Below are 115,343 nucleotides of genomic sequence, written 5' to 3' on the forward strand. Positions count from 1 at the left end.
GGGTTGGTGGGGTGGGGGCCCCGGGGGCCTGGGGGGCCGCCCCCCACCGTTGGGGGGGGGGCCCACGACCGGCGGATGTTTCAGACCTTCGCTGGCTCGCGCTCGGCGGTGGCGGCGGCCGCACGACGACCGCGCAGCGTGCCGGCCGCGATGAGTGCACCCGCGACCGCAATGCCGGCGGCGCCGACGAACGCGGCGGATACGCCGTTGGTCAGCGCGGTGACGTCACTGAGCTGGCCGGCGCCGTACGAGGCGGCCAGTGCGGTCATCGCGGCCAGGCCCAGTGCGGACCCGATCTGATAGCTGGTGTTGACGATGCCCGAGGCGAGGCCGCCTTCCTCCGGACGTGCGCTGGAGATGGCGGTGCCGAGGGAGGGGATGAACGCCAGTGCCATGCCGGTGGCGGCCACGAGGGACGCGGGCAGCACGTCCGCCCAGTAGTTGCCATCCGGGCGCACCAGTGCCAGCCAGCCCAGACCGGCAGCGAGGACGACGAGCCCGGTGACCACCATCGACTTGACGCCGAACCGCGCGGTGAGACGAGGTGCGACGACCACCATCAGCACCATGATGGCGGTGGTCATCGGCAGCAGCGCCGAGCCGCTGGCGAAGGCGCCGAGGCCGAGCACCTGCTGCAGGTAGAGGTTGAGGAAGAACCACATCGGGATCCACGCGCCGCCGAGCAGCAGCTGCGCGATGTTCGCGGCGCCGAGCTGCGGCGTGCGGAAGATGCCGAGCCGCACCAGCGGAGCCTTCCGCTTGGCCTGGACGACGAGGAACGCTCCCAGCAGCACGACAGCGAGGATCAAGCCGACGATCGTCTCAGCCGAGGCCCATCCGGCTTCGGGAGCTCGCACGATGGCGTAAACGGCCACCGCGAGACCGGCCGTCACCGTGATCGCGCCGAGCAGGTCGGTGGAACCACGCTGCGCGGCACCGGCGGGCATCAGGGCTGGGATGGCGATCAGTTCGATCACCGCGATCGGCACGTTGATGTAGAACACCCACGGCCAGCTCAGGTACTCGGTGATCACGCCGCCGAGGAAGACACCGGCGGTGCCACCGGCCGGCGCGGCGGCCCCGTAAACGGCGAGTGCCTTGCCGAGCTGCGCGGGTTCGCTGCCGAACAGCATCATCAGCAGGGTCAGGGCCGAGGGTGCGATGAGCGCAGCTCCGGCACCCTGCACCGCGCGACCGAGCAGCTCAACCCAGATCTCGCCTGCGGCGCCGGCGACGACGGAGCCCACGAGGAGCACCAGCCAGCCGGTGGCGAACATGCGGCGGGCACCGAGCAGGTCAGACAGCTTGCCGCCGAGCAGCAGCAGGCCACCGAACGCGACGACGTAGGCATTGAAGACCCAGGACAGGTTCTCCTGGGAGAAGCCGAGATCCTCCTGGATCCGCGGCAGGGCCACCCCGATGATCGAGGTGTCCATGATGACCATGAACTGTGCGGCGGCGATGAGAGCGAGCGCCCACCACCTGCGCCGTGCGGATTTATCTACAGTGGACATTCATATACTCCATACCGGTATGGGGTATCAGCACGACAGACTTCTGCCGTGGACGCGAAGGCGGCTACCCCTGCGAAACGGAAGATCTGGAAACCGTGGCCGCGAGGTTCTCGCGGCCACGGTTCACTCAGTGCTGGTGATGACCTTCGTGGTCGCCACCGTGGTACTGGTGCACCACCGCGTGCCCCTTGCCGCGCGAGATCAGCCAGCGGTTGACCGGGACAGTCACGACGAACGCCACGGCCAGCGAGAACGCGAGACTCGCCCAGAACAACCAGTTGGCCAGCCCTGCTTCCATCGCGCCGGGCACGAGCAGCATCACCGCGTTGTCGATGATCTCCATGACGGCGATCGACACGGTGTCGGCGGCAAAGGCCACGCCGATCGCGACGCTCAGTGCGACGCCAGACTTGAGCACCGGGCGAATCGTCAACGAGTAGCCGAACACGAAGGCCAGCACCACCGAGAGCACGACGGTCGCGAAGTTCGACCAGCCCAGCGCCGTGCCGATCACCATGCCAAGTACCTCACCGATAGCGCAGCCGGTGAGGCAGTGCAGCGTCGCGGAAACAGCCAGTTTGGTCAGACTCTGCTGTGCGCTGCCGTGATCCATGACTTCCCCTTCAAGTCGCCATCCAGGTACCCCTAGGGGGTATCTGGTCGAGGACCTTACGCCTATACCCCGTGGGGGTGTCAACACCAATTCGCATGTTGGAGGAGTGAACCGATCGAGGCGGTGACCCGTAGACGTCGTTGATGGGACCTACTAGGTACGGTAGTTGCATGAGCGGGAGCACGCAGCGGACAGCGACCCAGTGGGCACTGCTCTGCCTGCTCTTCCTCGGTGTTGTCGGGATGCACCACGTCAACGTGGGCGCGGACACGCCTGGCGGACATGCGGTCATGTCGGCTACGACCGATGCCCATGAAGGCCAGTCGCCCGGCGAACCTGAACCTGCGCCGGCTCACGACATGCTGCACCTCTGCATGGCGATCCTGTGCGCGGTGGCGTCGGCACTCCTGTTCGGATGGTTACTACTGCGCCCTGTGGGTCCCCCTCTCAACCGGGCAGCGGCGGCCGTGTGGCCGCGCGCGCCGGGAAGGCCGCCCCCGATAGGCGGGCGCGGCACGCTGAACTCGGTGTGTGTCTTGAGGTTGTGATCGGCAGCGGCTTCGCGAACGGTCACATTCCCAGCACAGAGAGTTGAGCACAATGAAGAAGTCCCTGATCGGTTTCGGTGTCGCCGGAGCGGCCGCGGTCGCACTCCTCGCAGGCTGCGGCGGCAACGACATGGCGGGCATGCAGCACGGTTCAACGACGACCACCGCTCCCGCCTCCGGCCAGCAGGCAGACCACAACGAGCAGGACGTCAAGTTCGGCCAGGACATGATCGCGCACCACCAGCAGGCGCTGGACATGGCGGCGATGGTGCCGGGCAAGAGCACGAACCCCAAGGTCACCGATCTCGGCAAGCGCATCGCGGCAGCACAGGACCCCGAGATCAAGAAGATGACCGAGTGGCTGACGAAGTGGGGCACCGCCCCCGCCTCGACGTCCATGCCGGGTATGGATCACGGTTCCGGCCATGGCTCGATGCCGGGCATGATGACGGCCGAGGAGATGGCGAAGCTCAACGGCGCTACTGGTGCGGAGTTCGACCGCATGTGGCTGGACATGATGATCAAGCACCACCAGGGCGCGGTCGAGATGTCCAAGACCGAGCAGGAGAAGGGCAGTAACCCCGACGCCAAGAAGCTGGCCCAGGACATCATCACCGCCCAGCAGGCGGAGATCACCGAGATGCAGGGTCTGCTCAAGTAGTGCCGGAGCGCCGGGCGGAGGGCGATTCGGGCCTCCGCCCAGCGTTCTGCCTGGGTTTCTGGATCCGCGTGTGTCGTATCCTGACCGCTCGGAGGGGTGATGCACGGACTCGGTGAGTTGGAAGCCGCGGTGATGGACGTGCTGTGGCACGAGCAACCGCTCAAGGTCCGCGACGTCCTCGAACGGCTGGAAACACCCAGGAAGCTGGCATACACCACCGTGATGACGGTGCTGGACAACCTGCACCGCAAGGGCTGGGTGACACGCGAGCTCGAGGGCAAGGCCTACAGCTACGAGCCAGCGATGAGCCGGGAAGAAGCGGCCGCACGCGCACTCAGGGACGTTCTGGCCTCGTCCGGCGATCCCGAGGCAGTCCTGATGCACTTCGCGAAGTCGGCCTCGCCGCGTGAGTCCGAACTTCTGCGCCGATCACTGCCCCGGAAGAAGAGGTCGTCGACCCCATGACGGTCGCGATCTCCCTCCTGATCGGCGCCGCGCTGGTCGGGTGGTTCGCGCCCGACTTCCTGTCCCGCGGGGTGGCTCGTGGTGGAGATCCGCTCGTCGCGATCGTGGCGTGGCTCGCCGCGGCCGTGGCCGTCGTCCTGACCACCACGGTCGGCATCGTCCTGGTCCTGCTCCCCGACCACGGGTTCGGCGAGTCCGCGGTCGCCACCCTGCACGACTGCTGGTCCACGATCCAGCACGGCACGACGCCCAGCATCGAGGCGGTCAGCGGCATCGTGGGCGCCCTGTTGCTGATCGGCCTCGCAGTGCGCCTGGCCCTCGCCCTCGTCCACGGCACGCGCCGCCGCGCCCGTGTTCGCGCCGACCATCTCGCGACGTTGCGCATCGCGGCTCGCCGCGACGGCACAACGCTGTGGCTCGACCACCACGAGCCGCTGGCGTTCAGCCTGGCGGGCAAGCCGGGCGTCATCGTCGCGACCCAGGCACTGGCCGAGCAGCTCACGCAGGCTCAGGTCGACGCCGTGTTCGCGCACGAACGCGCGCACCTGGCCGGTCGGCATCACCTGATCATCGCGATCGCCGATGCGATGGCGCACACGTTCCCGTTCCTGCCGTTGTTCAAGCTGGCTCCCGGTGTGCTGCGCGAGCTGGTGGAGCTGACGGCCGACTCCGCAGCTGTGCGAGTCTGCGGAGCTGACGCCGTGCGCGCGGCCCTGCTCAAGGTGTCCCAGCACGGCGCGCCCGGCACGGCGCTCACCATGAGCGGGACCGCGATCGACCTGCGGGTGTCACGCCTGCGCACGGGCCGCAGTCCGCGCGGTCGCGTACGTCAGCTGGTGTACTGCGGATTCGCGGGAGCGACAGCTCTCGTACTGCCCACAATCGCGGCCTCAGGTGCCGTGCTCGCCGTTGTCGCTGTCGCCTGTCCCGCCTGACTTCTGCGCTTCCACCGCAGCGCCACCTCGTTGCACACCAACACCTGACCGTGTCCAGCCGGGCCCTGCGCGCCATCTCACACCGATACCCCCTACCTGTATTCCAGAATCTCTTGCACACCCATACCCCCCATAGGTATAAAGGTGGCAAGAGCCCGCCGTTCCCCCGGTCATCCACGACCGGCCGCGCGGTGGACCGATTGACAGGAGCGGTAGATGCACGGCTACACGAGCAACAAGGAAGACCACCTGCGGCGGTTGCGGCGCATCGAGGGTCAGGTGCGCGGTCTGCAGCGGATGATCGAGAACGACGACTACTGCATCGACGTCCTCACCCAGATCTCCGCCGCTACCAGGGCGTTGCAGTCGGTGTCGCTCAACCTGCTCGACGAGCACCTCAAGCACTGCGTGAGCCAGGCCATCACCGAAGGCGGCACGACCGCGGACGAGAAGCTCGCCGAGGCCACCAACGCCATCGCCCGCCTGGTCCGCTCCTGATTCAGACGTTTCCGAACAGCATCAGAGGAGTTTGCTCATGGCCGAGTCCGTCTACACCGTCACCGGCATGACCTGCGGTCACTGCGTCAGCTCCGTGACCGAGGAGATCAGCCAGATCGGCGGAGTGCAGAACGTGGCCGTCGAGCTCGACAGCGGCAAGGTCACCGTCACCAACGACCAGCCTGTGGCGGAGGACGACGTCCGCGCCGCGGTTACCGAGGCCGGCTACGCGCTGGTCACCAGCTGAGGGAGAGCCAGATGAACACCGCCACGAAGGTGGCCGCCTACGCGGGTGTGCTGGCGATCGTCTTCGGCGGCGCATGGGCTGCCGGCGCCGCCGCCGGACCGTTCGGCCAGGAGACCAAGCCGAACGCGATGGAGCACGGCGCCGAGCAGCCCGCTTCACCTGAGAGCAAGTCCGGCAGCAAGCTCCCGCCGGGACTGTCCGTCGCGGACAACGGTTACGTGCTCAACCCGGCACAAAACACCCTGGCCGCTCAGACGCAGCAGACCTTCAGTTTCAGGATTGGAACGGTCAGCGGCGACACGGTGACCAAGTTCGACGTGGAGCACGAGAAGAAGCTCCATTTCGTGCTTGTGCGCCGGGATGGCTCCGGGTTCCAGCACGTGCACCCGGAGATGGCCGCGGACGGCACCTGGTCGACGCCGCTCACCCTTCCCGCAGCTGGAAGCTACCGCGTGTTCGCGGACTTCAAGCCCGAGAACGGCGCGAAGACCGTGCTGGGCGCGGACATCCAGGTCGCTGGCGCCTATGAGCCGCAGCAGTTCGCCGAGGACACCCGTGAATCCACAGTGGACGGCTATGTCGTCCGGCTGACGGGCGACCTCACCGCGGGCGCGGAGTCCACTGTGACCGCGACGGTTACCAAGGACGGCAAGCCGGTCACCGACTTGCAGCCGTACCTGGGCGCGAACGGCCACCTGGTCGCGTTGCGCGCGGCCGATCTCGCCTACCTGCACGTGCATCCGCAGGAAGGTCCCGGTGCCGGCCCGGACGTGAAGTTCGCGGTCGAGGTACCGACGGCCGGGCGGTACCGGCTGTTCCTGGACTTCCAGCACGAGGGCAAGGTCCGCACGGCGAGCTTCACGCTCAACACCAGTGGCTCCGCACCTGCGCCCGCACCGACGACCGCCACGCCCACGCCGTCCGATGACCACGGTGGTCACGGTGGCTGAGCCCGACACCCTTGAAGAGGAGGCGCGTTCCATGAGCTCACCGGCAAGTGAGATCGAACTGTCCATCGGCGGCATGACCTGCGCCTCCTGCGCCGCCCGCATCGAGCGCAAGCTGAACAAGCTCGACGGAGTGCAGGCGACCGTCAACTACGCCACGGAGAAAGCGAGGGTCAGCTTCCCCGAGTCGCTGACCGCCGAGGACCTGGTCAAGGTCGTCGAGAACACCGGCTACACCGCTGAGCTTCCCGCTCCCCCACAGGTCGACACGCAGGTGGAGGAGGCGGACCCGACTCGTTCCCTGCGGCAGAGGCTGATCGCGTCCGTGGTGCTGACCGTGCCGGTGATCGCCATGGCGATGATCCCGGCTCTGCAGTTCACCTACTGGCAGTGGCTGTCCCTGACGCTCGCTGCGCCGGTCGTGGTGTGGGCCGCGTGGCCGTTCCACAAGGCCGCGTGGACCAACCTGCGGCACGGCGCCGCCACGATGGACACGCTGATCTCCATTGGCGTGGGTGCGGCCTTCCTGTGGTCGCTGTACGCCTTGTTCTTCGGCACCGCAGGCGTGCCGGGGATGACGCACGGTTTCGAGTTGACCGTCCAGCGCACTGCGGGCAGCGGCAACATCTACCTCGAGGTCGCGGCGGGCGTGACGACGTTCATCCTCGCGGGCCGCTACTTCGAGGCGCGGTCCAAGCGCCGTGCCGGTGCGGCTCTGCGTGCTCTGCTCGAACTGGGGGCGAAGGACGTCGCGGTGCTGCGGGATGGCCGCGAGGAGCGCATCAGCGTTGACGAGCTGCGGGTCGGCGACCGGTTCGTCGTGCGGCCTGGCGAGAAGATCGCCACCGACGGCGTGGTCGACGAGGGCAGCTCGGCCGTCGACATGAGCATGATCACCGGCGAGTCCGTGCCGGTGGAGGTGACCACCGGCGACAGCGTGGTCGGCGCCACGGTCAACGCTGGCGGGCGGCTGGTCGTTCGTGCGACGCGAGTCGGCGCGGACACCCAGCTCGCCCAGATGGCCAAGCTCGTCGAGGACGCGCAGAACGGCAAGGCCGAGGTGCAGCGCCTCGCCGACCGGATTTCCGCGGTGTTCGTACCGATCGTCATCGCGCTGTCCGTCGGCACGCTGGCGTTCTGGCTCGGTGCCGGGACGGGTGCCACTGCGGCCTTCACCGCGGCCGTGGCGGTGCTGATCATCGCCTGCCCGTGCGCCCTCGGACTGGCCACGCCGACCGCGTTGCTGGTCGGCACCGGCCGCGGTGCGCAGCTGGGCATCCTGATCAAGGGGCCTGAGGTGCTGGAGTCGACCCGCCGTGTCGACACCGTGGTGCTCGACAAGACCGGCACCGTGACCAGCGGGCAGATGAGCCTGGTCGAGGTGCACGCGGCAAACGGGATCGACGAGGAGCAGGTGCTGCGCCTGGCAGGCGCGTTGGAGCACGCTTCCGAGCACCCGATCGCCAAAGCGATCGCCGCCGGTGCCGCCGACCGCGTCGGCGAGCTTCCGGAGGTCGAGGGCTTCCAGAACCTCGAGGGCCTCGGCGTGCAGGGTGTCGTCGGCGAGCACGCCGTCCTGGTCGGCCGCGCTCGGCTGCTCGAAGAGTGGAGCGTCCGGCTCGGCGAGGACCTCGCGACCGCCAAGAAGGAAGCTGAGGACAAGGGCCGCACGGCCGTGCTGGTCGCCTGGGACGGCGAAGCACGAGGCGTTCTGGTCGTGGCCGACACGGTCAAGCTCACCTCCGCTGAGGCGATCGCCGGCCTGCGTGGGCTCGGCCTGCGGCCCGTGTTGCTGACCGGCGACAACGAGGCCGTCGCCAAGGCCGTGGCCGCTGAGGTCGGCATCGACGAGGTGATCGCCGAGGTGCTGCCCAAGGACAAGGTCGAGGTCGTGAAGCGGCTGCAGGCCGAGGGCCGCGTGGTCGCCATGGTCGGTGATGGCGTGAACGACGCCGCCGCACTCGCCCAGGCCGACCTGGGGCTGGCCATGGGCACCGGCACGGACGTCGCGATCGAGGCGAGCGACCTGACCCTCGTGCGCGGCGACCTGCGCGCGGCGGTCGACGCGATCCGGTTGTCCCGCCGGACGCTGGCGACGATCAAGGGCAACCTGTTCTGGGCGTTCGCCTACAACGTGGCCGCCCTGCCACTGGCCGCGCTCGGCCTGCTCAACCCGATGATCGCCGGGGCCGCCATGGCATTCTCGTCGGTCTTCGTGGTGAGCAACAGCCTGCGCCTGCGGGGATTCCGCAGCGCGAACAAGCAGACCGTCTGATCCGTGGTCCGGCTCGCACATCCGCGAGCCGGACCGCTTCCACGCTGAGGGGGCAGTGATGCAGGACAGGTATGTCACCAGGGCCGGCGCCACGATCGCGTACGAGCTCACCGGATCCGGAACGCCGCTCGGCTACGCCCACGGCGTCTTCCTCAGCCGGCAGGCCGTGCGGCGGCTTCACCTTCTCGACTTCGACCGGCTGGGTTCCGGGCGGCAGCTGCTGACCTACGACCAGCGCGGTCATGGACATTCGACGGGACGCCCGGTCGCCGACGACTACCGCTTCGAGAACTTCACGCTGGATCTGTTGGCGCTGCTGGAGGAGCTCGACTTCGACGAGCCGATGGACTTCATAGGTTCGTCGCTGGGGTGCGACGTCGCGTTGCGCGCCGCGATCGCCGAACCGGGCCGATTCCGCCGCCTGGTGCTCATCATTCCGCCGGTGTCCTGGGAAGAAGGCCCGAACCAGACCCGGCAGTGGTACACCGATCACGCCGAAGTGATCGAGTCCCGCGGTGCCGTGCACTGGCGTCACGAGTGGGCTCAGACCCCGCCGTTGCCGATCTTCTCCGACTATCCGGCCTTCGATCTGACGCCCGACATCCCGGACGAGCTGCTCGCGCCGATCCTGCGCGGCATTGGTGAGTCTGAACTCCCTGCCCCCGAAGCGATCGCGGCGCTGCCGCATCCGGCGCTGATCCTTACGTGGGACACCGATCCGTTGCACCCGGTGTCGACGGCGGAACGGCTCCACGAGCTGATGCCGGGTTCATCCCTGCACGTGTCGACGACTGTCGCCGACGTGCAGACGTGGACGGACCGCATCGCCGACTTCCTGGCCCGCTAGGACGCGAGCTCGCCGTCGAGATCGGGATCTTGTTGGCCTGTCGTCCGCTCGATCACCTTGGCGGCGAGCTCGGTGGGCAGTGCAGCCCGGCCCGGTCCTCCCGCTGCCACCCAGTCGAGCACATGCCGCGTCGCATCGTCGCCGAGTACGCCGCCGAACCAGACCGGGCTGGCACCTTCCGCCCGCGCGGACGGAGCCGGCCGCACCACCACGACGTTGGAGAAGTCACACGAGTCCAGGCAGTCCGCGACCTGTACGTGCTCCTCGCCGACCGCTTCGCGCAGCGTCCGCAACTGGCCCTCGTGGTCGACACCGGGGTGCTTCGCGTCCGTGCCGCAACAGCAGCCTCGACACACCGTGAGCTTGCTCGAGTCGGTCACCATGATCTCCCAGCTGACGCCTGCCTACGGATGCTATTAAGACGAGCAGGATTCCCTCGGCGTGCACGCAGAACGCTTACGATCATTGATCGTACTAAGTCGGGCAGTAGACGGATCGCCCTGCGTTTCGCAGGCTGTCCGTGGCCTTCCGTCCGGAGAGACCCATCTCTGGTGTGGCGGGTGGTTGCCACCCCCACACCAAAGCGGTCACGACACCGGTGCGGCTTGGTAGCCCAGCTCCTCAATGACGCGAACCACGTCCTCAGGAGTGCTGCGGCTCAGATCCAGTTCGACGGTTGCCCGTCCTTGCTTCACTTTGGTCTGAGTGCTCAACACACCGGGCAAGTCCTCGAGCGCATCGTCGATGAGCAATGCGCAACTGCCGCAATGCATGCCGTCGATCTGGAACACGTGCGTGGCCACAGTGGACTCCTCCCTCAGACGATGGTGATGACGCCGGTGTACATGCCCATGCCACACGCGTAGTCCAACCGTCCTGCCTGCAGCACGCCGAGTTCGATGCGGGTCTCACCCTTCACCGGCAAGATCTTCTCCTCGTCACGGATCACGAAGGAACGCACGCATCCCTGTGCTCCGTCCGACTTCACCACGAGCGTGGTCGGCAAGCCGGCCTGGGCCTGGACGTTGTCAGGGCTGTAGGCCCCAGTGCGCGTGGTGATCACCACGGTCTGCTTTCCATCAGCGACGGTCACTGCTGTCGTGTCCACCGGAGTGTCGCTTTGCGAGGCCGCCTGCACGATCCGGCTCGCTGCGAACGGTGCACCGGCGAGCTCAAGCCCACCGTTGAGGGTGTACAGCCCCATCGCGAGGACAACAAGGCCCGTCACCACTGCAAGCCGCCCCTTCCACGCGGTGGCGGCCTTGCGGGCGGCATAACCGAGAATCGCGAAGAGCGGGCCGGTCCCGAGCACGAACACCGCCATCGTCGCGGCACCCATCAACGCTGACCCGGACGTGAGCGCGAGTGCCTCCACCGAGAGCGTGACGCCGCACGGGACGAGCACCGTGACGAATCCGAGAACCGCCGGAGCAAGAGCCGCCTGCGACCGGGCACGGTTGCGCACCACTTTCAACCAGGCGGTCGGAGGCTCCACCACGATGCGGCGGAAGCCGGGGACACCGAGCTGCGCCAGACCGAAGACCACGATCAGCAGTCCCGCACCGATCTGCAGCCAGGTGCGCACGCCGACTTCCAGCTCGACAGCGCCGCCGAGTGCGCCGAGCAACGCGCCGAGAAGGGTGTGGGACACGAGCTTGCCCGCGAGAAAGCCACCAACGGGAGCCAGGTCGTCACCGAGCTGGGCCCGCCAGCCCCCTATGGCGACCTGCGTGCCGGCAGCAGTGCGTTGGCGGGTGATCAGCCCGGTGAGCAGGCCACCCTGTACGGCGGCACAGGACACACCACCGGCGAACAGACCGGTGACGAGGACAGGAACGAGGTTCACGAACAACTCCTGCGGAGATGAGGATCGGAATCAGCTGAAAAGCCGGGAAACCGCACGTCCAGCAGCGGGAAGACCACGCTGCGGACAGACCTCTCCTACAGACGCAACAAACAGAGGCTCGCAAGGCTCGGAGCGCGCGACAGCGTGCCCGGCGCCCGCGCGAGAGCGCTGGACGCCAACGTCACCACGGATCCGCGCACGGCAGGCATTGCCAGCAAGACCACCGCGGCGGCCACCGCCACGACGAGAACGAGGCACATGGCGAGCGACTCACCCGTGCCCAGGCCGGAATCGTGTTGCTCCATCGGCATCGCCATCGTGGCGCTGGACGACATCGGCATGGCCGTGCTCATGCCGTCACTGCACTGCACGCCCACCATGAGCGCCAGGACTGCGAGCACGGCAACGACGATGAGCCGCACGAGGTGTCCTCGCCCGGCTCGTGCCTCCGTACTCGTCACGGCCGACATCGTACGGAGCCTGGTGTCAGGCGCATGTTGGGATCTACTACCCGAGACAGTAGTTAGCTGACGCCCCGCAAGCCGGCCATTGTCACCGAGACGAGACGGCTCACCGCTGCCTTGGAGGACAGTTCGCCCGCCGCTCCGAGGGCATGCAGGCAGTACTGCGCAAGTTCCTCGGGCGCAACGTCACGGCGCACGCGTCCCGCCCGCACCTCGACGGTGATCAGCTCACAAACCATCTGGTGCAGCTGACGGTGTGCATGAGCGAGCCGGTGATCCCGATGCAGAATCGAAGCGAGCTCACCGCCGTGGTGATGCTGACGCGAGCCCCCTGTGATGTGCGCGTACGCCTCCAGAACTGCCAGCAGCGGCTCCTCCGCCTGATCGCGCACCCGAGCAAGCTCGGCGAGGTGCGCGACGATCTGCCGCTCGTGCCAGGCGAACAAGATCGTCTCGACGTCCGCGAAGTACTTGTAGAGCGTGGCCCGCCCGATCCCCGCCTTCGCGGCGATCTCGGACATCGTGACGGCTCGCAACCCCTGCTCATGCACCAGCTGCGCGGTGGCGTCGAGCACCGCATCACGCACCTCACGGCGGTGCTCGTCGACGGTGTCACTCCACAGCTTGGGCACGAATGAAGTATACGGCATGACACCTACGAGACACTGCGTCTAGACATAGACACAGTGTCTCGTAAAATGCAGCCATGACCGATCCGACACCTCGCGGCCAGACCGGCGTACCTCGCTGGGTCAAGGTCTCCGCCGCCATCGTCCTGCTACTACTTCTCGCAGTCGTGGTCCTGCACCTCGCCGGCAACAGCTTCGGGGGCCACACGCCGTGAGCCGCCGTCTGCGCAAACTCAGCCTGACGGCGCACGTGACCACGTCCGTGGGCTGGCTCGGCTCGGTCGCCGGCTTCCTCGCGCTGGCCATCACAGGCTTGACTAGCTCCTCCGACCAGGCCGTCCGCGGGTCCTACATCGCGATGGAACTGATCGGCTGGTACGTGATCGTGCCGCTGAGCATCGCGTCGTTCCTCACGGGGCTACTGCAGTCGCTCAGCACCACCTGGGGCTTGTTCAGGCACTACTGGGTGCTGGCGAAACTGCTGATCTCCGTCGTCGCCACCGGACTCCTGCTGCTCCACATGACGCCGACGAGCCAGGTCGCCGCCGTCGCTCTGGAACGAGCTTTGACTGGAGGCGATCTCGGCGCACTCCGCGTCCAGCTCGTGGCCGACGCGACCGCCGCAGTCGCGGTGCTCCTGATCGCCGTCTCTTTGTCGATCTTCAAGCCACGCGGCCTCACACCACAGGGCACGAAGTGGCAGGCCAACCGTACCGATCTACAAAGGAGTTGACCTCGACGAATCAACACACGCCTCGCCGAACGACGGGTCGACGTTTCTCACCATGCGCCAGATACTTTCGATGTGGCGCTCGCCCGGCATGTGCTCTGAGCATTGCCAGAGACCCGCACTGATGCGCTGGGTTGACCTGATCCGGCCTGGCGGCCTGCTCGCGAGCCGCGAGCTGATCAGCGTTCAGTCAGGAACGCGAGCGTGCCCTCCGTGAGCCGTGCTTCGACCGCACGCGGGTCAGCGGCGGTGGTCTGACGGAACCTCTGCGAGGCCACCATGGAGAGCAACCACCAGGCGGCGGCTTCGGTGTCGAGATCGGCACGGAGCTCGCCGCCTGCCAGGCCGCGGTCGAGCAGGCCGGTGATCGCAGCGGCGAACTGTTGCACGGCGCGCCTGGTGGCCGCCTCAATCTCCGGTTCGTTGTGGATCGTGGAGGCATCGGCGAAGATCGCCCCCACCGAGCCCGCGCTGTGCACGTGCTGCAGGTGTTCGGGGTCGAGCATCATCTTGAGCAGGACGGAGACCGGGATGTCCGCGTCCGTGACCCGTTCGACCATGCGGCAGATGTGGTCGGCGGCGCGGTCGACGACGGCGGCGAACAGGGCCGCCTTGGTGCCGAAGTTCTGGAACACCACAGGTTCGCTCACACCGATCTTGCGGGCGACCGCTGACGTCTTGCCGCGCAGGTAGCCGACCTCCGCGAACAGCTCAGTGGCAGCCGCGAGGATCGTCTCACGGCGCTCTTCGGCGGTCATCCGGGTCCGGCGCTCCCGTTGTTCGGTCACGGAAACATCCTAGACACCTCTACTTAGTCGTGACTAAGCTCGCACCCCAACGGCTCCTTAGTCATCACTAAGTTAGAGGAGAACGCGATGCACAGGGGTTACCAGCACGGCAAAGTCGACGACGGCGCTCCCGGCGCAATCCGCCACGCCCGCACCTACGAACTGCTGTCCGCGATCGTGTTCACCGGCAGCCGTCGCCGCATCTTCGGGCGCCTTGTCGACCTCGCGGAAATCATCGTGGAGGACGAGGTGCTCGACATCGGCTGCGGACCTGGGTACCTCACGGCGCTCGCCGCCTCGACGGGCCGACGCTCCGTGGGCGTTGATGCTTCCGAACAGATGGTGACCGAGGCCCGACGCAGACGGACGAGCGCCAACTGTTCGTTCGTGCTCGGCAAGGCAGAGGCGCTCGACTTGCCGGACGCGTCGTTCGACGTCGTCCTGTCCAGCCTGGCGATCCACCACATCCCGGAGGACGCCCGCATCAGGGCGTTCGGCGAGATGTTCCGCGTGCTGCGACCGGGAGGCCGGGTACTCGTCGCGGACTTCCAGCCACCGAAGGGACACCTGGCCAGGCACCTCGTCGGCGCGATCGCCGGGGAGTCGATGCGGGACAACCCGGTCGAGCGGATCGCACCCATGCTCGGCGACGCCGGCTTCGACCTCGGGGCGACCACGCGGGTCAGCTGGTTCCTGCATTGTGTTCGCGCGAACAAACCGGGCGACGCCGAGTGAAGAAGGTCGCGGTGGTGGCCGTGCTCGTCGACCCGATCATCCACATCGGACTCGGCCACCAGACCCGCACGACGAAAGCCACGGCGATCTTCGCGAGCAGCAACATGGCCGCCGTGTCCGGAACGGGTGGCGGCCAAGCAGGTTCAGAGCCTCCAGCGTGTTGGATGGGACCTGAACTGGCGTACGAACTTCTCTCCTCGCCGGACTGACGGCCCGAACGCATGCCGGAGGTGCGGCGCGGCGTGTTGCATCGAACACAAGTTCGAGATACAAGCGGGGGTAGCACTCATCAGAGGCAGAAACCGGTGCCCTACGGTGTCGATCTGGCCAGGAGGAGAGCGATGAGCACCCGATCGAGCATCGAGTGGACCGAGACCACGTGGAATCCGACAACCGGATGTGATCGGATCTCGGCAGGATGCGACAACTGTTACGCCCTAGCGCTGGCGAAACGGTTGAAGGCCATGGGTTCCGCGAAGTACCAGACGGACGGAAATCCTCGAACCAGCGGCCCCGGCTTCGGAGTGATGACCCACGCCGCTTCACTCGCCGAGCCGTTCAGGTGGCGTGAGCCGCGGTTGGTGTTCGTCAACTCGATGAGCGATCTGTTCCACGCGAAGATCCCGCTCGAGTTCATCCAGCGGGTGTTCGACGTGATGGCGTCGACCCCTCGGCACACGTACCAGATCCTGACCAAACGAGCGCTGCGACTGCGCAGGATCGCAGACAAGCTCACTTGGCCGGACAACGTGTGGATCGGCACATCGGTGGAGAACCAGGACGTGCTTGGGCGCATCGAGGATCTCTCTGAAGTGCCTGCGGCGGTTCGATTCCTGTCCTGTGAGCCGCTCATCGGTCCGCTGCACAAGGTGAACCTCGAACACATCGACTGGGTCATCGTCGGCGGCGAATCAGGCCCGAACGCCCGTCCCGTCGAAGAACGCTGGGTGATGGACATCCGCGACCAATGCGTCGAAGCGAACGTCCCCTTCTTCTTCAAGCAGTGGGGCGGTCGTACGCCCAAAGCCGGCGGTCGTCTACTCGAAGGCCGCACGTGGGACGGGATGCCCGATCGGTCACAGTTGGTGACCGCACCTACGACGTAGGCGTGCCCTATCGGCAGGAGCCAAGGCCGTAGCGAATCCCCCTTCGCGTGGTCAGCGCCAGGATGCCCTCATCAGCACATGTCACCCGTCTGAGCTAGTGGACGGACGTTCGCTCTTGCGTAGCGTGGACGGTCACTAACAGCAACACCTCGGTGAGGGCTGGAGGGACCGCTTGACTGACAACGAGCGAGACGATCCGCGCAGCGCCGCAGAGGGCACGAGCAGCGACCTCACTGCCGAGGAGCTAGCCGACTACCAACTGGGCGGGGAGACCGGCGGCGAGATCGGCACCGAGTCAGACACTGGTCGTGACCCGTTCTTCGTGTCGAGGAAGTCCGCGGCGGTGTTCAAGCACAGCCTCCTGAAGAGCTACTTTCCCAAGTTTGCTGGCAAGGCCGGTTCAACAGAGGCAGACAAACGCCTCGTGTATATCGACACCCACGCCGGACCGGGCGAGTACGAAGACGGCACTCCCGGAAGCCCTCTCTTGATCGCGAAGAACGTGACCGGGATGTTGGGCGCGTCCGGAGCTGCGCATCGGGACATCGCGTGCATGTTCGTCGAGGCCAGGCGCAGCCACCATGAACACCTGCAGACGGTGTTGAAGCAGCACATGCCGGCGGAGTCCCATTGGCGAGCACGACGCGGCAAAGCCAGCGATCACTTGGACGAGGCACTGACGTTCGCGGGTAACGCACCGCTGTTCATGTTCATCGATCCGTACGGCCTCGGCCCTACCTTCGACGAAGTGGTACGCGTGCTCAAACGCCCCCGCGTTGGACGAGGAAGCAAGACCGAGATCTTGCTCAACTTCATCTCCATGGCTTTTTCCCGCGCGGGAGGCTTCCTCAACAGTGACGCGCCCACTTCCCAGCAAACGACCACTCTGGACCGGCTGGATCTGGTCCTCGGCGGAGCCTGGTGGCGCGACGTCTATCTAGGTGCACCCACAGGCGGCCAAGCCGTGAGCAAGCTGGTCAGGGAGTACGCGCGCCGCATCTGCAGGGCGGTCGGCCAACGTGCGCAGGTGGGCGTCCCGCAGCGGTGCGAAGCGACACTGATTCCGGTCTGGAACACCCTGGAGCAGGACGTCCCCGTCTACTGGCTGGTCCACTTCACCTTCCACCCTCACGGCAAGTGGTGCATCGCCGAAGCGGCTGCGAAGGCCAACACGACCTGGCGCCAGACAAACCACCAGCTCACGCTCACCAAGCGTCTCGCCCGTGAGGCCGACACAGGCCAGGAGGACCTGTTCGCCGGAGCGCTGGTTCCACAGATCACCGAGGAAGAGCACGCACGTGCCGAAGAGGATCTTCAGAAGCGATGGATTGGGACGATCAGCGAGAACATCAAGGGTCTCGTAGGCACTCGACCTCGTCTCGACGTGTGCAGGGACATGGATGCGATCTTCGGGGCGACGCTCGGACTTGCTGACGGCAAGCACGTGCGAAAGGCCTGGGACCTGTTGGCTCAGCAAGGTCTCGTTGATCGTCGCGAAACCGGCAAGCCCATCGAGAAGCAGTCGATACGACGGGTCTGACCAAGCCAGTCGCAGCATCTCTGGTTGCTCGAACGCTGCGGAGTCGCACGACCGCCACAAGCACATTCAGCGACAGCAAGGGCAACCTCGGAAGGAAGCCTCGGTTACGCCCCATCTTTCGGGTCAGCGGGATCGAATGTTCTGAACCCGCCAGGCGGCACGCATCTACCCAGCAGCGTCATGTTCTCTAGATGGTTGCGCGTGAAGATCTCGGTGTAGACCATCCGGTCCTCGAGCGACTGCCGCCTGCCATCCAGTCGAAAGTCCGCCCAGGCCTGGATCTCCGGCGCGATGGCGACGCCCCTCAGGTCTGCCGTGATCTCCCCTGGCCGCAGCGCCCGGCTGGCCGTGAAGCGCGCGAGCACCAGTTCTTGCTCGATGTGGCTGTACGGTTTGACGGTCTCGTCGAACTCGATTGTGACGCCACCCGGCGGCGCGATCCGAACGCGGTGCTCGTCAACACGACCGAGCCCGACATGCAGCTCCCGGTGGCGGTCTTTGCGGGCCAGTTCGTTGACCCACCAGGTCAGGTTGCTTTCAGGACCCCACGGGGACTGGTAGGGCTGTCCCTTCTCAAGTGCCTCGATGATGTGCGTCGGCAACATCGTGAGGCGTTTGGCCTGACTCTTGAAATCATCTGGAGTTGAGCAGATCGGGAACTGAATGCGCCCAGCCTGCGGTGGTGGATTCTCGCCGGTGATCGCGGCGGCCAGGGCATAGATCGCGTTGTCGAGCGACGCCCGCAGCGCTGCCAGCCACTCCGAGAAGATTAGAGCCAGCTCGACCGGCGCAGGCTCGCGCATGACCGCCAAGATCTCCAGCGTGCGGGAATCGACCCTGCGGACATCTACATCCCACGGATGCACTGAGATGTAATTCGCCCAGCACTGAGCGAAGTCCCGACGCTTGACACCCACGCGATCCAGCCGTGCGAACGCGCGATCGTAAAGCTCTTGCACAGCAACAACACCAGCCTCTCAAGCAGCTCGCGCCTTAATCCTCAGGTCGAGAGACACCTCGCATGCCAGAACTCAGGTCAGGGCCGTGAGCGCGCGACACAGCGCGTCGACGTCCACGATGGCCTGACGGCAGCTTGCTTCCGTGATCGTGAGCCGCTGGCCGATCCGGGCTGTGCTACTCGGCACCCTGGCCAGGTATCTGGCGTCGATCACGCCATCGTTGTGAGTGAACACGTGGCGGGCGGCCCAACTCTCGCCGAGCCGGCGCCAGGTCGAGGTGTCGAGCACGGCGCGCAGATCCGCGTGGCCGGCGGCGACGAACAGGTCGGCGGTGTCATCGAGGCGCTGGAAAATGTTGCCCTTACCGTTGAGGCGCGTCGCGGCGTCGACCACAGCTGCGCGGAACACCGCACTTGCCAACGTCTCCACGATGCCAACGAGGTTCTCCAGCGTGTCTACCCAAATGCGGGTGAACACGCCCTGCTCGCGCAGGGTCGCCACCGCGTCCGCAGGAAGCTGAGCAAGGCCGTCCAGACGAGCGGTCTCCGCGGCGAGCGCGTCCGTCGAAACGACATCAGAGGGCAGCACCCCGCACACTGGGCAGAATCGATGTTCACCGAAGACTGCATACCGAAGCGAGCAGTCGACACACTTCCGCTCCCGGACGAGACGCTCCTCGTCGATTCCGGGCAACGGACGCGGGTAGAACGGTTTGGACCGATACCGGATCTCGATACCAGATCCCGAACGGCGAGACCGTGACCCCCGGCCGAACACTTCAGCGAACATGTGATCCACCATCTGAACGCTGAGATCAGTTACAGCCTGCAGCGCACGGTCTTTCTGCTGCTGGGTCATGAACTCCGAGTGCTCGCAGTGGTGACCGCAGTACACACACCATAGGAAGAGGTCGTCCGGCAGCTTCTCGTAGTCGATCATGCTGACCCTGAACACCTGATCGCAGCTCGGGCACTGCCGTCCGAAGAAGCCGTGCTCATCGCCCGGCATGCTGACCTTCAGCTCAACACGATCGCCCTGGCCGCGCACGATCTCGACGCCCTCAGCCATCCGATACCGGTTGAGCTTGCGCCAGCTTCCACCACCTTCGTTCCGCATGCCGTGATTGTGCGCCTCAGGTCTGACAATTCGCGCGCACATTCCTGCCGCGCGACACCACGGACGACGACCAGTCAGCAAGCACGCTCGGCGATCACGTTGGCCAGCTCTGCGCGCAACGCCGCCACCAGATCCCGCGCACGATCCATGCTGATCTTGAGCTCGCTCCGAAGAGAGTCCGCTGAAATAGGCCGCTTGTGCTCCGACCAGTGCCGGGCATCCGCTCGCCGGGCCAGGTCGAGGTCTGCCAGGTCGGCTTGGACGTCGACCATGTCGTTCGGAACCCGCCCAACGCTGGCAGCGACAACCCCAGCGGGCTGTGATCGACCAGCCTGCGAGACCGCCTGCAGCATGCCTGGCCCAACCTCGGCCCATCCGATCAGAAGGACCGGGCCAACCGCGTCGAACGCGGCTTTCCCGTAGTCACCGGACAGCAGCGGGTCCGCCACGTTGAGCGCCAAGGTGACGACGCTGACGAAGAGGGTGAATCGTCGCAGCGGTTGCAGGACCTCGACCGACGCGCTGTGCAAGGCCAAGTGCCTCGTCGCGAGCAAGAGTCCCAGGACCGAGAGATCAACCGCAGGGGCGATAAGCGGGGCCACCCACACCGGGACGCCGAGCCTCAGAGCGAGGTTGAGGACGTTCCCGAAGCCGAAGAGGAAGGTGAGCCCGACGACCGTCGCCATGATCACCGTGACCGCCCGCTCGACGTCCTGGAGCATGCCGGAAAGTGCGCCCGAGGGGCCCGAGTTGAGCCCGAGATCCCTGACCTGCGGCGATTCAGAGCGGCACATCGCGACAGGAGCACTCGACGCATCCTGGACCTGAAGTGCAGAAACGGCACTCACCGGCATCACCCGGCACCACCGTCGAGGCCGACCCGAGGACTCTTAATCAGCGGGTCCGGGGTTCGAGTCCCTGGCGGCGTACTCCGAAAAAGCAGGTAGAGATTCGTCTCTACCTGCTTTCTTGCATCTAGTGTCCAACGCCTCGGCGGCGGTGTTCTTCGCCGAACGTGGTTGAGGTCCGTCTGAGCGGGCATCCGGAGGCAGACGCCGCACCTGAGATTCGGGTGTCGAGGAAGGACACATGGGCACCGACGACAAGCTCGACGCCAAGGCTGACCAGCTCAAGGGCAAGGTCAAGGAAGGCGTCGGCGACGCGACCGACGACAGCAGCTTGGAAACCGAGGGCAAGGTCGACCAGGCGAAGGGTCACCTCAGTGAGTCGGCCGAGAAGGTCAAGGACGCCTTCAAGAAGGACTGAACGGCCCACTGCTCTCCCCAGGAGCGCGCACCCCGGTGGTGCGCGCTCCTGGGCGCGTCGGTCGGCGAGCACGTCATCTCGGCTCCGAGCCGCTACGGTGAAGGCACAGGGCCGTTGACCGGCTCGTCCACTCGCTTCGTCACCTCCGCGGTCTGTGCGCCCGCCCGCCGTGGCTCCGCAGCGATCGAAGGAACACGGAGTCCGCATGGCAGTGACCGCGCCCATCAGTGATGACCGGATCCCGCGCGGCCCGAACGCGCCTGTCGCCACGTCCGAGGGCACGCACGTGCTGGCGGGTGCACTCGAGCGTTATGTGGAGAAGGTCGCCGAGGCTCTCGGCGTGCCGCGCGACGGCATCAGCTTCGAGGTGACCGACACCGCGACGGCCTACATCGCCCTCGGCTGCCGTGCTGTGGCTCACCCTGCTCGTGACGTCATGCTCGTCTGGAGCGCGACGCAGGGCTGGGTGGTGTCGATCGAGACCGATCCCACCGAGCCTCTGATCGTGCTCGCCCGCTCCACCGGGGACATCGTGCAGGCGCCAGAGGTCGTGGCGCGTCTGGTGGCCGAGTCCATGGGACGCCTCGGTGTCCGGGAGGCCCCAGTGGCAGGCCCGCCGCTGATGGGGTGGTCGGACCTCGCCGAGTGCATGGAACGTTACGCAACCTGACACCCGAGTGGTTGAAACCGTGGACGGCATTTCCGCTGATCAAGGCTGAAAGCGTGTAGTGTCGGTTTTGCCGGGAGCATCTCGCATCTGAGCACTCGAGCTCACGCCACGCTCGGCGAAACCTGAACCGGTCCTTTTTCGAGCCGGAGCCTCTGTTTCCGTTGCGATCACGGTTGCGGCTGGAGCGGCGAGTCCTCTGTGGACGTGATCGGTGCCGGAAGTTCCTGCCCGCCCGAACAAACAACGCAAGGACTTGGATGACGACATCGACCTGGACATCCGCTTATGAGCGCAGACTCAAAATGGTGGAGGACGTGCTGACCGGCCGAACCGAGCTCGACGCCAAGGGCGCACGGCATCTCGCGGTGCACGTGTTGCGCGCGCTGGACCACATTCCCGAGCGGGTGCGTTGAACTCGCGCCACTACGGCACTGGCGCGACGCAGCTGACGTGGGGCACCCGACTGCTCCGCGTCGGTTGTGCGTTCACCTACCGCGCCGAAGTGCCCACGCCGGCGGTGTTCCTCGTGCGCCCGCTGTGGAGCGCGGACGTGCGGGTCAGTCAGGAGCACCTGGACGTGCGGCCGGACGTCCCGATGCGGCACCACCTCGACCTGTACGGCAACCGCAACACCAGGATCGTGCTTCCTCCCGGTCTGTCCACAGTGCACTACAGCGCGTGGGTGGACGTGCCGGACAGGACGGAGGACGTGGACGACACCGTGCCGGAGACGCTGCCCGACGGGCTTCCGGACGACGTGCTGCTGTACACGTTGCCCAGCAGGTACTGCGTGTCCGACGTGCTGGGCGACGAGGCGTGGTCCAGGTTCGGCTCGCATCCGCCCGGTTACGACCGGGTGCGCGAGATCTGCAGGCACGTCCACGAGTCGCTGAGCTTCGGCTACGGCACCTCCACCGCGTTGTCCACCGCGGCCGACGTCAACGCCGCGGGTTTCGGTGTCTGCCGTGACTTCACGCATCTGGCGATCTCGTTCTGCCGAGCCCTCAACATCCCGGCCCGGTACGTGTTCGGTTACCTGCCGGACCTGGACGTGCGGCCCGACGGCGCTCCGATGGACTTCGCGGCGTGGATGGAGGTCTGGCTGGGTGACCGCTGGTGGACCTTCGACCCGCGCAACAACGAGCCCCGCAAGGGACGCGTCGTCATCGGGAGAGGCCGCGACGCCGCGGACGTCGCGATGGTCACCACGTTCGGCGGCCCGGTGCTCGAGTCGATGGTCGTTCAGGCGGAAGAGGACCTGGCCCCGTCGTGGCGCTGAGCGGGTTCTGTCCGCGGCGGAGCACGGTGAAGTTACCGAGGGCACGTCGTGCAGCAGCGCAATTCGCGCCTGTGCTCGTTCGGTGAACGTGGTGAACACCGACCGGCTGACGTTGCGTCCGTGGCATGTCGACGACGCACCCGCCGCGCTGGACGTCTACGGCCAGGCCGAGGTGCCCCGCTGGCTCAGTCCCGAAATGGACCAGGTTCCGGACGAGACGGCCATGAGGTTGCTGCTTTCAGCAGTGGACCGCTGAAAGCGTCCGCCTTCCGGCCCCGGCCGGCCGATGGGCGATCGAGCGCACCGCCGACCGTCAGGTGATCGGCGGCGCCCTCCTGCTCCCGCTGCCGCCTGGCCGGGCGGACCTCGACCCGGCCGCACCCGCATCGCCGCGCCCACCCGCTCGCGGCTGACCCGCGGCTTGGCGACCTTCGGCTACTGTGGGACGGGTTGGGGTCCAGCCGACGGCATCCGGCCGACGCGGTCCCCGATCCCGTCCGGTCCGGTGGTTCTCCGGCCGGAGACAGGAGCACCGGCTTGCAGCCGGATCGCCAGCCTTCCCCTTCCAGGCCCCGCGCAGCCGTCGACTTCGCCGAAGCACGACTGTCCGCGCAACGAGTGGAAACCCTCCAACAACGCCAGGCCGCCAGGCGAGTGGCGGAACACGCTCACGATGCGGGCGACTGCCGTGAACTGCTGTCCATGCTCGGCCTGGCGAACCTGCCACCGGGCTCCTGCGGCAAGGTCTCGCGACACGACCAGCACACCACCCCGACTTTCCCGGAGGCATTCGACGTGTTCCGGCCTGTGGAAGGAGCACGTGCATGAACCGAGGTACCGTCAAGTGGTTCAGTGGTAGCAAGGGTTTCGGCTTCATCGCGCCCGAGAACGGCGGGCCGGACCTGTTCCTGCACCACTCCGAGGTGAACGGCTACGCCTTCCAGGGCATCCCGGACAACCAGCAGGTGGAGTTCGAGATCGGCGAGGGCGACAAGGGACCGCGGGCGGTCTCCGTGCGCGTTCTCTGATCGGCTGACGAACCGGCGGCCGGTCTCGGCCGGCCGCCGACCCGGCCGAGTGTCGTCCACTGTGGACTCGGTGGAGAGGAACCGGATTCCGTGCGGTGCGGAGTTTCGCCACCCGGCACACGGGTAGCCATCAATTCCGAGTGACCTACACCGATCGCCCCAGACCCCGGCGGCGGAGAGGCAGCTGCCGTCCTGGAGGTGCGTGACGTGAGCACATCAGTTCCCGGAGTTGGACCACAACCGATGCTCGCGGGCGAGAAGACCCCGTTCGAGATGCTTCTGGTGAAGCTCTTCGCGATCGTCCCGGCAGTGGCACTCGCCGCCGCCGTGCCGCTGGCGTGGGGCTGGGGACTCGGCTGGGCCGACGTCGGGCTCGCCGTCTTCTTCTACACCTTCACGAGTCTCGGTGTGACGGTCGGCTTCCACCGTTACCTCACCCACGGCGCTTTCAAAGCCAACCGCGCCTTGCGGATCGCGCTCGCGATGACCGGCAGCATGGCGATGCAGGGCCAGATCATCGGCTGGGTCGCCGATCACCGCCGGCACCACGCCTACGCCGACCGCGAGGGCGATCCGCACTCGCCCTGGTTGTACGGCACGTCGGCCGGTGCGTTGGCCAAAGGTTTCTGGCACGCCCACATGGGCTGGATGTTCCGGCGAGAACTGACCAACGCCGCACGCTTCGCCCCCGACCTGCTCGGCGATCCGGACATCCAGCGGGTCAACCGCTGGTTCCCGGTGTTGACCGCGGTGACACTGCTCGCTCCGGCGGTGCTCGGCGGGCTGATCACGTGGAGCTGGTGGGGTGCGCTGACGGCGTTCTTCTGGGCCGGTCTCGTCCGTGTCGCGGCATTGCACCACGTGACCTGGTCGGTCAACTCGATCTGTCACATGATCGGCGATCGCCCGTTCGAGGCGCGGGACAAGTCGGCGAACTTCTGGCCCTTGGCGATCCTGTCGATGGGCGAGTCGTGGCACAACTCCCACCACGCCGACCCCACCTGTGCGCGCCATGGAGTTCGCCGGGGCCAGATCGACGTCTCCGCGCGCCTGATCCGGATCTTCGAACAACTCGGCTGGGCCACCGACGTGCGCTGGCCGAGGCCGGAGCGCCTGGCCCGCAAACTCAGGGACGCCACGGTCCGAGCAGCGGAGTGAGCGGTGAGCGGCTGGTCGAAGCGGCCTGCGAGGTGTGCGTTCTCCTGGCGGGAGTGAGCGGCGCTCAGCTGACCCTCGTGAACGGCACAGGGCGGGGCGAGCCGCGATACACCACGAACGCGACGGGCGGGCGCCTCGAGAACTTGCGGTTCCTCCTGGGCGAAGGTCCGGCTGAAGACGCGTTGCGCTCCGGGGTTCCGGTGTTGGTGGCGGAGCTGGACTCCCCGGAGAACCGGCTGCGGTGGCCGCTGTTCGTGCCGGCCGCCTGCGCTGCCGGGGCGTCGGCGGTCTTCGTGTTCCCGTTGTGCAGTGGCGTCATCCAGATCGGGGCGCTCGCTCTGCACCGGTACCGGCCCGGGCCGCTCACCACGAAACAGGTTCTGGACGTCCGCGTCCTGGCCGAGGTCATCCTGTCGTTGGCACTGGACGAGCTGGCCCGGCTGCACTTCGACAGCCGTGCCGAGGTCCACCAGGCGACCGGGATGCTGTCGGTCCAGCTGGGTGTGAGCATGGAGGAAGCACTCACACGGCTGCGCGGGCACGCCTTCGCCCACGACCAGCCGGTGGTCGAGGTCGCACACGACGTCGTTGCCCGGCGTTTGCGGCTGAGTCCGGGCACCGCGCCTGGACCGGTGTGATCCACACCGGCGAACTACCAGCAGAGGCGGCCGCATGTCGATGGAGAACCTCGCGGAGACGTTCGTCGAGCTGGCCGACACGCTCGTCGCCGACTTCGACCCGATCGAGTTCATGCACCTGCTGGCAAACCGTTGTGTCAGCACATTGGCGGTGGACGCCGCGGGCATCCTGCTCGCGGACGATCACCGCGAGCTCCAGGTCGTGGGCGCTTCCAGCGACGCCGCCCGGCTGGTCGAGCTGTTCGAGCTCCAGAACCGGCGGGGACCGTGCATGGAGTGCTACCTCACCAGTGCACCGGTGACGGTGGCCGGCTTCGCCGAGCCCCCGCAGCGATGGCCCGAGTTCTCCTCGGCAGCCCTCGACGCGGGATTCGGAGCGGTGCACGCTTTGCCGTTGCGGCTGCGATCGCAGACCGTCGGCGCGTTGAACCTGTTCACCGTCAAGGCGGGTGTGCTCGGCGAGTCGACCATCAGGGTCGCCCAGGCCATGGCGGACGTGGCCACCATCGGCCTGCTGCAGGCTCAGATCATCACGCGGCGAGACCTGCTGGCCCGCCAACTGCAGAACGCGTTGCAGAGCAGGGTGCTCATCGAACAGGCGAAGGGCGTTCTCGCCGAACGGCTGCGGATCGGTATGAGCCAGGCGTTCGAGGCGCTGCGGCGCTACTCGAGAAGCCGGCACCAGCACCTCAGCGCCGTCGCCGAAGCGGTTGTCGCCGGGAAGATCGATGTGACCGCGCTGGGTGTCGAGGGCAGGAAGCCCAGGTGAGCAAAGGTCGCGAACGTGCTCTCAGCGCTCTGAGGAAGCTCGCTGGGTCGGCACGGGTTCCTGGAACAGGTTCGTCCAGGACGGCTGTTCGGGATCAGGCGAGCTGGAGGTCGCAACTGGGTCGTGCGTCTCGGGATGGCTGAACAGGTGGTTCGCCTGGTGCAGGGTCACTGGATGCTTTCCGTTCGGAGACAAGGCAAAAGATCATTTCTTATCGTCGTGACTTTCTTCGCGTCCCGTGCGTGGTCGTCGCGAGTGAGGCGGAGCCGGAGTGACTGCACGGCGCGTAGATGACTGGGGGGGGGGGTGCGAAACGCATCGACCCCAAGCTCGACAGTACACCTCTTTGACCGTGGGTGTGGCGAGCCTCAGCGGTTGGACGAGGGAAAGTGGCCGCCCGTGCTGCCGAGTGCGATGAGGTCGGTGTACTGGTCCTGCCACGAACGCTCGGTGGCGAGCAGGTCGGCGAGCAGCTGGACCCACTGCGCGTCAACGGGCGACGTGGCACCTTTGGCCAGATGCCGAGCTGTCTCCTCGCGAGCCTTGAGCCACTCGGACAGCGTGGGCTGGAGAGCGGGGCCGCCCTGTTCATCGGTCATCACCTGACAGTACTGCGCACCATCGCAGGTGACAGCTCGTGACGCGTGTCGACCGGCCGCAGCGGGGTACACCTCCTATGCCCGTGCATGCACCAAGACCCTGGAGGGACTTGTGACAGCCTCTTCCAACGGGCATCGGGGGTTGATCTTGAACGTGATCCTGAGCAGCGATGCGACACCACCACTCGGCGATCTGCGGCGATCCGTGCGGCAAGCACTGTCCTATTTGGACCCCGACTGCGTGGAGGACGCCGAACTGCTCGTCACAGAACTGGTCAGCAACGCCTACGACCACGGCCAGCCGCCCATCAGCCTCCGGTTGTGCCAACTGCCGAACTCGTCGCTGCACATCGACGTCGAAGACGGCGACCGGACGCATCTCCCCCGGCTACGAGCTTCAGGGCCGAGCGGGCAACGTGGCCGTGGCCTGGTTCTGGTGGATCAGCTGTCCCGCGGGTGGGGCTTCAACGTGACCGCGACGAGCAAAGTCGTGTGGGCGGAGATGAACTGCCGCGCGTCATGAACGCTTGTCAGGAGCCGACCCCGTTCGTGACTCCCAGGAACTCCAGCTTCTGCGCATCGGCGGAACCAGCGGCCACCCTCGTCCCCCAGCCGGGTGAACTCCGTGCTGGTGGAGCGCAGCTCCGCGACGAGGTCGATCAATCCGCGGTCACGGAGTAGTCGACGAGAGCGGGGCGCAGATCGGCGACGAGGGCGGGGCGCAGGGCGTCGCCGTCGTGGCGCACGGGCCAGGCCGCGAGCGTTCTGCGCCCGGTGGCGAAGGCTGTCCGGACCAGGTTTCGCTCGGCCTGCGTTCGTGCGGTGGGGTTGCCCAGGAGCGCTGCCCAGGCGGGTGTTCAGGACAGCAAGGTCCAGTCGGCGCTGAACACGCCGACGGGGAACTCGCCGAGGCGAGCCAGCATGCGTTGGACTCCTCATCAACAACGCGGGCGTGCACGGGCCAGGGGCACCCGCCGACCAGATCACGGCCGCTGACGCCGGCGCGGTGTTCGAGGTCAACGTCGTGGGGATCGTCCGGGGTGACGCACGCGTTCCTACCCCTGCTGCGCAAGTCCGCGAACCCGGTCATCGTCAACGCGTCGAGCGGCATGGGGTCGTTCGCGCTGACCCACGACGCCGAGCGGGTCGAGTCGAAGCACGTCGCGCCCGGCCGACCCCGGCTACACCGCGACCGACTTCAACGGCCACAGCGGCCCGCAGACGGTGACCGAGGGGACCGACGCGATCGTCGAACTCGCCACCGGCGGCACGGACGGACCGACCGAAACCTTCCGCGACCGTCACGGTGCCGTGGCCTGGTGATCCAGACGGGCGCTGGCGTTTCCCGCCAGCGCCCGCGTCCCGCTCAGCCTCGGCTGAGGCTGGTCCGTCCCGCGTACCGCGCCTGCGCGCCCAGTTCCTCCTCGATCCGGATGAGCTGGTTGTACTTCGCCGTGCGGTCCGAGCGCGACAGCGACCCGGTCTTGATCTGACCGCAGTTGATCGCCACCGCGAGGTCGGCGATCGTCGTGTCCTCCGTTTCACCGGAACGGTGCGACATCACGACCGAGTAGCCGGCCTTGTAGGCGCGCTCCGCGGTCGTCAGCGTCTCGGTCAGCGTGCCGATCTGGTTGACCTTCACCAGGATCGAGTTCGCGATTCCCTGCTCGATGCCTTGCGACAGCAGAGTGACGTTGGTGCAGAACACGTCATCGCCCACGAGCTGAACGCGGTCACCGATGGTGGACGTGATGAGCTTCCAACCCTCGATGTCGTCCTGCGCCATAGCGTCCTCAATGGACACGATGGGGAACTTCGCCGTGAGCTCGGCCAAGTAGGCGACGTGCTCCTCGACCGACCGCTTGCGCCCCTCGCCGCGGTAGTCGTAGACGCCGTCGTGGAAGAACTCCGACGCCGCCGGGTCCAACAGCAACGCGACGTCCTCGCCCGGCCGGTAACCGGACTTCTCGATCGCGCCGACCACGAACTCCAGCGTCTCGTCGGCCGTGGTCAGGTCCGGCGCGAAACCGCCTTCATCGCCCACGTTCGTGTTGTGCCCGGCCTTCTGCAGCTGCTTGCGCAGGGTGTGGAACACCTCGGAGCCGATCTGCACCGCGTCGGCGAAGGTCTCCGCGCCCACCGGCGCGATCATGAACTCCTGGAAGTCGAGCGCGTTGTCCGCGTGCGCGCCGCCGTTGATGATGTTCATCATCGGCATCGGCAACCGGTGCGCGAACACCCCGCCGACGTACCGGTACAGCGGCTGACCGTGCGCCTGCGCCGCGGCCTTCGCGACGGCGAGCGAGACGCCGAGCGTGGCGTTCGCGCCGAGGCGGCCCTTGTTCGCGGTGCCGTCCAGCTCGATCATGACGCGGTCGATCTCGGACTGCGCCTCCGCGTCCATGCCGACGACCGCACCCGCGATCTCGCCGTTGACCGCGCCGACCGCCGCGCGCACTCCCTTGCCGTGGAACGCCTTCGGGTCGCCGTCGCGCAGCTCGACCGCCTCGTTGGTGCCCGTCGACGCTCCGGACGGGACCGCGGCCCGCCCCAGCGAACCGTCCTCCAGCAGTACGTCGACCTCGACGGTCGGGTTGCCCCGGCTGTCGAGGATCTGCCTGCCCGCGATTCGAGTGATTGCAGTCATCTATCTCCCCTAGGCGCCAGCACTGAATCGAATCAGTTCAACACCATGATCCTGACACAGGCTGTCTCCCGCCCGCATCAGGCGGGGCTCAGAACGCGCCGGGCTGCACCGAACGCATGGCGTCGTCCACGAGCCGGTCGAGAGGTTCGGTTCCGTCGCTGTCCATCCAGGCGACGTTGGCGATGTTCAGGCAGGCGAGCGCGGCGGCGGTGACCGCGGCCGGGCGGACGTCCGGGTCCGCGTCGGCGGGTGGCGCGCCCAGGCGCTCGGCGACGAGGGGGGTCAGCAGTTCCTGCCAGCGGATCTGCTGTTCCAGCCGGCCGGCCCGCAGCGTCGGGGACTGACCGGTGATCCGCAGCAGCGCGAGGCCGTAGCGCGGGTCGCGCTCGGTGGCCAGCACGATCACGTCGAACGCGCGGCGCAGCGCGGTCCAGGCGTCCTCGGTGACGGGCCGTTCGACGAGCGCGGCGGCCAGGAGCGCGCCGACCGCCTCGAACTTCACCAGGACGACGTCCTCCTTGGAGCCGAAGTAGCGGAAGAAGCTGCGCTGTGACATGCCGGCCGCTTCGGCGATCTCGTCCACCGTCGTGGCGTCGTACCCCTGCTGGACAAACAGCTCCCACGCGACCGCCATCAGCTGGTCGCGCACCGCTTGGCGGGTCCTCTCCCGCAGGCCCGGTTTCCTCACGCTCACCCGAACACTGTAGCTGCCGTCAGATGTGACATGCACTGCGCAACCTGTCAGCGACTGACATCTTTGTCGTATGCTGTCGTCAACGTGAACGTTGGAGGAGACAAATGCGTCGAACCACTGCTCTGTCCGTGAAGGCGGTCGCCGCCGTGCTGGCCGCCACGACTGTTGGCGCTGTGACAGGCCTTGCGCCGACGGCCGCGGCGTCGAGTCCAGCTACGGCGCAGTCCTGGCACATGGGCACGCTCGACGTGCGCAAGGCCATCACCGTGCACGTGCTCAAGCGCCTCTTCGAAGACGGCGACACCTCGGTCGTGGACCGCTACATCCGCCCCGACTACATCCAGCACAACCCGTTCGCGCCCAACGGCACGGCTGCGCTCAAGGCCTTCGCCGGCCCCATGGCCACGCAGTTCCCGGACCTGAAGTACGACGTCAAGCGCGTGATCGCCGACGGCGACCTCGTGCTGGTGCACTCCAACGTGGTCCTCACGCCCGGCACTCGCGGGAACGCCGTGGTCGACATCTTCCGCTTCGACCGCGACGGCATGATCGCCGAGCACTGGGACACCTCCCAGGAGGTGCCGGCCACCTCCGTCAGCGGCAACGACATGTTCTCCACGGTCAGCTCACCGCGGACGAACCAGTCGGGCCCGCGCTGGCGGACGGCGTTCACCAAGTCGGTCGCGACCTCGTACTTCGACCAGCTCGTCGTCCGCAAGGACGTCGACGCGGTCAAGTACCTGGCGCCGGAGTACCACCAGCACAACCCCTCGATCCCCAGCGGCTCGGCGGGGCTGCGGGAGATGTTCGCCGCGCTGTTCCAGCAGTTCCCGCAGTTGACCGTGGACCGCAAGCGGGTCATCGCCGAGGGTGACATCGTCGCGATCCACGCCCACTACCGGACCAGCCCCGAGGATCGCGGTCAGTCCGTTGTGGACATCTTCCGGGTGGGCCCGGACGGGAAGATCGTCGAACACTGGGACGTGGTCCAGGACGTGCCGGCGACGTCCGCCAACGACAACACGATGTTCTGACATCCGTGCCGCCTGGTCTCGTGGCAGGACTGAGACCAGGCAGCACGGCTTCTGGTCCTCTCTACGGATCGAGCCCGCGTCCGGGCGGGCTCATGCGGCAGCACTGGACATCACCGGTCCTGGCCTGCGCGAGCGGCTCGCCGGAGAAGTCGATCATGATCACTCCATCGTGTCGGAGCCGTGCCGGGGCCCGGCCGACGCGTGCGGTTCGCGGCGACTTCATCGCGCGTGCATTGCCTTGTGCGGGGAATCTGGCATTCTGCGCGAATGGTGCTTCGGCAGGCGAGCGACTTCGCCCAGCTCTCCGTCCTGATCAAGCAGGCCGGACTGCTCGAACGGCGACGCGGGTACTACTACGTCCGCGTCGGGGTGAACCTCGCGGTCTACGCGGGGGCGTGGGTGGCGTTCGCGCTGCTCGGCGACTCGTGGTGGCAGCTCGCGGTGGCGGTCGCGCTGGCGGTGATGAGCACGCAGCTCGCGTTCATCGGCCACGACGCCGGGCACAAGCAGATCTTCTCGTCCCGGAAGTGGAACGAGATCTTCGGCTACGTCCACAGCGGAATCGTCGGGGTCAGCTACGACTGGTGGGTCGGCAAGCACAGCCGCCACCACGCCAACCCGAACCACGAGGACGAGGACCCGGACGTCGACATCTCGGTGCTGGCGTTCACGCAGAAGCAGGGGCTGGCCAAGCGCGGGCCACTGCGGTGGATCGCGGCGCGCCAGGCGTACCTGTTCTTCCCGTTGCTGCTGCTCGAAGGCTATGCGCTGCACTGGCATTCGATCAGGCACTCGGGCCGCGAGCGGTACCTGATGATCGCGAACGTCGTGGTCTACGTCGGCGTGGTGTTCTGGGTGCTCTCCCCCGTCTACGCCGTCGCGTTCATCCTGGTGCACCAGGGCGTGTTCGGCTTCTACATGGGATGTTCGTTCGCCCCCAACCACAAGGGCATGCCGGTGCTGTCGGCCGGGCACACGCTCGACTTCCTGCGCAAGCAGGTGCTGACGTCACGCAACGTGCGCGGCGGCTGGTTCGTGGACATCCTGCTCGGCGGGCTGAACTACCAGATCGAGCACCACCTGTTCCCGAGCATGCCGCGGCCGCACCTGCGACGCGCGCAGGTGATCGTGAGCGAGTTCTGCACCCAGCGCGGGATCTCCTACGCGCAGTGCGGGCTGTTCCGCTCGTACGGGTACGTGCTGAAGCACCTGCACGAGGCAGCGGCGCCGTTGCGCGGTAAGGCCACCGTCTGACCCTTGTCCGAAAGTGGACAAAGGGTCGCCAAAAGGCTCGCCCGCTGCTGGGTGCACTGGTTTCCTCGGTTCAAGACCGATCTGGGGGAACTTCACATGCGCAAACATCTATTCGGCGTGCTCACGGCAGGGGTGGCGTTGTCACTCGTGGTGAGCGGCCAGTCCGTCGCCGAGCCGGTGCAGGTGAGCCAGGCCGATCCGATGCTGGCCTTCCTGCCACCCGAGGCCGAGGTCGACTGGGCCGCGGTGCACCGCATCCGGGAAGCTCGCAAGCAGTCCCGCCTGGCCGCGTCGAGCAAGGCGCGGACCGCGGGTCAGCCGCTGACGTACAACGAGAAAGAGCCCGTGGGCACGCAGGGCGGCAACGACACGCCGGCCAAGGCCGAGCACGTGGCCGGGTTCGGCACCGGCCGGGGCAAGAACCCGAAGCTCACGCTGACCGGTGACCTCGCGATCGACCCGACCATCCCGGTGGTGCCGCCGTTCGCCGAGGTCAACGACGCCATCCCGCTCGGCAGCGACACCGGCGTGCCCGCGCGCGGCAAGTCCGTGCGCACCAGCGGCACGATCGGCGACGGCCCGTACGGCAGCGGTGGCGACGGCACCGGCGACCACGACTTCTACCAGCTGGCCGGAGGCACGACCGGATCGTTCGCGACCGTCGAGACGAGCACGCCGACCGGTGACCTGGACACGCTGCTCGCCGCGTACGACGCGACCGGCCAGCTCCTCTCGCAGCAGGACAACCTCGCCGGCAGCACCGACAGCAGGCTGCAGGTCTTCGTGCCGGCGGGCCAGCACGCCTACGTCATGGTGGCCGCGGCGGGGCCTGGCGGGATCCCGGCCGACCCGATGAAGCCGGGCACCGGCAAGAGGGTCCTCACCGAAGGTCCGTACGACCTGACCATCGCGACCGGCGACGCTCAGGACGACAAGGACTTCTTCTCGGTCGATCTGAGGGCCGGTGACGTGCTGGGCGCGTCCGCGGCGGGCAAGGCGACCAGGGTGGTGGTTCACGACCCGGCCGGACGCGAGGTCTTCGGTTCGTCGCAGGACGCGAGCTTCCTGTACGCCGACAACTCCCCGCTGCCCGCGGGCGGCAACGCCGTCGCCGACTTCGTGGCGCCGAAGGACGGCCGCTACACCGTCAGCACCGAGAACGGCGAGGGCCGCTACGACGTCACCGTCGAGGCCTACCGTCCCGGCTCGGAGCTGAACCCGCGGCCCGAGGTGCTGACGATCTTCCTCGACTTCAACGGCGCACGGGTGAACACCAGGGTCTACGGGGCCGACCCGGGCGGCAACCGCGACCTGTCGGCGTTGAAGAAGTTCCTGCCCGGCTGGGGTCTCACCGACGCCGACGAGAACGCGGTGATCGACTCCGTGGTCGCGACGGCGCGCGAGAACATCGAGCACGACCTCGCCGCGAAGGGCACCAACAGGCGGTTCGCCGTGCGCGTCCTGAACAGCCGCGACCACGCCGACCCGTGGGGCCAGCCGAACGTCAGCAGGGTGGTCGTCGGCGGCACGATCGCCGAGTCCGGCATCCAGACCGTCGGCATCGCGCAGTCCATCGACGCGGGCAACTTCGGCAAGGAGGAGACCTCGCTGGTGCTGCTGGACCTCCTCAGCTCGCCAGCCGCGCAGACGAGCGTCTCGCTGAACAGGTACCTCACCCCGGCCAGCGACAAGATCGCGTTCATCGGCCGGGCGATCGGCAACATCACCGCGCACGAGGCCGGGCACATGTCCGGCAGCTGGCACCAGGACCAGTTCAACGCGCTGGACAGCATCATGGACCAGGGCGGCAACCCGAAGGGCATGTTCGGCGTCGGGCCGGACGGCATCGGCGGCACGGCGGACGACCTCGACGTCGACTTCCACGAGGACGTGCTCAACCCCAACGAGGGCTTCACGGGGATCGAGGACTCCCTCAACCGCACGGCGTGGGCGTACACCCGAGGCGCGAACTGACGGTCTGATTCCCGCCAGACTCCTCGTGGAGTTTCCACCAGGCTGATCCACATGGGATCACTTGAAGGGAAAGCGGCTCTCGTCACCGGCGGGAGCCGCGGCATCGGGGCCGCAGTCGCCGAGAAGCTCACCGCACTCGGCGCACAGGTCGCGGTGACGTACCAGAACACCAAGCCGGACAACGGTTTGTCGATTCAGGCGGACAGCGCCGATCCGGACGCCGTGGTGGCCGCGGTGGAAGAGACCGCCGCGGCGTTCGGACGACTCGACGTGCTCGTGAACAACGCCGGAGTCTTCCAGGTGGGACCGCTGGAAGACCTTGGCAGGGAAGAGTTCGACCACACGATGGCCGTGAACGTGCGCGCGCCGTTCCTCGCGGCGCGCGCAGCGGCACGGCACATGCGCGAGGGCGGGCGGATCATCAGCATCGGCAGCAATGTCGCGGTGTACGCGCCCTTTCCCGGTTTCGCCCTGTACTCGGCGAGCAAGACGGCGCTGATCGGGATGACCAAAGGACTTGCGCGTGACCTGGGGCCGCGGGGCATCACCGCGAACATCGTGAACCCCGGTCCCACCGACACGGACATGAACCCGGCGGACGGATCGATGGCGGACACCATTCGGGGGTTGACCGCGTTGGGACGCTACGGAAATCCCGCGGAGATCGCCGAACTGGTGGCGGCGTTGGCGGGCGATGCCGGTGCGTACGTCACCGGCGCCAGCATCAACGCTGACGGTGGATTCACCGTGTAGTTCCGGAAGCCGCAGAGGCCGGGTGCCCATGGCGCACCCGGCCTCGCTTCACGCCCAGGTGACGGGCAGGGCGTGGACGCCGTAGATGTTCATGTCGGTCTTGAGCTTCACCTCACGCGCCGGAACGGCGAGTTCCAGCGACGGGAAACGGCGCAGCAGCCCCTCGAACCCGGCGCGCATCTCGATGCGGGCCAGCTGCTGACCGAGGCACTGGTGCACGCCGTGGCCGAACGAGAGGTGCCCGCGAGCGTTGCGGTGCACGTCCAACGTGTCGGCGTGCTCGAACTTCTCCGGGTCGTGATTGCCCGCCAGCAGCGAGAGGATCACCGTGGAGCCCGCGCGGATCGTCTCGCCGAAGAACTCGATGTCCTCGGCGGCGTAGCGGAAGAAGACGTCAGCGACCGCCAGGTACCGCAGCAGTTCCTCGACGGCGTCCGGGATCAGCTCGGGGTTCGCCCGCAGCTCGGCCAGCTGGTCCGGGTGCTCCAGCAACGCGAACGTGCCCAGCGCCAGCATGTTCGCCGTGGTCTCGAAACCGGCGAGCAGCAGCAGGAACGCCATGCCGACGAGTTCCTCGACGCTGAGGTCCTCGTCCTGGGCCAGATCGGACAGCAGGTCGTCGGCCGGCTCGGCGCGCTTGCTGACGACCAGTTCGGCCAGGAACGTGGTCATCGCCGTGTACGCGGCCATCTTGTCGTCCAGGCTCACCTCCCGCTCCATGAACTTGGAGGAGTTGACCTGGAACGTCTCCCGGTCCGCGTACGGGACCCCGAGCAGTTCACAGATCACGAGTGACGGCACCGGAAGCGCGAACTCGGTCACCAAGTCGATCGGCGGGGTGAGCTTCGCCAGCTCGTCCAGCTGCCGTTCGGTGATCTCGATGATGCCTTCTTCCAACGCCTTCATCCGCCTGACCGTGAAGGCGCCGGTGAGCTTGCGGCGCAACCGGGTGTGGTCCGGCGGGTCCATGCTGATGAACAGTCCGGGCGTCTGCGGGGACGGCTCGGTCTGCTCCGGCATGCCGGGGGTCGGGAACGGCACGTGCAGGATGCCGAGGTCCTGCCGGCTGCTGAACCTGGTGTCCGCCAACGCGGTTCGCACCGCGTCGTAACCGGTGACGAGCCAGCCCTCGTGGCCGTCCGGGAAGAGCATCGGGCTGACCGGGCGGGTGGATCGGAGCTCGGTGATCCGGCTCGGCGGGTCGAACGGAGTGACGTCGCGGTCCATGGGAAGGCCGTGCTGCATGATCAGTGACTCCTTCAGCGAGTGGATTCGCGGTTGAAGAGCTTCTTGGACCAGAGGTAGCCGCCGAACCCGATGACGGCGCACCAGCCCAGCGCGATGTAGCCGCTGTTGCCGATCGGCGTGCCCATCAGCAGGCCGCGCAGGGCGTCGATGAACGGGGTGAACGGCTGGTACTCGGCGAACCAGCGCAGCACGGTCGGCATCGAGTCGGTCGGCACGAAACCGTTGCCGAAGAAGGGAAGCAGGATCAGCGGCAGGCCGACGTTGCTCGACGACTCGACGGACTTGCTCTTGAGGCCCAGCGCGGCGGAGAACCAGATGAGCGCGAACGCCATGCCCACCAGCAGTCCGGCGAGGGCCAGCCACTCGACGAAGTTCGCCTGCGGCCGGAAGCCGATCGCCACCGCGACACCGAAGACGAACGTCATCGCGAGCACGGTCTGCACCAGGCTGCCGATCACGTGTCCGGTGAGGACGGACACGCGGGCGATCGCCATGGTGCGGAAGCGATCCACGATGCCCTCGGTCATGTCCATCGCGATCGAGATGGACGTGCCCTGCACCGCCGCGGTGATCGCCATCAGGATGATCGTCGGCGTCACGTAGTTCAGGTACTCCGCGCGGCCACCGGACGGTCCGCCGAGGCCGGCGCCGAGCGTGCCGCCGAAGACGTAGACGAACAGCAGCAGGAACACGACCGGCATGATCAACAGCTGGAACGTCAGCGACGGGTAGCGGATCATCCGCTTGAGGTTGCGGCGCACCATCGTCGCCGAGTCGGTCAGGACGTAGGTCATGACTGGGTCACCTTCTCGGGATTGCCGGTGAGGGCGAGGAAGACGTCGTCGAGGTCGGGCGTGTGCGTGCTGAGCGAGTCGACCAGGACCGCGTTGTCGTCGAGCCGGTCGAGCAGGGCCTTGAGCGAACGGACGCTGCCGTCGTTCGGCACCCGCAACGCGAGCGCGTCACCGTCACGGGACGCGTTGCCGATGACCCGCGTGGCGTTCTCCAGGTGGCGGGGATCGCTGAACTGCAGCAGCACGTGCCCGCCGGGGATGCGGCGCTTGAGCTCGTCCGCGGTGCCCTCGGCGACGATCTTCCCGTGGTCCAGCACCGCGATCCGGTCGGCGAGCTCGTCGGCCTCGTCCAGGTACTGGGTGGTGAGGAAGATCGTGACGCCCTCCGCCACGAGCCGCCGCACGATGTCCCACATGGCGCGTCGGCTGCGCGGGTCGAGGCCCGTCGTTGGTTCGTCGAGGAAGATCACCTGCGGCGAGCCCACCAGCGTCATGGCGAGGTCGAGCCGACGGCGCATGCCGCCGGAATAAGTGGACGCGGACTTGTCGGCCGCGTCGACGAGGTCGAACTTCTCCAACAGCTGCTCGACCTTCGCCCTGCCCTCGGCCCGGCCGAGGTGGTGCAGGTCGGCCATCAGCTTGAGGTTCTCGCGGCCTGTCATCAGGTTGTCGACGGCGGAGAACTGACCGGTGACGCCGATCGCGGCGCGGACCCCGTTGGGATCACTCGCCACGTCGTGCCCGGCGACGGACGCACTGCCGCTGTCGGCTCTGATGAGCGTGGACAGGATCTTGACCATGGTGGTCTTGCCGGCGCCGTTCGCGCCGAGCAGCGAGAAGACGGTGCCGCGCTCGACGACCAGGTCGACGCCCTTGAGCACTTCGTGGTCGCCGTAGGACCTGCGCAGCCCGGTTGCCTTGATCGCGTTCATGGAGTTCCCCTCAGGCACGGCGGACGGTGATGTCGCCGAAGGACGTGTGGGCGGTGATCTTGACGGTCTCGGCGGCGTCGCCGGGGCCTTCGCTGCCGCTGAGCGAGTTGTGCACGCGGCCGAAGCTGGTCTTGGTGTCGAGCCACGCGGCGGTGCCCTGGGCGATGCCGACCTCGATGCTGCCCATCGCGGTGTTCAGCGTGGCGGTGTCGCGCACGACCTCGCCGATGATGAGAGATCCCATGGCGCTCTTGGCTTCCAGCGCTCCGCCGACCCGTTCCGCGGTGATGTCGCCGTTGGCCGCACGGGCCCGCAGCTCACCGTCGACCGAGCCGATCTCGGTGTTGCCGTTGGAGTTCTTGACCGTCAACGACCCGGCGACCGAGCCGACGCGGACGTGCCCGCTGCCGGTCTTGACCTCCGCGTTGCCCGTGACGGCCCCGATGCGGATCTGACCGGCGCCGGTGTCGACCTTCAACGGCCCGGCGCGGTCGACGTGGACGTGTCCCGCCGACATGTCGATCTCGGTCTCCCCCAGCACGCCGGTGGTGCGGGTGCTGCCCGCGGTCACGTCGGCGTCCACTTTGGACCCCGAGGGCAGCTCGATCACGATGTCGACCGACCTGGTCTTCTTGGAGAAGTCGAACGTCCGCTTGGGCCCGCGGATCGTCAGCACGCCGTCGGCGTAGTCGACCCGGGTCTTCTGCGCGGCCTCGACGTCGGAGGAGTCGTCCGGGTCGGACGGCCGCACGTCGACCACGGTGTCGACGCGGTCGCTCGCGAGGATCTGGACGAAGCCCGCGTAGACGTCGAGCAGTACGGAAATCGGTTCATACGTGTCGTAAGAAGGCATGGCTGTCCCCTCAGAGCGTGCCGGAAGAACGTCTCCGCAGGTCAGAGACGGTGAAGTGAAAGCTGTGGGTTAACGGACCCAGCCGACGAAACGCTGCGACGCGGGGGCGGGCCCTCCGGCGAGCGGTTCGGCGCTGGTCTTCGGCGTGAGCTGGGCCGACGCGGCGCGCACCAGCCACGCGTTGACCGAGCGGCCCTCCTTGGCCGCCGCCTCGTCGATCGCCGCCTTGAGCGGTTCGGGCAGGCGGACGTTGATGCGCACGGTGGTGCCGTCCTCGAAGCCGGCCGCGACGTCCTCGGCGGGTGCCGCGACGGGCTCCGGCGCGACGGCGACCGGCTGCTGCTCGACCGGCCGGCGCGTCACGACGAACTTGGGGTCCCGCCCCCGCAGCAGCACCTGCACCGAGTCCGGCGCCAGGTCCGCGGTGATCTCGTCGGCGGCGGCGGACAGCGCCTCGAGCAGCGCCAGCCGGATCGCCGACTCCATCGACACGGTCAACCGCTCGACCAACACGCTCGCGTCGTCACCGCCCGTCTCGACGGCGGTCAGCAGTTCGCGACCGAGGGAAGCCACGTACGGGGTCAGATCCATGGCATCACTATGGCACACGGTGGCACCACCGGCAACCAAATCTGGCTCACCGTGGCATCATTTTGGCTCACCGCAGGTCAGGGGCCTGATCGAGGGCAGATGACGGTCTCCGAGATCAGGTGAGCGCCTCGACGAAGGCCGCCAGCGTCGACGTGCCCTTCTGCCGGTCCAACACCGCGAACACGACGTGGTCGAAGTACCGGTTGTCCAGCAAAGCCAACCGGAACGTCTCGGCGACCACAGCCGGATCGTTGCCGAAGACCCCGCAACCCCACGCGCCCAGCACGAGCCGGCGATGGCCGTGCGCGGCGGCAACGTGCAGCACCCGCACGGCCCGTCGCAGCAAAGCGGCGGGAATGCCGGCGGCGCGCTCGGGCTGGTTGCGCACGATCGCGGACCGGTTGGGCGCCGCCGCGGTCAGGAACGAGACCTCGTACGGCTCCGGCAGCAGGTTTCCCTTGTCGTCACGGAAAACCGGCACCCGTGGCGAGTAGATGACCCGGTCGCTGTAGGTGAGGTCGTCGTGCGCGCGGTGGTACCGGTAGAAGTCACCGGCCGCGCGCAGGCAGGGGTTTGAATCGCTCGTACGTGAGGTCGATCAGGTGATCGCAGATGCGTTTGAATGAGTGCTTGTGGGTTGCGTGAGCCTGACGCGTGGTTCGATCATGCGTTCGATACGATCGCTGGTGTGGCAGTTGACGGGTTGCGGGTGATCGCGCCGTCGTTTGTCGTGCCTGGCTCGTCTGGTGTGGCGATCCGGACTCGTCTCAAGGGCTTGACTGTCGCGGACGAGCGGGTGTTGCGGTTGGCCGGGGCGCATCTGGGGTCGCTGGCGGGTCGTGATCTGAAGGCGCGGTGCGCGGCCGGGCTGGAGCATTCCAGTCAGGCGTGGGCGGATCGCAAACGCGGGCTTACGCCGGAGTCGTCGTCGCGGTGGGCTGGGTCGATCACCAAGGGATCGCATGATCAGTGGGCGTTGGCTCGCCGTGGTCAGGCCGCGCATATCGCTGGTTTGCGCGCGGGTGTTGCGATGATCGAGCGCCGGTTGGCGCTGCCGATCGGGTTTCGGGGCGGCAAGCGAGAGCCGGGTGGTTACCGGTCCCGGCGGGAGTGGCATGCGAAGTCGCGTCGACTGGGTGTGCTGCGGGCTCGGCTCGCGGCGGCGGAGGCGGATCGAGCGGCCGGCCGGGTGCGGATCGTGCGGGGCGGGAAGCGCCTTCTCAACACCCGTCACAACCTCGGTGCCGCGCAGTTGACCGAAGCGCGGTGGCGAGAACACTGGGAAGCCGGGCGCTGGTTTCTGGCCGCGGACGGCGAGGCGGGGAAGCGCTGGGGCAACGAAACGATCCGCATCACCCCCGGCGGTGAAATGTCGATCAAGCTGCCCACACCGCTGGCGGACCTGGCGAACGCCAGGCACGGCCGGTACGTCTTCACCGCACGCGCGGTGTTCGCGCACCGCGGCCCCGAGTGGACAGAGCGGATCGAGCGGAACCTGGCGGTCGCTTACCGGATCCACCACGACGCTGACCGTGGCCGCTGGTACGTCACCGCCTCCTGGCAGCGCCCTGCCGCCCCCGGACTTCCGTTGTGCATCGTGGCCGCGGGTGGTGTTGTCGGGGTGGACACGAACGACGACCACCTGGCAGCGTGGCGGCTCGACTCGCATGGCAACCCGCTCGGCCGTCCCCGCCGTTTCTGCTACGACCTCACCGGCCACGCCGAGCACCGCGACGCGCAGATCCGGCACGCCCTGACTCGCCTGCTGCACTGGACCCGGCGTGCCGGTGTGACGGCGATCGCGGTCGAGGACCTGGACTTCGAACAGGACAAGACCCGCGAGAAACACGGGAACAGAAAACGCTTCCGCCGCCTGCTCTCCCGCTTCCCCACGGCAAAGCTCCGGGCCAGGCTGACCGGCATGGCCGGTGAGCACGGCATCGCCGTCATCGCGGTCGACCCGGCCTACACCTCCCGCTGGGGTGCCCAGCACTGGCAGAAACCCCTCACCACCGCCACACGCAAGGTTTCCCGGCACGACGCGGCGAGTGTCGCTGTCGGGCGACGCGCCCTCGGGCATCCAATCCGGCGACGGACGGCACCGCCCCCACGTGACCAGAGCGATCACGCGGAGCATCGGACCGCCCAGGCCGGACCGGACACCCGACGGCGTGAGGAAACCCGCCCCCGCAGACCCGGACCGCGGACACGATCCGCGCCGCCCGGCCGCGGGCAGTACGCGGGCAACCAGGACGCCCAACACCGTTCGGAGCGCCCGGCCGAGCAGGACACACTCCCGCTCAGCCCATAGGAACGGTAGAGCGCCGACGCACGCGCGACGCTCTCCTCCTGAGCCTGTGCCCCGTTGAGGAACCCACCGCCGGGGTTGCGCGCGGAAGCGAAGACCAGACCGGCGACGTCGCCGCCGAGCCGCCGGGTCGCCTCCAAAGTGGACTCGTTGGTGACGTCCACCCTCGGGGCTCGCCCGGTGCCGGCAGGGACAACTCGTCCTCCGGCAGGTGAAGGCGAGTCCCGGACACCGCCGGGGTGACGGCGATCGGAACCTCGCGCGACCCGGTGGAGTAGGAACCTCGCTCCGAGATCTCGACGGTGTCGCGGGCGATCGCTCGCAGCCTGCTGCTCATGATGCGAACAATTGTTCCAAGCCTGCCAAGCGGTTTTCAGATCCGCGCATAGGTCTCCGCGACCGCGCCGAACGCGGCCTTGGGTTCCCAGTTCCCGTCCTCGTAGACCTTCACGACGCCAGGACTGGCGATGTCGAAATCCCGGCTCGGGTCGTCCGGCCGATGCGTGTAGTTGTTGAGCGCGAACATGTACACGAACGCGCCGTCCACGCCTTCCGCCTCGAAGATCTCCAGCAGCTCGCGCAGGTACGCGGCCTGTTCCTCCTCGTCACGGACATAGCCGTCCTTGACCCGGACCGGCCGTCCGGCGGCGTCGAGGTCGACGATCTCCATGCTGCGCGGCGCCACCGCTCCCGATCCCCGCCAGGCGGCGGTGCCGAACCCGGTGATCGCCACCGGCTTCCCTCGCCCCACCACGTTCCGGATGCCTTCCGCGTACCGGTCCGCGACCTCGGCCGACCGGATCAGCTCGAACGACATGACGTCGAACAGGCTCCAGTCCACCCGTTCGAACGGGATGCACGCGTACGTGATCTTCCCGCCGAAGTGTTCCCGCACGACTTTCACCGCCCGCGCCAGGAACTCGTTGAGCCGCTCCCCGGCCTCCAGCATCCGTTCAGGGTTGCCCAGCACCCGGTTCACGCGGTCCATGACGTCGTCGCCGTCGAGGAACCCGTCGTTCATGACGCTCAGCTCGACCCCGGTCACGAACACCACCTCGGCCCCACCGGCCCGAACCCGTTCGGCCCGCCGCGCGCACTCCGCGAACAGCTCCAGAATCTCGTCCGGCTTCAGCTCCAGCGGGTAGGGCGAGAACCAGACCTCCAGCCCCAGGTCAGCCGCGATGAGAGCGGCCTGCTCCAGCCGTTCCGGATCGCCCCCGACGAGATGAACGGCGTTGCAGTGCAGCTCGTCCCTGATCACTGCCAGCTCCCGCCTGACCACGTCCAGGTCGAAGTCAGGCACGGAAATCTCGCCACCGCGCACGAACCCGGTGTCGTACGCGATCCCCTTGGCACGCATGAGCAGTCCCCTTTCGTCTCGATGCTCCGAGACTAGAGACTAAAACTGCGTGCACGCAAGTTTGCGTTCACGAACCTAAGTTGGCCAGACCAGCAACACCGGACAGGTCGCGTGATCCACCACGAACCGCGTGGCCGGCCCGAGACTGCGCGGCCCCGCATGACTCACGTCGCCGTCGCGACACAAGATCAACAGCGACGCTTCCCGGGCCGCCGCGACAACTTCGTGTTCGACCCGACCGACCCGCGCCGACGTCGTGCACGGCACCCCGAGCCGGTCGGCGGCCGCCTCCAGCAACCGCGAGGCGTGATCCGCCGCCAGTCCGTCCAGCCGCGCGCCAGGATCCCGGGACGGATGCCGCCCGAACAACCCAGCGAACGCACCGTGCGCCGCCCCCGGCACGTCGTGATCACTGACGTGCAGCAACAGCAACTCTTCCCCGCCGAACGCCCGAGCCGCGTCGACGCAGTCCTGCCAGGTGTCGTCGGCGACCCACACGACCACCGTCATCGGTCATCCTCCGATCACGAGCAGAGACACCCACAGTGCCACGACCGCGCCGACCAGCGTGGCAGGCACGGCGAGCACCCCGAGCCTGGTGAACTCCGGCAGGTTCACCTCGGTGTCGTGGTCGTGCACGATCCGCCGCCACAGCAACGTGGCCAACGACCCCGCATAGGTGAGGTTCGGCCCCAGGTTCACCCCGAGCAGCACCGCCAGCACCGCCCCGGCGCCCAGCGGTGCCACCAGCGGCAACAACACCAGCACCGCGGGCAAGTTGTTGATCACGTTCGCCAGCACCGCGGCCACCGCCGCCACCCCCAGCAACGCCAGCAGTCCGTTCCCACCAGGCACCACGTGCCGCAACAGGTCGTCCAACCCGTTGTCGACCACCGCCCGCACCACCAGCCCAAGTCCCAGCACGAACGCGAGAAACGGCACCGAAGCCGCCCGCACCACCTTGACCACCGACGTGCGCCGCCGAGCCAACGCCCGAACCGCCATGGCCACCGCGCCCGCACAGGCCGCCCAGGCCGGATCAACCCCGGTAGCGGACGCCACCACGAACCCGACCAAGGTCAACCCGACCGTCGCCAACGCGAACACCGGCATCTCAGCCGGTGGCCGCACCTCCGGCGCGTGCACCGGGGCATCGAGATCCGTCCGGAAGAACCACCGGAACACCACGTACTCGACCGCGATCGCCACCACCCACGGCAACGCCATCAGTGCCGCGAACCGCGTGAAACTCAGCCCGCTGGACGCGAACGCCAGCAGGTTCGTCAGGTTGGACACCGGCAACAGCAACGACGCGCTGTTCGACAGGTGCGTGCACGCGTAGACGTGCGGCTTGGGCCGAACCCCGAGCTGAGCCGCCGTCGCGAACACCACCGGCGTCAGCAACACGACCGTCGCGTCCAGACTGAGCACCGCCGTGGTCACCGACGCCGCGACGAACACACCGCCCAGCAACGTCCGCGGTCGCCCACCGGACGCCCCCGCCATCCAGGTACCGCAGGCCTGGAACAGCCCTTCGTCGTCACAAAGCTGTGCCAGCACCAGAATCGCGGCCAGGAACCCGATCACGGGTCCCAGCCGCACCGCCTCGTCCACCGCGTGGTCGACCGGCAACGCACCGACCAGCACGACGAGCACGCCAGCGGGCACCGCCACCGCGGCCTCGGGCCAACCCCACGGCCGGACGACCGCGCACACCAGCACAGCCACCAGCAATAACACCGACAGCGCCAGCACGGATCCTCCTGCGCCGGCGGGCCCGGCTCACCTCCGAAACTCTAGAACCTGTGCCGCGCCTTCACATCTTCGCGGCGGCGGACTTGATCGCCTGCCGAATCCGGAAATAAGTCCCACAACGGCAAACGTTCGCGATTCGGTCGATGTCCTCGTCGCTGGGTTCGCCGACGGAGTTCAACAACGCCACCGCCGCCATGATCTGCCCGGGCTGGCAGTACCCGCACTGGGCGACGTCCTGTTCCAGCCAGGCCTCCTGAACAGGATGCAGCTCATCCCCGGAAGCCAGCCCCTCGATCGTGGTGACGGTCTTCCCGGCACAAGAGGAAACCGGTGTGACACAAGGCTGAACCTCGACACCGTCGAGGTGGGACGTGCAGGCGCGGCACACCCCGATGCCGCAGCCGAACTTGGGTCCGCGCACCCCGAGCTTGTCCCGCAGAACCCAGAGCAGAGCCATGTCCGCGGGAGCCTCGACCGAAACCGGCTTCCCGTTGACGACGAAGGTGTAGGTAGGCACAGGGAACGCTCCTTCAGCGCGGGAACGGCTCGAAGTCGACGGGGAAGATGATCGGGAAGCTGCGCGGAACCACGCCGGTGGCACGCGCATAGGCGTTGGCGATCGCCCCGACCGCGGCGGGCACTCCCAACTCGCCCGCCCCGCCGGGTTCACCGCTGGCCGGCATCACGTGCACCCGCACGTCCAACGGCGCATCCTTCTGCCGCGCGTAGTGGAACTGCGAGTACGACCCCTCCAACGGCAACCCTCGGTCGATGTGCAGGCCTGCCCGCAACGTCGTGGAGATCGCGTCCGTGAGCCCGCCCAGCATCTGCGCCTCGAGCCCACGCGGGTTCACCGGCCGTCCGACGTCGACCACGATCACCGCCTTGACCACCCGAGGGTTCTGCGGATCCCGCGCGTCGATCTCCACCAGACAGGCCGTGCACGACTTGTACTCGTCGTGGAACGCGACACCCTGCGCGAACCCGCGCGGCATCGCCCGCCCCCACTCGCCCAGCGCCGCGGCCTTGTCCAGCACCGCCCGCTGACGAGCGCTCTTCAGATGCTCCCGCCGGAACGCGACCGGGTCCTTGCCCATCCGCGCCGCCAGCTGGTCGACCAGGATCTCTTCCGCACCACGGGTGTTCGCGGAGTAAACCGACCGCCACGACCCTGTGTGCATCCGCAGCGGGACCTCGTTGAGCAACGAGGTCACCACCCCGAAGTTGTAAGGCACCTTGCAGGTCGTCAAAAACACCGTCTGCGCAAAGGAGAGGTTCCCGCCCACCGGCAAGGAAGCAGCGGTGGCGGTGAGGATCTCCCCCAGTCCGTGCCGGAAATCGGTCTCGACGGACGCCACCCGGTGCTCGAACGTCAGCACGTTGCCGAGCCCGAACGTGGCGCGCAGCTTGTGATGGCTGGCTGCCCGAGCCCGCCCGTGCCGCATGTCGTCGGTGCGCGACCACATCAGCTTCACCGGCCGCCGCAACGCCTGGGAGATCTGCGCGGCCTCGATGGCGGCGTCGAAGAACAGCCGGCGCCCGAACGACCCGCCACCCTGCATCACGTGCACGGTCACCGCGGCCTCGGGCAACCCGAGCACCGAGGCGATCGTCTGCCGCGCCACGATCGGCGACTTCAACCCGGCCCAGATCTCGGCCCGATCATCACGGACGTCCGCGATCGCCGAGTTCGTCTCCATCGGCGCGTGACTGACGAACGCGAAGTCGAACTCCATGTCCACGTGCTGAGTCAGCAGCGGCGGTACCACGAACGGCAACGCGGCGGCCCGCAACTTCGCCCGGATCTCCTTGTCCGACAGAGCGTCGATCGTGCCGGGGTTCCAGGTGACCTTCAGCGCGTCCCGAGCGGCCATCGCCTGCCCGAACGTCTCGGCGACCACCGCGACCCCCGTCGGCACGACACCGACCGCGAGCACACCCGGCATCGACCGCGCGGCAGCCGAATCCACCGACTTGACCGTGCCGTTGATCGTCGGCGGCCGGCGCACGACCGTCGGCATCGCCCCCGGCACGTCGTGGTCGAGCGTGTACTTGAACTGGCCGGTGACCATCGCGCGGGCGTCGATGCGCGACTGCGGCGTGCCGACGAGCCGGTGCTGCGACGCGGGTTTCGGTTGCGCGGAAAAGACTCCGGTCAGCTGAGCGGCCGCGGAGGTCAACAGCCCGTAGGCGATGAACCGGCCGTCCGGCAGCACCACTCCACCGTCGCGAGTGGACAGTCTCTCGACGGCCACCCCGTGCTCCTGAGCGGCCGCCGCGACCAGCCTGGCCCGCACGGCCGCCGCCGCGGAACGGACCGGCCCGTACGCCGACCTGATCGTGTTGGAACCGCCGGTGAGCTGGTTGAACAGCAACTCGGAACGCGCGTCCGCCAAGACCACGCGCACCCGGTCCAGTGGCAGGTCGAGCTCCTCCGCGACGAGCATCGCGGTGGCCGTGGTGATGCCCTGGCCGACCTCGGCGCGAGGCAGTTCGAGCGTGACGACGCCGTCCTCGCCGACCGTGAGCACGGCGAGCGCGCCCGCGGTCGGCGTTCCGGCCAGGATGAGGATGTCGCCGAGATCCATGATCTCGGCCGGTTGCGGCAGCGTCGGGAGGACGGCCTCCGCGGTACCGGGCACCGCGACGGTGAGCACCGGGGCGGCGACCAGGAACGCGAGGAACTGCCGACGACGCACGGGGACCCGGGTTTCGGGGACCGGACTTCGTTGTCACAGGTCATGTAATCGTCAACGACATCCGGACCATCTGGGTACGACTGTCAGCCGAACGGACGTACCGCCGACCGTCTCAACAGGGTCTCCCTGCCACCGCTGCCTCAGCAACCGGTCGTGCGACGCCACGACGACCGCGCCGGGATAGTCCGCGAGCGCGGCTTCGAGCTCTTCCACCAGCGCGAGCGACAGGTGGTTCGTCGGCTCGTCGAGCAACAGCACGTCCGGCTCCGACACCAGCAGCCGCGCCAACGCGAGCCTTCGCCGTTGCCCGACCGACAACGCTCCGACCGGCGTGCCGAAGTCGGCTGGGCGGAACAGCCCCAGCGACGCCAGCCGCTCGGCACTCCCGCCGAACGCCGCCAGCACGGTCTGCTTCGGCCGTGCGACAACGGTTTCCTGTGGCAGATAACCGACCACACCGCTGCGGACGACCGTGCCGTGATCGGGTTCCAGGACACCTGCCAGCACGTCGAGCAACGTCGACTTGCCGACGCCGTTCGGGCCGGTCACCAACAACCGTTGCCCTGCCTCGACACTCAGCTCGTCGACGCACAACCGTTGATCAACCCGGACCTCCCTCAGTTCGAGCACCGCGCCCTCACGCACCGCCGCGTCGAGCGGGGCGTTGAGGTGCAACGGCTCCGGCGGCTTGGGCACCGGGTCGGCGTGCAGCCGCTCCAGCCGTTCGGACGCGCTGCGCACCCGCGTCTGGATCGACGCCTGCACCCGGCGGCCGTCACCGTTGTACTTGCACTTGTTGTGGTCCGGGATCGGACGGCCCGGCGCGACGCGGTACGCCGTCGTGCCGCCCCACTCGGTCCAGTGGCCGATCTCGCCGACCCACTCCGCGTAGGCCTGCTCCCACCGCTGCCGCGCCGCCCTCTTCTCGGCGACGTAGCCCGCGTACCCGTTGCCGTAGCGGGAGACCTTCCGCTCGTCGACCTCGATGATCACCGTGGTCACCCGCTCCAGCAGCAGCCGGTCGTGCGTCACCACCACCAGCGTGCCGCGATGTGCCCGCAACCTGTTCTCCAGCCAGGCCAGCGCCTGGTCGTCGAGGTGGTTGGTGGGCTCGTCGAGCAGCAGCAGTTCCGGTTCGGCCGACAGCACCCCGGCGAGCGCCAGCCGGGCCCGCTGCCCGCCGGACAACGTGCCGAGCCGGCGTTCCCGTCCGACACCGGCGATCCCCAACGCGGACATCGCGGCCTCGACCCGTGCGTCGGCCGAGTAACCGTCGCGCAGCTCGAACACCGTGAGCAGGTCACCGAGCTCGTCGAGCAGCTCGTGTTCAGCGGCATGAGCGATCTGCTGCTCCAGCAACCGGATCTCGACGAGAGCCGCGTCGATCGCGTCACCGACGGTCGCGTCGTCGGGAAGGTCGAGCACCTGCCCGAGGTACCCGACACCGTCCGCGAACACGGTGACCTCGCCGTCGTCCGGCACGTCCTGCCGGGCCATCAGCCGCAACAACGTCGACTTGCCCGAACCGTTCTCCCCGACCACACCGGCCTTCTCGCCCGGCCGGACCGTCAGCGAGACGTCGTCGAGCACCCGCCGATGGGCGAAGCTCCTGGTCACGTTCCTGATCGTCAGCTGACCTGACAAAGCGGCCTCCCCTCCACCAGCGAGAGCTCCGGGCCCTCCCAGTTCCTGCGCAGCCAACGGTCGTGTGACGCGATGACCACGGCCCCCGGCGCCGACTTCAGCGCGTCCTCCAGCTCCTCCGCGAGGCTGAGCGAGAGGTGGTTCGTCGGTTCGTCGAGCAGCAGCACCTCCGGCGGGTTCGCGATCAACATCGCCAGCGCGACCCGCCGCCGTTGCCCGATCGACAGCTCGCCGACGGGCCTGTCGACGTCCTTGCGCGCCAGCAAACCCAGCTGCGGCAGGGAAATCTCGCCCTGATACAGCTGTCGAGCGGTGCGCGTCAGGTCCGGGAACACCACGTCCTGCTCCAGCAACCCGACCCGGATGCCACTTGCCTGGTGCACCACGCCGACGTCCGGTGTGATGCGCCCGGCCAGCACCTTGAGCAACGTCGACTTCCCCGCGCCGTTCGGGCCGGTGATCATCAGTCGTTCCGAGCTGGACACTTGCAGCTCGTCCACGTTCAGCCGGTTGCCGAGCCGAACGTCCTTGAGCCGCAACGCGAGCCGCTCGTCCCCCGCCGAGGTCAGCTGTGCTGCGAACCTGAGCGGCGCCGGCGGCTTGCGGACCTGGGTGCCGGTCAGCTCGTCCAGCCGCTGCTGCGCGTTGCGCACCCGCCGCGAGATCTGCTTCTGCACCCGGCCGCCGTGCCGGTCGTACGACATCTTGTTGCCGTCCTTCATGGGCCGGTGGTGGTTCACCGCCCGTGCCGTCACGTCGACCGCGTTCCTCAGCTCCTTCAACTCGTCCTGTTCCTGCTGGTACTGCTGTTCCCACCGGACCCGCTCCAGCCGCTTGGCCTCCAGGTAGCCGCTGTAGGCGCCGCCGTACCTGGTCACACCGCCGCGGGCCGGGTCGAGATCCACTACGTCCGTGCACACCTCGTCCAGGAACACGCGGTCGTGCGAGGCGATGACGACCGTGCCGGGCAGCGCGACCAGGAACCGCTCCAGGAACCCGACCGCCTCGTCGTCGAGGTGGTTGGTCGGCTCGTCGAGCAGCATCGCCGCGGGTCGCCGGATCAGCAGCGCCGCCAGCCCGAGCCGTGACCGCTGCCCGCCGGACAACGTCCCCAACTCCCTGTTCTCGCCGGACAGTCCGAGCCCGGCGAGCACGAGCTCAGCGCGCCGATCCGCGTCCCACAGGTCGTGGTCCTGCGCCCAGTCGAGCAGATCGCCGTACTCCTGGAGCACTTGCTCGTCGTCCAGCCCGCCGGCCAGTTCGTCGAGCCGCGCTTTCACCCTGCGAATGTCCGACAACGCGTCGTCCAGCACGTCCTGAACGGTCGCCGAAAACGCGAACGGCAGTTCCTGCCAGAGGAATCCGCAGTCCACCGGCCGCTGCAGCCGACCGTCGTCCGGCTCCTCCACCCCCGCGAGCAAGCGCAGCAACGTGGACTTGCCGACCCCGTTCTCCCCGACCAGGCCGATGCGCTGACCAGGCGACGCAGACAACGAGACGCCGTCCAGCACCCGGCGTGCACCGTAGGACTTGACCAGATTCTGGGCATGCAAAAAAGGAATGTTCGACATAAGACCCCCACCGCCGAAGAAATCGGAAACGGATGCACGCGGAGCACTCACGCGTGCCGGAAGTGGAGTCAGTAGATCACGTGAACGATGTTGCCATACACTGTACGAGAGCGCAACCGCACACCTGCACTTCGACGACTCGGTGGCCGGGAGCCTCTGGGGCGCCACGTACTACCACGTGCAGACCAATCCGGGCGGCATCGACTTCCACGAGAACGTCGGCTCCGAAGGTGCTCGCGGCTACCGCAAACGCCTCAGCGAGGGTGGCCTCTGAGATAGACTGAAGGCCGATCTACCTGGGGGTTTTGGTTGCATCGGCACATCAGGACGGTCGACGACGTCCTCGCTCTGCTCGACGGGTTCCTCCCGGCTCAGGCCGGCGACTGGTGGGACGGCTTCTACGAGGATCGGGATCGCGAGGTCCCGTTCTTCGTGGCCAAGCCGGACGAGAACCTGGCCGGCTACCTCGAACGCGGCGTGATCCGGCCGGGCCGGGCGCTCGACGTCGGTTGCGGGCCGGGCCGCAACGCGATCTTCCTGGCGCGCCACGGGTTCCAGGTCGACGCCGTGGACATCTCGGCCACCGCCGTCGCGTGGGCCGCGGAACGGGCCGAGGGGCTCGGCATCCGGTTCCGCCACGGTGACGCGTTCGCGACCGAGGGCTCGTACGACCTGATCTACGACTCCGGCTGCTTCCACCACCTGCCGCCGCACCGCCGGATCAGCTACCTCGCGTTGCTCGACCGCGCTCTCAAGCCCGGCGGCCACTTCGCGCTGACCTGCTTCACCGCCGACGAGGGCACCGCCACGCCGGACACCGAGCTCTACCGGCAGTCCGGCCTGGCCGGCGGCGTCGGGTACGAGCCCGACGACCTGCGGTGGATCTTCCAGGACCTGACCGAGGTCGAGCTGCGCCGGATGATCGACCAGCCGGAGGGCTCCGCGACGTTCGGGAAGTCCTTCCTGTGGACGGCGCTCTTCCGCCGGGCCGGGACACTCCACACAGGACAAGCGTCACGCTGATCGTCGCGGCGACCGGACGCCGGTGTCCGGCAGGCGGAAACCGGCGGGCCCGCCACCTGCGAAAGTAGGGTCCATCCCCTGCTCCCGTAGGTGATCCAAGGCACAAATCCGGCAGTATCGTCAGGCGCGTGAGACGGGCCGGAGACCTGGTGCAGGTGCTGCTCGTGGCAGCACCGGCCACCTGGCGCGAGTTCGCGCTGGCCACGCTGGCCCTCGCCCTGGTCTCGGCGGCCGCGCTGTGGTGGCGCAGCCTCGCTCGGGCGACGGCCGAATGTGCCGAGCTGGAACGCGAACTGCTGACCGAGCGCGCCCGTGCCGACGAACGCACGAGGCTCGCCGCCGAGATGCACGACGTCGTCACGCACCGCCTGAACCTGATGGTGCTGCACGCCGGCGCGATGCGGATGGCGGCCAAGGACGAAGGAAGCCGCGAGGCCGCCGAGGAACTGCGCGTCGCGGGCTGCCAGGCGTTGGTCGAACTGCGCGACCTGGTCGGGGTGCTGCGCAACGGCCGCAGCGCACGCATCCCGGACGTCCTGCCCGACCGGCTCTCCAGCCTGGTCGCCGACTCCGCCGCCACCGGGCTGGAGATCACCCTGACCGAACACGGCGACGCGGACATCATCTCCCCGGCCGTGCGCCGCACGATGTACCGCGTCGTCCAGGAGTCGCTGACCAACGTGCACCAGCACGCGCCCGGCGCCCAGACCGAGATCACCATCCACAGTGGACCGGGCAGCGTTCGCGCGGTCATCCGCAACACCGCGCCGTCATCCAAGCCGGAAGCCGCAAAACCCCGCTCCGGCAAGGGTTTGCTGGGCCTGCGCGGCCGGGTCGAGATGGTCGGCGGCACCCTCACAGCGGGCCCGACGGACGACGGCGGCTACGAGGTGGACGCCGTCCTGCCCGCGTTCGTCCCCACCTGATCACTCGTCCGACGCCCGCACCGCCCGGCACGCCAGGTGCACCGCGAGCCGCTCGTCCGGGTTCAGCAGGCTCACCCCGAGCAGCTGCTCGACCCGGTTGATCCGCTGCGCCACCGTGTTCCGGTGCACCTTCAGCCGCACCGCAGCCGAGGACGTCACCGACTCCTCGTCCAGGTACACGGCCAGGGTGCGCAGCAGTTGCCCGTCCTCCACGCCCACCAGTGGTTCGAGCAGCCGCATCGCCTGCTCGACCAGCGCCGGGGTCTCGGCGGCCATCGACAGCAGCCGCCGCACGCCCAGTTCGTCGATGTGCACGACCTTCGCCGATCCGGTCATCGCGGCGGCTTCCCGTGCCTCGCCCAGCGTCCGTCCCACACCCGCGACACCGGGATGGGGCCGGCCGATGCCCGCGACAACGGGACGATCTCCCAGCACCTGGGCCAGTTTCCTGGTCAGCTCGCGGTGCTGCGACTGCGGCGGTTCCGAGTCGTTGGTGAGCCAGAACGACCAGCCCTCGGCGCCCTCGACCAGCTGGCCGTGCAGGCCGCGCCGGGACAGCTCGACGCGCAGCCGTTCGGTGGTGGCGGTGTCGAGGATGTTCGGCGCCGGCTGGCTCGGCATCGCGTAGACGCCCGTGTGCCAGCCGTCGAGCCGCCACCCGGCGAGCACGGCCTGCTGCACCAGCTGCGGCGGCACGTCGTCGCCGGACGCGAGCAGCTCGGACAACAGCGACGCGCGGGAACGGGCGCGGCGTTCGGTCTCGAGGCGTTCCGCGGCGACCCAGTTGCCCAGCGCCCAGGACGCGACCTGGCTGATCTGCATGACGGTCTCGGCCCAGCGCTTGTTGCGGCCGCGGGCGTGCGAGACCAGCCACAGGTGCACGTGCCCGGTCCGGTCGGTCTCCACCGGCACGGCGACGGCGAACCCCTCGGTCATCTCGACGGTGGTGGCGACCGAGCCGATCAGCAGGTCCGGCGGCAGGCCGGGCGGGGACACGCCCTCGATCGCGGTGCCGTCCGCGCTGATCACCGCGCACGTCACGTGCAGCTCGCCGGACAGGATCGTGATGACCGACCGCGGATCCGGCCTGCTGCGACCCAGCCGGGCGGTGACGGCGTTCAGCAGCCTCGCCGCCGCGACCTCGGGACGTCGGACGGCCGTGCGCAACGCGTCGGCCACCAGCAGCGGGTCGTCGCCCCTGGTCTGCACGAGCGGCACGCCGAGCCGGTTCGCGAACGAGATCGTCGCGGTGGAAGGAAGTGGGTGGCTGCCGGTCGACGGCCGCACCAGCACCACGGCCCGCACGTCCGCGCTGTAGGCCCGGCGCAGCGCCACCTCGACGAGGTACGGCTGGTTCCCGGTCAGGATCACCAGGTCGCCCGCCGAGCACGCCTCGACCGCGCTCATGTCCGCCGCCAGCCGCACGTCCGCGACCTCGGTGTCGACGCCGCGTTCGCCCGCCAGCAGGCTCGCGTCGCCGAGTACCCCTATCTCCAGCAGGTCGCGCACGGTCAGGGAGTCGGCGTCGTCGATCATCTGACGTCCCGGAACGGCACGTAGTCGAGGTCATAGCCGAACGCCCGCGGGTCGACCCGTCCGAGCATCTCCGGCCGCACCCACTGCGCTGGCGATGGGAGCGCTACCACGTCGACCACCGCACCGAACGTGAGGCGTTCGGTGGTCAGCGGGCGACCGGACTCGGCGTCGAGGCAGCACAGCAGATCAGGCGTCGTCACGAGCGGTTCGCCGTCGGCGAGCGCGACGAGGTACTCGCCCTGCATCTCCAGGCGCACATACGCATCGTCGGTGTCCAGGCGGCGCAGCGCCACCGTTCCCCTGGGAAAGTCTCCGACGGACTCTCGCCACACCTCGACGACCTTTCCCCGCGTGACGAGGAAACCGCCGGAAGCTTTGGCTCGTTCGTCGACTGAAACCGTTTGGTGCGACCAGATCTCACCGAGCTCCAGCGCTCGCGAGAGTGAGCCCGTTATGCCTGCTTTGAGCGCGTCCGCGAGCTTCAACGGCTTCGCCACCATCATCGCCCAGCCGCCGAAGTCCACCATCACGGTGCGCGCGAGCTTCTCGATGCCGGTCGCGTCGAGCACGGCCCGGTTTCCGCCGGGTTCGGTGATGGCCAACGGGGTCGTGGGCAGTCCGGCCGCGTCGTAGGTCGTCTGGTCGATCCGTGGGAACGCTCTCCCCATCCCGTCCACGTCGACGTACGGCAGCCCCAGTCGCGCGGCCAGGATCAGCGGCAACAGTCCGTTGCAGCCGCCGACCTCCCACCCGATGACGGCCGTCGCGGGCGTGGAGTCGTGCGCCTGCAACGCCTTCAGGGCCTCCTCGGCCTCCAGGCCCGACGGCAGCTTCTCGATCATCACGGTCGGCGCGCCGATCAGCCCCACGCGTGCCCCGTGTCCGTCCGGATCGGCCTCTTCGGGCGAAAGGACTGCGACAGGGCCACTTTGTCGCATTTCGTGCCGGAGCATCGCGGCGAAGGCGTGGGTCTCGTGCTCGCCGCCTCCTCCACCGCTGCCGAGCATGACCACGCCCAATGCGAGCCGGTCGACCTCGTCAGGCTGGAGCAGGTGCATGGGCCGGACTTTAGTGGTCCAGCACCAGATCACCCACCGCACGCGCCCGCACCCGGCTCGCGTTTCCCGGCAGGTACGCGAGCGGGATCTCCTCGACGGCGACGATCCGCACGCTGTCGGCCCTGGCTCCCGCCGCCACCGCGCGGTCCACAGCCTCCTGACGAGCCGCGTCGAGCACCTCGTCCCGCCGTTCCGGCGCCATCGCGAACACCCGGTCGACCTCGCCGCCGACCTGCGCGATCGCGGCCCCGATGGCGTTGGCGAACGCGTGGTGCGCGGGCCTGATCACGTCGCTGACGCCCTCGATCTCGTCCGGCACGAGCACGCTGCCGCCCCCGACCAGCACGACGGGCAACGGCGCGGGGCTCGTGCGCATCCGGTCGATCTGGGTGGCGATCCGGTCGCTGACGTGGTCGCGCACCGAACTGACGAGCGTGCGATCGAGGTGCCGCACCAGCGCCTTGTCGCCGATGTCCGCGAGACCGGCCGCGACCGCGACGTCCGTGGCGGTCAGCGTGTCGCCGCCGAACACCAACGCCTGCTGGGACAAGCGGAATCCGACGCTGTCCGGGCCCACGTCGACACCGTTGGGCCGTTGCCGCACGACGCTGCCGCCACCGAGTCCGAACGACAGCACGTCCGGCATCCGGAAGTTCGTGCGCACCCCGCTGACCAACACCTGTGACGAGGCCTCGCGCGGGAAACCGTGGTGCAGCATGCCGACGTCGGTCGTGGTGCCACCGACGTCGATCACGACACAATCGTCCAAACCGGACAGAAACGCACCGCCGCGCATCGAGTTCGTCGGCCCGGAGGAGAACGTGGCGACCGGGTAACAGCGCGCGTACTCCAAGTCCATCAGCGTGCCGTCGTTCTGACTGAGGTAGAGCGGAGCGTCGATGCCTTGGGCCGTCAGCGACTCGGTGAGTCCGACGGCGATCTGCTCGGCGAGCTCGCGCAGCGCGGCGTTGATGATCGTCGCGTTCTCCCGCTCCAGCAGGCCGAGCCGCCCGATCTCGTGCGAGAAGCTGACGAACAGGCCCGGCACCTCGGCGGTGAGGATCTCCGCGGCCCGCCGTTCGAAGTCGTCGCTGACCAACGAGAACACCGACGAGATGGCGACCGACCGCACACCCTTCGCGGCGATGTCGGCGGCGACGCCGCGCAACTCGTCCTCGTCGAGCGGCGAGATGACCCGGCCGTCGTACTCGTGGCCGCCGTGGCAGAGGTACCCGTGCCCGCCGATCACCTGCCGCAGCCGTTCCGGCCAGTCGACGAACGGCGGAAGTGCTTTGGTGGCGGGAAGTCCGAGCCGCACCGCGGCCGTCTGCGCAAGCCCTCTGCCCTCGACCACGGCGTTGACGAAGTGCGTCGTGCCGATCATGACCGCTCTGATCGCCGCCGGGTTGAACGCCAGCTGCTGCCGAAGCCCGCCGACGGCCGCGACGATCCCCGTCGTCACGTCGGCGGTCGTCGTCCTCTTGCACTCGGCCAGCACCCGCCGTCCCTCGACGAGCACGGCGTCGGTGTTCGTGCCGCCGACGTCGATACCGATGTGCATGACCGAAACCATCCCTCAGGCGGCCGACGCCTCCCCGATCACCTTACGGTTGGTGGCCCTCCGCGTCCTCATCCGCAGCAGGTCCAGTCGCCCAGCCGAGACGTACAGCGCGAACGCCAGCACCAACGAGTTCAAACTGGACTGTCCGAACGGCACCAGCTCACCGGCGATCGCGGCGACCGGCCAGATGACCACGGTCGCCGGCACCCACGACGGCGCCGACCGCGGCACCCGCGGCCGCGTGGAGATGATCTCGTTCCGCCACCGCCGCACCACGTAGTACTCGGCGATCATGATCCCGGTGACGGGCGGGAACACCACGCCCAGCAGCACCAGGAAGTGGCTGAACTGGTGCACGATCCCGGCCGCGGCGAGAAAACTGCCCGCGCACCCGACCACCACGGTCACCTGCGCCCGGCTGGCCCGCACCGCGAAGACCGCGTCGAAGAAGTTCACCAGTCCGAGCGACGCCGAGTAGAGGTTCCAGTCGTTGATCTTCAGCACGGCGGTGACCACGATCAGCGCGCCGATCCACCCGCTCGACGAGCTGATGACCCCCATGATGTCGGTGGTGCCCAGCCCGTGCGCGATGAGCACCCCGGCCAGGCCGATGACGTACTCGCCGGCCGTGATGCCCAAAACCGTCTGTTTCGCGACATCTCGGGCGGAACGGTTGAACCGCGTCATGTCCGGCGCGATCGCCGCACCGACGATGAAACTCCCGACCACCAGCGTCACCGCGGTCATCATCCCGATCGCCGGTCCCGGCGCCGCACTGGTGAGCGTGGCCCCGAGGTCGTCGACGCTGGTCAGCACCAGCCACCCGAGCAACAACAGGAACGCCGGCACCGCCACGTAAGCCGTCCACGCCATCCACCGCACCCCGTAGGCAGCGATGACCGTGACCACGATCCCGAAGATCAACGACCACACCGGAGCCGGCAACACCCCCGCGACGTCGGCGAGCGCCACCCCCGCCAGCCCGGTCTGCACCCCGAACCACCCGGTGCAGGACAACGCGATGATCAGCCCGAGCATCGCCGACCCGGCGTGCCCGAACCCGGTCCACCGCGTGAGGATCGCCGTCGACAGCCCCTCCCGCTGCCCGATGACCCCCACGGCCACCGCGACGACGTTGAGCAACACCGCCCCGATCGTGAGCGCCAGGAACGCGTCCCAGAACGTCATGCCGAACCCGAGTGTCGCGCCCAGCAACAACTGGCTCAGCGCGGACGTCTGCCCGAAGCGCTGGGTCGCGACCGACAACCACGGGTGCCGCGCCTGGTCAGGGACACGACTGAGGGCCTGGTCATCACACCCTGCGAGAGCGGCCACTTCTCGTCCCTCCGCCCTGTGATCGACAAGACGGACAGTAATCGTCACCCCACGATCGAGCTACAGACAATGTGCACTGTCGGACGAATCATCACGTTGCGATTCGCACAGGCTGTCTAATTCATCGCAAGCTTGATCCGCCTGCGCGCAACCAACCGAGTGTGGTGCACATCCGAGCCGAACCCGAGCCCAGGCCGCCGCTCAAAGCGGTCGTAACTGCGGCTGAGCAGCCAATGCGCCGCCTCAGCCGTGATCGACTCCAACCGCACCTGCTGCTTGAGCCGCTCCAACGCCTCACCGACCTGCCGCGTCAAGAACGCGTGCCGCGTGAGCCCCCCACTGATTTCATCGATCATGAAAACCATCGCGTGCGGCACATCGCCATACGCATAACTGCACAGCAGCGCCAGATATCCCGCGTCGATCGACCGGTCCCCGATCCAGCACTCCCCGAACGTCAGATTCTTGAGGTCCCACGGCGGCTCCTGCTGCTGCCCGGCCGCCTCCCGTGCCCACTGCCCAGGCCTGCCCGGCAACAGGTGCGCCAGCGCGGTGAGCAGCGCCGCACTACGCCGGCTCGGCACCTCCCGCAGGTGCCGCACGACGACTTCCCACAACTCCTCGTTGCCGGCGAACGGCCCCACAATCGCGCTGACCTGCAACTCGACCTCGAGCGGATCAGTGAGCTGCGGCAACGGACGCCCGGCATCCACCACCGCCTGCTGCATCGGGGTCAGCCTCGTCCGCACGGGCGGCAGATTAGACCGAACGGCGCAACACAACCTCGACCTTGATCCACGCCACCTGGCGGATCACCCCATCGAGACCGCCTGGCGTTCGACGTTGATGTCCGCGCGGTCGGCGGCCGCACGACCCGCATCCCACCGGACGCCATTGGTGACCGTCGCCGATCGCTCGACGAGATCGCTGAACATGTTCTCGAACGTCTCCTCGACCACCCTCGACCGCTCGGCCAGCACCGGAAGCAGTCGCTCGTCCTCCACCGGATCATGTGCCCGAGCGCCGGCCTCGTCGAGCCGTTCTCCAATGCGCGTGGCGTACGAAACCAGGAAGGACTGCCGGAACGACCGGGTGCGAGACGTTCCGCTTCGAGTCGCCTGGCTGCCTTCAGCGACCATCGCACGGGTCGCCTGGACCAGCAGCGAGGTGACGAGCAACTCGGTGATCTCCAGATCCATCGACTCGCCGACCAGCGCACCGATCTGCACACCCTGCGCGAACTCACCGCGCTCCGAAACCGTTGGCACGTCCCGCAATGGTGTGACGTCGGCGATCGCGATCGAGCTGAGCACGGCGGTGATCCGCGCGGCGCTGACTCGTGCTGGACGACCTCATGAACGATCTGTCGGCCTAGTGGAACCACGCCCCGAACATCGAGTTGCGGGTCGTCCCGTTCATCCGCTCCCGCAGATCGATGGCCTGCCCCTCGGTGAGCAGGCAGAGGTAGTCGACAACCGCCCGTGCGCACCGCGCTTGTTCGTCGGCGTGATTCTCTGGTCCCACGTCCTCGTAGAGCTCGCGCAACATCACCGGTACGCGCCGACTGCGCGGATCCTTCTTCAGACAGGCCACCAACTGGTCGAAGAGCTTGCCGATGATCCGCTTCTGCCCTTCCTGCATCATGGCGAGTCCGGGGCGGTCGATCACGTAGAACCAGGTGAGTTCCTTGAGCGCCTCCACGGCGTACTGGGCGTCCTCGTGGATCCGGACGACGGCAGGATTTCCGTCGAGGTAAACCGCGTCGACGAGCTCCGTGATGTGCGTCGTGGTCACCTCGTTGAGCCAGGCCCGGTTCTGCTTGGTCTCCCACTCGGGGCTGCGTCCCTGCCCGTTCAGCCGTTCCAGCACCTTGACCATGGCCTGCTCGAACAGCTGCTCGTCGAACCCCTGGTGGCCGGCACGTCGCTTCTTGCCCTGCTTGATCAGCTCGGCCCGATCCCGCCCGAGGTCGTGCAACGGGATCATGCCCGCCCGGAAGTAGTCCTCGATGTCGTGCGTGGCGTAGGTGATGTCGTCGGCCCAGTCCATGATCACCGCGTTGGGGCACCTGACGTGCGGCTCGCGATCCCGGCGTGCCCAGGTGAAGTCGTCCATCTCGCTGGCGTAGGCACCCCACTTGTCGCCGCGCGTGCGATCCGTCCAGCGCTCGGGGCGTCCTTCGTCTCCGTCGGCACACGTGCGGGGGTACTTGAGAATCGCGCTCAAGCTCGACCTCGTCAGGTCGAGACCCACATGACTCTTGCGCCTGATGGCCACCTTGGTGACGATGCGGAAGGTCTGCGCGTTCCCCTCGAACCCTTCGAGACCGGGGATCGCTTTCACCTTGTCGTTCAGCACCGACTCGGCGATGTGACCGAACGGCGGGTGACCTAGATCATGAGCGAGGCCGGCGGTCTCCACGACATCAGGGTTGACGCCGATTCGTCCGGCCAGGTCTCGCTGACCGAACTCGACGTGCTGCGCGATCCTCCGCCCGAGTTGCGCGACCTTCAGACTGTGCGTGAGGCGGTTGTGCAGCACGCGCTGCTCACTCACCGCCGCGACCTGCGTGACGCCAGCCAGCCTCCGGAAGGCCGACGAGTAGAGCACGCGGTCCCGGTCGCGCTCGAACGGCCCGCGGTAGTCCGGTTCTTGGTTGTCTCGGTGCCTGCGTTCTGCTTCACCGTTTCCTGACATCAGTCCACCCCTTGTTCGTCTCCTCTCCGGCGGTCCGAGCTCAGCTGTACTGTCACGTTCGCCCGCCTCTGACTGTGCGTTAGCCCTTACGGCCCTGTTCAACCGATCAGCGCAACGCATGAGTGTGGAAGAACTACCCTCTGTCTGCGCCAGATGGTCAACGGATCAACAAATACACCAGCTACGGTGGGCGGCGTGACGACGTTCCCACGGGTGCCGGCGGACCTGTTCCGCTTCACCACCACCGAGCACGCGGAGCTGCACACCGCTGTGCTGCACGCATTCGGCGTGGCGAACGCACGGCTGGAGACCGCTCTCACTCTCGACGACCTGCACCAGAAGCTCAGGGACGCCGGCTGGCAGAACCAGACGACCGACGACGAGCTGACCGCGTCCCTGACGAGCCTCCGGCAGTGGGGTCTCATCGACGCGTCGCAGCACCGCTACGGGCTCACCAAGCTGGGCGAGGCCGCGCACGCCGGCATCCAGCACGTGCTGAACACCCTGACCAGCAGCGGCGCCCTGCAGACCGCCGTCCTCGACGCGATCTCGGACCGCCTCCAGGAACTCAGCGAAGCAAAAGACGACCGCCGCACGTTCACGGCGCTGATGGAGCTCGAAGGCCACCTCGACGCCCTCAAGACCAACACCGCGCGGTTCAACGCCGATCTGCAGCGGCTGCTCCGGGACGAGCGAGCCGATCTCGCCACGTTCCAGGACGTCAAGCGCACCACGATCACCTACCTGCGCGACTTCATCGCCGACTTGGACGCGCGCAAGCAGGGGATCCGCGACAAGATCGCCCGTATCGACCCCGTCGCCCTCCACGAACGCGCGCGCAACGGCGCTGACCTGTACCAGGACGAGAACTGGAGCCAGCACAGGACGGCGGCCTGGGACAGTCTCAAGACCTGGTTCCACAACGTCGACGAGTTGCAGGACGTGGCGAGAAGGGCGATCGTCCAGCTGTTGCGCGTGCTCGACCGGATCAGCGAGCGCAAGAAGCCGACGAACACCTCGGCCGACTTCAAGGCGCTTGCCCGGTGGTTCGCCGAGGCCAAGACCGAGGACGAGGCGCACGAGCTGTTCAACGCCGCGTTCGGGTTGTGGCCGGCGCGGCACGCCCACCTCGCGCACGCCGACGGGGAGTTGATCCCGAGCGGCGAGCCGTGGCACAACACGCCGCCGGTGCCGGTGTCGCCGCAGCTGCGCAAAACGGGCAAGCAGGAGCACATCGGCAGCACCGGCAAGGTCCGCAACGTCGAAGAGGTCCGGCGGAACCGGCGCATCCAGGCGCAGAAGGAACGCGAAGAGCTCGAGCACGCGTGGGGGCAGATCCAGACCGACGGCGCGATCCGGATCTCCACGCTCACCAATCTCGACCACGCGACCTTCCACCGGCTGATCGACCTGGTCGGACGGGCGCTGGGCAGCGATCCGGACAGCACCGGTACGCGCACGGCGGGCACCAGTGACGGGCGGATGCAGATCAACCTGCGCAACGCGCGCGGCTGGGCGACCATCACCACCCAGAAGGGCCGGTTGAGCGGGCCCGACTACGTGATCGACGTGCAGAGCCGATGAGCAAAATCGGAAACCAGCTCGCACGGCTGGAGGGTGAGGAGGTGGCGCGCGGTGTGCGGATGCTGCTCGCCCGCCCTTTGCTGACCGCCGTGCACGACCCCGATGGCTTCGACCTCATCAGAAGGCGCCGCGAACCGATCGTGAAGTGGTTCGACTACTACACGGGCTGGCGTGTGCTCGTCGAACCACGCGCTGGATACGCGCGTCTCTTCAAAACGACGCAACGGCCTGACCGCACGAGGCCCGCGCTCGACCGTCGGCGTTACGTGTTGTTGTGTGTCGTGTGCGCGGAACTGCTCACCACACCAACAACAACCGCGGACGCGCTGGCCGAGAAGACCAGGCAGACGATCGCACTGGACGGCCTCCCGTCGTTCGACCCGAATCGCCGCAGCGACCGGAACGCTTATACGGACGTGTTGAGGTTCCTCGAAGAACAAGGCGTCATCGAGCACAACGAACCCCAGCTCCGTGCCGATCCAACGCTCATCACCCGGCTGCTGGCCGCACCGATCTCACCTTCTACCGTGGACAGCATCGAGGACCTGACTCGCGAGTCGCGGTACGAGAACGCGCACCGCAGCCTGTGGCAACGGCACTCCACCATGCGCAGGCTCATCGACGATCCGGTGGTCTACCGGGAAGATCTGACCGCGAGCCAGCTCGCGTTCCTCACGTCGCCGAGCGGTCGCAAGATCGTTCAGACGGGCGTCGGGCTCGCCGGGTGCACGCTGGAAGAACGCGCCGAGGGGTACCTCGTGGTCGACGCCGACGCGATCGCCACGGACACGAGGTTTCCGGACGACGACAGCAACGAGAAGGTCGCCGCGTTGTTGTTGCTCGACCGGTTGGCACAAGGCCCGGCATCCACAGAGGACCTGGTCGAGGAAACACGCGAGCTGCTGACGAAGTTCCGCAACTGGGCCAAGGCCTACCAGTCGGACGGCGGCGCGGGCAGGCTCGCGGCGGACGGACTCGCGCTGCTGGAGGCGTTCGGGCTCGCGCGCACGGAGAACGGCACCGTTCGCAGGCTGCCCGCGGCAGCCAGGTACGCGGTGGAGGAGCTGCATGACTGACCGGTGGCAACCCAGCCGCGCAGGGATCATCAACGTCTGGCGCTACTACGACGAGATCTTCTCGTTCTACCAGGGTCGGCTGTTGCTCAGGGGCCCCAACGGCACGGGCAAGTCGAAGGCGCTCGAACTGCTGCTGCCGTACCTCTTCGACGCGAACCTGCGACCGCACCGCCTGTCGACGTTCGGCAGCGCGGACCGCACCATGCACTGGAACCTCATGGGCGAGGGCAACCAGGGCAGCACGCGCGTGGGGTACGTGTGGCTGGAGTTCCAGCACGGCGAGCAGTGGTTCACGTGCGGTGCGCGGCTGCAGGCCACCACGAACACGTCCAACGTCATGGCCACCTACTTCACCACGTCGTTGCGGGTCGGCGATCTGGCGCTGGTGAACGAGGCCGGACGGCCGTTGACCAAGACGGATCTCGTTGCGGCGATTGGCGAACACGGCGTAGTGCACGCCTCACCGACCGATTACCGCCACACGGTGCGGACGACGTTGTTCCCCGGCGTGAGCGAGCAACGGTACGACTCACTGATCACCGCACTGCTGCAGCTGCGCACGCCGAAGCTGTCCGAACGCCTCGACCCGAGTGTGCTGTCCTCGTTGCTGTCCAAGGCACTTCCGCCGCTGGACCAGTCCGATCTCACCGAGATCGCCGAGGGCTTCGAGCGGCTCGACCGGCAACGCGAGGAGCTGCGGCGCCTCGACGAGGACATCACCACCGCCGAACGGCTCGCGGACGTCCAACGCACCTATGCACAACGTGTGCTCGGTGCGGCGGCACAGACGTTGGAGTCCGCTACCGAACATCTCGAAGACACGACGCGTGCGGCCCGCATGAGCGAACGCCGGTACGAACGCCAGATCACGCTGACCGACGAGGCCTTCGAGCAGCTCGCGGCGCTGGGGCGCGAGGCGAGCGCGGTCGACGCCGAGATCGCCGGCATCTCCGACCTGCCCGCCTATCAGGAGGGCAAGCAGCTCGACCTGTTGCGGCAGCAGCTTTCCGCCGCGAACCTCCGAGCCGCGGAAGCGGCTTCCCACGCCGTGAAGCTCCGTGCACGCGCGGTCGCCGACGAGGAGCTGGCCGCGCAGGCCAAGTCCGACGCGGCCGCCCGCGCCGACGAGGTGCGGCGTTCGGCGACGATCGCCAGGGAAGCCGCCGAACTCGCGGGCATGCCGTCGGTGTTCGAAGAGATCGAAGCGGGCACCGACGCACGGGCGGGCCGTCAACTGCTCTCCGCCGCCGTGGACTCCCGCACCACCGAGATCAGCGCCATCATGCGTGCCGTTGCGGCACACGAGAGGGCCGTTGACGCACGGGATGCCGCACGCCAACGGCTTGAGGAAACCCACGAGGAACTCGACCTGGCAACGGACGCTGAGGCATCGGCCCAACGAGCGTTCGAACAGGCGTTCGCGAAGTTCGGCGCGGACTTCGACACGTGGGCGCGCGGCTGCTTTGAGCTGCGTGTTTCCGAGCACGGCGAGGTCGCGGAAGCCGCCGCTATGGCCCGCGAGGAATTCAGCGGCATCGAGGCGCGTCTGCACGAGACGCGTACGGCGTTGAACGGCCAACTCGCGCAGTACAACTCCATCCGCGAGAAGCTCGCCAACCAGGTCGACGTACCACCACCCGCGCCGTACACACGCGACGCCGCGTACCGCACCACGGCCACGGGCGCGCCGCTGTGGCGTTTGGTCAACTTCCGTCCCGACACGCCACCGGCCGTGTGCGCCGCAGTCGAAGCAGCCCTGGAGGCGTCGGGTCTGCTGGACGCGTGGCTCACGCCGGACAACTCGTTCGGCCTCTCCGACCACGACCGTTTCGCCGAACCCCTGCTCGCCGGCCCCGCGAACGGCCTCACGCTGCTGGAAGTGCTGGTCACCGACGACGAACGCTGCTACCACTTCCTGGAAAGCATCGCGTTCGGCGAGACGGCTCCCCGGCACATCGCCGCCATCGGCGCCGACGGAACGTGGCGCCTGGGCAACGCGCACGGCCGTTGGGCCAAACCGTTCCCCACTTACATTGGCGCGGATTCGCGCAAACGTGCACGAGCGGGCCGAATCGCCGAGCTCACCGGCCTGATCGAACAGCTCGCGACCGATCTGTCCGGTGTGGACGCCGCGCTGAACCAGATCGCCGTGCGCCGCGCGACCCTGGCCGGCGAGCTGGCCAGGCAACCGTCAACCGATCCGATCGAGATCGCCGAGGACCAGCGCACGAAGGCACAGTTGCGTTGTGCGGCAAGGAAAGACGCCGTGGCTGCCGCGACCCGGCGGTTGTCGGACGCCGAGCTGACCGTGGCGGAGACCCTTCACGGCATCGGCACCGACATCACGGACATGGACGCGGTGTCGGCGTTCGGCACCGCGGGCCACCGCTGGCTGGACGACCGCCACGACGCCCTCACGACCGAGGCGACATCGCACGACGCCCTGACCCGAGCCTCCCTGAGCAGCTCGCTCGCGGACGAGGCCGAAGAGGCCGCAGGCGCCCGCCAGCAGGAGGCTGCGGACCTCGCCATCACTCTCGACACCGTTGAACGTTCTGCGGGCTCCGAGTTCCACGCGCTCGACCAACAGTTGATCACGTTGCGCACCAAGGCACTCGCTCTGGCTGAAGAACGCGAACTGCTGCAGGACAAGCAAACCTCGCTGGCCCGCCTCCTCGGCACGTTGGAGGAGAAGCGGAAGGTCGACACCGCACGGGCTGCGGAAGCCACCGCTGCCCACGAGGCGGCCGAAGCGCGCTACCGCCACCTGACCAGCGGACACCTGCCCGCCGACGCGGGCGGCGTGCCGGAAGGCGTGGTGGATCCGCGGCTGATCCGCGACTCCGAGTCCCGCCTGGGCATGGCCGTGCACGAGGCCCAACAGAAACTCGCCGGACGCATCGACCTCTCTCTAGACCCCGACGACGACGTCACGGTCCTGAGCGCAACCCTCGACGGCGTACGGATGGGCGCGCACGCGCTGTTGGGGACGTTGAAGGCCGAGCGCGACCGCGTGCGCACCCACATCACCGACGTCGAACGCGACCTCTTCGACCAGACCCTCACCGGCGACACCCGCAGGCACATCGCCCAGCGCATACAGGGCGCCGCCGACCTCGTCGACACCATGAACCAACATCTGGCACGCGTCCAGACCGCGTCCGGCATCCGCGTGCAACTCGACTGGCAGGTGGATCCACAACTGCCACCAGGTACCCGTGAAGCCCGTGACCTCCTGCTGCGTTCGGACCTCGACGCGTCAGAACGCGCGTTGCTGCACCAGTTCTTCCGCGAGCGCGTGGAAGAGGCACGCGCACACGACACCGCAACGGGCTGGGAACAACAACTCGCGCAGGTCCTCGACTACACGACGTGGCACCAGTTCGTCGTAAAGGTGGACCGCGGCGACGGCTGGGGCCCCGTGACCAAGCGCGTCCACGGAGCCCTGTCCGGCGGTGAAAAGGCCATCGTGCTGCACCTGCCGCTGTTCGCCGCGGCCGCCGCCCACTACCACGCGACCCCGACCGCACCCCGCCTGATCCTGCTGGACGAGGTCTTCGTGGGTGTCGACGCCACGAACCGCGGCCAACTGCTGGAGCTGCTGGTCAACTTCGACCTGGACCTGGTGCTCACGTCGGACCACGAGTGGTGCGACTACCGGGAGCTGACCGGCATCGCCATCCACCAGCTCACCACCGGCACCGACGGCGACGACGCCGTGACGACGGTCCGCTTCACCTGGGACGGTCACAGCCTCACGGCCGATGACTGAACAACGCCAAAAGCTCCCGTTGCTGACCGTCGTGTGCTGCTCCTGGATCAACCGTCGCTCACGCATGCCCTCCCGTGAGCTCCCCGAGCATGCCCGCGAACAGATCCTCGGACACGATCGGAATGCCGTAGGTGCGAGCCTTGTCCGCCTTCCCCGACATCGAGTCCGGGTCCGCCGCGATCACCAGCGCGGTCTTCTTCGTGACCCCGCCCTTCACCTCGAGCCCGGCCGACAACGCCCTGCTCTCCCACACGTCACGCGGTTCGCGCATCTCACCGGTGAACACGACGAGATCTCCCAGCGAGAGCCGGACCGAGCGCCGCCTCAGCACGTCGCTCACGTCCACCCCGAGCAGCGACGCGACCAGCCGCAGGTCGGCCTGCTCGTCGGCGGACACCACCCCGTCCTCCCAGGCCGCCTCGGCCAGCGCGGCGAGATAGCCGCGGTGCAGCCCCATCACCTCGGGCAGCCCCAGGCCGAGCGCGCAGGCCACGTCGAGCAGTTCTTCCTGCTCGTCCACCGAAAGGTGCCGATCGACCAACGCCCGGTCCAGCACGTCGAGGTACTCGTCACCGCCCGGCGTCTCCACACGCGGTAGCAGCCGCACGAGTTTGGAGAGAAAGTGCTGCTCGACGGAATGGCCCTGACTGCGTTGCACGGCAAAAGCACTGGACCGCGGCACTTCAAGCCGCACGGGTGAAACGTCGCCAACACGTTCCAGGCAGCGCATCAGCAGTCCCGCACACGCCCGTGCGTCGTGCAATGCGGAGTGTGCGGTTCCCATCGACACACCAGCCGCGGAGCAGCACGCGGCGAGCGAACGTGACGACGCACCGAGGAACCGCCCGGCCAGCTCCATCGTGCACAGCCCCGAGGCAGCGAACTCGTGCCCGAGCCGAGCGAACTCAGCGCTCAGGAACCGCAGGTCGAACGACAGGTTGTGCGCGACGAGCACGCGTCCGCAGAGTCGTGCGGCCAGCTCACCGGCGATCCCGGCGAAGTCCGGGGCGCGGCGGGCGTCGGCGGCGCTGATGCCGTGCACGTGCTGGGCGCCGAGGTCACGGCGCGGGTTGACCAGCGTGCACCACTCGTCGGTGCGGCGGCCGGACTCGTCGACGTGCACGACGGCGACCTCGATCACCCGGTGGTGGTGACCGGGTGAGAGCCCGGTGGTTTCAACGTCGACGACCGCGTACCCGTTGCCCATGCCGGGGGTGTCGTTCGGACCCGTGCCTTCCGTTAACCGTTGTCATCCGTTAGGACCAACGCGAGCTCGCCGCGGGTCGCGATGCCGAGCTTCGCGTAGGTGTTCGACAGGTGGTTGTCGACGGTCCGCACGGAAATCACCAACGACGACGCGATCTCCTTGTTGGTCAAACCGCGTGCAGCCAGCACGGCGATCTCCCGTTCACGGCGCGTGAGAGACGCCGCGGACATCAGAGCCAACGCAGGAGTGCGCGCGCCCTCGCAGAAGCCGACCAACCGGCCGAACAACGCCCGGTTGCCAGACTCAGCAGCAGCTTCCGCCGCGTGCAGCATGAACCCTGCTGACTCGAACCGCGCTGCGACTTCCTCCAACGCGGCAGAGTCGTTGCGCACCAGGGCTTCCGCATGTGCCGCGAACACCGGAACCAGCAACCCCGTGGTCGAAGAAGCGAGTTCGCGCAACCGTTCAAGCGCATCGGCCGCGTGGCCGAGCCGTACCGCCTCGTGCAGCAGCAACGCCTCGATCGCCAACTCACCGTGGGCGCGGGCATCGGCGGCCGCCGTGAACGGCGAGATCCCACCCGCCCAGATCCGGGCCAGCCACAACCCGATCCGGTACGGCCGCATCCCTTCCGGCACCAGCTTTTCCGCTTCGGCGAGCCATGATCGCGCGTCATTGCCCAGCAACGCCTCCACCTGCGCGAGCTCGCAGAATCGCGCGAACGGCTCCGCGGGCCGCGCCTCCAGCAACAACCGCCGGGCTTCGAGCAGCCGTCCACCCGCCCTCGCCAGCCCGGCACACGACACCGCCCAGCTCGACCGCATGGTGTCCCACTCGGCTTTCTCCCGATACATGCGCACGGCAAGACGTTCCGCACGAGCCAGATCGCCGTGCAGGGAGTGCACGAACACCTCGGCGAACGCCATCATCACGGCCCCGAGCCCGTCATCAGGGCTCGTGGGGACCACTGGAAACGGCCCCGTGTACTGGCCTCGCACCACGTCGATCATCGCGATCATCGATGCCTCGCCCGGATCGGATTCTGAGAGCAACGCGCGGGCCTCGTCGTACTTGCCCGCGTAGAGCAGCATCACGGCCCGTCCCGCCGGCATCTCGATCAGCTCTGCGGCCTCTTCCTCGCGTCCGAGAGCCCACCCCAGGTTCATGCCGCGCATGGTGCGGATCTCGATCGGGTCGTCGTCGGTGGCGACCATCGCAAAGACTTCTTCGGCTTCCTCCGCACGGTCGGTGAACATCAGCACGTGCGCCAACAGCCACGCGGCTTCCGCGCCACCACCGACAGACCATGCGGCACGTGCGAGTCGTTCTGTCAGAACAACACCACCCGTCGCGCTGGCGAGGTGTGCAGCCTGCAGCAGCAGTGCGGGGTCATCCGCCGTACCGCTGTCCAGACGCAGAACGGCTACTCGCAACGGGTCCTTCAGCACGGACGCCAAGTGGCGCTGATGGTTGCGCTTGCGCAGAGGAGGACACTGCGCGCGCAACACCTCTCCATACAACGGATGCGCGAGCCTCAACCCGTCGGAAGACACGGTGACGAGCCCGTCCAACGCCTCCGAAGCGGCGAGGTCGAGCGGTTCGCCGAACGCGAGCAACTCCAGCACACGTCGTTCCTCGGCCGGCACAGCGGCAAGATGTGTCTCGATCAGCTCGACCAACCGCGGCGACAGAGGCAACGGTCCGTCCAACGACCACATGCCGTCGTGCGACACCCAGTGCGCAGCGAAGTGCATCTCTCGCAGCAGCAACATGTTGCCCGCAGATGCCGTCCACAGCCGTTCCGCGGAAGCGCTGTCCACAGAGCCACCGAGCACGGTCTCCAGCACCTCGGTCACCGCCGAACGCCCCAACGGCTCCAGCTCGATGCGTGGCAACAGCTCGTCTTTCCACAGTGCCACAACGGGATCAGGCGCGCGCTCGCCCGAACGCAGAGTCGCCACCACGACGGCCTCGCGGTGTTGCACGAGCATGTGCAACAAACCCGCCGACGCGTCGTCGAGCAGATGGACGTCGTCCACCACCACAACGCGACCGCGCAACGCCGTCCGTGCGGCGGTCAACATCGCCAACGGCGAGGGATCCACTGACGGCAAGAAGGGCGCCATGACGCCCAACGGGATCTCCGATATGGCCGCCGTGGCACGCAGACGGATGTCGCACGCCACTTCGTCCAACAGCCGTGTCTTGCCCACACCGGCAGGCCCCGCCACGATCAGCCCGGTCCCTCGCACCGCACGCCGGACCGCGGCGAGTTCGGTGTTCCTCCCCACGAACGGCCACCCCATGCAGTCAGGCTAGGGGATCCCCTCAATGAACCTGGGTGATCACTTACTCATGCTTCCGACCAGCGCAAACGCCACGCTGATGGCATGAGTTTCTTCACCGACCCGACACCGTACTTCGACGAGTGGCTGAGGCAGGGCCCGGCGCTGATCGAGACCCCGGACGGCCAGCCGACGTGGCTGATCGCCCGCTACGACGACGTTGTTCAGGCGCTCAGCCACCCAGGACTCAGCAGTGCCTTCCTCCCCGGCAGCAACATGCTGAACCACACCGATCCACCGGACCACACACGGCTCCGCAAGCCCGTCGCGCGCGCGTTCTCCACACGGCGCGTGGAGGCGCTACGGCCGCGAATCGAGCAGATCACCAACGAACTGCTCGACGCGTGGGAGACCGAGGAGGAGGTGGATGTGATCAACACGTTCGCCTACCCGCTGCCGATCACGGTCATCTGTGAACTGCTGGGTGTGCCCGAAAGTGACAGGGACGAGGTCCGCGCGCTCTCGTCCGAGCTGCTCGCGCCGGCCACCACGGCCGAGGCCTACGGCAGGTTCGTGGCATACACGGAGCGGCTCCTGGAGACCAAAGAGCTCGGTGACGACGTCATCACCGAGCTCCGCGACGAACCGAACCTCGTGCAGAACCTCGTGTTGCTCATCTCAGCTGGACACGAGACGACCGTGCAGCTCATCGGCAGCGGTCTGCTCACGTTGCTGTGCGATCCCGTCATGAAGCAGAGGTTGATCGACGACCCGCTCCTGATTCCGGACGCCGTCGAGGAGCTCCTGCGCTTCGACGGGCCGTTCCCCACAGGACTGATCCGCGTCGCCACCACCGACGTGGTGATCGGAGGGGTGACGATTCCACGATCTTCGCAGGTCACCGTCTCACTTGGTGCAGCGAACCGGGATCGGTCCCGGTATTCCGATCCGGACGTGCTGCAGCTGGGCCGGGACCCGCACGTCGCGTTCGGCCACGGGATCCACTACTGCGTGGGGGCGCGGCTGGCTCGCATCGAGGGAGAGATCGCGTTCGGAACTCTCCTTCGGCGTTTCCCGGAACTCGTGCTCGCCGCTGAGCCCGAGTGGCGGGAGTCATTCATCCGAGGCTTGGCGTCATTTCGCGTGCGACCGAAGCCTTGACTGCGGCTCGGGCCGCCGACAGGTCGTCGACGGCGTAAATCTCCGGACAGGAGGCGATGACGAGGTCCTTTTCTGACGCGACAGTCAGCAAGGAAGCTTTCTCGGTCAACGACTTGGCTTGCCGGACAACTCCCTTGGCATCGACGCGGATCAACGTGACCCACGTCTCTGACCAGGGAAAGTCCGCGACGGCGCTGGATTTACGCAGGCCTTCCACATCGAACTCGGCAAATCTGGGCATGCCACCAAGATAACGAGTGAAGGTTGCGGAAAGTCAAAGATCACCCTTTCACCGCAATGCAGCCAGCAGATGGGACAGGTTGACACCAACGGCGTCGGCCAACCGGCGCACGACTTCTGGGGCGGGTGCCAGCGGATGTGTCTCGCGGGTGAACGGCAGCCCTTCCCCGCCGGAAAACTTCGATTGCGGAGTAACCGGCGCGAGGATCGGGTAGACGCGCCAGCGCGGCACCTTCGAGTCCGCCATGGCGAGCGTGTTCTCGTGCCACAGCATCACAGCGGATTGCCGGATGTTGCGCGCGAGAACACATCCATAGCCGGTCAACGTAATCGCGCGCGCAGCCGCCCTGACCGCGTTCCGGAAGTCTCCGTCGACCACCCACACGCCGTTCATGAACTCCGCCTGGAAGCCCTCCGCCTCCAGCGCCGCGATCGTCTCGGCGTGCTGGTCGTCCGCGGCGGCCGTGGCCAGTTCGACGACCTCCTGGACCTCCGAGGCCGTCACCACGCGCGCGCCGGCCTCCGTGGAGGCGTGCAGGAGTCGTTCGACGTGACGGTCCTCCGCGTAGGCCGCCCACTCCTGCGCCTTCTCCCACGCCGACCGTGCGATGACGTCGGCCTCGGAGCCGCCGCGCAGGCGTGCGTCCTGCAACAGCTGTGCGAGCACCACGGCGATGACAGAGCTCACCAGGGCGTCGTCACGTGACTCGTCGTTTTCGGGCACGAGAGAGGCCACCAGGTCACGCAGATCCGCGCGCCAGCTCTCGTCGCCCGCCCACACGCCGATCGCGAGCAGGTTCAGGTAGTGATCCGCGATGGCCATCCGCACGAGCAACGGCTGAGTGCCCGCCTCCCGCGCGTCCCGGCGCGCGGTCGCCTTCATCTGCTGCCGTTCCGCGGGATCCGCCACGCTCACCCGGATCTTGTCGAGTTCGTCGAGGAAGTCGTCCCACCGGTCCTCCGAAAACCGGGCGAAGACGTCGTCCACCTGATACCTCCAGCTCACAGTCGAGCGACGGACTCGAGTACTCGTCTGGTGCGCGCCACTTCGTGCGCGCGGAAGACCGCGGCGCCCGCCAACGCCGCGATCGCGGTCGCGACGAGGGTGCCCTCGACGCGCTCGTGCAGTTCCACGCCGAGGGTCTCCCCGACGAAGTCCTTGTTGGACAACGCCATCAGCACCGGCCACCCGGTCGCCACCAGCTCGTCCGTGTGCCGCACCAGCGCGAGGCTGTGCCATGTGTTCTTGCCGAAGTCGTGTGTGGGATCGATCAGCACGCTCTTGCGAGGCACACCGAGCGCGACCACCTTCTCCGCGTGCGCGGTCGTCTCAGCGATGACGTCCGCCACCACGTTCGGGTAACTAACCCTATGCGGACGCGTGCGGGGCTTCACACCGCCCGTGTGCGAGCAGACGTAACCGGCGCCGTACTCCGCGGCGACCTCGGCCAGCTGGGGGTCCGCACCCGCCCACGTGTCGTTGAGCAGGTCGGCTCCGGCCTCGCAGGCGAGCCGGCCGACGTCCGCGCGCCACGTGTCGCTGCTGATGATGAGGTCCGGGTACGCGTCGCGCACGCGTGCGATGAACGGCACGACGCGGCGCACTTCCTCGCCGGAGTCGACGAGGTCGCCGGGGCCCGCCTTCACACCGCCGATGTCGACGATGTCCGCGCCTTCGTCGACGACGCGGTGCACGGCCTCCATCGCGACGTCCTCGGCGTAGGTGGCGCCCTTGTCGTAGAACGAGTCCGGGGTGCGGTTGATGATCGCCATCACCAGCGCGTGGTCGCGGACGACGGTCCGGCCGCGGAACTGGAGCTCGATCACATCCCGTGTCTACCAGGCGGGCGGCGTCCTTTGCACATGGCGGACGTCTCATACTGCCTGGCGTGGAACTGGTGAAAGCGGTCGACGCGGCCTGGCAGCGGGGCTGGCTGCCGTACGACGTTCGTGAGATGGTGTCGCGTTCACTCGACGAGTCGGCCACCTCTCTCGTGGTGGACGTGATCGCTTTGTCCTGTTCGCCTCATGCCGAGGCGACGGTGCACCCGCGGTGGCAGCGTCAGCTCGACGAGATCGGCGCCTCCGTCTGGTGGGAGGGCCCGTTGCTGGAGGCGTGGGCTTCGCGCCACATCGAGACGGCGTCCTACGCGTCTCGTACGGCCGCACGGCTGTTGGAGTTTTTGGGGCGGTTGCCTTCGTTGCCGCACATCCTGCCGTTGCCAGGCGACAGGTTGACGTCAGCCGTGCGCGCGGGCCTGGACCCGAAGGTCCTGAACCGGGTGCGCGGGCTGCTCGCGAAGGCCGAGTCGACGTCGTTCCCCGAGGAGGCCGAGGCGCTGTCGGCCAAGGCGCAGGAGCTGATGAACCGGCACGCCCTGGAGCGGGCGATGCTCGACGCGGACCTGCCGGCGCAGGCGACGTCGCGGCGGATGTGGCTCGACAAGAGCTACTTCAAGGAGAAGTCGCAGCTCGTGCACGTGGTGTCCGGTGCCTTCCGCTCGCGTGCGGTCGCGTACGACGGGTTCGGGTTCGTCGCACTGGTGGGCGACGAGGTGGACCTGGAGAGCGTGGAGCTGCTGTCGACGTCACTGCTCGTGCAGGCGACACGGGCGATGGTGGCGTTCGGCGGCAAGCACGGTAAGGGGTCTGAGGCGCGCTCACGGCCGTTCCGGAAGTCGTTCCTGGTGGCCTACGCGACCCGGATCGGTGAACGACTGTCCGAGCCGCCTGAGGTCTCGGACGAACGGTTGTTGCCGGTGCTCGCCGACCGCAAGAAGGCCGTGGACACGTTGTTCGACGAGATGTTCACGCGGACGCGCACTTCACGCGTGACGGTGCGTTCGGCGGCCGGGTGGGGCGCGGGCCGTGCGGCCGCGGACGTCGCCGACATCGGTACCGGCCGGAAAACCGTGACATCGGGATAGGCTGACGGCGCCGCCCCGCGACCTAGGGTGGTGCACGTCCATGTTCGGGAAGTCTCTCGCCGTTGCCGCTGTGCTCGTGGTGGGCCTGTCTTCGACGGCTTCCGCGTCGTTCTCGCTGCTCAGACCTCTGACGCGGGGCAACGGCGACTCCACGACCCCGGTGATCAGCGCTGACGGGCGTTATGTCGCGTTTCCCTCCCTCGCGTCGAACCTCGTGCACGGAGACCGCAACGGTGTCTCCGACGTCTTCGTGAAGGATCTGCGCACTGGTGTCGTGCGTTCTGCCTCACGCGGCGGTGACGGGCCTTCGTTCGACCCTCCGGCTTTGAGCGCGGATGGGCGGTTCGTGGCGTTCGTGTCGTCTGCCGCGAATCTGGTCGCCGGTGACACCAACGGCGTCGACGACGTGTTCGTGACCGACATGCGCACCGGACGGGTGTCTCGCGTGAGTGGCGGCAACGGCCCGGCGTTCGGCAGCCCGGCGATCAGTGCCGACGGGCGTTATGTGGCGTTCCGGTCCGAGGCGTCGACGTTGGTGGAGGGCGACACCAACGGCGTGGCGGACGTGTTCCTCGCGGATCGGTCGTCGGGGAAGGTCACGCGGATCAGCACCTCGGCGTCTGGCGCCCAGGGCGACAAGCTGGTGCACCACGGTCTCGCGATGAGTGCCGACGGACGACTGGTGGTGTTCCCCTCCGCGGCCACGAACCTGGTGCCGGACGACACGAACGGCAGTGTGGACATGTTCGTGAAGGACGTCGTTTCCGGTGCTGTGGAACGAGTCAACGTGTCCGCCACTGGTGCGCAGACTTCCTCCTACACGCTGATGCCCGCTATCACGCCCGATGGTTCGCGCGTGTTGTTCGTGGCGTGGGGTGACACGTTGGTGCCCGGTGACACCGAGGACACACCGGACATCTTCCTGAAGGACTTGCGCACCAAGGCGATCACGCGAGTCAACACGCGTCCTGACGGGACGGTGTCCGACGCGCAGCCCTACCAGCCCTCGGTGAGCGCGGACGGTCGTTTCGTCGTGTTCTCGTCGCTGGCCTCGAACCTGGTGCGCCGTGACACCAACAACGTCGACGACGTGTTCCTGAAGGACATGAGGTCTGGTTCGATCGTGCGGCTGAGCGAACGATTCGGCAAGCAGGGCAACAACTTCTCGGTCGCGCCCTCGATCAGCGCGGACGGCCGCGCGGTGGTGTTCGCGACGCTCGCGACGAACCTGGCACCCACCACCCCTTCGAGTGAACTCCTCCTTCACAAGGGCATCTGAAGACCCCAAAGCGAAAAAGAGTCAGACCCCCTCCCTAACGTCGACCCCATGACATCCACCTTCCACAACGAGATCAAGCTCGGCGAGGTCAACTACCGGCTGAGCGCCACGACGGACTCGGACGAGTCGATGGTGCTGGACCTGCTGGGGTCGCTCGACTCGGGCGAGGTGATCGCGGACGGCCGCCTTCGACTCCCGGTCGAGGGCGGCGCCACGATCGGCAAACTCCTGTCGCGCGTCCTGGGCGCCCACACGCGCCTGCGCACCCGCCCGTCCCGCCACCGCAACGCCAACCAGCCCTGGACCGAATCCCTCGACCACGACCTGCGCACCGCCTGGCTCACCCCGACGACCGAACAGGCTCCCGCCCTGATCCGCACCATCGCCGAAATCATGGAACGCTCGGCCACCGCCATCCGGGCCCGCCTGCCCAGGGTCGGCTGCGATCCGGACGTCCCAGGCCGCGAACTCTCCCCGGCGGCGGCCGTCCTGCTAGGGGGAAAGTCAGGGACCGCTCAGGGCAAAACCTGATTCGCCGCCCTCCCGCCCGGCGGACGCTGGAGTAGCAAGCACCAGAGTCTCAGGGGGTACATCGTGGAAATCGGCGGCTTGTTCACCGCACTGCTCTTCGGAGCCATCATCGGCGGTCTGGGCCGCCTGGTGATCCCGGGCAGGCAACACCTCTCGTGGCTGGCCACCATCCTGGTGGGCATCGTCGCGGCCCTGCTGGGCACCGCGGCGGCCACAGTCTTCGGCGTGGCCGACACGCCGGGCATCGACTGGATCGAACTGGCCCTCCAAGTAGGCCTCGCCGGCGCCGGCGTGACCCTCCTGGCCAACCGCTCCAAAACCAAACTCCCCCACTAGCCACCCACCGGGCAGGGCGGCCAACGCCGCCCCACCCCCACCACCCGCCAGGCCGCAGACCCGAGCCCGCCCTGCCCGCCGACGCCCAACGCGCCCGGCCCGCACCGCAACCAACGGGTCCACGGCCCCGCCGCCCACGAGCAACCCCGGCTGCCGGCCGCCCGCGCAAGCAACCAACACCCGTCCCCCACTACCCGCACTCACTCCCGCGCGGGCAACCACAGCGCCCTGCCCACAACACTGAGCCGCACCACTCGCGCTTCCGTGTGGGCAGCCACGCCAGGCCGCCCACGGAACGAGCTGCACTACCCACGCTCGCTTCCTCCCAGGTAAACAAACCACCCTGCGCACGGCCCGAGCCACGCTGTCCACGCTCGCTTCCGCGCGGCCAGCCACAGCGCCCTGCACACGGCCCAAGTCGCGCCGCTCACGCTCGCTCCCGCGCAGGCAGCCACACGCCCTACGCACGGCCCCAGACACGCTGCCCACGCTCGCTCCCAGGCGGACAGCCATTCCACGGCGCGTGCCGCACTGCCCACCCCTCGCTCCCGCTCGGGTAGTCACACCACGCCGCGCACGGCCGAGTCGCGCTGCCCTCCACCGCTCAACGCGCCTGGACCTCAGCGTCACCAACGGATCCCGCGCATCTGCGACCCACGAACCGGCAAAGGACAACCCACCCGCCTCAAGCCCCGCCCACCGCTTCCCACCCCGAACGGCACTGCCGCCCACCCCGAGCCGCACTGCCCTTCACCGCTGCCCGCGTGTCCTTCCACTCGGGTAGTCAGGCCACCCTGCGCACGATCCGAGCCGCGGGATACCCGTCGACACACAACACGCGGGAACCTCGGCGCGCCAACAAAATCCCGCTCCCCTGCGCTCATGAGCCAGCAAGGGGAACGTGACTCAAACCCGACCACCGCTGCCCTACCCCAGAACACCGCTGCCCCCGAACAGCACTGTCCGCTACCCGAGCAACGCTGCACGACCGCCCACGATCCCAACCCCAACCCCCGGTGTCACCATGTGACATGCCTGAACCCCGCCGCCACACCGTGCTGGAGGGATCCCGACTCCACCGCACCCGCAACCCGAAACCCAGCCAGGTCGAGGCAGCCGTCCTCAACATGGCACGCGAAAGCGTCGTGGTCCTGTCCGAAAGCGACGACACCTACATCCAGGTGTGGCAACGCCCAGACGGCCTCTACCAACTCGAACACCGAGCCGGCTCAGCCGTGGAGCACTTCCAGACCATGACGGTGTCCGCGGACAAGGTCCACACCGCCTTCACCGCCTGGCAGCGCAACGATGCCGGCTGGGCCGATCCGTTCACCTGGAAATCGATCAGCGACCTGTTCTAGTCAGCGATCTGCGAAGCATCGGAAGGAGGCTGCAACGACAGATAGGCCGGCCTCAACAGGTCCACGAGGTTCGACGAGCGCACCGTGATCGGCACGGCGTCCAGCTGGTCGAGCACCGCGTCCGCGCGCACCGTTGCCGTCGGGTCGCCGAAACTCAAGCTCGACGTGGTTTGCCGCTGCCAGAACGTGTCCAGGCACTTCGTCAGCGGTGGCGCCTCCTCGCGAGCCGCCACCGCGCGGGTGGTGCCGCGCAGGGTGCGGAGGCGTTCGAGCAGGTCCTCACGGCTGCGGCCGCGCCAGGCCAGGATCTCGAACGGGTCGTTGTCGAACGACTCGGCCAGCAGGTAGCAGGCGGCTGCGAGGTGTTTGCACGGGACTTCCCAGTCCGGGCACGTGCAGTCCATCGTCAGCTCGCGAGACGACGCCGGGAAGAGTTGGAGGCCCAGCGACGCGAACAGGGTCTCGATGTCCGACGGCATCTCGCCGGCCAGCAACTTGGCCGCGTACAGGGCTTTGCCGGCCAGGGCGTGTTCGATGCGCTGCCATTCCGGGGTCGTGAACGCCTTGATCGCGATCCGGGTCTTGTACGGGGTGGGGCGTGAACCCTGCACCAAAGCGATGACCATGCTGGTGGACAACGAAAGCGACAGCACCTGGCCTTGGCGCGCGTAGTTGCGGCCGCGGGTCAGGCGGCCGCCCATGCCGAACGACTCGAGCACCTCGATGAAGCGGCGCGACCACCAGGTGGCGCCGATGTCGCCGCGTTTGCTCTTGGCCTTGATGCCGTTGTCGACCTTGATGGTCTTGCCGTAGCGAGGACCGGACCAGTGTTCACTCACCGATTGCCTCCCCGGACAGCGTCAGCAGGTCGCGCAGCTGGGCGGTGGACAGCTCGGTGAGCCAGTTCTCGCCGGCGCCCACGACCAGCTGGGCCAGCGCGCGCTTTTCTTCGATCATGGCGTCGATGCGTTCTTCGAGGGTGCCGATGCAGACGAACTTGCGCACCTGCACGTTGCGTCGCTGGCCGATGCGGAAGGCGCGGTCGGTCGCCTGGTCCTCGACCGCGGGGTTCCACCAGCGGTCCAGGTGGATCACGTGGTTGGCGGCGGTCAGGTTAAGGCCGGTGCCGCCCGCCTTCAACGACAACAGGAAGAGGGAGGGGCCGTTCTTGTCCTGAAAGCGTTCGACCATGCGGTCGCGAGCAGCCTTGTTCGTACCGCCGTGCAGGAACATCACCTCGGTGTCGAAGCGCGCGGCGAGGTAGGGCACGAGCATGCTGCCGAACTCCGTGAACTGCGTGAAGCACAACGCCTTGTCGCCCTCGGCGAGCACTTCTTCGAGCACTTCCTCGAGGCGCGCGAGCTTGCCGGAGCGGCCGGCGACCCGGGATCCGTCGCCGAGGAAGTGCGCCGGGTGGTTGCAGACCTGCTTGAGCTTGGACATCGTGGCGAGCACCAGACCCTTGCGGCCGATGCCTTCGGACTCCTCGATCTTCTCCAGCATGTCGTTGACGACGGCCTGGTAGAGCGAGGCCTGCTCGGTGGTGAGGTTGCACAGCTGGCGCATCTCGACCTTGTCCGGCAGGTCGCTGATGATGCGGGGATCGGTCTTCACACGCCGCAGCACGAACGGGTTCGTGATCTTCCGCAGGCGGGCGGCGGCGTCCTGATCGTTGTGGCGCTCCACCGGCACGGCGAAGCGGGCGCGGAACGTGTTGATCGTGCCGAGCACGCCGGGGTTGGCGAAGTCCATGATCGACCACAGCTCGGCCAGGCGGTTCTCGACCGGGGTGCCGGTCAGCGCGACGCGGTGGCGTGCCTTGAGCTGGCGCACGGCCTGGGACTGACGGGTCGCGCTGTTCTTGATGTTCTGCGCCTCGTCGAGCACGACGCGGTCCCAGGTGAGGTCGCCCAGCGCGTCTGCGTCGCGGCCGGCCAGCGCGTACGTGGTCAGCACCAGGTCGTGGCTCTCGACGGCCTCGCGCAGCGCGTCGCCGTCCAGGCGATCGGCGCCGTGGTGCACGTGCACGGACAGCTCCGGGGTGAACCGGGCGGCCTCGCGCTGCCAGTTGCCGACCACCGACATCGGGCAGATCAGCAACGTCGGCGGGCGCTTGCCACCAGAGCGGTTCAGCGCTTCCAGTGCCAGCAGCTGAACGGTCTTGCCGAGTCCCATGTCGTCGGCCAGGCACGCACCCAGGCCGATCTTGTCGAGGAACGCGAGCCACGCCAGGCCGCGCTGCTGGTAGGGGCGCAGCCGCGCACCGAAGTTCGCTGGTGGCTCAACGGGTTCGAGCTGCTCGTCGGCCTTGCCGGACAACAGGTCGCCGAGCCAGCCGTCGGCCTCGACGGAGGTCAGCGGGAGCGGCAGGCTCTCGTCCGCCTCGGTGAATCCACTGTGGAGCATCACTTCGACCGCGGTCATCTGGCCGCCACCACGCTTGAGGAACGCGAGGCCCGCGGCGAGACGTTTCTGGTCGACCTGCACCCACTGGCCGCGCACCTTCACCAGCGGCACCTTCGCCCTGGCCAGCTCGGCCAGCTCGGCATCGGTCAGCGTGTCCTCGCCGAGCGCGAGCTCCCACTTGTAGTCCACAATGGACTTGAGCCCGATCTCGCTCTCCTTGGCGACGGTTCCGGCCGTGCCACGGCTCTTCGTGGTGAGCTTCAGGCCCAGCCTGGTCGTCTGCTGCCACCACGACGGCAGCAGCACGCCGAATCCCGCCTGCGCCAGCACGGGCGCCGCGGTCAGGAACCGGTACGCGCCGTCCGCGTCGACCTCCATCTCGGCCGGGTGCGACCCGCGCAACGCCTCGTCGAGGTCGGGGTGCAGCTTGCTCGCCCGGCCGAGGTCGGCCAGCAGGTGCTCCTGCGGTGCAGGGATCCAGCGCCGCAGCACGCCGTCGTCCGCGAACCACACCTGGTACGCGGGCACCAGCACGCTCGGCTCGTCGACGGCCTGCAGCAGGAACTCGATCGCCCACTCGTCGTTGTCGCGCTGCTCGGGCGAGCGCAGCCGGAAGCAGGTGCGCACCGGGCTCTCGTTGCCCGCGCTGTCCCGCCAGCGGTCGAGTTGTTCGCGCAGCTCGTAGAGCTCCACCGGGTCCGCGTCGAACGCCGGTTCCCCGGTGAGCGCGGCGAGCCACGCCTCCGCGGTCGTCTCCCGGCCACGCCGTTTCGGCGCGAGTTCCACGCCGTGCAGGCGGTCCCGCACCTGCTCGTCGACCGCCGTCGTGAGCGCCGCGCGGACGAGTTCGGCCGGGTCACCGGCGATCTCCTCGCACCGGCAGGCCGGCGGCATCGCGGCCAGCAACGCCGCGAACCGCGCCGAGTCCGTGCCCGACAGCACCGGCACCCACCGCGCGACGGCCTGGTCCGCCGCGACCGCCGGCAGCACACGTCCGCGGTCGACGAGATCGGCGGCGAACCCCGCCACGTCGAACACGAACCGCGCGGAGTCGCTCAACCGCACCTCGGCACCCGGCTCCGGCTTGGCCGTCAGACGGATCGTCGGTACTCCCCACTGCCGCAGCTGCACCTTGCCGCGCTGCGCCCGTCCCGCCGCCAGCGGGTCGCGGACCAGCTCCGGCGACGCCATCGGCCCTGATGAGAACGACGGCAACAGCAGCGCGCGGGTGATCGTCTTGGGAACGTCCTGCCCGAGCGCGGCGGCCACCGACTCGGCCGTCGCCGCGAAGGGGTGCGGCGCGTCCCGCCTGGCACTCTCGCTGCGTGTGGGCAGCCCGGAATCCTCGGCCCACAGCGCGAGGACGCCGTCGGTCGTGCACAGGCCATGCAGTACGAGCACCGTTGAACCCTATGTGCTCACATTGGTGCCATGGTCGAAGACTCCCCTGTCGTGCTGGACGGTCAGTCCCTCGGCGCCGACGACGTGGTGCGCGTGGCGAGATATCACTCCCCGGTCGCACTGCACGAGGACGGCCTCGCCCGCCTCGATGCGTCGTGGCGCGCGAGCCAGCGCCTTGTGGTCCGACGACAGGTGTACGGCCGCACGACCGGTGTCGGCGCGAACCGCGACCAGATCGTCAGCACCGAAGGCTGGGCCGAGCACGGCCTGCGTCTGCTGCGCAGCCACGCGGGCGGCCTCGGCGGCATGCTCCCCGAAGAACAGGTGCGCGCCATGATGGTCGTGCGCCTCAACCAGCTCCTCGCGGGCGGCGCGGGCGTGCGCAGAGCCGTGGCCGACGCCCTGCTCGCCGCCCTGAACAGCAGCTGCTACCCCGGCGTGCACGAATACGGAGCCATCGGCACGGGTGACCTCACCGCCCTGGCCGAAACCGGCCTGACCCTGCTCGGCGAGCGCTACTGGCTCGGCTCCACCCAGACGCCCGACCCGATCGAGCTCGACTCGGGCGACGCGCTGGCGTTGATCAGCAGCAACGCGCTCACCATCGGCATGGCGGGCCTGGCCTGGCAGGACGCGCACCAACTGCTCAAGGCCACCCACGTGGTCGCCGCGCTGTCGTTCCTCGCCGTCGACGGCGCCGTCGAGGCCTACGACGAACGCGTCCACCTCGGCCGCCCCCACCCCGGCCAGGTCGCGGTCGCCGCCGAGATGCGCCGCCTGCTGGCCGAGCCGTCCCAGCCACCGGCCCGCATCCAGGACCCGTTCGGCTACCGCTGCTTCCCGCAGATCCACGGCCCGGCCGTGGACGCCGCCACCGACCTCGGCCGCGTCCTCGACGTCGAGTTCAACGCCGCCGCCGAGAACCCGCTGATCGTCGCCGACCAGTTCGGCCCCGACGACGACGCCGCCTACCACCACGGCGCCTTCCACAGCGCGTACCTCGGCCAGGCCCTGGACCGGCTCAGGTTGTCGATGCTGCACACCGGCCACCTCTCGACGGCGCGCCTCGCCACCCTGGTCGAGCCGAACTTCACCGGCCTGCGCCCCTTCCTGGCCGAGGGCGTGCGCGGCAGTTCGGGCGTGATGATCCTCGAGTACAGCGCCAACTCCGCGCTGGCCGAGGTCCGCACGCTCGCCGAACCCGCGAGCATCGGCAACGCCGTGGTGTCACGCGGCCAGGAGGAGAACTCGAGCTTCGCCTTCCAGTCCGCCTCCCAGGCCCTGCGCTCGCTCGGCGCGTTCCGTCTGGTGCTGGCCTGCGAGGTGGTCGCCGCCGTCCGTGCCCTGCGACTGCGCGGCATCACCCCGGAGACACCGGCGCTGCGAGCCGCCTTCGAAGCCGCCGAGTCGAAGCTGAACCCGGACATGTCCGACCGCCAACTCAGCCCGGACGTGGAGGTCGCCTCTGCCCTGCTCGATGACTTCGCTTCCTGCTGAGGAAATCTCGGCCTTGATCTCCACCATGCTGGAGCTTTTACGGTGAGACACGACCAAGGTGATCGAGATGGGGATGTGGTCGTGATGAGGGCAGTCCGCGTGCACGAGTTCGGTGGACCCGAGGTGCTGCGCCCTGACGAGGTGCCCGAGCCGGTGGCCGGTCCGGGACAGGTGGTGGTCGGACTGAACGCCGCCGACGTGATCTTCCTGGACACGCTGCTGCGCAGCGGCTGGGGCGGCGAGTTCTTCCCGCGGCACCCGCCCTACGTGCCTGGTGAGGGTGGGGCGGGGCACGTGCTGTCCGTCGGCGAGGGCGTGGATCCGGCGTGGCTGGGCCGCCACGTCATCGGCCACGGGTCCGGCGCTTACGCGGAACAGGCCGTCTTCTCGGCCGAGGAGATCGTCGAGGTCCCTGACGGCCTGGATTCGCCTGCGGCGGCCGCCCTGACGCACGACGGCATGACCGCGCTGAACCTCGCCCGTAGAGCCAAGATCGAGAAAGGCGAGTGGGTCCTGGTGGCCGCGGCCGCGGGCGGCGCGGGCTCGCTGCTGGTGCAACTCGCTCGCGACGCCGGCGCACGCGTCATCGCCGCGGCTCGCGGCGACCGCAAGCTCGCGCTGGCCCGCGACCTGGGCGCGGAGCTGGCCGTCGACTACTCGCTCGACGGCTGGCAGCACCGGGTTCGCGAAGCGACCGGCGGCAACGGTGTCGACCTGGCCTTCGACGGCGCGGGCGGAGCGCTCGGCAAGGCCGTGTTCGAGACCGTGGCCAGGGGCGGCCGCTTCCTCACCTACGGCACCTCGGACGGGTTCGCCGACATCGATCCGGCAGCGGCGAGCGCCCGGCAGGTGCACGTGGACAACGTGCTGGCCGCCGGACCTCCCGACCCGGCAACCGTGCGAGAACTCCTCAGCGAGGCCCTCACCCTCACCGCGCAGGGCCGCCTCCGCCCGGTGATCGGCGCGACGTACCAGCTGGCAGAGGCTTCGAAGGCGCACCGGTCGCTCGAAGAACGCACCACCCTCGGCAAGTCGCTGCTGCTGATCTAGTTGCGTGTCACGCAACGTCGGCGGTGAATTCACGCTCAGCAGGACGCCTCGCGGCAGTCTGACTGCGAACCCTCTCGGCAACGCGTGTCGCCGGGCGGGTTCACGGTCGGGCGCGACCGGCCGGGTTGCGCCGCCATCCCCGGTGCGGCGCAACCCCGCTCAGCCGTCAGCCGCCTGCCACCGACGGCAGGATCTGGATTTCGGCGCCCGCCGGTAATGGCGTGGCCGGGCCGGAGAGGCGGCGGCACTCCTCGCCGTTGACGTAGAAGTTCACGTAGCGGCGTAAGTCGGCGCGCTCGTCGCGTAGGCGGCGGTCGAGGCCCGGGTAGGTGTCGGCGAGGACGTCCAGAGCCGCGCCGAGGGTGGCGGGCTCCGGGACGTCCACGTCCAGGTGGGACGCGCCGTCGGTGGCGGTGCGCAGGACGCCTGGGATCAGGACCGTCACCTTCACGTCGGGATCACCGCGGCCCGCACCGACATCACGTCCGGCAGGTGAGCGGCCACCTGGTGCCAGGTTTCGCCTTCGTCCGGGCTCGCGTAGACCTCGCCGGAGCGGGAGCCGAAGTAGACGCCGGGGACGGGGGCGGTGTCGGTGCACATCGCGTCGCGCATCACGGCTGTCCAGAAGTTGTCGGGCAGACCGGTGCCCAGGGGTTGCCACGACGCGCCCGCGTCTCGGGAGCGGTAGACGCGGCACTTGCCTTCCGGCGGGAAGCGGCGGCCGTCCGCTTCGATCGGGAAGGTGAAGATGGTGTCCGGGTCGTGGGGATGCACGACCATGGCGAAGCCGAAGTCGGTGGGCAGGCCTTCGGCGATCGACTGCCAGGAGTCGCCGCCGTCGTCGCTGCGGTACACGCCGTGGTGGTTCTGGGCGTAGAAACGAGACGCCTGAGCAGGGTGCTGGGCGACCTTGTGCACGCACTGGCCGAACTCCGGCCACGGGTCGGGGAGGAAGTAGGCCTTGATGCCCTTGTTGCGGGCTTCCCAGGACTTGCCGCCGTCGGCCGTGCGGTAGACGCCGCCGGTCGACATGGCCACGAGCAGTCGGTCGGGATCTGCCGGGTCCGGCACGATCGTGTGGATGGCCTGGCCGCCGAAGCCCGCTTCCCACTCCGGGCGGTGCGGGTGGTTCCAGAGGCCCTCTACGAACTCGAACGAGCGGCCGCCGTCGGTCGACTTGAACAGCGCGGACGGCTGGGTGCCCGCCCACACGACGCCCGGCTGGGACGCGGGGGCCGGTTGGAGCTGCCACACGCGCTCCAGCGCCGCGTCTTCCACCGGGAACGTGATCGGGGGCGACGAGGACTCCTCCCACGTGGCCCCGAGGTCGTCCGAGATGGACACGCCCGGACCGAAGTGCGGTGACGCCACCCCGGCCAGCAGACGTACGCCCGAGCGGGTGTCGAACGCGACGGCGTACACCTCCTGCATCGCGTGGTGCGGTCCGTCGACCTGCCAGGTGACCCGATCCTCACTGCGGGCGAGCCACAGCCCCTTGCGCGTACCGATCGCCACAACCACCGTCATCGCAACGCGACCTCCCAGGAGAAGATGTGATGCAGGGCACGTTACGCCGGGGGTCTGACAATTTCTGAGCAAGGGAGAAACCCCACGTAGACCGACAAGTTACTCACTGGTAGCGTCCGAAAGAGGAGACGCAAGGAGGCGCCAGTGCTGCTCGACCCGAACCACTACGACCCCGCCCACCTCGACGACGAGACCCGCCGCCTGCTCAGGGCGACCGTCGACTGGTTCGAGGCTCGCGGCAAGCGGCAGCTGATCGCGGACGCGCAGGACAAGGTCTGGTACACGGAGTTCCTCGACTTCGTGAAGCAGGAGAAGCTCTTCGCGACCTTCTGCACGCCCGCGAGTGTCGACGGCACCAAGCGCTGGGACGCCGCCCGCAACGCCGCGTTCAGCGAGGTGCTCGGCTTCTACGGCCTGCAGTACTGGTACGCCTGGCAGGTCACGGTGCTCGGCCTCGGCCCGATCTGGATGAGCGACAACGAGGAGGCCAAGCAGAAGGCCGCGGCCCTGCTCGACAGCGGCGCGGTCTTCGCGTTCGGCCTCTCCGAGAAGGAACACGGCGCGGACGTCTACAGCACCGACATGATCCTTACGAAGACCGAGGACGGCTACCGGGCCAACGGCAGCAAGTACTACATCGGCAACGGCAACGTCGCCGGCATGGTCAGCGTGTTCGGCAAGGAGGGAGACGACTACGTCTTCTTCGCCGTCGACAGCCAGCACGAGAACTTCAAGCTGGTCAAGAACGTCGTCGACAGCCAGATGTTCGTCAGCGAGTTCCGCCTCGAGGACTACCCGCTCACCGAGAAGGACATCCTCCACCGCGGCCCTGACGCCTTCTCCGCGGCGCTGAACACCGTCAACGTCGGCAAGTTCAACCTCTGCACGGCCAGCATCGGCATCTGCGAGCACTCCTTCTACGAGGCGATCACCCACGCCCACAACCGGATCCTCTACGGCAACCCGGTCACCGACTTCCCGCACGTGCGCCAGAACTTCGTCGACGCCTACGCGCGCCTCACCGCGATGAAGCTCTTCGCGGACCGCAGTGTCGACTACTTCCGCAGCGCCGACGAGAACGACCGCCGCTACCTCCTCTTCAACCCCATCACCAAGATGAAGGTGACGAGCGAGGGCGAGAACGTCATCGACCTGCTCTGGGACGTCATCGCCGCCAAGGGTTTCGAGAAGGACACCTACTTCACCCGCGCCACCGCCGACATCCGCGCGCTGCCCAAGCTCGAGGGCACCGTGCACGTGAACCTGGCCCTGGTGCTGAAGTTCATGCCGAACTACCTCTTCAACCCCAAGAGCTACGCCGAGGTCCCGAGCGTCCACGAGCCCAAGGACGACGACTTCTTCTGGCACCAGGGCCCCGCGCGCGGCCTCGGCAAGATCCAGTTCCACGACTGGGAGCCGATCTACGCGGAGCACGCCCACCTGCCGAACGTGCGGCTGTTCCACGAGCAGGCCAAGGCCATCAAGACCCTGCTCACCACCGCGGCACCCGACGAGCACCAGCAGAAGGACCTCGACTTCCTGCTGAACCTCGGCCACCTCTTCACCCTCGTCGTCTACGGCCAGCTGGTGCTGGAGCAGGCCAAGATCACCCAGACCGACCAGAACGTCCTCGACCAGATCTTCGACGTCCTGGTCCGCGACTTCGCCGGCTACGCGACCGCCCTGCACGGCAAGCCCAGCAGCACCGAGGCCCAGCAGCAGTGGGCGCTCGGCCAGATCCGCAAGCCGCACGTCGACCAGGCCCGTTTCGACGCCGTCTGGCAGCAGGTCGTGGCGCTGTCCGGCCAGTACGAGATGCGCCCCTAGCAGCACCGAACGCGACACAGGGGGCGGAGCCGACAGGTTCCGCCCCCTTGACGCATCCGTTCCACAAACGTTTACATGAGACGCCGCCGCCCTCCACAGCCACAAGGGAGCGCGTGCACGTGGAACACCGCAGATGGCGCACAGCCGCAGTCGCCGCCCTCATCACAGCAGCCTTCATCACGCCCAAAGCACAGGCCGCGGAAAAGCCAGCCCTCGCCCTCACACCGCCGATGGGCTTCAACAACTGGAACACCACGCACTGCCGCAACGACTTCAACGAAGACATGGTCAAGGGCATCGCCGACATCTTCGTGACCAAGGGCCTGAAGGACGCGGGCTACGAGTACGTCAACATCGACGACTGCTGGGCCCTCCCTGAACGCAACGCCCAGGGCGACCTCGTCCCCCACCCGGTCCGCTTTCCCCACGGCATCAAGGCCGTCGCCGACTACGTGCACGCCAAGGGCCTCAAGTTCGGCATCTACACCAGCGCCGGCACCAAGACCTGCAACAAGGACGGCGGCTTCCCGGGCGGCCTCGACCACGAGGAGCAGGACGCCAGGCTGTTCGCGAGCTGGGGCGTCGACTACCTCAAGTACGACAACTGCAACAACCAGGGTGTCGACGCCAAACTCCGCTACACCAAGATGCGCGACGCACTCAACGCCACCGGCCGCGAGATCGTGTTCAGCCTCTGCGAATGGGGCCAGAACAAGCCGTGGGAGTGGGCGAAGGACGTCGGCCACCTGTGGCGCACCACCGGCGACATCAGCGACAACTGGAACTCCATGGTGTCGATCGCCAAGCGCAACATGGAACTCGCCGACCACGCCGGCCCCGGCCACTGGAACGACCCGGACATGCTGGAGGTCGGCAACGGCGGCATGACGGACCTCGAGTACCGCAGCCACTTCAGCCTCTGGTCGATCATGGCCGCACCGCTGCTGATCGGCGCCGACCTGCGCAAGGTCACGCCGGAGACGTTCGAGATCCTGGAGAACCGCGAGGTCATCGCCGTCAACCAGGACAAGCTCGGCGTGCAGGGCAAGGTGATCCGCAACGAGGGCGGCAACCACGTCCTCGTCAAGCCGCTCAGCAACGGCGACAAGGCCGTGTTGCTGTTCAACGAGAACGACAGCGCCGCCGACATGTCCGTGACCGCCCAGGAACTCGGCCTCACGAAGGCCGGCGGCTACCGGGTCCGCGACCTCTGGGCCAAGACCACCACGCACTCCGCCGGCGAGATCAGTGCCGCACTCCCGCCGCACGGCAGCGCCATGTTCCGCGTCAGCGCGGCGAAGGACTGGTACCGCTACCCGCCCGCCATCACCACGGCCGCGAACGGCGAGGTCCTCTATCCCGGCGCACTGCCGATCGTGCAACCCGGCAGGTCCGTCACCTACACGACCTCGGTGAGCAACGCCGGCCGTCTGCCGATCGCCCTGGTCCAGGCCACTCTCCAGGTCCCGCAGGGCTGGACCGCGAAAGCCACCACGACCAGCTTCAAAGCGATCCTGCCCGGCGAGAAGTCGTTCAGAACGACCTGGCAGGTGACCGTCCCGGACACCGCCGCACCAGGCCGGTTCCCGATCAACGCGAGCTTCACCTTCCACAGCCCGCACGAGAACAACCCGGTGACGAGGCAGTACTCCACCGAGGCACTGGTCCCCGGCGCGGCACCGAAGGGAGAGCTGTTCGTCAGCGACCTGAAGTGGCTGCGCAGCGCCAACGGCCACGGCCCGGTCGAGGTCGACACCACCAACGGCGAGGCCAAACAGGGCGACGGCGGCCCGATCACCATCCGCGGCAAGGTGTTCGCGAAGGGCCTCGGCACGCACGCCCCCGCGCACGTCGAGTACTACACCGGCGGCAACTGCTCGAAGGTCACCGCGACCATCGGCATCGACGACAAGAAGGTCAACCCGCTGAGCCTCGTCAGCTACGAGGTGTGGGCCGACAACAGGATGGTCTACGACAGCGGACCGGTCAGCGGCATGGACGCCGCGAAGTCGTTGGAGGCCACCATCTCCCAGGCGACCGTCACCCGCCTGATCGTGAAGGACGGCGGCAACGGCAAGTCCTACGACCACGCCGACTGGGGTGACCTGAAGATCACCTGCTAGTCCGGCCGGTACCGCTCCAACGCCGCGATCATGAGTTCGAGCCCGAACTCGAACTCGTGATCGTGGTCGTAGGTGCCCAGCTCGTCCAGCACCTCGGCGGACAACGGAAACGCCGACGTGTCAACGTCTTCGTACGGCGACAGCGCGATCCCGCCGAGCTCCGGCGAGGTCGCGACCTCCCTCATCAACGTGCCGAGCAGGTAGGACACCATCGCCCGCATCATCCCGACGGCGATCTTGCCCCGGAAACCCGCCCGCTCGAAGTTCCTCAGCGCGACCTCGATCGTCCGGAACCCGGCCTCGGTGCTCAGCCGTCGCGTCGACAGCAGCACGAACGCCCGCGGGTGCGCCCGCGCCAGCTCACGAATCGCCCGCGCGTGCGCCCGGAAGTGATCACGCCAGTCGTCGCTGTCGACGTGGTACGGCCGCGCCTGCGCCATGATCCGCTCGGCGGCGAGGTCGACCAGCACTGCCTTGTTCGGCACGTGGTTGTACAACGACATCGTGCCCGCGCCCAGTTCGGCGGCGAGGCGCCTCATCGAGACTGCCTCCACGCCCTCGCGTTCGATCAACCGCACGGCCGCATCCACGATGCGGTCGCGGGTCAGCGGTTCACGTGAGGACACTGGCGGAGACCATACGACGTGGAGTAACTTCCCTGCGACGTACGGCGTACGTAGGAGGGTCGGCCGGCATGACCGAGTCCAAGGCGCTCAGAGCGCTGCGCGAGGCGATCGTCCTGGAACACCTGGAATGCCAGAACGACTTCGACTTCGACACCTCCCTGAACGCGTTTCCGCACCCGCGGTACGAGATCATGGCGTCCGGTCAGGTGCTGGACGGCGTGGACGAGGTCCGCGCGTACTGGCAGCGCACCCGCGCGACGTTCCCGGACCAGCACAACAAGGTCATCGAGATCCACCACGCCGATGACGCGGTGGTCGTCGAGTTCGAACTGCAGGGAACCCACCTGGGCAGCCTCCTCGGTGAACCACCGACGAACAAGACCTTCAAGGTCAGGATGGTGGCTTTCTTCCTGTTCGAGAAGGATGTCCTGATCTGCGAACGGGTGTACGGCGACAGCGCGACGGTCATGCAGCAGCTCGGCCTGCTCAACGCTCCCGACGAGTACGCCGGGCCTTACTGAAACACCACTCTCACCTCGCCGACGACCTGACCGCCGCCCAGCACCGGCACGGACAGGTGTTCCTTGGCCGGTGACACGTCGAATCCCAGCGCCGCCAACGCCGTGAGCCCGATCGCCGTGGTGGCACGGGGATTTCCGTCCAGCACCTTCACCGCGACCGCGTGCCCGGCCGCCGTGGCCAGCACCAGCACCCCCTCCGCGCCGCCCTTGGCCACCACTCCCGGCAGCAGCTGCATGATCACGGTGTTCACGTGCCCGGTGCCGCCCACGTACTCGGGATACTTGCGCATCGCGCCGGCAACCGGTGTGCGCACCAGGCCCTGCATCGCGCGCGCCAAGCCGTGCAACGACAACCCGAACACGGGCGCTCCACAGCCGTCGACCGCAACGTGCGCAACGGACTCGCCGGACAAATCCTCCACCGTCCGCAACACCAGCTGCTGCAACGGATGCGCCGGTTCCAAATAGGTCTGGGTGGGCCACCGCGCCGCGACACACGCCGCGAGCATCGCCGCGTGCTTGCCGGAACAGTTCATCCGCACCCGAGACGGTTCCGTCAGACGTTGCCGCGTCTCGTCGTCCTCCGGCCAGGAAGCCGGGCAGCGCAGCAACCCCACCGGCAACCCGCCGAGCAGCTGCATCACCAGTTCGACGTGCCGGTTCTCCCCCGTGTGCGACCCGGCCGCGATCGCCAGCGCGGGCCCCGCGAGCGGCGCCCCGGCGGACAGGCACGCCAGCGCCTGGAACGGTTTCAGGCACGACCGCGGCAGCACCGGATCTCCCACCGCGCCAACGGACACGCCCACGTCACCGGACGGCAGCAGCCCGACGACGCTGCCGTGGTGCAGGCTCTCCACGAAACCGTTCCGCGTGACCTCAGCGAGCAGTGCGGGCACGAGATGCCTCCAGGCGGTGGGCCAGCCGGGACAGCGCCAGGTTGACCACCAGGTAGATGAACGCCACGACGATGAAGGTCTGGATCAGCAGACCGTTGTAGTTCGCGAGCACCCGCCCGTTGAACAACAACTCCGTGTAGGACACGACATATCCCAGCGAAGTGTCCTTCAACAGGCTGACGGCCTGCGTGACCAGCAACGGCGTCATGTGCCGGACCGCCTGTGGCAGCACCACGAACCGTGTCACCACGCCGTGCGCCATGCCCAACGACAGCCCCGCCTCGCGTTGCCCCGGATCAACGGACTCCACGCCCGCCCGGAAGATCACCGCGTAGGACGCCGCGTGCGACAACGCCAGCGGCACCACGAGTTTCCAGAACAGCGGCAGGTTCACGCCGAACGACGGCAGCACGAACAGCATCACGTACACCAGCAGCAGCACCGGGACCGTGCGCATGACCTCGGCGTAGGCGCGGGTGAACCGGTTGGGCCGCAACGCGAGCAGCAACCCTCCCGCCATCGCCAGCACCCCCGTCGCGAACGCCGCCACCACCGTCGACCACAGGCCTCCGAGCAGATAACGCCACACCGGCCAGGTCAGATACGGCCGCCAGCGAACCGGGTCCAGCTGGCCACCGGCGGCGAACTGCCGCAATCCCAGCGCCAGCAGACCCGCCAGCACGACGACGGACACCACCGAGACCCAGAAGACTCGGCGGCGGAAACGGGGACCGGGAGCGTCGAACATCAGGCCAACCGCCGTTCCAGCACCCGTGCCCCGAACCCGATCCCCGCGGCCATCACCAGATAACAGAGGCCGACACCGGTGAAGACCAGCAACGGCTGGGCCAGCTCCAGGTTGATCCGTTGCGCCGCACGGGTCATGTCCACCACCCCGACGACACCGGCCAGTGCCGTCGCCATCGTCAACGCGATCGCGATGTTCGCCAACGGCTGCACAACGCGTCTGGCAGCCTGCGGCAGGATCACGTGCCGCAACGTTTGCCGGAACGACAGCCCCAACGCCCGTGCAGCCTCGCCCTGCCCGGCAGCCACCGAGTTCACGCCCGACCGCAGCGCTTCCGCGACGAAAGCGGCCTCGTACAGCGCGATCGCCGTGAAGGCCGTCCAGAACAACGGCATCTTCACGCCGACCTCGGGCAGCCCGAACACGAACAGCACCAGCCAGGCCAGCAACGGGATGTTGCGCCACACCTCGACGTAGACCGCGCCGACCCCGCGCAGCAGCGGCACCGGCACGATCCTCAGAACCGCGACCAGGAGTCCGGCGAGCAGAGCTCCGGCGAACGACAGCAGGGTCAGGGCGACGGTGTTCAGAAAGCCTTCGAGGACCAGGCTCATGAGGCGATCGCGGGTGGTGCCGGCGCGTCGCCGGTGACCACCGTGCCGATCGTCTGCTTCCAGACGTCCTGCCACAGCCCCGACTTGCCGATTTCCCTCAGCCAGTCGTTCACGAACTTCGTGAACTCCGCGTCGCCGTGCTTGATGCCGATGCCGTACGGGTCCTCGGTGAACGGCTCGCCGACCAGCTGGAGTTCGCTGTCCTTCGACGCGTCGGCGACCAGGATCGCCTGGTCCTGCACGTAAGCGTCACCACGGCTCTGCTTCAACGCGGTCACGCACTCGGGATCCGAGCCGAACTCGACGATCTTCGCGGTGGGCGCGGCGTCGCGGACCGCCTTCACCCCAGGGGTGTTCGCGCCGACGATCACCGTTTTGCCTGCCAGGTCAGCGGGTTTCGCGATGCCGGAGGTGCCCTTGCGCACGGCGATGGCCTGGCCGGACTCGTAGTACGGGCCGGCGAACGAGACGCGCTCCTCACGGGCGGGCGTGATCGTGTAGGTCTGCAGGATCACGTCCACTGTTCCGTTGGCCAGCAACGGTTCGCGGGTCTCCGAGGTCGCGGACAACAGCTCCGTCGAAGGCTTGCCGACGATGTACTGCGCCAACAGCTTGCCGAGGTAGGCGTCGAACCCCGTGAGCTCGCCGCTGATCGGGTCGAGCTGGGACAGCAGCGGCGCGTCCTGAGAGCCGCCGATCAGCAGCTTGCCGCGTTTCTTGATGCGGTCGACGGCCGAGCCGGGGGTCACCTGACCTGTGTAGACAGGAGCTTTGGCGAGCAACGTGTCGATCTTGCTGCCGCCTGGCACCGCGTCCGAGCCGCCGGAACACCCGGCCACGAAGAGCAACACCGCTGCTACGAACAGTCTCCCCATACGGCGAAGCTACTGATCGCGATCAATCAGGCACAAGATACGACAAAGCCGCTTGTCCGATAGTGGACAGGCGGCTTGTCTAGATCAGATGCTGATCAGTTCAGACTCAGACGGCGCGAACGCCCTGGGCCTGCGGGCCCTTCTGGCCCTGACCGATCTCGAACTCGACCCGCTGGTTCTCCTCGAGAGCCTTGTAGCCGTTCATCTGGATCTCGGAGTAGTGGACGAACACGTCGGCGCCACCGTTGTCAGGGGAGATGAAGCCGAAGCCCTTCTCCGCGTTGAACCACTTGACGGTGCCCTGTACTGCCATCTTGCTACTTCTCCTCTAACAGGTGCCGGATCGCGTTCGCGACCACCGGGTCAAGCCGGAACGGCGACTTCTCCGGAACCTGGAGAACCCTCACGCTCGCGACCTCGTTTGCGCGAGCGTGGTACCACGAACACGAAAACGTACGACCATGGACAGTCAACCATGGCTCCCCGCTTCCAGTCGAGCCATCATTCGCAGTGCTACCGTCAGATCCCAAACGACCCTGCGGAGGTCCTCGTGCCCGAGCAACCGACGTTGTCGATCAAGGCCGCGACCGCCCCTCAGATCGCCGGCGGCCTGCACTCGCTCGCTCAGAAACACCTGGCCGCGACCGAGCCGCGGGAGCGCCGCCGGACCGGTGACGTCATCACGAACACCTTCTCCGGGACCACCAGCGAGAGCGTGATCCAGATCGGCAAGGTGCACGGACAGGTCAACATCGACCGGGGCCGGTAACCTGGAGGGTCGTTGACCCAGGGGGCCGTGTTTGACCGGCAGCGAGAGACTGCTCTTCTTCTTCGTCGGATTGGTGACCACGTTCGTGTTCATCCGCATCAGCGTGCGGTTGATCAGGGCGAAGGTGCGCTGGTGGCCGCGAAACATCGTGCACGGCGACACGCACGTGCATCACGTCGTGTTCGGCACGGTGCTGCTGCTCCTGTCCAGCGTCAGCAGCCTCGTCATCCCCGACGACCTGTACGGCGCCCGGCTGGCCGCCGCGGCGGGCCTCGGCGTGGGCGCGGCGCTGGTGCTCGACGAGTTCGCGCTGATCCTGCACCTGCGCGACGTGTACTGGATGAAGGCGGGCCGGCTGTCCGTGGACGCCGTGTTCCTCGCCATCGGCCTGACCGGGACGTTCCTGCTCGGCGCGCGCCCGCTCGGCTACGACGAGGTGCTGCAGCTCAACCCGGAGACGACGCCGACCGACACGTTCACGCTGAGGTTGATCGCCATCGGCGTGAACCTGTGCTTCGCGATCGTGGCGCTGCTCAAGGGAAAGATCTGGACGGGGCTGCTCGGCCTGCTGGTGCCGGTGGTGCCCGCCGTGGGCGCCGTGCGACTGGCACGGCCGGGTTCGCCGTGGGCCCGCTGGCGCTATCCGGAGGGCTCGCGCAAGCTCGCGCGGGCATACCGCAGGGAGGCGCGGATCCGGCAGCCCATCATCCGCGCCAAGATCGCCGTGCAGGAGTTCATCTCGGGACGTCACGACCTGCCGGATCACGACAGGCCGTGACGGGGCACGAGCCCCCCGAGATCAGCCTCCGACGATGTCCTGCGCGGCACAGACGGCCGCGAGGTCTCCAGCGCACAGTTCGGCCGGCTTGACGACGCCCTCGGTGACCAGCGTCCGCACGGTGTCCTTCTTGATCAGCGTCGCGCCCAGCAGCACCGACTTCACGTCGCGCCGCGAGACGGGGTCCCGCAGGTTGCCGGTGGCCAGGTCGTCGGCGCCGTCGAGGTCACCGCGGGCGATCGCGATGGCCAGCCGTGCCGCGGCCTCCGCCTCGTCGCGCACCGGCTTGTAGACGGTGACGCACTGGTCGCCGCGCAGCACGGCCCGCAGGCCGTCCACAGTGGCGTCCTGCCCGGTGACCGGGACCTTGCCCGCCAGGTTCTTCTTCTTGAGCACCCCGATGACCGCGCCCGCCAGGCCGTCGTTGGCCGCGACCACGCCGTCGACCTTGCCCGCGTTGTCGTTGAGGATCTGCTCGAACAGCTGCCCACCGAGGTCGTTGTTCCAGTCGGCGACCGGCTGAGACTTCACGAGCTTGAGCGCGCCGGTGTCGTACTTCGGGGCGAGCCTCGACTTCTGGCCCTGGGTGAACAGCGTGGCGTTGTGGTCCGTCGGCGCGCCCTCGATCTCGATGATCTGCGCTCCCGGCTTGTCACCGAGGCAGGCGAGCAGCCCGTCCGCCTGGAGCTGGCCGACGTTCACGCTGTCGAACCCGACGTGGTACTCCGCCTGACCACCGAGCGTCACGCGGTCGTAGTCGATCACCGGGATGTTCGCGGCTTTCGCCTTCTTCTGCACCGCGAGACCACCGGCCGCCGACAACGGCGTGATCATCAGGACCTTCACCTTGCGACGGATCATCTCGTCGGCGATCTGTGCGAACTTCGCCTCGTCGCCCTCGGCGTTCTCCATGAACGGTTCGATGTCCGCGTAGTTGAACGCCTGCGTGAGCAGTGGGCGATCTTGTTCTTCCCAGCGCGTAGAAGTCGTTCGGTCGGGAAGGATTACCCCGACGATTGGTTTGGGACCACGCGCGGGCAGCGTCGGAGTGCCCTGACCTGCGTCACCGCAGGCAGAGAGGAGAAAGAGCAGGCACGCCGATGATGCCATTACCCGTCTTCGCATAAACGCGGAGTTCATCCCTTGAACTTTGTTAAGTCAAGATTTCTTCTCATAACATCACGCTCCGCTTTCGAACGACTACAGTTCGATTCCGTACGAAAGGTGCTGATGTCTGGCGAATTTTCGTGCCAGGGTGTCGGACTTGGGCGGCAATCGGGGGCCGCCCCGTGTTGTTGGATCCAGCCCTGACCGGGTGTGAGGAGACAGCTAGGTGAGAACGCGCAGAACCGTGATGGCGGTGGCGGCAACGGTGTCGCTGATCGCCGCGGGCACTTCGGCTGCGGGGGCAGCGCCGGCCGTGAGCGCCGGCCAGCAGGACACGGAGTACACCGTCCTCCTGGAGGACCCCGGAAACCGCGACTTCGCGATCAACGCCGTGCACGCGGCGGGTGGCGAGGTCGTGCGGGACAACAAGGCCATCGGTCTGCTGACCGTGAAGGCACCCGCGAACGGCTTCGTGGAGAAGGTGTCCGCATCGGACGCGGTCGTCGGGGCCGCCCGGACCAAGCCGATCGGTCACGCTCCCGCGGCGAAGGCCGAGAAGGCCAAGCGGGACAACGTCGAGAAGGAGAACACGGCTTCGCAGCCGAGCAAGGCTCCTGCCGCGTCGAAGTCGACCGCGGGCATGGATCCGCTGGACGGCGACCTGTGGGGCCTGAACCTCGTCCGCTCCAACATCGCGCGGGCCAAGCAGGCCGGTGACAAGCGCGTTTACGTCGGCATCCTCGACACGGGCGTGGACGGCTCGCACCCGGACATCGCGCCGAACTTCAACAACGAGCTGTCGCGCAACTTCACCGTCGACATGCCCCAGGACTCCGACGGTGGAGAGTTCGACGGCCCGTGTGAGTTCCGCGGTTGTGTCGACCCGGCGAACTGGGACGACGGCGGCCACGGCACGCACGTCGCCGGCACCATCGGCGCCGCTGCCAACGGTTTCGGCATCTCCGGTGTCGCGCCGAACGTGTCGCTGGTCAACATCCGCGGTGGCCAGGACGCCGGCTCGTTCTTCCTGCAGCCGGTCGTGGACGCGCTGACCTACGGCGCCGACATCGGCCTCGACGTGATCAACATGTCGTTCTACGTCGACCCCTGGTACATGAACTGCATCAACGACTCCACGGCCTCGGCCGAGGAGCAGCTGGAGCAGCGCACCATCATCGCGTCCGTTCAGCGCGCGCTGAACTACGCGCACCGCAAGGGCGTCACGCTGATCGGCGCCGGTGGCAACAACCACGAGGACCTCGGCAAGCCGCGGACCGACATCGTCAGCCCGAACTACCCGCCGAACCACGCCCGGCCGCGTCCGATCGACAACGCCACGTGCCTCAACCTGCCGACCGAGGGCAACCACGTCATCTCGGTGTCGTCCCTGGGCCCGTTGACCGAGAAGGCCGACTACTCGAACTACGGCCTGGAGCAGACCGCGATCTCGGCTCCCGGTGGTTACTTCCGCAGCGGCCTCGGCACGCCGTGGTACCGCACCAACGAGAACATGATCCTGTCGACCTACCCGCGCAACGTCGCCATCGCCGAGGGCAACGTCGACGAGGCGGGCAACGTCACGGAGAAGGGCCTCGCCGCCGGCGTGAAGAAGGCCGCGCAGGGTGACAAGGTCGGCTACTACCAGTTCCTGCAGGGCACCTCGATGGCCGCCCCGCACGCTTCCGGTGTCGCCGCGCTGATCGTCAGCCAGTACGGCAAGAAGGACAAGGGCCGTCCCGGCCTGACCCTCGACCCCGACAAGGTCGAGAAGGTGCTCCTCAAGACCGCGATCCAGCGCGCCTGCCCGAACCCGCGCACTGTGTCGTACGTGAACGTGGGTCGCTCGCCGGAGTTCGACGCCACCTGTGAAGGTGACTCGAAGTTCAACGGCTTCTACGGTCACGGCATCGTGGACGCCTACGGCGCGGTCACCCGCGGCGGTCAGTTCCTGTAAATCCTTTTAGGACAGCAAAAGGGCTCCCGGTCGTTTCGGCCGGGAGCCTTTTGCTTGCGACGAAAGTGGATTCGGGGCGTACACCTTCGTCGCAACCTTCCCCCTTCACCTTGACCATGCCGTAACGGCACGGTTTCCACTGGGTGCCGACGCGCCGAGGGGGCGCGTCGTCGGGGAGGTACGCGCAATGCGAAAGTCGTTGTCTCTGGCCGCGGTGATGGCCGCCGCGGCGGCGTTGGTGGTGCCGGGAGCGGCATACGCGGCGCCTGTGGGCGAGGTGAAGTGGGCCGCGTGCCCGGCGGACGTGGCTTCGCCCGGACTGGAGTGCGGGACGCTCCAGGTGCCGTTGGACTACCGCAAGCCAGAAGGACGCCAGACCGAGGTGATGATCTCGCGTCTGGCCAGCAAGAACCCGGCGAAGCGCCGCGGGATCCTGCTGACCAACCCCGGCGGGCCGAGCGAGGGGCTGACGTTCCCGTCCCTGTTGAAGGCGATCGGCCTGCCTCAGAGCGTGCAGGACTCGTACGACGTGATCGGCATGGATCCACGCGGTCTCGGCTACAGCTCGCCGGTGACGTGCGACATGACCGAGGAGCAGATGGCACTCGGCAGCGTGCCGCCGTACGCGGTGACGCAGGCCGACGTGCGCAAGCGGGCCGCGGAGACGAAGGCGATCGCGCAGCAGTGCCTCAAGTCCTCGACCGCGGACGTGTTGCCGTACAACACAACCGCGAACATCGCCCGTGACCTGGACAGGGTCCGCGCCGCACTGGGCGAGAAGAAGGCTTCGTTCCTGGGTTACTCGTATGGCACGTACCTGGGTTCGGTCTACGCCACGCTGTTCCCGAAGACCGCCGACCGGGTCGTGCTCGACAGCAACCTCGGCGCGGGCGGCTGGGACGTCGAGGGCGGCCGGATGTTCGGCAGGGGCGTGGAGGACACGTTCCCGGACTTCGCGAAGTGGGCGGCGGCGCACCCCGAGCACAACCTGGGCACCACGCCCGAACTGGTGCGCGCCAAGTACTTCGAGCTCGCCGCCCGGCTGGACGCGAAGCCGTCCGTCGAGGGCATCAACGGCAACGGGTTCCGGCTCATGACGTTCGTCGCCCTTTACGGCACCGGTGACGCGGTGTTCTCGAAGCTGGCCGCGCAGTGGAAGGCGTTCGACACCAACTCGCCGCAGCCTCCGGAGGAGGTGCCGGAGACCCCGCGCCTCCAGGCCCTGCTCGCGGGACGGTTGCACGTGATCTGCGGTGACTCGGAGTGGCCGTCGTCGGTGGCGACCTACGAGCGCAACGTCGCCGTGGATCGCGTTCGTCACCCGATGTTCGGTGCGGCGGCCGCGAACATCCAGCCGTGCGCGTTCTGGCCGAAGCCGCTGGAGAAGCAGGTGAAGCCGTCCGATCGCGGGCCGCGCAACGTGCTCTTGGTCCAGAACGAGCGCGACCCCGCCACACCGCTGGCGGGCGCTCGTACGCTGCGGCGCGCTTTCGGTGACAGAGCCGCGCTGCTGACCGCCGACCAGGGCGGGCACGGCGTCTACGTGATCGGGAAGAACAAGTGCGCCAACGACAGGGTGACCGAGTACCTGCTCAGTGGGCAACGCCCGAACGACGTCAAGTGCGCGGCTGAGAACGGCTGACACGGTGAGGGCCGGCTCGCTTCACGGCGAGCCGGCCCTTGTCGCGCAATCGCTCTCACGCTAGGGTCCGTGCCCACGTACGTCGCCGCCGATTCCACCTGGAACGGAGCGACATGAATACGTTTACACGGCTGGCCGCGACGGTTCTCTGCGCGGCGGCCCTCGTCACGCCGGGCACCGCGGCCGCGGCTGACCTGAACGACCCGCAGCTCAAGGACATCGCGATGCAGCTGGTGTCCAGTGCGGAGAACTCCTCTTTGGACTGGCGCGCCCAGTTCGGCTACATCGAGGACATCGACGACGGCCGCGGCTACACCGCGGGCATCATCGGCTTCTGCAGCGGCACCGGCGACATGCTCGACCTGGTCCGCCTCTACCGCGACTGGAAGCCCGGCAACGTCCTGGAGAAGTACCTCCCAGCCCTGGAACGCGTCAACGGCACCCCGTCCCACGACGGCCTCGACCCGAACTTCCAGAGCGACTGGCGGGCAGCGGCCGAGGACGGCACCTTCCAGGGGGCGCAGGAACACGAACGCGACCGCGTCTACTTCAACCCGGCCGTGAACCGCGCCAAGCAGGACGGCGTGCAGGCGCTGGGCCAGTTCATCTACTACGACGCGATCGTCATGCACGGCGACGGCTGGGGTGACCTGGACTTCTCCGGCATCCGCCGGCGCGCCCTCGACACCGGGGCCCGTCCGCCGGCGCAGGGCGGCGACGAGGTCCAGTGGCTGCACGCGTTCCTCGACGCGCGGGTGTGGGTGATGAAGCAGGAGCCCGCCCACGAGGAGACCAGCCGGGTCGACACGGCGCAGCGCAGGTTCCTCAACGAGGGCAAGCTGAACCTCGAACGGCCGCTGCGGTGGCAGGTCTACGGGGACGACTACGTGATCTGGTGAGCCAAATGTCCGTTTCGCGAATTAGTAAAGGCTCTTGCCAATAAAGGTGTGGACCCCTTACCGTTGCTCTCACGCCGCCCGGGAACTCGACATCCCTGCCCCGGAGGGAAATCGTGAAAACCACTGGTCGCATCGCGGCCGCACTGTTGACGTGCGCCGCGCTCTTCTCCACCACGATCGGCACCGCCTCGGCGGCCAACCTCGATGAACCGCGCCTCAAGGACATCGCGATGCAGATCGTGTCCAGCGCGGAGAACTCTTCCACGAACTGGAAAGCCCAGTTCGGCTACATCGAGGACATCGACGACGGCCGCGGCTACACCGCGGGCATCATCGGCTTCTGCAGCGGCACCGGCGACATGCTCGACCTCGTCGAGCTGTACAAGGCCAAGAAACCCGGCAACGTGCTGGAGAAGTACCTTCCCGCACTGCGCAAGGTGAACGGGACGGACTCGCACGCCGGTCTCGACCCCAACTACACCAAGGACTGGAAGACCGCGGCCAAGGACTCCGTCTTCAAGGCGGCACAGGAGTCCGAACGCGACCGCGTGTACTTCAACCCGGCCGTGAAGCAGGGCAAGGCCGACGGCGTGCGCGCCCTGGGCCAGTTCGCCTACTACGACGCCATCGTCGTGCACGGTGACGGCGGCGACAAGACGAGTTTCAGCAACATCCGCAAGCGCGCCCTCGGCAAGGCGAAGCCCCCGTCACAGGGCGGCAACGAGACCACGTGGCTCAACGCCTTCATGGACGCCCGCGTGTGGGCCATGAAGCAGGAACCGGCCCACGAGGACGTCACCCGCATCGAGACCGCGCAGCGCGTGTGGCTGAAGGCCGGCAACTTCGACCTGAAGACGCCGCTCAAGTGGAAGGTCTACGGCGACAGCTTCGAGATCAAGTAACCCGATCGGGTGGTTCATGGGGGGCACATTCATGGACGTCAGGTCCATGAATGTGCCCCCCATGGCTTTACAGCTGGGTCCAGTCCAGGACTGGGGCCGCGTAGTCGCGGATCGATGCGAGCAGGCCTAGCCGTGCGGCCTTCACGGCCGGGTCATCGGACATGACCAGCACCTCGTCGAAGAAGGTGTTGATCGGCGTGGTCAGGCCTTCGGTGGCGGTGACGAACGCCGCCAAGCCCGCAGCGTCGCGGGCCACCGAGGAGAACGCCTTGTGCAGTGCCACTTCCGCGGGCTCGGACAGCACCGAGGCGTCGTAGGAGGCCTCGGTGGCGGCCGGCACGATCCGCCGCACCCGCTGCAGAGCCGCCGTCAGCGCGTCGAAGGACTCGTTGCCCGCCAACGACTCCAGCTGCGCCAGCGTCTCGTCGGCCAGCACCGGCGAGTCGGCCAGCGGCAGCACCGCCTGGACGAACCGGTGCTCGTGGCCCGCGTCGAGCAACGCCTGCTCGTAACGCCGCACCGCGAACTCCCGAGCCGTCTCCAGCGCCTCCGCGGACACCGACAGACCCTCGGCGGCAAGGGAAAGCGCCACCGGCAGGGTGATCGCCCGCAGGTCCGGGAACGCCCGCAGCACCGTGACCGCACCGAGGGCCGCGCGGCGCAGGCCGAACGGGTCGGACGAACCGGTCGGCTGCGCGCCGATGCCGAACAGGCCCGCCAGCAGGTCGAAGCGGTCCGCCAACGACAGCAGCGCACCCGGCACCGACGACGGCAGCGCGTCACCGGCCGAACGCGGAAGTTCCATCTCCCACAACGCCAGCGCCACGTCCGGGGTCTCCCCCGCCCGCGCCGCGTACTCGCGGGCCATCACACCGGCCAGCGACGACAACTCGATCACCATCTGCGAACCGAGGTCGAACTTGGCCAGCGCGCCCGCCCGGTCCAGCGTCTCGCGGTCCACCTCGACCACCGAGGCGAACCGGCCCGCCAGGGAGGCGATGCGGCCCGCGCGGTCCGCCATCGACCCCAGCTTGTCCGCGAACGTCAGCTTGGCGAGGCCCGCCTTCATCTCCTCCAGCGGCGTCTTGAGGTCCGCGCGCCAGAAGAACGCGGCGTCCTCGTACCGCGCCCGCAGCACGGCCTCGTTGCCCGCCCGCACCAGGTCGGCGTCGACGGAACCGTTCGCCACGGCCACGAAGTGCGGCAGCAGGGAACCGTCGGACGCACGCACCGGCAGGTAGCGCTGGTGCTTGCGCATCACGGTCGTGAGGATCTGCGCCGGCAGCTCCAGGTACCGCTCCTCGAACGAGCCGAGGATCGGCGTCGGCCACTCGACCAGGTTCGTCACCTCGTCCAGCAGCCCGTCGACCTCCGCGACACCGCCGACCGACGCCGCGAGCTCCTGCGCGGCCGCCACGATCGCAGCCGAACGCACCTCGGCATCGGCCTGGATCCCGTGCCCCGCCAGGAACTCCAGGTAACCGTCCGCAGTGGACACCTCGATCACCGGCGAAGCAGCGGTCCGGTGCACCCGAGTGACGGTCCCGGAAGCCAGCGACGACACCGCGACGGGCACCGGCGTCGAACCCAGCAGCGCGAGCAACCAGCGGATCGGCCGGGTGAACGACAGCTTCGGGTCGTTCCACTTCATGTTCTTCTCGGCGCGCAGGTCCGAGACGACCTCGCTCAGCAGCCCGCTGAGCACCTCGACGGCACCGCGACCGGCGTCGGACTTGGTGAGCGCGACGAACTCGACGCCGTTCTCCTCCACGCGCCCCAACGCCGACACGTCCACGCCCTGGCCACGCGCGAAGCCCTGCACGGCCTTCGTCGGGTTGCCGTCGGCGTCGAACGCGGCGGACACCCGCGGTCCGCGGACGGTGCGCTCGGCATCCGGCTCACGCGGCGAAACCTCAGGCACGAGAACGATGATCCGGCGCGGAGTGCCGTGCACGGTCACCGAGCCGTGCGTCAGCCGGGTCGCGCCCAGCTTCGCGGTGACGGCCTCGCGCACCGCGTCGACGGTCCGCAGCACCTCGTGCGGCGGCAGTTCCTCGGTACCGATCTCGAACAACAACGTCGCCGGCGAGGCAACGTCCGCAAAGGACGAAGGCTTGTCGACCGCGGCCGGCAGCTCGGCGACACCGAGCGGATGCCCGAGCTCGGCCCGACGCTCTGCCCACAGCGCGGCGACTTCCCTGGCCAGCCCGCGCATCCGGCCGAACGCACGAGCGCGTTCGGTCGTCGAGATCGAGCCGCGCGCGTCGAGCACGTTGAAGATGTGCGAGCACTTCAGCACGAAGCTGTGCGCCGGCACGGGCAGGCGCGCGTCGAGCATGCGCCGGGCCTCGGCCGCGAACTCCTCGAACAGGCGCTTGTTCGCCTCCACGTCCGCGTCGTCGAGGTAGTACCGCGACATCTCGTACTCGGCCTGGCCGAACGCCTCGCCGTAGGAGATGCCGGGCGCGTAGGCGATCTTCTTGAAGTGGTCGACGCCCTGCAGCGCCATCATGATCCGCTCGATGCCGTAGGTGATCTCCACCGACACCGGGTCCAGCGTCATGCCGCCGGCCTGCTGGAAGTAGGTGAACTGGGTGATCTCCAGGCCGTCCAGCCAGACCTCCCAGCCGAGGCCCCAGGCGCCCAGCGCGGGCGAGGCCCAGTTGTCCTCGACGAACCGGACGTCGTGCGCGCGGACGTCGATGCCCAGCGCCTCCAGCGAGCCGAGGTAGAGCTCCTGCGGGTCGCCCGGGTCCGGCTTCAGGATCACCTGGAACTGGGTGTGCGTCTGCAGCCGGTTCGGGTTCTCGCCGTAGCGGGCGTCGTCGGGCCGCACGGACGGCTCCACGTACGCCACGCGCCACGGCTCGGGACCCAGCACGCGCAGCACGGTGGCCGGGTTCAGCGTCCCCGCCCCGACCTCGGTGTTGAAGGGCTGCACCACGATGCAACCTCGGTCGGTCCAGTACTTGGTCAGCGCGAGCAGCGCGTCCTGCATCGTCAACACGGGGCTGAGTCTACGAAACGGACAAAACCGCTGGTCAAGGGGCCTTGATCAGGTGGCGTGCGCCACTGTGTCACGCTTTGCACAACCGAGTGGAGTCTCCGCACGTCTACTTGGAGTACCCGGAAGTGCTGAGAGGAGTGGGTGTGGACAACCGGCCGCCGCGGCCGGGAGACCCGAACGGATCTCCCAGGCGACCCTCCGCCACCCCGCGTCCCCAGGCGGGACAACCCCGCCGCCCGCAGGTGCCGCCGCGCGGGTCACAGCCCCCTCGTCAGCAGCCCGACCGGGCCGAACCCCCACGTCGTGAGCCCCCGAAGCGGGAGCCTCCGAAGCGCGAGCCTCCGAAGCGCGAGCCCGTCAAGCGCGCCGAACCGCCGCGCCGGGAGCAGCCTCCGCGCCGCGAGTCCGCGAGCCGCAGCGAACCGCCCCGTCGCGGTGAGCCCGCCCGCGCCGCGTCGTCGCGGCCGCGTCCGGTCGCCGACCGCCCGACGGTCCGCACCACCCCGGCCAAGGCGAAGGCCGCGGCCCCCGCGCCCCGCCCGCGTCCCAAGCCGGCGGCCCGCAAGCCGAGCAAGGGCCGCAGCGGCGCGTCGACCGGCGCCAAAATTTTCATCAGCATGCTCTCCGCGGTGATCCTGCTGGTCACGGGCATCGCGTGGAAAGAGCTCAACTCGCTGACCGAGAACCTCAGCAAGCAGGACCTCGACCTGGCCGACGCGGGCGAGAAGCCCGCCGACGGCGCGATCGACATCCTGCTGGTCGGCATGGACAGCCGCACCGACTCCAAGGGCAACCCGCTGCCGCAGAACGTCCTCAACGAACTGCAGGCCGGCGGCAGCGACGACGGCGGGTTCAACACCGACACGCTGATCCTGCTGCACATCCCGAACGACAGCGGCAAGGCCTTCGCGGTGTCGTTCCCGCGCGACTCCTACGTGAAGATCGCCGGTGGCTTCGGCCGTCACAAGATCAACTCTGCCTATGGTTACGCCAAGGGTCAAGCGGCCGAAAAGCTGCAGGGCAGCGGCAAGAGCGCGCAGGAGGTCGAGATGGAGTCCCGCAAGGCGGGCGCGAACAACCTGATCCAGACCATCCAGGACCTGACCAGCGTGAAGATCGACCACTACGCCGAGGTCAACCTGGTCGGCTTCTACGAGATCACCAAGGCCATCGGCGGCATCGACGTCTGCCTCAACAAGAACGTCCGCGACAGCTTCTCCGGCGCGAACTTCAAGGCAGGCCAGCAGACGATCGAGGGCAAGAACGCGCTGGCGTTCGTCCGGCAGCGCCACGGCCTGCCGATGGGCGACCTCGACCGCGTCGTGCGCCAGCAGGTCTTCATGGCGGGTCTCGCCAAGAAGATGCTGTCCGCGGGCGTGCTCACCGACAGCACCAAGCGCAGCGACATGATCAAGGCCGTGAGCGGCGCGATCACGCTCGACGACGGCTGGGACATCACCAAGTTCGCCCTGCAGATGAAGGACCTGACGGGCGGCAACATGACGTTCCAGACGATCCCGACCGGCAACCCCGACCTGCAGACCCCCGAAGACGGCTCGGCGGTCGAGGTCGACGAGGGCGACGTCCGCACGTTCGTGAAGAACCTCGGCAAGGCCCCGGCCTCCTCGACCGCGCCGGACCCGAAGTTCAACAACGCCTCGGTGATCGTCGACGTCCGCAACGCCTCCGGCCAGCCGGGTCTCGCGGCGCAGGTGCTGCAGTCGCTCGTCGCGAAGGGCTTCGGCGAGGGCCAGACGGGCAACGCCGAGACCATGGCGAAGTCGATCGTCCGCTACGGCAAGGGCGGCGAGGCCGCCGCCGACGCGGTCCAGAAGGCGCTGGGCGGCGTCAAGGTCGAGGAGGACGTGAACACCCCGGCCGGCCGGGTCCGCGTCTTCCTGGGCAAGGACTACTCGGGTCCCGGCGCGCAGGGTTTCACCGGTTCCGGAGTACTCGCCCTGGACGGTGCGCGTCAGCAACCGGCTGACCCCACGGCCCCCGCACCCATCACCGCAAGCGACGTACGCTGCGTGAACTGATACTGAGAGTAGCGTTGCATACCCCGTTCGGGGGATTCTGCCAGTAAGTTGCGTAAGCGCCGAAGCACTGGCGCCTTCCATCACCGTGAGACCCGCTCACGGGGTGGAGGGACCAGTGCACACTGCGACAGGCCAAATCGACACAGCGGCGTACCAGCGCGTGCTCGGTGATGAGATCCGCAGCCTTCGCAAGCAGCGCGGCTGGACCCGCAAGGAGCTGAACAAGCGGCTGCAGACCGAGATCTCGCTGCAGACGCTGGCGACCTACGAGCTGGGCACCCGGCAGTGCTCCGTGGTGCGCCTGGTGGAGATCTGTCACGCCCTCGACGTTCCGGCACACGAAGTCCTCGCTCGTGTGCACGAACGCTTCTTCGGCGACACTCCCGCCGGGCACCTGACGCTGAACCTCACGGCCGTCGCGGCCACCGACAACCCGCGCCTGATGCCGCTGCGGCGGTGGGCGGCCGGACGTCTGCACGCGCTGCCGCCGGGCGTCTCCGCCGAGGTGCATCTGGATCTGCCCGCCTTGGACAACATGGCCCAGCTCTGCCAGCTGCCGACCGTCGAACTGATCCGCGTCCTGCGCGGCATGACCCGCTAGTTGTACCGAACCCCGTTCACACCAACGCAACGACCGCCTGAAAAGGGGCAAACAGCACCGCCGGTAACATCGCCGGGGTGAACGATTCCCCCGCCCGCCTCCCTCTGCGCACCGCAGCCGCCGTGAAGCTGGGCAACCTGAGCTCCACGCTGTCCCAGAAGATGGGTCTCGGCGCCGGCGGCATGATCGGCGGCCGGGTGGCGCTGAAGCTCGACCCGCAGGCGCTCGCCCGGCTCACGCACGGCCGCAGGGTCGCCGTCGTGACCGGGACGAACGGCAAGACCACCAGCACGATGATGCTGGCCAGGGCCGTCGGCGCGCTGGGCGAGGTCGCGACGAACCACAGCGGCGCGAACATGCCCGACGGCCACGTCACGGCGCTGTCGAAGCAGCCGGACGCCCCGTACGCGGTGCTGGAGTGCGACGAGGGCTACTTCCCCGCCGTCGCGGGCGCGAGCAACCCGGCCGTCGCGGTGATCCTGAACCTGTCCCGCGACCAGCTGGACCGCGTCGGCGAGGTCCGCACCATCGAGCGGTCTCTGCGCGACACCATCACCGCGCTGCGGGACTGCACGATCGTCGCCAACTGCGACGACGTCATGGTGACGAGCGCGGCCTGGAACGCGCGGAAGGTCATCTGGGTCGCCACCGGCACCGGCTGGCACCACGACTCGGCGAGCTGCCCCCGGTGCGGCAACCCGATCCGCTGGCAGGGCGAGCACTGGCACTGCACGGGCTGCGACCTCGCGCGCCCGCACCCGAACTGGATCACCGCCGACGAAGCGATGATCACCCCGGAGCACCAGAAGCTGGAGCTCCGCCTCACGCTGCCGGGCAAGTTCAACCAGGCCAACGCCGTCATGGCGTCCGCCGCCGCACACGCCATGGGCGTGCCCACCGAGGAGGCGGTGCGCAGGCTGCGCGGCGTCTCCAACGTGAGCGGGCGGTACCGCACGATCCAGCGCAACGGCCGCAGCGCGCGCCTGTTGCTCAGCAAGAACCCCGCGGGCTGGAGCGAGACCCTCACGGTCGTCAAGGAGGCCAACCACCCGGCCGTCCTGGTGATCAACGCCCAGGAGGCCGACGGCCGCGACCTGAGCTGGCTGTGGGACGTCCCGTTCGAGCGCCTGCAGGGCCGCACGGTGATCGCGTCCGGCGAGCGCGCGACCGACCTCGCCGTCCGCCTGACCTACGCCGAGGTCCAGCACACGATCGTGCCCGACCCGCTGAAGGCCATCGACCAGATGCCGCCGGGCGCGGTCGAGGTCATCGCCAACTACACCGCGTTCCGCGACTTGAATGCCAGGGCTGCCGCTGATGAGTGAGTCGACAATCCAGATCGCGCTCGTGCTGCCGGATCTCCTCGGCACGTACGGCGACTTCGGCAACGCCGTGGTCCTCGAGAAGCGCATGACGTGGCGCGGCATCAAAGCCGAGATCGTGCCGATCAACTACGGCGAGCCGGTACCGGACTCGTGCGACATCTACGTCGTCGGCGGCGGTGAGGACACCGCGCAGACGCTGGCCGTGAAGCACCTGCGCGAGCACCCCGGCCTGCAGCGCGCCGTCACGAAGAACGCCGTGGTGCTGGGCGTCTGCGCCGGCATTCAGATCTTCGGCGAAAGCTTCACCCGTGCCGACAACGTCACCCACCCCGGCATGGGCCTGATCGACTCGACCTCGCACGCGGGCGGCAGCCGTGCGATCGGCGAGGTCATCGCCGAACCGGCGAACGGCCTGTTCGAGGGCGTGCTGACCGGGTTCGAGAACCACCAGGGCCGCACCGTGCTGGGCCCGGCCGCCCGGCCGCTCGCGCACGTCAGGGTCGGCACCGGCAACGACGGCAGCGTCGAGGGCGCCGTGCAGGGCCGGATCGTCTGCACCTACCTGCACGGCCCGGTGCTGCCGCGCAACCCGCAGCTCGCGGACCTGCTGATCGAGTGGGCCACGGGCACGAAGGTCGCCCCGCTGGACCTCCCGGCCGTCACCGCCATGCGTGCGGAGCGGGTGCGGGCAGCTTCTTAAGTCTGTCGGCAACACCTGGCCAGATCACGGCCATGACGTACTCGGTCGCGAGCGCAGGTCCAACCTTGGGCCTGCGCTCCGTCCACACCGCCAGGCGCTCCGTCGCACCGACGACGATCTCCGCGAACGCCTCGGCCTCCAGCGGGTCGATGTCCGGCGAGAACGACGCCAGCACGGCGCCGATCATGTCCGTCTGCTGCTGACGGATGCCTTCCACCTCTTCCTGCGCCGACGGCACCGCCACGGCCGCTTCCTGCCGCAGCAGCGCCCACGACCTGCGGTGCTCGTCGATGAACTCGAAGAACGCCAGTAGTCCGAGCCGCAGGAACTCCTCAGGGCTCGTCGCGCCCGCGATCGCCGCCGCCGTTTTTTCCCTGAGTTCCGTGCGTGCGCGATGGATGCAGCCGATGAGCAGGCCTTCTTTCGAGCCGAAGTACTCGTAGAGCATCGGCTTCGAGACGCCGACGCGTTCGGCGATCTCGTCCATCGACGTGGCCAGATACCCCTGCTCGGCGAAGATCTCCTCGGCGACGGTGAGCATCTGCGCCATGCGCTGGGCCTTGGGCATGCGGCGCCGCGGAGCAGTCACGAACGGAGTCTACCGCTCGTAACTTACTTCGAGTAACCTACTGCGAAGTAGCTAACCGCGAGCGGAGGGACGTCCCCATGCACCGAGAGACGAAAGTGCTCGTCATCGGCACCGGCTTCTCCGGCCTGGGCATGGCCGTCGAACTGAAGCGCCGCGGTGAGCACGACTTCGTGGTGCTCGAGAAGGCGAGCGACCTCGGTGGCACCTGGCGGGACAACTCCTACCCCGGCTGCGCGTGTGACGTGCCCTCGCACATGTACTCGTTCTCGTTCGAGCTGAACCCGAAGTGGTCGCGGATGTTCGCGCAGCAGGGCGAGATCTGGGACTACCTGCGGGGCGTGGCCGACAAGTACCGGCTGCGGCCGCACATCCGGTTCAACACCAAGGTGTCCGGCGCGCAGTGGGACGAGGAAGCCAAGCGCTGGACCGTCACGACCGAGCAGGGCGACACCTACACCGCACAGGCACTGGTCGCCGGCGTCGGCGCGTTGCACATCCCGAACATCCCCGAACTGCCCGGCATCGAGAACTTCAACGGCAAGACGTTCCACTCGGCGCAGTGGGACCACGACTACGACCTGACCGGCAAACGGGTCGCCGTGATCGGCACGGGCGCGTCCGCGATCCAGTTCGTGCCGAAGATCGCCGGGCAGGTCGGCTCGCTGAAGATCTTCCAGCGCACACCGCCGTGGATCATGCCCAAGGCCGACCGCGAGATCACCGGCCGGGAGCAGAAGCTGTTCCGCGCCTTGCCCTTCACCCAGCGGATCTACCGGAACTTCGTCTACTGGGTGCGCGAGTCGTCCGCGCTGGGGTTCGCGATCAACCCGAAGATCATGCAGTTCGCGCAGGGCATCGCGTTGCGGCACATGAAGAAGCAGGTGCCGGACCCGAAGCTGCGGCGCAAGCTGAAGCCCGACTACACCATGGGCTGCAAGCGCGTGCTGATCTCCAACGACTTCTACCCCGCGCTGGGCCGCCCGAACGTGGACCTGGTGACGGACAAGATCTCCGAGGTGCGCGAATCGTCCATCGTGGACGGTGCGGGCGTCGAGCACGAGGTCGACGTCATCATCTACGGCACCGGTTTCCACGTCGTCGACTCGTTCGACTACCTGGACGTCCAGGGCAAGGGCGGCGTCGACCTCGCGAAGCAGTGGCGTGAGAAGGGGATCGAGACCTACTACGGCATCACGGTCTCCGGGTTCCCCAACCTGTTCTTCCTGCTGGGCCCCAACACCGGGCTCGGCCACAACTCGGTCGTGTTCATGATCGAGTCGCAGATCCGGTACATCTCGCAGTGCCTCCGGCTCCTCGACCGACACCGCGCAGCGGAGCTGGACGTACGGCTGGAGGCCCAGCAGGAGTTCAACCGTGAAATCCAGCAGAAGCTCACCAAGGGCGTGTGGACCCAGGGCGGTTGCCAGAGCTGGTACCTCGACGCGCAGGGCGTGAACCGCACCGTGTGGCCGGGCTTCACCTGGCGGTACTGGCAGCGGACCAAGCGCGTGCGCGCCGAGGACTACGTGCTCACTGCGGCCAGCCGAGCTACGGCTGCACGATGACCTTGAGGGCGGTCCGCTCGTCCATCGCCTGGTAGCCCTGGGCGACGTCGTCGAGCGAGACCGTCCGGTCGAACACCGGTCCGGGGTCGATCCGCCCCGCGAGCACGTCGGCCAGCAGCTCCGGCAGGTACGCCCGCGCGGGCGCGACGCCGCCACCGATGGCGATGTTGCGGCCGAACAGCTTGCCGAGCGGCAGCCCCGGCATCTCGTGCGGCACGCCCACGTACCCGATCCTGCCGCCGTCGCGCACGATGCCCATCGCGGTCTCCCACGACTGCTCGGTGCCGACGCACTCCAGCACGGCCGACGCCCCGAGGCCGCCGGTCATCTCCTTGATGCGCTCGATCGCGGCCTCGCCGCGCTCGGCGACCTGGTCCGTGGCACCGAAGAGCTTGGCGATCTTGGCGCGGTCCTCGTGGCGGCCCAGTGCGATGATCCGCTCGGCCCCCAGCCGCCTGGCCGCGAGCACACCGCACAGCCCGACCGCGCCGTCACCGACGACCGCGACCGTCGCGCCAGGACCGACACCGGCGCCCATGGCCGCGTGGTGCCCGGTGCCCATGACGTCGGACAGGCTCAGGAACGCGGGCAGCAGCTCAGCCGGCGCGTCCGAGGGGACCCGGACCAGCGTGCCGTCCGCCTGCGGCACCCTGACCGCCTCGCCCTGGCCGCCGTCGCTGCCCTTGCTGCCCCAGAACCCACCGCTGCGGCACGACGTCTGCAGCCCGGCCTGGCAGTACGCGCAGGTGCCGTCGCTCCACACGAACGGCGCGATGACCCGGTCACCGACCTGGACGCTCTTCACGTCCTTGCCGACCTGGTCGACGATCCCGATGAACTCGTGCCCGATCCGCTGGCCGCCCTCGCGCTTGGCCACGCCGCGGTACGCCCAGAGGTCGCTGCCGCAGATGCACGCCAGCTCGACCCGGACGACGACGTCGGTGGCCTCCTTGATCGCCGCGTCCGGCACCTCCTCCACGCGGATGTCTCGGGTGCCGTAGATCGTCGTAGCGCGCACCAGGCGCCTCCTCTTCGTCGATGCTCAACCGTTACATGTTGCGCCTGTCGCCGTCTCCGTGCCGAATCGAGACGCTGTGGAATTGGTTACGCATGCTTAGTATCGGGACGTGCTGATCACCACCCGCGGCGTCCGTTATGCGAAGGCCGCCCGTTTCGCCGAACCCGAACCGGTCACCTGGGACGGCGTGCTCGGCTCCTCCCAGCGCGGCCCGGCCTGTCCGCAACCGCCGTCGTCACTGCTCGCGGTGGTCGGCAACTCGGTCGAGGGCCTGTCGTTCGACGAGCACTGCCAGGTGCTGAGCGTCACCGCCCCGGACAGCGCCTCCGGGCTGCCGGTGATGGTCTGGTTCCACGGCGGCGCGTACGTGACGGGCAGCGGCGAGTCGAAGAAGTACGACGCCGCGTTGCTGGCCGCCGAGGGTGTCGTCGTGGTCAGCGTCAGCTACCGGCTCGGTGTCTTCGGCTACCTGCGGGACGACCTGGGCCTGCTCGACCAGCTCGTCGCGCTGCGGTGGGTGCGCGACAACATCGCCGCGTTCGGTGGCGATCCCTCGAACGTGACCGCGTTCGGGCAGTCGGCGGGCGCGGACTCCGTGTACGCGCTGATGCTCGCCGACACCGAAGGCCTGTTCCACCGCGCGATCCTGCAGAGCGCCCCGCTCGGCGCGCGCGGTCCCGAGCGCGCGGAGATGACGGCCGCGCTGCGCGAGTTCGTGTCCGTGGACGCCTCCACGCCGGTGGAGGACGTGCTGGCCGTGCAGCAACAGGTTCCGGCGATGGCGGCGCGGTTCGGTCTGGCCGGCGGCATGCCGTTCGGCCCGGTGCTCGGCGAGATCGATCTCAGCGCGGCAGCGTCCCGGATCGAGCTGCTGGTCGGGCACACCGCTGACGACGGCAGCCCGTACGTGGCGGACCACCCGGAAGCCTGGGCGACCGTGACCGAACTCGTGTTCGCCGAGCCCGCTCGCCGGCTCGCCGCGGACTGGACGGCCGCGGGTGGTCAGGCCGCCACCTACAACTTCCGGGGCAAGCCGCCGGGCGCGCCCTGGGGTGCGTGCCACTGCATGGAGCTGCCGTTCCTGTTCGACCCGGAAGGCTGGGCTGGCGCGGGCATGCTCGCCGGGCAGGAGCCGGATCCCGTGCTGGCCAAGACGGTCCGGGGCATCTGGACCGGGTTCGCCCGCAACGGGATGGACGCGCTGCCGTCGCGGTCGCTCGAATTCGGCGAGTGACGGCGGGCCGGGTCTCCCTGACCCGGCCCGCCGTTGCCCGTCTCAGGAGCGCTTGGTCCGGCGTGCCATCAGCACGGCCGCGCCGCCCGCACCCACGAGCGCGAGGCCGCCGAGGCCCAGCGGCAGCACGTCGAAGCCGGTGAACGCCAGTTCGTCGGCCTCAGCGGCGGTGGCGACCTGCGGTGCCGGCGCCTGCGGAGCGCCTCCACCGGGCGGTGGCGGCGGAA

At 68.1% G+C, this 115,343-nt stretch carries 111 protein-coding genes and 2 pseudogenes (1 of these 113 running past the window's edge); 58 read left to right on the forward strand and 55 right to left on the reverse strand.

Features of this window, described 5'->3' with window-relative positions:
- Positions 1-80 precede the first annotated feature (80 nt).
- Entirely contained in the window at positions 81-1,514 is a 1,434-nt protein-coding gene (locus G7043_RS20300; protein WP_166047591.1) for an MFS transporter, read from the reverse strand.
- Between the two features lie 127 nt (positions 1,515-1,641).
- Positions 1,642-2,127 (reverse strand): DUF4396 domain-containing protein, encoded by a 486-nt coding sequence (locus tag G7043_RS20305; protein ID WP_166047593.1) that lies wholly within the window; start codon positions 2,125-2,127, stop codon positions 1,642-1,644.
- A gap of 600 nt (positions 2,128-2,727) precedes the next feature.
- Here G7043_RS20305 and G7043_RS20310 point away from each other — a divergent pair.
- The 8 genes from G7043_RS20310 to G7043_RS20345 all read left to right on the forward strand — a co-directional run bounded on the left by G7043_RS20310 (position 2,728) and on the right by G7043_RS20345 (position 9,550).
- Positions 2,728-3,336, forward strand: a complete 609-nt coding sequence (locus G7043_RS20310) for a DUF305 domain-containing protein (protein WP_166047595.1) — start codon at positions 2,728-2,730, stop codon at positions 3,334-3,336.
- A 99-nt stretch (positions 3,337-3,435) separates the two neighbouring features.
- Positions 3,436-3,801, forward strand: a complete 366-nt coding sequence (locus G7043_RS20315; protein ID WP_166047597.1) for a BlaI/MecI/CopY family transcriptional regulator — start codon at positions 3,436-3,438, stop codon at positions 3,799-3,801.
- Positions 3,798-4,736, forward strand: a complete 939-nt coding sequence (locus G7043_RS20320; protein ID WP_166047599.1) for a M56 family metallopeptidase — start codon at positions 3,798-3,800, stop codon at positions 4,734-4,736. The genes G7043_RS20315 and G7043_RS20320 overlap by 4 nt, the downstream gene beginning before the upstream one ends.
- Before the next feature lie 216 nt (positions 4,737-4,952).
- The gene (locus tag G7043_RS20325) at positions 4,953-5,234 is read left to right on the forward strand and encodes a metal-sensitive transcriptional regulator (protein ID WP_166047602.1); all 282 of its coding nucleotides are present in this window, start codon (positions 4,953-4,955) and stop codon (positions 5,232-5,234) included.
- Positions 5,235-5,271: 37 nt separating this feature from the next.
- Entirely contained in the window at positions 5,272-5,481 is a 210-nt protein-coding gene (locus G7043_RS20330) for a heavy-metal-associated domain-containing protein (RefSeq protein WP_166047604.1), read from the forward strand.
- Between the two features lie 11 nt (positions 5,482-5,492).
- Positions 5,493-6,431 carry a hypothetical protein gene (locus G7043_RS20335; RefSeq protein WP_166047606.1) on the forward strand — a complete coding sequence of 313 codons (939 nt, stop codon included), beginning with the start codon at positions 5,493-5,495 and terminating at the stop codon, positions 6,429-6,431.
- Between the two features lie 31 nt (positions 6,432-6,462).
- Positions 6,463-8,703: a heavy metal translocating P-type ATPase gene (locus G7043_RS20340; protein WP_166047608.1), complete on the forward strand. Its 2,241-nt coding sequence runs from the start codon at positions 6,463-6,465 to the stop codon at positions 8,701-8,703.
- Between the two features lie 58 nt (positions 8,704-8,761).
- Positions 8,762-9,550, forward strand: a complete 789-nt coding sequence (locus tag G7043_RS20345) for an alpha/beta fold hydrolase (RefSeq protein WP_166047610.1) — start codon at positions 8,762-8,764, stop codon at positions 9,548-9,550.
- Here G7043_RS20345 and G7043_RS20350 read toward each other — a convergent pair.
- The 5 genes from G7043_RS20350 to G7043_RS20370 form a co-directional block, all read right to left on the reverse strand.
- Complete coding sequence (locus G7043_RS20350) at positions 9,547-9,930, reverse strand: hypothetical protein (protein WP_207311438.1); 384 nt, start codon at positions 9,928-9,930, stop codon at positions 9,547-9,549. The two genes, G7043_RS20345 and G7043_RS20350, sit on opposite strands and share 4 nt — an antisense overlap.
- Before the next feature lie 207 nt (positions 9,931-10,137).
- Positions 10,138-10,353: a heavy-metal-associated domain-containing protein gene (locus tag G7043_RS20355; RefSeq protein ID WP_166047614.1), complete on the reverse strand. Its 216-nt coding sequence runs from the start codon at positions 10,351-10,353 to the stop codon at positions 10,138-10,140.
- A gap of 14 nt (positions 10,354-10,367) precedes the next feature.
- A complete protein-coding gene (locus tag G7043_RS20360) occupies positions 10,368-11,396 on the reverse strand; it encodes a sulfite exporter TauE/SafE family protein (protein ID WP_166047616.1) in 1,029 nt (342 codons plus the stop codon).
- A gap of 95 nt (positions 11,397-11,491) precedes the next feature.
- Positions 11,492-11,857: a hypothetical protein gene (locus G7043_RS20365; protein ID WP_166047618.1), complete on the reverse strand. Its 366-nt coding sequence runs from the start codon at positions 11,855-11,857 to the stop codon at positions 11,492-11,494.
- A 62-nt stretch (positions 11,858-11,919) separates the two neighbouring features.
- Positions 11,920-12,492: a TetR/AcrR family transcriptional regulator gene (locus G7043_RS20370; protein ID WP_166047620.1), complete on the reverse strand. Its 573-nt coding sequence runs from the start codon at positions 12,490-12,492 to the stop codon at positions 11,920-11,922.
- Between the two features lie 74 nt (positions 12,493-12,566).
- On the opposite strand from G7043_RS20370, the gene G7043_RS20375 reads away from it, so the two are divergent.
- On the forward strand, positions 12,567-12,704 hold the full coding sequence (locus G7043_RS20375) for a hypothetical protein (RefSeq protein ID WP_166047622.1): 138 nt from the start codon (positions 12,567-12,569) through the stop codon (positions 12,702-12,704).
- A complete protein-coding gene (locus G7043_RS20380) occupies positions 12,701-13,222 on the forward strand; it encodes a hypothetical protein (RefSeq protein ID WP_166047624.1) in 522 nt (173 codons plus the stop codon). Before G7043_RS20375 ends, G7043_RS20380 begins: the two co-directional genes overlap by 4 nt.
- A 176-nt stretch (positions 13,223-13,398) precedes the next feature.
- On the opposite strand, the gene G7043_RS20385 is transcribed toward G7043_RS20380, so the two are convergent.
- Positions 13,399-14,007: a TetR/AcrR family transcriptional regulator gene (locus G7043_RS20385; RefSeq protein WP_313887984.1), complete on the reverse strand. Its 609-nt coding sequence runs from the start codon at positions 14,005-14,007 to the stop codon at positions 13,399-13,401.
- Positions 14,008-14,094: 87 nt separating this feature from the next.
- Here G7043_RS20385 and G7043_RS20390 point away from each other — a divergent pair, with 87 nt between their 5' ends.
- The 4 genes from G7043_RS20390 (at position 14,095) to tcmP (ending at position 17,388) form a co-directional block, all read left to right on the forward strand.
- Positions 14,095-14,742, forward strand: a complete 648-nt coding sequence (locus G7043_RS20390; RefSeq protein ID WP_166047626.1) for a class I SAM-dependent methyltransferase — start codon at positions 14,095-14,097, stop codon at positions 14,740-14,742.
- Positions 14,739-14,951 carry a hypothetical protein gene (locus G7043_RS20395; protein ID WP_166047628.1) on the forward strand — a complete coding sequence of 71 codons (213 nt, stop codon included), beginning with the start codon at positions 14,739-14,741 and terminating at the stop codon, positions 14,949-14,951. Before G7043_RS20390 ends, G7043_RS20395 begins: the two co-directional genes overlap by 4 nt.
- A gap of 12 nt (positions 14,952-14,963) precedes the next feature.
- Positions 14,964-15,848: a DUF5131 family protein gene (locus tag G7043_RS20400; RefSeq protein ID WP_313887985.1), complete on the forward strand. Its 885-nt coding sequence runs from the start codon at positions 14,964-14,966 to the stop codon at positions 15,846-15,848.
- Positions 15,849-16,020: 172 nt separating this feature from the next.
- Positions 16,021-17,388, forward strand: a complete 1,368-nt coding sequence (gene tcmP / locus G7043_RS20405; protein WP_166047630.1) for a three-Cys-motif partner protein TcmP — start codon at positions 16,021-16,023, stop codon at positions 17,386-17,388.
- A 104-nt stretch (positions 17,389-17,492) separates the two neighbouring features.
- On the opposite strand, the gene G7043_RS20410 is transcribed toward tcmP, so the two are convergent.
- The 3 genes from G7043_RS20410 to G7043_RS20420 all read right to left on the reverse strand — a co-directional run bounded on the left by G7043_RS20410 (position 17,493) and on the right by G7043_RS20420 (position 20,317).
- On the reverse strand, positions 17,493-18,347 hold the full coding sequence (locus tag G7043_RS20410) for a hypothetical protein (RefSeq protein WP_166047632.1): 855 nt from the start codon (positions 18,345-18,347) through the stop codon (positions 17,493-17,495).
- Positions 18,348-18,419: 72 nt separating this feature from the next.
- On the reverse strand, positions 18,420-19,463 hold the full coding sequence (locus G7043_RS20415; protein ID WP_166047634.1) for a hypothetical protein: 1,044 nt from the start codon (positions 19,461-19,463) through the stop codon (positions 18,420-18,422).
- A 74-nt stretch (positions 19,464-19,537) separates the two neighbouring features.
- The gene (locus G7043_RS20420) at positions 19,538-20,317 is read right to left on the reverse strand and encodes a hypothetical protein (RefSeq protein ID WP_313887986.1); all 780 of its coding nucleotides are present in this window, start codon (positions 20,315-20,317) and stop codon (positions 19,538-19,540) included.
- Positions 20,318-20,552: 235 nt separating this feature from the next.
- Here G7043_RS20420 and G7043_RS20425 point away from each other — a divergent pair, with 235 nt between their 5' ends.
- From G7043_RS20425 to G7043_RS20460, 9 genes are all read left to right on the forward strand, one after another.
- Positions 20,553-20,729, forward strand: a complete 177-nt coding sequence (locus G7043_RS20425) for a CsbD family protein (protein WP_166047636.1) — start codon at positions 20,553-20,555, stop codon at positions 20,727-20,729.
- Positions 20,730-20,934: 205 nt separating this feature from the next.
- Positions 20,935-21,399 carry a DUF6292 family protein gene (locus G7043_RS20430; protein WP_166047638.1) on the forward strand — a complete coding sequence of 155 codons (465 nt, stop codon included), beginning with the start codon at positions 20,935-20,937 and terminating at the stop codon, positions 21,397-21,399.
- 314 nt (positions 21,400-21,713) lie between these two features.
- Positions 21,714-21,812 (forward strand): DUF6307 family protein, encoded by a 99-nt coding sequence (locus G7043_RS48410; RefSeq protein ID WP_313887987.1) that lies wholly within the window; start codon positions 21,714-21,716, stop codon positions 21,810-21,812.
- Positions 21,809-22,678, forward strand: coding sequence for a transglutaminase-like domain-containing protein (locus G7043_RS20435; protein WP_207311440.1), 870 nt, complete (start codon positions 21,809-21,811; stop codon positions 22,676-22,678). Before G7043_RS48410 ends, G7043_RS20435 begins: the two co-directional genes overlap by 4 nt.
- 82 nt (positions 22,679-22,760) lie before the next feature.
- Positions 22,761-22,934: a hypothetical protein gene (locus tag G7043_RS20440; protein WP_166047640.1), complete on the forward strand. Its 174-nt coding sequence runs from the start codon at positions 22,761-22,763 to the stop codon at positions 22,932-22,934.
- Between the two features lie 568 nt (positions 22,935-23,502).
- The gene (locus G7043_RS20445) at positions 23,503-23,706 is read left to right on the forward strand and encodes a cold-shock protein (RefSeq protein ID WP_166047641.1); all 204 of its coding nucleotides are present in this window, start codon (positions 23,503-23,505) and stop codon (positions 23,704-23,706) included.
- A gap of 243 nt (positions 23,707-23,949) precedes the next feature.
- Positions 23,950-24,864: an acyl-CoA desaturase gene (locus G7043_RS20450; protein WP_166048232.1), complete on the forward strand. Its 915-nt coding sequence runs from the start codon at positions 23,950-23,952 to the stop codon at positions 24,862-24,864.
- A complete protein-coding gene (locus G7043_RS49920; RefSeq protein WP_166047642.1) occupies positions 24,861-25,502 on the forward strand; it encodes a GAF and ANTAR domain-containing protein in 642 nt (213 codons plus the stop codon). Before G7043_RS20450 ends, G7043_RS49920 begins: the two co-directional genes overlap by 4 nt.
- 34 nt (positions 25,503-25,536) lie before the next feature.
- Positions 25,537-26,271, forward strand: a complete 735-nt coding sequence (locus G7043_RS20460; protein WP_166047644.1) for a GAF and ANTAR domain-containing protein — start codon at positions 25,537-25,539, stop codon at positions 26,269-26,271.
- 368 nt (positions 26,272-26,639) lie between these two features.
- Here G7043_RS20460 and G7043_RS20465 read toward each other — a convergent pair whose 3' ends face one another.
- A complete protein-coding gene (locus tag G7043_RS20465) occupies positions 26,640-26,870 on the reverse strand; it encodes a hypothetical protein (RefSeq protein ID WP_166047646.1) in 231 nt (76 codons plus the stop codon).
- A 154-nt stretch (positions 26,871-27,024) separates the two neighbouring features.
- Here G7043_RS20465 and G7043_RS20470 point away from each other — a divergent pair, with 154 nt between their 5' ends.
- On the forward strand, positions 27,025-27,393 hold the full coding sequence (locus tag G7043_RS20470; protein WP_313888017.1) for an ATP-binding protein: 369 nt from the start codon (positions 27,025-27,027) through the stop codon (positions 27,391-27,393).
- 843 nt (positions 27,394-28,236) lie between these two features.
- Here G7043_RS20470 and eno read toward each other — a convergent pair.
- Positions 28,237-29,517, reverse strand: coding sequence for a phosphopyruvate hydratase (gene eno, locus G7043_RS20485; protein WP_166047650.1), 1,281 nt, complete (start codon positions 29,515-29,517; stop codon positions 28,237-28,239).
- An 88-nt stretch (positions 29,518-29,605) separates the two neighbouring features.
- A complete protein-coding gene (locus tag G7043_RS20490) occupies positions 29,606-30,211 on the reverse strand; it encodes a TetR/AcrR family transcriptional regulator (protein WP_207311441.1) in 606 nt (201 codons plus the stop codon).
- Between the two features lie 104 nt (positions 30,212-30,315).
- On the opposite strand from G7043_RS20490, the gene G7043_RS20495 reads away from it, so the two are divergent.
- The 4 genes from G7043_RS20495 to G7043_RS20510 all read left to right on the forward strand — a co-directional run bounded on the left by G7043_RS20495 (position 30,316) and on the right by G7043_RS20510 (position 35,226).
- A complete protein-coding gene (locus tag G7043_RS20495) occupies positions 30,316-31,245 on the forward strand; it encodes a nuclear transport factor 2 family protein (RefSeq protein WP_166047652.1) in 930 nt (309 codons plus the stop codon).
- 267 nt (positions 31,246-31,512) lie between these two features.
- Entirely contained in the window at positions 31,513-32,499 is a 987-nt protein-coding gene (locus G7043_RS20500; protein ID WP_166047654.1) for a fatty acid desaturase family protein, read from the forward strand.
- Positions 32,500-32,595: 96 nt separating this feature from the next.
- The gene (locus tag G7043_RS20505; RefSeq protein ID WP_166047656.1) at positions 32,596-34,473 is read left to right on the forward strand and encodes a hypothetical protein; all 1,878 of its coding nucleotides are present in this window, start codon (positions 32,596-32,598) and stop codon (positions 34,471-34,473) included.
- Between the two features lie 51 nt (positions 34,474-34,524).
- Positions 34,525-35,226, forward strand: coding sequence for an SDR family NAD(P)-dependent oxidoreductase (locus tag G7043_RS20510; RefSeq protein WP_166047658.1), 702 nt, complete (start codon positions 34,525-34,527; stop codon positions 35,224-35,226).
- Positions 35,227-35,274: 48 nt separating this feature from the next.
- On the opposite strand, the gene G7043_RS20515 is transcribed toward G7043_RS20510, so the two are convergent.
- The 6 genes and pseudogenes from G7043_RS20515 to G7043_RS20540 form a co-directional block, all read right to left on the reverse strand.
- Entirely contained in the window at positions 35,275-36,471 is a 1,197-nt protein-coding gene (locus G7043_RS20515) for a cytochrome P450 (protein ID WP_207311442.1), read from the reverse strand.
- 14 nt (positions 36,472-36,485) lie between these two features.
- Positions 36,486-37,268, reverse strand: coding sequence for an ABC transporter permease (locus G7043_RS20520; RefSeq protein ID WP_166047660.1), 783 nt, complete (start codon positions 37,266-37,268; stop codon positions 36,486-36,488).
- Positions 37,265-38,200 (reverse strand): ATP-binding cassette domain-containing protein, encoded by a 936-nt coding sequence (locus G7043_RS20525; RefSeq protein WP_166047662.1) that lies wholly within the window; start codon positions 38,198-38,200, stop codon positions 37,265-37,267. The genes G7043_RS20520 and G7043_RS20525 overlap by 4 nt, the downstream gene beginning before the upstream one ends.
- Before the next feature lie 10 nt (positions 38,201-38,210).
- On the reverse strand, positions 38,211-39,053 hold the full coding sequence (locus G7043_RS20530; RefSeq protein ID WP_166047664.1) for a DUF4097 family beta strand repeat-containing protein: 843 nt from the start codon (positions 39,051-39,053) through the stop codon (positions 38,211-38,213).
- 69 nt (positions 39,054-39,122) lie between these two features.
- On the reverse strand, positions 39,123-39,644 hold the full coding sequence (locus G7043_RS20535) for a ribbon-helix-helix protein, CopG family (RefSeq protein WP_166047666.1): 522 nt from the start codon (positions 39,642-39,644) through the stop codon (positions 39,123-39,125).
- Positions 39,645-39,759: 115 nt separating this feature from the next.
- Positions 39,760-40,224 (reverse strand): annotated as a pseudogene (locus G7043_RS20540) (TIGR02452 family protein); the annotation flags it as partial.
- Between the two features lie 108 nt (positions 40,225-40,332).
- Between G7043_RS20540 and G7043_RS49925 the strand changes: the two are divergent.
- On the forward strand, positions 40,333-41,955 hold the full coding sequence (locus G7043_RS49925) for an IS200/IS605 family accessory protein TnpB-related protein (protein ID WP_166047668.1): 1,623 nt from the start codon (positions 40,333-40,335) through the stop codon (positions 41,953-41,955).
- Positions 41,956-42,014: 59 nt separating this feature from the next.
- Here G7043_RS49925 and G7043_RS48425 read toward each other — a convergent pair.
- The 8 genes and pseudogenes from G7043_RS48425 to G7043_RS20585 form a co-directional block, all read right to left on the reverse strand.
- A pseudogene (locus G7043_RS48425) lies at positions 42,015-42,116 on the reverse strand (poly(ADP-ribose) glycohydrolase domain-containing protein); the annotation flags it as partial.
- A 209-nt stretch (positions 42,117-42,325) separates the two neighbouring features.
- Positions 42,326-43,312: a hypothetical protein gene (locus tag G7043_RS20555; RefSeq protein WP_166047670.1), complete on the reverse strand. Its 987-nt coding sequence runs from the start codon at positions 43,310-43,312 to the stop codon at positions 42,326-42,328.
- Positions 43,313-43,387: 75 nt separating this feature from the next.
- A complete protein-coding gene (locus tag G7043_RS20560; RefSeq protein ID WP_166047672.1) occupies positions 43,388-43,822 on the reverse strand; it encodes a universal stress protein in 435 nt (144 codons plus the stop codon).
- 3 nt (positions 43,823-43,825) lie between these two features.
- Positions 43,826-45,067, reverse strand: coding sequence for an SLC13 family permease (locus G7043_RS20565; RefSeq protein WP_166047674.1), 1,242 nt, complete (start codon positions 45,065-45,067; stop codon positions 43,826-43,828).
- A gap of 61 nt (positions 45,068-45,128) precedes the next feature.
- Positions 45,129-45,584, reverse strand: coding sequence for a (2Fe-2S)-binding protein (locus tag G7043_RS20570; protein WP_166047676.1), 456 nt, complete (start codon positions 45,582-45,584; stop codon positions 45,129-45,131).
- A gap of 13 nt (positions 45,585-45,597) precedes the next feature.
- The gene (locus G7043_RS20575) at positions 45,598-47,766 is read right to left on the reverse strand and encodes a xanthine dehydrogenase family protein molybdopterin-binding subunit (protein ID WP_166047678.1); all 2,169 of its coding nucleotides are present in this window, start codon (positions 47,764-47,766) and stop codon (positions 45,598-45,600) included.
- 51 nt (positions 47,767-47,817) lie between these two features.
- On the reverse strand, positions 47,818-49,410 hold the full coding sequence (locus G7043_RS20580; RefSeq protein WP_166047681.1) for an ABC-F family ATP-binding cassette domain-containing protein: 1,593 nt from the start codon (positions 49,408-49,410) through the stop codon (positions 47,818-47,820).
- On the reverse strand, positions 49,395-50,981 hold the full coding sequence (locus G7043_RS20585) for an ABC-F family ATP-binding cassette domain-containing protein (RefSeq protein ID WP_166047683.1): 1,587 nt from the start codon (positions 50,979-50,981) through the stop codon (positions 49,395-49,397). The genes G7043_RS20580 and G7043_RS20585 overlap by 16 nt, the downstream gene beginning before the upstream one ends.
- A 142-nt stretch (positions 50,982-51,123) precedes the next feature.
- Here G7043_RS20585 and G7043_RS49425 point away from each other — a divergent pair, with 142 nt between their 5' ends.
- The 3 genes from G7043_RS49425 (at position 51,124) to G7043_RS20595 (ending at position 52,930) form a co-directional block, all read left to right on the forward strand.
- Positions 51,124-51,255: a hypothetical protein gene (locus tag G7043_RS49425; protein ID WP_278185802.1), complete on the forward strand. Its 132-nt coding sequence runs from the start codon at positions 51,124-51,126 to the stop codon at positions 51,253-51,255.
- Positions 51,256-51,290: 35 nt separating this feature from the next.
- The gene (locus G7043_RS20590; protein ID WP_166047685.1) at positions 51,291-52,004 is read left to right on the forward strand and encodes a class I SAM-dependent methyltransferase; all 714 of its coding nucleotides are present in this window, start codon (positions 51,291-51,293) and stop codon (positions 52,002-52,004) included.
- Between the two features lie 128 nt (positions 52,005-52,132).
- Positions 52,133-52,930: a sensor histidine kinase gene (locus G7043_RS20595; protein ID WP_166047687.1), complete on the forward strand. Its 798-nt coding sequence runs from the start codon at positions 52,133-52,135 to the stop codon at positions 52,928-52,930.
- Here G7043_RS20595 and G7043_RS20600 read toward each other — a convergent pair whose 3' ends face one another.
- The 7 genes from G7043_RS20600 to G7043_RS20630 form a co-directional block, all read right to left on the reverse strand.
- Positions 52,931-54,466, reverse strand: a complete 1,536-nt coding sequence (locus G7043_RS20600) for a helix-turn-helix domain-containing protein (RefSeq protein ID WP_166047689.1) — start codon at positions 54,464-54,466, stop codon at positions 52,931-52,933.
- On the reverse strand, positions 54,463-55,524 hold the full coding sequence (locus G7043_RS20605; protein ID WP_166047691.1) for a DUF917 domain-containing protein: 1,062 nt from the start codon (positions 55,522-55,524) through the stop codon (positions 54,463-54,465). Before G7043_RS20605 ends, G7043_RS20600 begins: the two co-directional genes overlap by 4 nt.
- Positions 55,525-55,534: 10 nt before the next feature.
- On the reverse strand, positions 55,535-57,085 hold the full coding sequence (locus G7043_RS20610) for a hydantoinase/oxoprolinase family protein (protein ID WP_166047693.1): 1,551 nt from the start codon (positions 57,083-57,085) through the stop codon (positions 55,535-55,537).
- A gap of 15 nt (positions 57,086-57,100) precedes the next feature.
- Entirely contained in the window at positions 57,101-58,420 is a 1,320-nt protein-coding gene (locus G7043_RS20615; protein WP_166047695.1) for a purine-cytosine permease family protein, read from the reverse strand.
- A gap of 116 nt (positions 58,421-58,536) precedes the next feature.
- Entirely contained in the window at positions 58,537-59,148 is a 612-nt protein-coding gene (locus tag G7043_RS20620) for a hypothetical protein (RefSeq protein ID WP_166047697.1), read from the reverse strand.
- Positions 59,149-59,232: 84 nt separating this feature from the next.
- Positions 59,233-59,733 carry a hypothetical protein gene (locus G7043_RS20625; protein WP_166047699.1) on the reverse strand — a complete coding sequence of 167 codons (501 nt, stop codon included), beginning with the start codon at positions 59,731-59,733 and terminating at the stop codon, positions 59,233-59,235.
- A gap of 58 nt (positions 59,734-59,791) precedes the next feature.
- Positions 59,792-61,117 carry a deoxyguanosinetriphosphate triphosphohydrolase family protein gene (locus G7043_RS20630; RefSeq protein ID WP_166047701.1) on the reverse strand — a complete coding sequence of 442 codons (1,326 nt, stop codon included), beginning with the start codon at positions 61,115-61,117 and terminating at the stop codon, positions 59,792-59,794.
- Between the two features lie 195 nt (positions 61,118-61,312).
- On the opposite strand from G7043_RS20630, the gene G7043_RS20635 reads away from it, so the two are divergent.
- Genes G7043_RS20635 through G7043_RS20645 form a run of 3 tightly spaced genes read left to right on the forward strand, consistent with a single transcriptional unit; the run spans position 61,313 to position 67,549 of the window.
- Positions 61,313-62,701 (forward strand): TIGR02677 family protein, encoded by a 1,389-nt coding sequence (locus G7043_RS20635; protein ID WP_313887989.1) that lies wholly within the window; start codon positions 61,313-61,315, stop codon positions 62,699-62,701.
- Entirely contained in the window at positions 62,698-63,777 is a 1,080-nt protein-coding gene (locus G7043_RS20640) for a TIGR02678 family protein (RefSeq protein WP_166047704.1), read from the forward strand. Before G7043_RS20635 ends, G7043_RS20640 begins: the two co-directional genes overlap by 4 nt.
- Positions 63,770-67,549, forward strand: coding sequence for a TIGR02680 family protein (locus G7043_RS20645; RefSeq protein WP_166047706.1), 3,780 nt, complete (start codon positions 63,770-63,772; stop codon positions 67,547-67,549). The genes G7043_RS20640 and G7043_RS20645 overlap by 8 nt, the downstream gene beginning before the upstream one ends.
- A gap of 58 nt (positions 67,550-67,607) precedes the next feature.
- On the opposite strand, the gene G7043_RS20650 is transcribed toward G7043_RS20645, so the two are convergent.
- Together G7043_RS20650 and G7043_RS49430 are read right to left on the reverse strand one after the other, a co-directional pair.
- Positions 67,608-68,756 carry an exonuclease domain-containing protein gene (locus G7043_RS20650; protein WP_166047708.1) on the reverse strand — a complete coding sequence of 383 codons (1,149 nt, stop codon included), beginning with the start codon at positions 68,754-68,756 and terminating at the stop codon, positions 67,608-67,610.
- A 32-nt stretch (positions 68,757-68,788) separates the two neighbouring features.
- Positions 68,789-71,062, reverse strand: coding sequence for a helix-turn-helix transcriptional regulator (locus G7043_RS49430; RefSeq protein ID WP_278185803.1), 2,274 nt, complete (start codon positions 71,060-71,062; stop codon positions 68,789-68,791).
- 84 nt (positions 71,063-71,146) lie between these two features.
- On the opposite strand from G7043_RS49430, the gene G7043_RS20660 reads away from it, so the two are divergent.
- On the forward strand, positions 71,147-72,202 hold the full coding sequence (locus tag G7043_RS20660; protein WP_166047710.1) for a cytochrome P450 family protein: 1,056 nt from the start codon (positions 71,147-71,149) through the stop codon (positions 72,200-72,202).
- Here G7043_RS20660 and G7043_RS20665 read toward each other — a convergent pair.
- The 3 genes from G7043_RS20665 to folP are packed head-to-tail and all read right to left on the reverse strand — an operon-like array spanning position 72,159 to position 74,269.
- Positions 72,159-72,443, reverse strand: a complete 285-nt coding sequence (locus G7043_RS20665; protein ID WP_166047712.1) for a hypothetical protein — start codon at positions 72,441-72,443, stop codon at positions 72,159-72,161. The genes G7043_RS20660 and G7043_RS20665 overlap by 44 nt on opposite strands.
- Positions 72,444-72,491: 48 nt before the next feature.
- Positions 72,492-73,430 carry a hypothetical protein gene (locus G7043_RS20670; protein ID WP_166047714.1) on the reverse strand — a complete coding sequence of 313 codons (939 nt, stop codon included), beginning with the start codon at positions 73,428-73,430 and terminating at the stop codon, positions 72,492-72,494.
- Between the two features lie 14 nt (positions 73,431-73,444).
- Entirely contained in the window at positions 73,445-74,269 is an 825-nt protein-coding gene (folP, locus tag G7043_RS20675; protein WP_166047716.1) for a dihydropteroate synthase, read from the reverse strand.
- A gap of 62 nt (positions 74,270-74,331) precedes the next feature.
- On the opposite strand from folP, the gene G7043_RS20680 reads away from it, so the two are divergent.
- The 5 genes from G7043_RS20680 (at position 74,332) to G7043_RS20700 (ending at position 78,876) form a co-directional block, all read left to right on the forward strand.
- Positions 74,332-75,369, forward strand: a complete 1,038-nt coding sequence (locus G7043_RS20680) for a DUF2786 domain-containing protein (protein ID WP_166047718.1) — start codon at positions 74,332-74,334, stop codon at positions 75,367-75,369.
- A gap of 40 nt (positions 75,370-75,409) precedes the next feature.
- A complete protein-coding gene (locus tag G7043_RS20685) occupies positions 75,410-76,648 on the forward strand; it encodes a TolB family protein (RefSeq protein WP_166047720.1) in 1,239 nt (412 codons plus the stop codon).
- A gap of 48 nt (positions 76,649-76,696) precedes the next feature.
- Positions 76,697-77,179, forward strand: coding sequence for a hypothetical protein (locus tag G7043_RS20690; protein ID WP_166047721.1), 483 nt, complete (start codon positions 76,697-76,699; stop codon positions 77,177-77,179).
- A gap of 63 nt (positions 77,180-77,242) precedes the next feature.
- Positions 77,243-77,515 (forward strand): GlsB/YeaQ/YmgE family stress response membrane protein, encoded by a 273-nt coding sequence (locus G7043_RS20695; RefSeq protein WP_166047723.1) that lies wholly within the window; start codon positions 77,243-77,245, stop codon positions 77,513-77,515.
- Between the two features lie 1,031 nt (positions 77,516-78,546).
- Positions 78,547-78,876 (forward strand): hypothetical protein, encoded by a 330-nt coding sequence (locus tag G7043_RS20700; protein WP_166047725.1) that lies wholly within the window; start codon positions 78,547-78,549, stop codon positions 78,874-78,876.
- Here the strand turns inward: G7043_RS20700 and G7043_RS49930 are convergent.
- Positions 78,873-79,715, reverse strand: coding sequence for an SWIM zinc finger family protein (locus G7043_RS49930; protein WP_166047727.1), 843 nt, complete (start codon positions 79,713-79,715; stop codon positions 78,873-78,875). The genes G7043_RS20700 and G7043_RS49930 overlap by 4 nt on opposite strands.
- On the reverse strand, positions 79,708-82,683 hold the full coding sequence (locus G7043_RS20710; RefSeq protein ID WP_166047729.1) for a DEAD/DEAH box helicase: 2,976 nt from the start codon (positions 82,681-82,683) through the stop codon (positions 79,708-79,710). The genes G7043_RS49930 and G7043_RS20710 overlap by 8 nt, the downstream gene beginning before the upstream one ends.
- 30 nt (positions 82,684-82,713) lie before the next feature.
- Here G7043_RS20710 and G7043_RS20715 point away from each other — a divergent pair, with 30 nt between their 5' ends.
- Together G7043_RS20715 and G7043_RS20720 are read left to right on the forward strand one after the other, a co-directional pair.
- Positions 82,714-84,180 (forward strand): aromatic amino acid ammonia-lyase, encoded by a 1,467-nt coding sequence (locus G7043_RS20715; RefSeq protein WP_166047730.1) that lies wholly within the window; start codon positions 82,714-82,716, stop codon positions 84,178-84,180.
- 84 nt (positions 84,181-84,264) lie between these two features.
- Positions 84,265-85,230, forward strand: a complete 966-nt coding sequence (locus tag G7043_RS20720) for a zinc-binding dehydrogenase (RefSeq protein ID WP_166048242.1) — start codon at positions 84,265-84,267, stop codon at positions 85,228-85,230.
- Positions 85,231-85,396: 166 nt separating this feature from the next.
- On the opposite strand, the gene G7043_RS20725 is transcribed toward G7043_RS20720, so the two are convergent.
- Together G7043_RS20725 and G7043_RS20730 are read right to left on the reverse strand one after the other, a co-directional pair.
- On the reverse strand, positions 85,397-85,681 hold the full coding sequence (locus G7043_RS20725; RefSeq protein WP_166047732.1) for a MoaD/ThiS family protein: 285 nt from the start codon (positions 85,679-85,681) through the stop codon (positions 85,397-85,399).
- A complete protein-coding gene (locus tag G7043_RS20730; RefSeq protein ID WP_166047734.1) occupies positions 85,678-86,757 on the reverse strand; it encodes a WD40/YVTN/BNR-like repeat-containing protein in 1,080 nt (359 codons plus the stop codon). Before G7043_RS20730 ends, G7043_RS20725 begins: the two co-directional genes overlap by 4 nt.
- A gap of 144 nt (positions 86,758-86,901) precedes the next feature.
- Here G7043_RS20730 and G7043_RS20735 point away from each other — a divergent pair, with 144 nt between their 5' ends.
- The gene (locus G7043_RS20735; protein WP_166047737.1) at positions 86,902-88,584 is read left to right on the forward strand and encodes an acyl-CoA dehydrogenase; all 1,683 of its coding nucleotides are present in this window, start codon (positions 86,902-86,904) and stop codon (positions 88,582-88,584) included.
- A 119-nt stretch (positions 88,585-88,703) separates the two neighbouring features.
- Entirely contained in the window at positions 88,704-90,707 is a 2,004-nt protein-coding gene (locus tag G7043_RS20740) for an NPCBM/NEW2 domain-containing protein (RefSeq protein WP_313887990.1), read from the forward strand.
- On the opposite strand, the gene G7043_RS20745 is transcribed toward G7043_RS20740, so the two are convergent.
- A complete protein-coding gene (locus tag G7043_RS20745; protein ID WP_166047739.1) occupies positions 90,704-91,333 on the reverse strand; it encodes a TetR/AcrR family transcriptional regulator C-terminal domain-containing protein in 630 nt (209 codons plus the stop codon). The genes G7043_RS20740 and G7043_RS20745 overlap by 4 nt on opposite strands.
- A 68-nt stretch (positions 91,334-91,401) precedes the next feature.
- On the opposite strand from G7043_RS20745, the gene G7043_RS20750 reads away from it, so the two are divergent.
- Entirely contained in the window at positions 91,402-91,854 is a 453-nt protein-coding gene (locus G7043_RS20750) for an ester cyclase (protein WP_166047741.1), read from the forward strand.
- On the opposite strand, the gene G7043_RS20755 is transcribed toward G7043_RS20750, so the two are convergent.
- The 5 genes from G7043_RS20755 to G7043_RS20775 form a co-directional block, all read right to left on the reverse strand.
- Positions 91,848-92,750 (reverse strand): asparaginase, encoded by a 903-nt coding sequence (locus tag G7043_RS20755; RefSeq protein WP_166047743.1) that lies wholly within the window; start codon positions 92,748-92,750, stop codon positions 91,848-91,850. The genes G7043_RS20750 and G7043_RS20755 overlap by 7 nt on opposite strands.
- Positions 92,731-93,498, reverse strand: coding sequence for an amino acid ABC transporter permease (locus G7043_RS20760; RefSeq protein ID WP_166047745.1), 768 nt, complete (start codon positions 93,496-93,498; stop codon positions 92,731-92,733). The genes G7043_RS20755 and G7043_RS20760 overlap by 20 nt, the downstream gene beginning before the upstream one ends.
- Entirely contained in the window at positions 93,498-94,112 is a 615-nt protein-coding gene (locus G7043_RS20765; RefSeq protein ID WP_166047747.1) for an amino acid ABC transporter permease, read from the reverse strand. Before G7043_RS20765 ends, G7043_RS20760 begins: the two co-directional genes overlap by 1 nt.
- On the reverse strand, positions 94,109-94,987 hold the full coding sequence (locus tag G7043_RS20770) for a glutamate ABC transporter substrate-binding protein (protein WP_166047750.1): 879 nt from the start codon (positions 94,985-94,987) through the stop codon (positions 94,109-94,111). The genes G7043_RS20765 and G7043_RS20770 overlap by 4 nt, the downstream gene beginning before the upstream one ends.
- Positions 94,988-95,093: 106 nt before the next feature.
- Positions 95,094-95,300, reverse strand: coding sequence for a cold-shock protein (locus G7043_RS20775; protein ID WP_030468404.1), 207 nt, complete (start codon positions 95,298-95,300; stop codon positions 95,094-95,096).
- Between the two features lie 237 nt (positions 95,301-95,537).
- Here G7043_RS20775 and G7043_RS20780 point away from each other — a divergent pair, with 237 nt between their 5' ends.
- Entirely contained in the window at positions 95,538-95,756 is a 219-nt protein-coding gene (locus G7043_RS20780) for a hypothetical protein (protein WP_166047752.1), read from the forward strand.
- A 31-nt stretch (positions 95,757-95,787) separates the two neighbouring features.
- On the forward strand, positions 95,788-96,534 hold the full coding sequence (locus G7043_RS20785; RefSeq protein WP_166047754.1) for a hypothetical protein: 747 nt from the start codon (positions 95,788-95,790) through the stop codon (positions 96,532-96,534).
- A gap of 21 nt (positions 96,535-96,555) precedes the next feature.
- Here G7043_RS20785 and G7043_RS20790 read toward each other — a convergent pair whose 3' ends face one another.
- Positions 96,556-97,674, reverse strand: a complete 1,119-nt coding sequence (locus G7043_RS20790) for a sugar ABC transporter substrate-binding protein (RefSeq protein WP_313887991.1) — start codon at positions 97,672-97,674, stop codon at positions 96,556-96,558.
- A gap of 214 nt (positions 97,675-97,888) precedes the next feature.
- On the opposite strand from G7043_RS20790, the gene G7043_RS20795 reads away from it, so the two are divergent.
- The 4 genes from G7043_RS20795 (at position 97,889) to G7043_RS20810 (ending at position 103,038) form a co-directional block, all read left to right on the forward strand.
- Positions 97,889-99,595 carry a S8 family peptidase gene (locus G7043_RS20795; protein ID WP_166048245.1) on the forward strand — a complete coding sequence of 569 codons (1,707 nt, stop codon included), beginning with the start codon at positions 97,889-97,891 and terminating at the stop codon, positions 99,593-99,595.
- A gap of 187 nt (positions 99,596-99,782) precedes the next feature.
- Positions 99,783-101,237 (forward strand): alpha/beta hydrolase, encoded by a 1,455-nt coding sequence (locus tag G7043_RS20800; protein WP_166047758.1) that lies wholly within the window; start codon positions 99,783-99,785, stop codon positions 101,235-101,237.
- A 113-nt stretch (positions 101,238-101,350) separates the two neighbouring features.
- Positions 101,351-102,136, forward strand: a complete 786-nt coding sequence (locus tag G7043_RS20805) for a chitosanase (protein WP_166047760.1) — start codon at positions 101,351-101,353, stop codon at positions 102,134-102,136.
- 110 nt (positions 102,137-102,246) lie between these two features.
- Positions 102,247-103,038 carry a chitosanase gene (locus G7043_RS20810; RefSeq protein ID WP_390827665.1) on the forward strand — a complete coding sequence of 264 codons (792 nt, stop codon included), beginning with the start codon at positions 102,247-102,249 and terminating at the stop codon, positions 103,036-103,038.
- Between the two features lie 67 nt (positions 103,039-103,105).
- Here G7043_RS20810 and G7043_RS20815 read toward each other — a convergent pair whose 3' ends face one another.
- On the reverse strand, positions 103,106-106,036 hold the full coding sequence (locus G7043_RS20815; protein WP_166048249.1) for a glycine--tRNA ligase: 2,931 nt from the start codon (positions 106,034-106,036) through the stop codon (positions 103,106-103,108).
- Positions 106,037-106,188: 152 nt separating this feature from the next.
- Between G7043_RS20815 and G7043_RS20820 the strand changes: the two genes are divergently transcribed.
- The 4 genes from G7043_RS20820 (at position 106,189) to G7043_RS20835 (ending at position 110,710) form a co-directional block, all read left to right on the forward strand.
- The gene (locus tag G7043_RS20820; protein ID WP_166047762.1) at positions 106,189-108,084 is read left to right on the forward strand and encodes an LCP family protein; all 1,896 of its coding nucleotides are present in this window, start codon (positions 106,189-106,191) and stop codon (positions 108,082-108,084) included.
- Positions 108,085-108,199: 115 nt separating this feature from the next.
- On the forward strand, positions 108,200-108,685 hold the full coding sequence (locus G7043_RS20825) for a helix-turn-helix domain-containing protein (protein WP_313887993.1): 486 nt from the start codon (positions 108,200-108,202) through the stop codon (positions 108,683-108,685).
- A 77-nt stretch (positions 108,686-108,762) separates the two neighbouring features.
- Entirely contained in the window at positions 108,763-110,010 is a 1,248-nt protein-coding gene (locus G7043_RS20830) for a MurT ligase domain-containing protein (protein ID WP_313887994.1), read from the forward strand.
- Positions 110,003-110,710 (forward strand): type 1 glutamine amidotransferase, encoded by a 708-nt coding sequence (locus tag G7043_RS20835; RefSeq protein ID WP_166047764.1) that lies wholly within the window; start codon positions 110,003-110,005, stop codon positions 110,708-110,710. The genes G7043_RS20830 and G7043_RS20835 overlap by 8 nt, the downstream gene beginning before the upstream one ends.
- On the opposite strand, the gene G7043_RS20840 is transcribed toward G7043_RS20835, so the two are convergent.
- A complete protein-coding gene (locus tag G7043_RS20840; RefSeq protein ID WP_207311522.1) occupies positions 110,670-111,260 on the reverse strand; it encodes a TetR/AcrR family transcriptional regulator in 591 nt (196 codons plus the stop codon). The genes G7043_RS20835 and G7043_RS20840 overlap by 41 nt on opposite strands.
- 116 nt (positions 111,261-111,376) lie before the next feature.
- Here G7043_RS20840 and G7043_RS20845 point away from each other — a divergent pair, with 116 nt between their 5' ends.
- A complete protein-coding gene (locus G7043_RS20845; RefSeq protein ID WP_166047766.1) occupies positions 111,377-112,864 on the forward strand; it encodes a flavin-containing monooxygenase in 1,488 nt (495 codons plus the stop codon).
- On the opposite strand, the gene G7043_RS20850 is transcribed toward G7043_RS20845, so the two are convergent.
- Positions 112,848-113,882, reverse strand: a complete 1,035-nt coding sequence (locus tag G7043_RS20850) for a zinc-dependent alcohol dehydrogenase family protein (protein WP_166047768.1) — start codon at positions 113,880-113,882, stop codon at positions 112,848-112,850. The two genes, G7043_RS20845 and G7043_RS20850, sit on opposite strands and share 17 nt — an antisense overlap.
- Positions 113,883-113,991: 109 nt before the next feature.
- Here G7043_RS20850 and G7043_RS20855 point away from each other — a divergent pair, with 109 nt between their 5' ends.
- Positions 113,992-115,116, forward strand: coding sequence for a carboxylesterase family protein (locus G7043_RS20855; RefSeq protein WP_166047770.1), 1,125 nt, complete (start codon positions 113,992-113,994; stop codon positions 115,114-115,116).
- Positions 115,117-115,158: 42 nt separating this feature from the next.
- Here G7043_RS20855 and G7043_RS20860 read toward each other — a convergent pair whose 3' ends face one another.
- Positions 115,159-115,343, reverse strand: partial view of a hypothetical protein gene (locus G7043_RS20860; RefSeq protein WP_166047772.1) — the end only. Its footprint extends 481 nt past the window's final position; only the last 185 of its 666 coding nucleotides appear in the window; its start codon lies off the right edge, out of view — the gene reads right to left on this strand; it ends in the stop codon at positions 115,159-115,161.

This window comes from Lentzea alba, assembly GCF_011067745.1.
GTDB classification, from domain to species: domain Bacteria; phylum Actinomycetota; class Actinomycetes; order Mycobacteriales; family Pseudonocardiaceae; genus Lentzea; species Lentzea alba.

Coding starts and splice junctions, on each gene's coding strand:
- G7043_RS20300 (WP_166047591.1), bottom strand. CDS start 1,514: ATGTCCACTGTAGATAAATCCGCACGGCGCAGGTGGTGGGCGCTCGCT.
- G7043_RS20305 (WP_166047593.1), bottom strand. CDS start 2,127: ATGGATCACGGCAGCGCACAGCAGAGTCTGACCAAACTGGCTGTTTCC.
- G7043_RS20310 (WP_166047595.1), top strand. CDS start 2,728: ATGAAGAAGTCCCTGATCGGTTTCGGTGTCGCCGGAGCGGCCGCGGTC.
- G7043_RS20315 (WP_166047597.1), top strand. CDS start 3,436: ATGCACGGACTCGGTGAGTTGGAAGCCGCGGTGATGGACGTGCTGTGG.
- G7043_RS20320 (WP_166047599.1), top strand. CDS start 3,798: ATGACGGTCGCGATCTCCCTCCTGATCGGCGCCGCGCTGGTCGGGTGG.
- G7043_RS20325 (WP_166047602.1), top strand. CDS start 4,953: ATGCACGGCTACACGAGCAACAAGGAAGACCACCTGCGGCGGTTGCGG.
- G7043_RS20330 (WP_166047604.1), top strand. CDS start 5,272: ATGGCCGAGTCCGTCTACACCGTCACCGGCATGACCTGCGGTCACTGC.
- G7043_RS20335 (WP_166047606.1), top strand. CDS start 5,493: ATGAACACCGCCACGAAGGTGGCCGCCTACGCGGGTGTGCTGGCGATC.
- G7043_RS20340 (WP_166047608.1), top strand. CDS start 6,463: ATGAGCTCACCGGCAAGTGAGATCGAACTGTCCATCGGCGGCATGACC.
- G7043_RS20345 (WP_166047610.1), top strand. CDS start 8,762: ATGCAGGACAGGTATGTCACCAGGGCCGGCGCCACGATCGCGTACGAG.
- G7043_RS20375 (WP_166047622.1), top strand. CDS start 12,567: ATGACCGATCCGACACCTCGCGGCCAGACCGGCGTACCTCGCTGGGTC.
- G7043_RS20390 (WP_166047626.1), top strand. CDS start 14,095: ATGCACAGGGGTTACCAGCACGGCAAAGTCGACGACGGCGCTCCCGGC.
- G7043_RS20400 (WP_313887985.1), top strand. CDS start 14,964: ATGCCGGAGGTGCGGCGCGGCGTGTTGCATCGAACACAAGTTCGAGAT.
- G7043_RS20415 (WP_166047634.1), bottom strand. CDS start 19,463: ATGCGGAACGAAGGTGGTGGAAGCTGGCGCAAGCTCAACCGGTATCGG.
- G7043_RS20420 (WP_313887986.1), bottom strand. CDS start 20,317: ATGCCGGTGAGTGCCGTTTCTGCACTTCAGGTCCAGGATGCGTCGAGT.
- G7043_RS20425 (WP_166047636.1), top strand. CDS start 20,553: ATGGGCACCGACGACAAGCTCGACGCCAAGGCTGACCAGCTCAAGGGC.
- G7043_RS20430 (WP_166047638.1), top strand. CDS start 20,935: ATGGCAGTGACCGCGCCCATCAGTGATGACCGGATCCCGCGCGGCCCG.
- G7043_RS20445 (WP_166047641.1), top strand. CDS start 23,503: ATGAACCGAGGTACCGTCAAGTGGTTCAGTGGTAGCAAGGGTTTCGGC.
- G7043_RS20450 (WP_166048232.1), top strand. CDS start 23,950: ATGCTCGCGGGCGAGAAGACCCCGTTCGAGATGCTTCTGGTGAAGCTC.
- G7043_RS20460 (WP_166047644.1), top strand. CDS start 25,537: ATGTCGATGGAGAACCTCGCGGAGACGTTCGTCGAGCTGGCCGACACG.
- G7043_RS20465 (WP_166047646.1), bottom strand. CDS start 26,870: ATGACCGATGAACAGGGCGGCCCCGCTCTCCAGCCCACGCTGTCCGAG.
- eno (WP_166047650.1), bottom strand. CDS start 29,517: ATGACTGCAATCACTCGAATCGCGGGCAGGCAGATCCTCGACAGCCGG.
- G7043_RS20495 (WP_166047652.1), top strand. CDS start 30,316: ATGCGTCGAACCACTGCTCTGTCCGTGAAGGCGGTCGCCGCCGTGCTG.
- G7043_RS20500 (WP_166047654.1), top strand. CDS start 31,513: ATGGTGCTTCGGCAGGCGAGCGACTTCGCCCAGCTCTCCGTCCTGATC.
- G7043_RS20505 (WP_166047656.1), top strand. CDS start 32,596: ATGCGCAAACATCTATTCGGCGTGCTCACGGCAGGGGTGGCGTTGTCA.
- G7043_RS20510 (WP_166047658.1), top strand. CDS start 34,525: ATGGGATCACTTGAAGGGAAAGCGGCTCTCGTCACCGGCGGGAGCCGC.
- G7043_RS20515 (WP_207311442.1), bottom strand. CDS start 36,471: ATGCAGCACGGCCTTCCCATGGACCGCGACGTCACTCCGTTCGACCCG.
- G7043_RS20520 (WP_166047660.1), bottom strand. CDS start 37,268: ATGACCTACGTCCTGACCGACTCGGCGACGATGGTGCGCCGCAACCTC.
- G7043_RS20525 (WP_166047662.1), bottom strand. CDS start 38,200: ATGAACGCGATCAAGGCAACCGGGCTGCGCAGGTCCTACGGCGACCAC.
- G7043_RS20530 (WP_166047664.1), bottom strand. CDS start 39,053: ATGCCTTCTTACGACACGTATGAACCGATTTCCGTACTGCTCGACGTC.
- G7043_RS20535 (WP_166047666.1), bottom strand. CDS start 39,644: ATGGATCTGACCCCGTACGTGGCTTCCCTCGGTCGCGAACTGCTGACC.
- G7043_RS20555 (WP_166047670.1), bottom strand. CDS start 43,312: ATGCGTGCCAAGGGGATCGCGTACGACACCGGGTTCGTGCGCGGTGGC.
- G7043_RS20560 (WP_166047672.1), bottom strand. CDS start 43,822: ATGACGGTGGTCGTGTGGGTCGCCGACGACACCTGGCAGGACTGCGTC.
- G7043_RS20585 (WP_166047683.1), bottom strand. CDS start 50,981: ATGTCGAACATTCCTTTTTTGCATGCCCAGAATCTGGTCAAGTCCTAC.
- G7043_RS20600 (WP_166047689.1), bottom strand. CDS start 54,466: ATGATCGACGACGCCGACTCCCTGACCGTGCGCGACCTGCTGGAGATA.
- G7043_RS20605 (WP_166047691.1), bottom strand. CDS start 55,524: ATGCACCTGCTCCAGCCTGACGAGGTCGACCGGCTCGCATTGGGCGTG.
- G7043_RS20610 (WP_166047693.1), bottom strand. CDS start 57,085: ATGCACATCGGTATCGACGTCGGCGGCACGAACACCGACGCCGTGCTC.
- G7043_RS20620 (WP_166047697.1), bottom strand. CDS start 59,148: ATGCAGCAGGCGGTGGTGGATGCCGGGCGTCCGTTGCCGCAGCTCACT.
- G7043_RS20630 (WP_166047701.1), bottom strand. CDS start 61,117: ATGTCAGGAAACGGTGAAGCAGAACGCAGGCACCGAGACAACCAAGAA.
- G7043_RS20640 (WP_166047704.1), top strand. CDS start 62,698: ATGAGCAAAATCGGAAACCAGCTCGCACGGCTGGAGGGTGAGGAGGTG.
- G7043_RS20645 (WP_166047706.1), top strand. CDS start 63,770: ATGACTGACCGGTGGCAACCCAGCCGCGCAGGGATCATCAACGTCTGG.
- G7043_RS20650 (WP_166047708.1), bottom strand. CDS start 68,756: ATGGGCAACGGGTACGCGGTCGTCGACGTTGAAACCACCGGGCTCTCA.
- G7043_RS49430 (WP_278185803.1), bottom strand. CDS start 71,062: ATGGGGTGGCCGTTCGTGGGGAGGAACACCGAACTCGCCGCGGTCCGG.
- G7043_RS20660 (WP_166047710.1), top strand. CDS start 71,147: ATGAGTTTCTTCACCGACCCGACACCGTACTTCGACGAGTGGCTGAGG.
- G7043_RS20665 (WP_166047712.1), bottom strand. CDS start 72,443: ATGCCCAGATTTGCCGAGTTCGATGTGGAAGGCCTGCGTAAATCCAGC.
- G7043_RS20685 (WP_166047720.1), top strand. CDS start 75,410: ATGTTCGGGAAGTCTCTCGCCGTTGCCGCTGTGCTCGTGGTGGGCCTG.
- G7043_RS20690 (WP_166047721.1), top strand. CDS start 76,697: ATGACATCCACCTTCCACAACGAGATCAAGCTCGGCGAGGTCAACTAC.
- G7043_RS20700 (WP_166047725.1), top strand. CDS start 78,547: ATGCCTGAACCCCGCCGCCACACCGTGCTGGAGGGATCCCGACTCCAC.
- G7043_RS20715 (WP_166047730.1), top strand. CDS start 82,714: ATGGTCGAAGACTCCCCTGTCGTGCTGGACGGTCAGTCCCTCGGCGCC.
- G7043_RS20720 (WP_166048242.1), top strand. CDS start 84,265: ATGAGGGCAGTCCGCGTGCACGAGTTCGGTGGACCCGAGGTGCTGCGC.
- G7043_RS20730 (WP_166047734.1), bottom strand. CDS start 86,757: ATGACGGTGGTTGTGGCGATCGGTACGCGCAAGGGGCTGTGGCTCGCC.
- G7043_RS20750 (WP_166047741.1), top strand. CDS start 91,402: ATGACCGAGTCCAAGGCGCTCAGAGCGCTGCGCGAGGCGATCGTCCTG.
- G7043_RS20760 (WP_166047745.1), bottom strand. CDS start 93,498: ATGTTCGACGCTCCCGGTCCCCGTTTCCGCCGCCGAGTCTTCTGGGTC.
- G7043_RS20765 (WP_166047747.1), bottom strand. CDS start 94,112: ATGAGCCTGGTCCTCGAAGGCTTTCTGAACACCGTCGCCCTGACCCTG.
- G7043_RS20770 (WP_166047750.1), bottom strand. CDS start 94,987: ATGGGGAGACTGTTCGTAGCAGCGGTGTTGCTCTTCGTGGCCGGGTGT.
- G7043_RS20775 (WP_030468404.1), bottom strand. CDS start 95,300: ATGGCAGTACAGGGCACCGTCAAGTGGTTCAACGCGGAGAAGGGCTTC.
- G7043_RS20790 (WP_313887991.1), bottom strand. CDS start 97,674: ATGAACTCCGCGTTTATGCGAAGACGGGTAATGGCATCATCGGCGTGC.
- G7043_RS20795 (WP_166048245.1), top strand. CDS start 97,889: ATGGCGGTGGCGGCAACGGTGTCGCTGATCGCCGCGGGCACTTCGGCT.
- G7043_RS20800 (WP_166047758.1), top strand. CDS start 99,783: ATGCGAAAGTCGTTGTCTCTGGCCGCGGTGATGGCCGCCGCGGCGGCG.
- G7043_RS20805 (WP_166047760.1), top strand. CDS start 101,351: ATGAATACGTTTACACGGCTGGCCGCGACGGTTCTCTGCGCGGCGGCC.
- G7043_RS20815 (WP_166048249.1), bottom strand. CDS start 106,036: ATGCAGGACGCGCTGCTCGCGCTGACCAAGTACTGGACCGACCGAGGT.
- G7043_RS20835 (WP_166047764.1), top strand. CDS start 110,003: ATGAGTGAGTCGACAATCCAGATCGCGCTCGTGCTGCCGGATCTCCTC.
- G7043_RS20840 (WP_207311522.1), bottom strand. CDS start 111,260: ATGGCGCAGATGCTCACCGTCGCCGAGGAGATCTTCGCCGAGCAGGGG.
- G7043_RS20845 (WP_166047766.1), top strand. CDS start 111,377: ATGCACCGAGAGACGAAAGTGCTCGTCATCGGCACCGGCTTCTCCGGC.